The following is a 113,538-nucleotide window of genomic DNA, read 5'->3' as shown; positions in this document are numbered from 1 at the left end:
CGTGCGCAATCAGAACGACGAAACCGTGGTGCTGTTTCGCGGGCGTGCGCACCAGGTGCGAGGCGACGTGCTGGACGTGATGGCGTCGTGAACATCAAGTGGGGCGTGCCTGCGTCGTCTGGCACGGACCCGAAAACATGAAAAAGCGCTCGGGGCCCATACCGCAGACGCTTTCTTACACAAACGAGACGGAGGAGACGAACATGGCTGCATTGATGGAACCCGCATCGCTGCTCGAACCGATCGAGACCGCGAGCCGCAACGAACTGCAGGCGCTACAGCTGGAACGGCTGAAATGGTCCCTGCAGCACGCCTACGACAACGTGCCGCGCTACAAGGCCAAGTTCGATGCGGCCGGCGTGCACCCGAGCGATCTGGAAACGCTGGCCGATCTGGCGAAGTTTCCGTTCACCACCAAGCAGGATCTGCGCGACGCCTATCCGTTCGATATGTTCGCCGTGCCGCGCGAGCGGGTGTCGCGTATCCATGCCTCCAGCGGGACCACCGGCAAACCGACGGTGGTGGGCTATACCGCCAACGATATCGAGACCTGGGCCAACCTGGTCGCCCGCTCTATCCGCGCCGCTGGCGGCAAGCCGGGCGATATCGTGCATGTGGCCTATGGCTACGGTCTGTTCACCGGCGGTCTCGGCGCCCACTACGGCGCCGAAAAACTCGGTTGTACCGTGATCCCGATGTCGGGTGGGCAGACCGAAAAGCAGGTCCAGCTGATCCGCGATTTCAAGCCGCGCATCATCATGGTCACGCCCTCGTACATGCTCAATATCATCGAAGAGTTCGAGCGCCAGGGGCTGGATCCACGCGACTCCTCGCTGGAGATCGGCATTTTCGGCGCCGAGCCCTGGACCAATGCCATGCGCGAAGAAATCGAGCGCCGCGCGGGTATCGACGCGGTGGATATCTATGGTCTATCGGAAGTGATGGGCCCGGGCGTGGCCAACGAATGCGTCGAAACCAAGGACGGGCCGGTGATCTGGGAGGATCATTTCTACCCCGAAATCATCGACCCGGATACCGGCGAGGTCATGCCCGATGGCGAGCCCGGCGAGCTGGTATTCACGTCGCTGACCAAGGAAGCCCTGCCGATCGTGCGCTATCGCACCCGCGATCTCACCCGGCTGCTGGCACCCACCGCGCGTTCCATGCGCCGTATCGACAAGATCACCGGTCGCTCCGACGACATGCTCATCATCCGTGGCGTGAACGTGTTTCCAACCCAGATCGAAGAGATCATCTGCAAGCAAAAAGGCCTGGCGCCGCACTATCTCATCGAGCTCACCCGCGAGGGCAATCTCGATCATGTCGCACTCACCGTCGAGCGTGGCCACGATTTCGACGACCATGCCACCGAGGATGAAACGCTGAGCAATCTGCAGCAGCACATCAAGTCCTATATCGGCATCAGCACCAAGATCACGCTGTCGGCCGTGGGTACGCTGGAGCGTTCGCTGGGCAAGGCCAAGCATGTAATCGACCGCCGTCTGGGGCATCACGGTCATTCATAGCGGAACTGGCGGGCGTTGTGCGGCGCCCGCCCTGTGCATAAAAAAAGCCCCGCCGGAGCGGGGCTTTTTCGTGGGGCCGTTGTTTAGAACGTGGCCCAATCGGCGTCGTCTTCGACCAGTGCAGGCTCGGCCTTGCGCGGCTCGCGCTTGGGCGCCGGGCTGGCTGGCTTGGCGGCGGCGGTCTTGCTCGCCGGCGCGGCCGGCGTATGGGCCACATGCGACTGTACCGCCGGCGCACCCATCGCTGCGGTCGCGGCGATACGGAAGAACGCCATCTGCGTTTTCAGCGTATTGGCCTGCTCTTCGAGCGAACGGCTGGCGGCCGCCGATTCCTCGACCAGCGAAGCATTCTGCTGGGTCATGCTGTCCATCTGCGACACGGCCAGGTTGACCTGATCGATACCGCTGGACTGTTCCTGGCTGGCGGCCGCGATTTCGGAGATCAGATCCGAGACCTTGTTCACGCTGTCCACGATCTCGTCGAGCGTACGACCCGACAGGCTGACCTGGGACGAGCCTTCCTTGACCTTGTTGGCGCTGTCCTCGACCAGTTCCTTGATGTCCTTGGCCGCGGTCGCGCTGCGGCTGGCCAGGTTGCGGACTTCCGCGGCCACCACGGCAAAGCCGCGGCCCTGTTCGCCGGCGCGGGCTGCCTCGACCGAGGCGTTGAGCGCAAGCAGGTTGGTCTGGAACGCGATGTCGTCGATCAGGCCGACAATCGAGGAAATCTTGCGGCTCGATTCCTCGATTTCCTGCATGGAGGCGACCGCCTGACTGACCACCTGGCCGCCATTTTCGGCCTGGCTGCGTACGCCGCGGGCCAGCTGATCGGCCTGCGCTGCGTTGTCGGCATTCTGTTTGACCGTGGAGGTCATCTGTTCCATGGAGGCAGCCGTTTCCTCGAGGTTGGCCGCCTGCTCCTGGGTCCGCGAGCTGAGTTCGTCGTTACCGGTCGCGATCTGGCCCGCACCGACGCTGACCGAATCCGAGCTGTCACGCACACGGGATACGATATCGGACAACCGATCCTGCATCGTGGACAACGCGACCAGCATGGCGCCGAATTCGTCGCGACGGTTGGTATGAATCGGCGTATCCAGATGACCGTCGGCGATGGCATGGACCACGCTCAGGGCCTGGTTCAGCGGCGAGGTGATCATGCGCGTCAGGATCACGACCAGGGCAATCGCCAGCACCAGTACGCCGATCACGGCTGCCACGATGACTTGGCGGCCGAAATCGCTCGATGCCTGCGATGTAGCAAAGGCGCCATCGGCCTGGGCGACCTGTTGCTCTTCGATATCGCCCAGCGTGTCGCGCAGCGAATCGAACAGGGGTAGTGCCTGTTCGCGATACGTTGCGCGGGCTTGCTCGAATGCGTTGTTGTCTATTTCGCGGGTTAGCGTCTGAATTACCGACGGCAGTTTTGCAATTGTCGCGTCGGACTGGCTGGCCACGGCCCGCTCGGCATCCGTGCTGACCAGCGCGGGGTAGTAGGCGTTCCAGGCCTGCGTGATCTTTTCCATGCGATCTCGCGCCTCAGTTACGTAGGTATCTGCGGCGCGCGGATCGGCGTTGTCGATCACCGTGAGCATGTTCGCCTGCATACCGTTAAGCCTGATATGCGCCTGCGTGATATACGACAGCGCGCCCAGGTTTTCGTTGTAGATCGAACGGGTGAAGTCGTTGCTGTTACCCAAGGCGTTGTAACTCAAAACACCCAGCGCAATGACAAGCAACAGAATGAGCGCGAAGCCGGCGCTCAATTTCGCTTTGACGCTTTTCAGTAGAGAAGACATAGGTTTTTCCTTCGAAAGAGCCCGGCTCAAGTCGTCCTCAGGCATTGAGGGGGTGGCTGTGCCGCGACGACAAGGTTTATCGGCAAAATTGACGTTATTTCTGGCGATCGACGGCGGCGCCGATTGCGCGTACGGGTATATCGTCCGCACAGGCGCAGAGCTTGAACAAGGGCAAGCAAATAAGCGTCAGACGCAACACGGGAGGAGGCGAGGCATGTCGCCGTGCGCAACGAAATCAGGTATCTGCGCCTCGATGGGAAGCTACGGCGCAGCCGTTTCGAGGCGCTGCGCGCGACTCGGTCTGGGGTAGCGTTGGGCGTGGATTACGCTGTGCGAATCCAACCTGCGGTCTTGGCGAAACCGGTTGCCCGGTCCGGCCTTAGACGCAAGCCGACAGAGGCTTAATTGGCCTGGTGGCGCCCGCGCCAGATACTAGGGGCTACACCAAAGCGATCCTTGAAGGCATGGCTGAAGCGGGCACTGTCGCCAAAGCCGTGGGCGAGCGCGATATCGGTAATCGACTGGCTGGACGTCGTATCCTGCGCCAGCGCGTCACGCGCGTGTTGTAGTCGGGTTTCGCTGATCAGGCGGGCAGGGGTCGTGCCCTGACGGGCGAGCAGGCCGTAGAGCGTGCGCCGCGACACGCACAATACGCTGGCCAGCCGATCGGGTGTGAGGTCGCTGCTGGCCAGATGGGTGGAGATATAGTGGCGGGCGCGCTGGATGCGCTGGGCGTCGAGATCGGCTTCATCCGGCTCGGCGGCCCGCGCGAAGGTGGCGGCGAGCATCGCGCCCACGCCCTGCATGACATCGCTAATGCCCGGGTCATCGGCCTGGGGGCGCGAACGGGCGAGTCCGGTAATCGCGCCGAGCGCCGCCTGCATGGTCGGGATATCGTTGAGTTCGGTCGCACTGACCCGTTCCGCATAGCGCGGCAGGCGGCTGTCGACATCGTAGGGGATCAGCAGCACGGCCAGGCGGGCGCCGTCGCCGACGCGGATCCGGTAGGGGCGGGTGGTATCACACAGCGAAGCCCGACCCGGCACCAGACACACCGAGCGGCGATCCTGGCTGAGTTCCACGCTGCCGGCGAGTTGCCACATCACTTTCAGGTAACCGGCGTTGGCCTGGCGGGCCAGTTGCGGCGTCCGGGCCACGTCCGAGGCGGCACTGCCGATATGGGTCAACGTGCACTCACCCAGTGCACAGCTGCTGGCCTGCGCCTGGAACGGGGATGTCGTACGGCTGGTCATCTGCAGTGGCGGAAAATGCAGGTTGACATAGTCCTGCCAGCCGCCGAGATCGGAAAAACGGCTCGCCTGCGGTCGGTATTGCGGATACGACATGTGATTCGACGGTCTCCAGCCCGTAGCGCCCGATTGTGTCGGGTCGAATAGTTGCAATGCGCATGCCAGTTCGTCGGGCGCGCCTGCAACGCTTTTATTCGTGTTTACCCCGTTGTTCGCGCACTGTCAAAGCGCGCACCGCGCAAGTGCGCTCGCTGCACACAGCGACAAGCCGATATGCACGCTGGCGCATGCGGGGTGGGCCGCCGGGGCGCAGGCTCGAACGCACCGATAACCGATCACCGCGGGTCATCGATCACGTTTGTCGCGAGCGTGGGCCCGTGCGTGTCTAACTGTTCGAGGAGCACGCGTGAATCAGGCATTCCAACACTTCATCGCCGGCCAGGCGGTCGACGCCTCCGATGGCGCGACCATGACCCTGCCCGACCCGGCGAGCGGGCAAACGCTGGCCACCTCGGCGGCAGGTACCGCCGACGACGCCACGCGGGCGATCGATGCAGCGCATGCGCAACTCAAGGGCGGCGAATGGTCGCAGATGAGCGGCGCGGCGCGCGGCTTGTGTCTGCATCGTCTGGCGGATCTGGTCGAACGCGATGCCGAGCAGCTCGCCGATATGGACGCGAATGCGATTGGCCGCCCGCTCGCCGAGCCGCGCATGCTCGATCTGCCCAATGCGATTGCCACCCTGCGGCATGCCGCGGGCTGGGCCGACAAGCTCGAAGGCCGCACCATTCCCACCGCCGGCTATATGGGCCAGCCCACCTTGTCCTACACCGAGCTGGTTCCGGTGGGCGTGGTCGCGGCCATCGTGCCCTGGAATACGCCGTTGATGATCACCTGCTGGAAACTCGGTGCGCTACTCGCCGCCGGTTGTACGACCGTGATCAAACCGGCCGAACAGACGCCGATGTCGGCGCTGCATCTGGCTCGGCTATGCCAGGAAGCCGGCATTCCCGACGGTGTGGTCAATGTGGTGACCGGCGACGGCGCAACGCTCGGGCCGGTGCTGTGTGAACATCCGAAGGTTGCCAAGATCACCTTCACGGGGAGCCCGGAAACGGGCGCGGCGATCCAGCGTCTGGCCGCGCCCCTGTTCAAGCATGTCGCGCTCGAGCTCGGCGGCAAGAGCCCGCAGATTGTATTCGACGATGCGGATCTCGAGGCGGCCGTGGGCGGCTGCGGCATGGGCCTGTTGTTCAACCAGGGCCAGGTCTGTGCCGCCGGTACCCGTATTCTCGTACATCAGGATATCGCCGAGACTTTCAGTGCCAGGCTCGCCGAACTCGCGCGCGGTATTCAAGTGGGCGATCCGGCCGATGCCGATACGCAGATGGGCGCGGTCGCCAGCCAGGGCCAGTACGACAAGATCAACGACTATATCCGCCGGGGCAGCGACGAAGGCGCGACGCTGCTGGCCGGCGGACCGTCCGAGCATGAAAGCGGCGGCTGGTATGTGCGTCCGACGGTATTCGCCAACGCCCGCAACGATATGAGCATCGCCCGCGACGAAATCTTCGGCCCGGTCGGCACGGTAATCCCCTTCGCCGACGAAGCCGAAGCCATCGCCATCGCTAATGACACCCGCTATGGCCTGGCGGCGACGGTATGGACGGCGAATGTCGCCCGTGCGCACCGCGTGGCCCGCCGGATCGAGGCCGGCGCGATCGGTATCAACGCCTGGGCGCCGATCGACCCGCAACTACCCTGGGGCGGTTTCAAGCAAAGCGGCATCGGCCGCGAATGCGGCCTGTCCGGGGTTCTGGCCTATACCGAAGAGCGGGTAACCACGGTCGTACTCTGACCGCAAGACGTGCCGGTTGCCTGGCTCGGCCAGCAGCCGGCACGCATCGAACCCTGGCGCCGATGCTGCGTGCCGGCTAAAAAAATCAAAAACAAGCCGTCGCCGCCAATGGCCGACGTGCGATAAGACGAGGAGAGGGCGATGAAGAATCGGATAGGCGCGGCGGCGCGCCTGTGTGGCGCGTTGTGCGTGTTTGTCGGGGCCGGCGTGGCCGTTGCGGCGCCGGCGGTGGATACGGCCCGGCTGAATAATGCAGCCGATGAGCCCGGCAACTGGATGACGCACGGCGGTACCTACCAGGAGCAGCGCTTCAGCCGACTCGACCAGATCGATCAGGACAACGTGGCCGATCTGGGGCTGGCGTGGTCGGTCCGGCTGGATATCGATCGCGGCGTGGAAGCCACGCCGATCGTCGTTGACGGCGTCATGTACACCACCAGCGCGTTCAGCATCGTTTATGCCTTCGACGCCAAAACCGGCGAGCTGTTGTGGAAATACGACCCCGAGGTCGCGAAAACAGCGGCGCGCGACGGCTGCTGCGGGCCGGTCAACCGTGGTGTGGCGGTCTACGAGGGCAAGGTGTTCGTCGGCGCCTTCGATGGCCGGTTGATCGCGCTCGATGCCGATAGCGGTGACGAAGTCTGGAGCGTGAACACGCTCATCGACACCGACCGCAGCCAGACCATCACCGGTGCGCCGCGCGTGGTCAAAGGCCGGGTGATCATCGGCAACGGCGGCGCAGAAATGGGCGTGCGTGGCTATATCACTGCCTACGACGCCGACACCGGCAAACAGGCCTGGCGCTTTTTCACCGTGCCGGGTGATCCGTCCAAGCCGGCCGAAAGCAAGGCCATGGCAATGGCGCGCAAGACCTGGTTTGGTGACAAGTACTGGAAACAGGGCGGCGGCGGGACCGTGTGGGACTCGATGGCCTACGACCCGAAACTGGATCTGCTCTATATCGGGGTCGGCAACGCCAGCCTCTGGAACCGCCAGGCGCGCAGCGAAGGGAAGGGCGATAACCTGTTCGTGGCTTCCATCGTCGCGATTCGCCCCGAGACCGGCGAATACGTCTGGCACTATCAGCAGACGCCGGGCGACCAGTGGGATTTCACCTCGACGCAGACGATCACGCTCGCCGATCTTGAAATCGACGGCAAGACACGCCCGGTGCTCATGCAGGCACCCAAGAACGGTTTCTATTACGTGATCGACCGGACCAACGGCGAACTCATTTCGGCCGAGAAATACGTGCCGGTGAATTGGGCCAAGCGTATCGACCTGAAGACCGGCCGCCCCGTGGTCGACATGGAAAAGGCCGACTGGACGAAGGGGCCGAAGTTGATGATGCCCGGCCCGCTGGGCGGGCATAACTGGATGCCCATGTCGTACAACCCGCAAACCGGGCTGGCCTATATCCCGGCCCAGATTGCGCCGGCGTTGCTCGAACCCGACAACGAGGCGACCTGGCAGGGCCGCGGCACCCTGCAGCTGGGTACACAGCCGGTGGCCTTGCCCGAAGATGCCAAGGCCCGCGCCGAGATCGTGAATATGATCGCGGCAAGCTGCTGGCCTGGGACCCGGTCGCCCAGCGCGAGGTCTGGAGCCAGGATTATCCGACGATCTGGAACGGCGGCACCCTCTCGACCGCCGGCGGGCTGGTATTTCAGGGCACCGCCAATGGCGAAGTACGGGCCTACGCCGCCGATGACGGCGAGCTACTCTGGCGATCGCCCGCGAATACCGGCGTGATGGCCGGTCCGGTGACCTACAGGGTCGATGGCGAGCAGTACGTGACCTTCATGGCCGGTTGGGGCGGTGTTTTGCCGACCGCCTTCGGCGGGCTGGCGGCGAACACACAGGTTGAGCCGCGGGCGCGGGTGCTGACCTACAAGCTCGGCGGCAAGGCGCGCCTGCCCGACGAGCCCAAGCGCGTGCAGGCCATCGAGGCCGATATACCGGCCAACGAGGCCGATGCGGATACGATTGCCCAGGGGCGGGACCTGTTCAATGTCCATTGCGGCGTGTGTCATGGCTTTAGCGCCTATAGCGGCGGGGTCGTGCCCAATCTGCGCAATATGTCGGCCGCCACGCACGACGATTTTCTGCGCATCGTCGCCGGTGGCACCCGTATCAAGCAGGGCATGCCATCGTTCGCCGATCGCTTGTCGCAACAGCAAATCGAAACGATCCATGCGTATCTGATCAAGCGCCAGCACGATCTGGCCGCCGAGGCGGAAGACGACGCCGCGCCACGATAAGCCGTGCACCCGGGTCATCGGTCGCTGGTGTGCCGATGGCCCGGTACTTTGCCGTGCGTGCCCGATCCGGCCGGGTGGGGGCGCCAAACGCGTTTGTGCATAGTTTCGGCGAACAAACCTTGATGCACGTCACGACAAGCCGAATTGCACCAACCGACATGCGCCCGGGGCGTCAGCGGCGCAGTCTTGAGATACCGCTGGTATAGGCGAGGGGGCAGTCGGGCGCACCAGCGCAGCTGCACTGAATTTGCGGTCGACGCGGCCGTGGGCCGGCCGTGCCGCTCGTATCGAACAGCTCAAGCGAGGAACGACTATGAACAAACGACTGTTGCGTGCCGGCGGTGTTGCCGCGCTCGCCGCGCTGGTCTGGAGTGCCGGCGCCATGGCGCAGTTGCCGCCCGATGAAATCGGTACCGTCACGCTCGACAAGCCGGGCCCGCATCGTGCCTACATCATCGATACCCAGTTCGATAATGCCACCACCGGCAAGGTGGTCGTGGTCGATCCGGAACAAAAGAAAATGCTGGGCATGATCCCGACCGGCTATCTCGCGCCGTCAGTGCTCTCGCATGACGATACCCGCCTGTATTCGGCCGATACCTTCTGGTCGCGCGGGGTGCGCGGTGAACGTACCGACGTGCTTACCACCTGGGATACACAAACGCTGGAGCCGGTCTGGGAAGTCGAGATTCCCAAAAAGCGCGCCAATATCCTCATGGAACGCAACATGCTGACCATGAGCAACGACGATCGCTTCGTCTATATCTACAACTTCACACCGTCGACCTCGGTCACGGTGGTCGATACCGAAAACCAGAGTGTAGCCAGCGAAATCGATATCGCCGGCTGTGTGCTCAACTACCCGATCGGAAAGCGCGCCTTCGGCTCGGTGTGTGGCGACGGCAGCTTCCAGCGCGTCAAGCTCGACGACAGCGGCCACGAAGTTTCGCGCGTGCGCACGCCGTTCTTCGACCCGAACGAAACCGCGATGAACGAACGTGCTGCCCGCAACGGCGATATGTACTACTTCACCACGCTCGACGGCGTGATCCAGCCGATCGACGTCTCCGGCGACAAGCCGGTGGCGGGCGAGCGCTGGTCGTTGTTCACCGATGCCCAGCGTGAAGCGGGCTGGGGCGTGGGTGGCTGGCAGCTGATGACGATCTCGCCGGCGCGCAACGAACTCTATGTACTGGTGCACAAGGACCATGGCGATCGCAATTGGGAAGACCCCAGCGACACCATCTGGGCCTTCGATCTGGACAGCCATGAAAAGGTCGGCGAGCTCAAGACCGAAAACTATGTCTGGAGCCTGAATGCGACCTCCGACGACAAGCCGCTGTTGCTGGGCGTGAATATCGAGGGCGGGCTCGATGTATTCGACCTGTCCAAGATGGAATACATGCACACGGTAGAGGGCATCAGCGCGATACCGGCGCTGGTGCTCAGCAGCCACTAAGGAGGCCGTGATGATTCATCCGATCGTTGCCGTGGCCTGTTCGTTGGTGCTGGCGGTCATCCTGCTGACCGGCGCCAGCCACAAGTTGCGTGCGCCGCATCGCTTTGCGCGCCAGATCGAGGACTATGCATTGCTCTCCGGTCATGCCGTGTCGCTGGCGGCCCGGGCGCTGCCGGTGCTTGAAGTGTTGATTGCGGTCGCGCTGCTGGTGCCGGGCCTGCGTGCCTGGGGCGCCGCCAGCGCAGCTCTGCTGCTGGCGTTGTATACGGCCGCGATCGCGATCAACCTCTGGCGCGGACGTCGCGAGATCGATTGCGGCTGCAGCGGGCCGGGTCTGGAGCGTCCGTTGTCGGGTGCCTTGCTGGTACGCAATGCGGTGTTGATCGCAATGGCCGTACTCGCCGCCATGCCCAGCACCACCGCCGTGCTGCATGGCTTCGGCCTGTTTCTGATCGGCGCCAGTGTGGCCGCCGTTCTCATCCTTTATACCGCGACCGAAGGGCTGCTGACCAACCAGCCGCGCCTGAAGTCGCTCTCCGGGAGATAGTCATGGATGTCGCTGTGTTGTCCCAGATTCTGCTGTGGGTTGTGGTCGTGGCGCTTGCGTTCGTGGTGATGGCGCTGGTGCGCCAGGTGGGCGTGCTGCACTCGCGTATAGCACCGGCCGGCGCGCTCATGCTCGACAAGGGCGTGGCCGTGAACAGCCCCGCGCCGCAGGTCACTGCCACCGATCGCCACGAGCGCCCGGTGAATGTCGGCTACAAGGCCGACAAGGGCCAGCTGCTGTTTTTCATGTCGCCGACCTGTCCGATCTGCAAATCGCTGTTGCCGACGCTGCGTTCGCTGGCACGCAGCTATCGGCGCGATCTGGACGTGGTGTATGTCAGCGACGGCGATGCCGCTTCGCAACAGGCGCTGATCGCCGAGCACGGCCTGGAGGACGCCATCTATGTGGTCGGCCCGGAGATCGGCATGACCTACCAGATCGGCAAGCTGCCCTATGCAGTGCTCATCGATGCCGACGGCGTGCTTCGCGCCAAGGGCCTGGTCAACAACCGAGAACATCTGGAAAGCCTGTTCGAAGCCCAGTCCATGGGCGTGGGCTCACTCCAGGAATACATGCAGGGCCACAAGCGGGCCGCGCACTAACCACCGGGGGACACCATGAAATTTCTAGATCGTTTCTTCGAACGCTCGACCCGTCAGGTCGCGTATTCGACTTCGCGCCGCAACGCCCTGGTGCGTTTCGGCTCCTGGGTGGTGGTCGGCAGCGCGCTGCCGTTGATCCTGCCGGTGGATCGCAGCGCCGGTAACGCGCATGCGGCCGAACCGGGCACGCCCGGTGATCCCGGCGATCCGCAAAGCTGTGACTACTGGCGCTATTGCTCGATCGATGGCTTTCTGTGTACCTGTTGCGGCGGCACCATCAATGCCTGCCCGCCCGGCACGGATGTATCGGAAGTCACCTGGGTAGGCACCTGCCACAACCCCGCCGACGGGCGCGATTACATCATCGCCTACAACGATTGCTGCGGTAAGCAGGCCTGCGGCCAGTGTGCCTGTAACCGCAACGACAGCGAGCAGCCGCTCTATCGCCCCTTCAACAACAACGACATCAACTGGTGTCTGGGCGCCGAGCATCTGACCTATAACTGCACGATTGCGACCATTCGGGATGTGGCCAGCTAGCACGATGGGCATGCGTGTGCGCTTCTTGGCGCCGCTGTGCGCTGTCGCACTGTTGCTCGTCGGTGAAATGGCCGCGGCACAGAGTCTGCCGGGGCCGGACAATCGGCCGGCCCCCGGCAACGAGGTGCCGGCGCTCACGCCGCGCGAAGCCGGCTATCGCCCGCAGGTGAACTATCAGCTCGAATGCTCGGGCTGTCACCACGTCGACGGCGAGGGCTCACGCGCCAACGATGTGCCGCGGATGAAGGATTTCGTTGGTCATTTTCTCGACGTGGAGGGCGGGCGCGCGTTTCTGGTGCAGGTGCCCGGCGTGTCGCTGTCGAGTTTCACCGACGCCCAGCTGGCGGACTTGCTCAACTGGATGCTCACCAGCGATATCGCCGGTGACAGCACGCCCGTCGACTTCGTGCCGTATACCGCCTCGGAGGTCGCCACTTTGCGGGCCGAGCCGCTCGAGCGTATCGATGTCAGGCGCAACGTGTTGCTCGAGCGCATGCGCGCCAAGCGCATTGCCATTCGCGACGGGCTGGGGGATCGGCCGTAGTCGAGCAAGTCGATCATGCAGCTCGCCAACGGCCGTCGTTGCCCGCACGTCCATCAATATCGGAATCGTCATAAACCGGGCGCACTGCGCCCACAAGCCAAGGGGGATTCATGAACACAACCAACAGCCGGCGCGCGGTGGCTATTGCACTGGCCGCCACCGCGGCTCTGGCATCGAGTCAGGCCGGCGCCCATACGCTCTACGATAACGGCGACACCGTGATCGACTTCGATTTCGAAGCCGCGGTCGGTGTATTCAACAGCTCGAAGTCCTATGCGCAGGTGCTGCGTACCGAAGACGACAGCCCGACCTGGCAGGAAGGCTATGCCAAATACGGCTTGAGCGCAGCCACCGGCCTCGACGGCGCGGGCAGCGTCTACGGCGCGTTCAACCTGTTGAGTTCCGCCACCCGTGGCGATGGCGATGCCGGTGGTTTTTCGACCGGCAAGGAAGAAGACACCCAGGTCGAGGACGCCTATATCGGCTGGGTGTCGGGCGATCTCGTGCCCTGGCTGGGCGAAGACGGTATCGACCTGTCGTTCGGGCGCCAGAGTTTCACCATCGGCGACGGTTTTCTCATCAACGGCGATTCGCTGAACTTCGGCGAAGGCTTCCAGCCGCTCGCCGATGCCGGTATCGCCCCGAACGGGCTCAGTCGCGGCGGCGCGTACTGGCTTGCGGCCCGCAAGGCCTTCGACAAGACCGCCATTCTGCGCCTGGGCGGCGACAGCGGGTTTCATCTGGACGGTTTCTGGCTGCATTCCGACAACAAGGCCCAGGCCGAAATGGAACTGGCGGGTGCCAATCTCGAATACCGGGACGCCACCTACGGCACCGTCGGCGTGACTTATCTCAAAGGTCTGGACGTCGACGAGGAATCGGCCGAATTCCTGGGCTATCAACATCGTGACGGCCAGAAAACACTGGCGTTTCGCGCCAACGGCAGTCTGGGCGTGGAAAACCTGTTCGTCTCGACCGAGTATGTCGATCAGGACAATGGCGACGACTATGCCGGCGGTGGCGACGATCACGCCTGGTACGGCGAAGCCGGCTGGACGTTTGCCGACATGCCCTGGTCGCCCAAACTGACCTACCGTTTTTCCAGCTTTTCGGGCGGCTTCGATCCGCTATTCTTCGGGTTCAACCGGGGTTATGGCACCTGGTTCCAGGGGGAAGTGGCGGCCAACTATGCCGGGCCGTTCAACAGCGATACCGACGTCCACCATGTGGGGCTGGCCCTGGCGCCCTCGGAAACGGTCGAACTGGGCGCGCTGTTCTTCCAGTTCGACAATGCCGGCGACGGTTTTCTCGACGGCAACGAAGTCGATCTCTATGCGCAGTGGATCGTCAACGAGCATCTCGTGATCAGCCCGTTGGTTGGCTTCTACACGCCGGACAAGTCGGCGGCCGAAGGCGGCACACAGATTGGCGATGACGACACCAACGTCTATTCGCAGGTGATCGCGATCGTGAATTTCTAAGGGCTACGGCCCCGGCGCATGCCGGGGCCGCCAGCGCACCGGCTTCAGTCGGTGCGATTGCCCATCGAGCCGGGCGGCGGCGGTACGTCGTCCGGAACGAAAAAGTCGGGCCAGAGTTCCTTGCTCGGATCGACCGCGTATTGCTCGAAGTCGTTGACGCCGTTTTCGTGCAGCAGCACATCGTCCATGCAGAAGCGGCCGGTGAAGTCGCGGCTGTTCTTGGTCAGGATGATATGCGCGGCGTCGGCCATGATCTCGGGGGTGCGGCAATGCGACTGCATTTCCTTGCCCCCGATCAGATCAATCGCTGCGGTGGCAATACCCGTACGCGGCCACAGCGCATTGAAGGCGATGCCGTCTTCGGCGAATTCCTCAGCCATGCCCAGCACGCACAGGCTCATGCCGTATTTCGCGATCGAATAGGCCACATGCGGGCCGAACCATTTCGGCTTCATGTCGAGCGGCGGCGAGAGCATGAGCACATGCGGATTCTCGGCCTTCTTGAGATGCGGAATGCACTTCTGGCTGACCAGATAGCTGCCGCGGGCGTTGATCTGGTTCATCAGATCGTAGCGCTTCATCGGCGTTTCCAGCGTGCCGGTCAACGAAATGGCGCTGGCATTATTCACGCAGATATCGATACCGCCGAAACGCTCGGCAGTCTGCTCGACCGCCGCCTCGACCTGATCCTCTTCGCGGATATCGCAGACGATCGGCAATGCCTTGCCGCCCGCCGCCTCGATTTGTTCGGCCGCGGTGTAGATCGTGCCCGGCAACTTCGGGTGCGGCGTATCGGTCTTGGCCGCGATGGCCACATTGGCCCCGTCGCGAGCGGCGCGTAGCGCGATGGCCAGCCCGATGCCGCGCGAGGCACCGGAAATGAAAAGCGTCTTGTTACTCAGATCAGCCATTTCGATCGTTCCTTCTACCGTGCGTTGTCGCTTTTGGGGAGTGCGAACCGCATCACGCGGTCGATCATCCAGGGCGTGAGCGAACCGGGGGACAGCCGCGACAGACGGGTCAGCATGCGATAAGACAAGCCGGGTACCACCTGCGAATGCTTGCCAAGGCCCTTGAGCGCGGCCTTGACCACATCTTCGGCGCTCATGATGGTCGCGCGCATGGGCGCGGGCCAGTTGGTCGGATCGACGTTGGCGTGATCGAAGAATTCGCTCTGGGTCAGGCCCGGACACAGCGAAACGACATCGACGCCGTCGCGGGCGAGTTCTTCGTGCAGCCCTTCGCCGAGGAAGCGGTTCCAGGCCTTGGTGGCGCTGTAATTGGAGAACATCGGCGTCGGCATGATGCCGGCCACCGAGGCGAGCATGACAATACCGCCGCGTCGGTCGTCGCGCATGCGCTGGCCGAAATGATGCGCCAGTATCAGCGGCGCGCGGCAGTTGAGCGCGAGCATCTGCAGTTCGTCTTCGAGCGCATGATCGAGAAATTCGCCGGTCATGCCAGAGCCGGCGTTGTTGATCAGCAGTCCCACATGGCGCGTACCCAGGGCGTCGGTAATCGTGGTGAGAAAATCATCGGCACACAGGTCGGCGCCGATGGCCAGGGTCCGCACGCCGTATTCCGATTCGAGTTCGGCGCCCAGGGCTTCCAGTCGCTCGCGACGGCGTGCGACGAGCGCGACATTTACGCCCTTGGCCGCGATCTGGCGCGCGAACTCGGCGCCGATACCGGCGGACGCGCCGGTAATCAGGGCCCAGGGGCCGTATTTATCGACAAAGGCCATGAAACAACTCCTGGCTTGCGGGGAATAACGACGAAGCGACCTACAGACTGTTCCAGTTCAATACCAATAGCCCGGCGTTGAGATAGACCGCATAACTGACCCAGGCCAGATAGGGCACCAGTAAAAGTCCGGCGAGTCGGTCGATGCGCCAGAAGGCGGCGAGTGTTGCGGCCAGCACCAGCCATAGCGCGACGATGACGATTAGTGCCCAGACCAGCGCGTGGGCGCCGAAGGCCACCGGCATCCAGAGTGCATTGAGCAGCAGCTGGAGCGCGAACAGCGCCAGCGCGCGACCGACGCCTGCCGCGCGCCAGACGCGCCATGCGGCCACGGCCATGCCGATATACAACAGCGTCCAGGCGATCGGAAACGCGATATCCGGCGGTGTGCCGGCCGGCTGGTTGAGCTGTTCGTACCAAAGCCCCGGCGGGAATACCGCGCCGGTCAGCGATACCAGGGCGACCGCGATACCGCATACCAGCGCCGCGCGCGTGGCATTGAACGAATCACGCATGGAAAACGCCCCGACCCGTGGGCACCCACCAGGTAAAGCCGAAGATCAGCGTGGCCATGATGGTGGTGCCCCAGCCGACCTTGCGCCCCTGGACGGCGATGAAGGCCAGCGGGAATTCGAGGATATGGATCATGAGCACGATCGCCCACAGCTGGGTGACCGGATGGGCAAAGCCGTACACGACATAGCAGTACAGGCCGAAGCCATGCAGTACCAGCAACACCAGATTGAGCAGCAGCCAGAAGCGGCGATTGTCGGCGATACGATCCATTGTCTAGACGCTGGTGGCGGCGCTGTCGGCGAGCATGGTCAGCAACAGCTTCGGCATGGTTTCGGATGTGCCCAGATAGGGGGCGATCTCGATATGCACGTCCGGATGCTGTGCCTGGGTTGTGGCGACTTCCTCCGGGATATCCTCGGCGACATGCCGGCCGGCCGACAGAAAATAGGGCAGCACGGTGATATGCGCCGCGCCGTCGGCGATCAGGCGTTCCAGACCGTCCGGGATGGAGGGGTCGGCGAGTTCCAGAAAGGCGCATTCGATCGCAGCGAAACGCTCGCCGGATTCGGCGCGCACGCGCTCGGTGAGGGCGCGCACTTCGTCGTTCGAAGCCTGACGGCGACTGCCGTGGGCCACGACAAGCAGGGATTTTTTCATAGCCGCAATCCTACCAGAGCATGATGCGATACAGGCGGCCGGACAGGTATCAATGCGGTTGGTAGACTATGTTGATCTACATCAACGCAGGTATCTAGCCATGCAGATGCCCTCCAACGAACCCGTCACCTTCCAGCGCGACTGCGAAGCGGTGCTCATTCCGGCCGGCGATACGGTCGAGATTCCGGTCGGCACCCACGGCAACATCACCCAGGCGCTGGGCGGCTCCTTCACGGTCTATATCGCCGGCAACCTGATTCGCATCGCCGGTGAGAACGCTGATGCCATCGGCCAGGAACCGCCCGAGCCGCTGCGCCTGCCCGAAGGCGCGGGCAACGACGATGTCGAAGCCATGGTATGGGACCAGATGCGTACCGTGTTCGACCCGGAGATTCCGATCAATCTGGTCGATCTCGGCCTGGTCTATCAGTGCGATTTCGATCATAGCGACCCGCAGGCCCGTATCGTGGATATCGACATGACCCTGACCGCGCCGGGCTGCGGCATGGGCGATATCCTCGTCGACGACGTGCGTAACAAGGTCAAGATGGTGCCCACCATCGCCCAGGTGCGTGTCGAGCTCGTATTCGACCCGCCGTGGACGATGGAAATGATGAGCGACGCCGCCAAGCTCCAGGTGGGCATGCTCTAGACCACCTCGCCTTGCCCGCGGGCAAGCGCGAACGTAGCCTTTGCTGCATCTTGCATCGACCAAGGAGCAGCCCCAGTGGCGGATACGATCGAAAGCGGCATGGGCGCCGAGCGCCGGCTACTGGGACTGAGCTGGTCGCATTTTCTCAACGACGGCGCGGCGACCTTTCTGCCCGGCATCCTGCCGGCGTTGCTGATTCAGATGCAGCTGTCGGTCAGCCTGGCCGGCACCATCATGGCCGCGCTGCTGGTCGGTCAGGGCTTGCAGCCGCTGGTCGGCCTGCTCGGCGATCGCTTCGGCGGGCGCACGTTCGTCGTGCTGGGCCTGCTGGGTTCGTCTGCCGGTGGGGCGATGATCGGTTTCGTGGATACGATGCCCTGGCTGATCGCCGTGCTGGTGCTCATCGGCATTTCCAATGCCCTGTTTCATCCCCAGGCGTTGGCCGGCGTACGCTTGCTGTCGCATCAGCGCCAGGGCAGTGCGATGTCGTTTTTTCTGGTCGGCGGCGAAATCGGGCGTGGCGTTTGGCCAGCACTGGCCAGCCTCGTGGTGGTACATATCGGGATGTCGTATCTGTGGCTGCTGTCGATCCCGGCCCTGTTCACCCTGCCGCTGTTATGGCGCTGGGCGCCGAGCCTGCCCGCGCGTCAGGCCGATACCACGCCGATCGCCTGGCGCCGGCATGCGGGGCCCTTGGGCCGGCTGGTGTTGTTCTGCGCTTTGCGCGCGCTGATCATTTTCAGTGTGATTACGTTCGTGCCGGTGTTGTGGTCCCAGGCCGGCGGCGGGCTCACCGCCGGCGCGAGTTTCATCACCGTGCTCATGGTCGTCGGCGTGATCGGCAATCTCGGTGGCGGGCGTCTGGCCGATTCGCAGCCCACGCGCCCGATACTCATCGGCTCGATGCTGGTGTCGAGCGTGCTGCTCGTCGCCTTTGTGGTGCTGCACGGGCTGTGGCTATGGCTGGTGCTGGCGGCGTTGGGGATCGCGCTGTTCTCGACCCTGCCGTTGACCATGCTCATTGCCCAGGACGTGTTACCGGAGAACCGCTCGTTCGGTTCCGGTCTGGCACTGGGGCTTGCCAACGCGATGGGCGCGTTGGCGATCATCGCTTTGGGGCCGGTGGCCGAGCATTTCGGTGCGGCCGCGCCGCTATCGCTGGCTGCAGCCGCTGGCCTGATCGCGGCGGTGCTGGCGTTCTGGCTGCCGGCGCATCGCGCGCCGACGCTAGGGAATACGCCCTAGAAATGCACCAGACCGAGCACGCCGATAAGAATCAGATAGCCGGCGACGATGTAGTTGAGCAGGCGCGGCACCACGAGAATGGCAATGCCGGCGGCCAGCGAGATGATCGGTACGAGGCTGGCATCGGAAATGGTGATGGTCATCGAACAGCGGCGGTGAGGAATTTGACGTGAGAATGCGGCAAGGCGCAGCCGAGCGCAATCAGCTGCTGCCCCCGGTGCGCCCGATCAGTCGGTCGAGCTCGCGCCGTTGCAACGCCAGCGCTTCACGGGTCGCGGTTTCCAGATCGCGGGTGTTGCGCATGGCCGAAAATCCTTCGGCCAGCAGGCCATAGGTCTGGCCCATGCCCAGCGCCTTGGCTGGCGAGCTGGCCAGCTTGAACGCCCAATAGGCGGCGCGGTTGTCGGCAAAGCCGCCGAGCAGATCCACGAGCTCGCCGACCCAGCCGATCTGCTGTTCGCGTACGTCGAATCGGCCAACCTCGCGAAAGGCGGCGACATAGCCCTTGCGGGTGATGGGCTGATCGGGCGTGCGCGTTTCCAGCTGCTCGGCCATGTCGGCATCCAGGGTATCGGCGGTATGCTGCAGACGCACCGCGATCACCAGCGGTCGATGGTCGTCGATGATGCGACCGATACGGTTCGCGATCTTGCCAGGGTCGGCGGTCAGCTCCGACCAATCCGCTTCAAGATAGAAGCTGCGGGTAAGAAAATGCAGCAGATCTTCGCCGTCGTAGCGCTCGGCCAGGGGGCGATGCAGGGCCGCGGTGTTGCGGGCCTGCCATTCGCGTAGCGCGGCCAGGCGGGCGTCGAACGCCGGCTCACTACGCTCGGCAAGCGCGGCGCGGGCCTGGCGTAGTTCGATGAGTGCCTGTTCGAGATTCGAGCTCATGGCGTAACCGGGGCCGGTCGGGATATACGTGCGAAGGCGTCGGCTGCAAGACTGCCCAGATAGAGCGTATCGCCGTGTTCTTCGACGCTGGTGATTGGGGCGAAGGCATTGGCTGCATCGTCGCGCAAATCGGTGACCACCGTACCATCGGCTTTGATCCCCAGCAGGCTGGCCACGTGCTTGGGCGCCGGCTGGAGCGCCTCGGGCAGATGGAAGACGATTTTTCGCAGCCAGGGCTTGTCGGCGGCGAAATCCAGCAGCTGGTTGCGCGGGGCGAACAGCGCGACCCATAGCGTATCGCTGTCGGCGCCGTGCGAGATCCCGTCGGGAAAGCCCGGCAGCCGGTCGATGAAAATATCGCTCTGACCCGCCTTGTCGCCGGTCAGCCAGTAGCGCAATACACGATAGCTGCCGGTTTCGGTGACCAGTACATGGGATTGATCGCCGCTGACAGCTACACCGTTAGCGAACTGTAGTCCGCCGAGTAACACGGTGACGCTGGCGGTGTCCGGGTCGTATTCCAGCAGCCGGCCGTGGCCGCCGTGTTCGAGAATATCGGTGCGATAGGCCGCCTGGTCGTACTTGCTCGACGCGTCGGTAAAATAGATGCGTCCGTTGGCGGCGACATCCACATCGTCGGTGAATTTGAATGGCACACCGTCGGCGCCGCTGGCCAGGATCTTGATATCGCCGTCGCTGTTGATCGCCAGCAGGCCCTTGTCGGCATCGGCCACGATCAGCGTCTGGCCCGGGCGGCTCGTGTCTGCGGCGGGGATACCGTTCTGGGCTGCGTTATCAGGCGGCGCCACCGGGCCATCCGAGAACGCCAGGCCGAGCGGGCGGCCATTGGTCGTGGCGAATACCTCGCCGTTGCGCCCGTTGCTGTCGAAACGCCGGATCGTACCGTCCTCGTAGCCGGCATACAGCCGCCCCTGATCGTCGATCGCGACATCTTCGGGGCCCACGGCCACACCCTGGGCCAGACGTTCGGCCTGGGCCAGCGGCGCGCTTTGCACCGGCGCGTTGCCGGTCACCGCAGGCGCCGGATTCCACGGCTGGGGCGTGAAATCGCTGGGCCAGAACAGCGCATAGGCGATGAACGCCAGCAGCGCGATCAGCAACAGGGTGAACAGTTTTTTCATGTCGTTCCTTGGCCCGCTAAACGCAGTCGGGCGGTGAATCCGCCTACAATGATCGCAAATATCAGTGCCGCTCGTTTACCTGTCCTCAGCAAACGACACGCGCGGGGCGACGTCTGGCACGCGCAAAAGACGCCAGCGCGGCCGTGGCGGCATAAATCTTAAAGGTTGCCTAATGAACGACACCGTTTCGCCCGCCCTGCTTGCCAAGCGCCGTGCCAGCCTCAGCCGGATCGACCGACTCGCGTGGTGGCTCGACGATGCCTTCGAAATTCCGGTTATCCGTAAACGCGTGGGCATCGACGGCATTGCCGGCCTCGTGCCCTTTGCTGGCGATCTGGTCGGTGCGGGGCTGTCGAGCCTGCTGGTGATCGAAGCCTTGCGTCTGGGTGCGCCCAAAAGCGTATGGATGCGTATGGGGGCCAACGCGGGCGTGGATTTCCTCGTCGGCCTGGTGCCGGTGGTCGGCGATATTTTCGATATTGCCTGGAAGGCCAATCGTCGTAACGAGCGTGTGTTACGACGCTGGCTGGAAAAAACCACCCAAACCGAAAAAAAAACCGCTCGCTGGGGCGGCGCGTTAGGCGTTAGTCTGGGGCTGGCCGTTGCATTCATCGTTACCGTCGTGCTCTGGCGCGCGCTATTCGGGTAAGCTCATGAGTCATAAAATCGATGTGGGCGATCGTGCCCCCGCTATCCAGCGCCGTGCCCACGACGGGCGCGAGATCGACACCGAGGCGTCGCTCGGAGAGCGGCCGCTCGTGGTCTATTTCTATCCGCGCGACGGTACGCCCGTGTGTACCCGCCAGGCCTGTGGCTTTCGCGATCAACTCGAGGCCTTCAACGCCATGGATGCCGAGGTCATCGGTATCAGCGCCGACGACGATGCCAGCCATCGGGACTTCGCAGAGAAACACGCGCTCGATTTTGCGTTGATTGCCGACGAGGACGGTTCGCTGTCCAAGGCCTTTGATGTGGGCCGTGCGCTGGGCGTGCTGGGCAACCGGGTGACCTTCGTGATTGATCGCGAGGGCATCGTGCGTCTGCGCTATCAGGCCCAGATGGCCGCGAACCGGCATGTCGACAAAGCGCTGATCACGCTGCGCGAGATCGGCTAGGCCCGACGAGCTACTGGCCGCGCAGCACCGCCCACAACAGCGCTGCCCAGCCCACGATCAGCAGCACGCCGCCGATGGGCGTGATCGCGCCCAGCCAGCGAAGGCCCGAAAAGGCGAGCAGATACAGGCTGCCGGAAAAAACGAGCGTGCCCAGAACAAAGCAGATCGTGGCTACGCTCGTGCCTGCGGAGCCCACGCCCTGGCGAGCGAGCAGGCCGACGCCGAGCAGCGCGAGCGCGTGATAGAACTGATATTGCACGGCGGTATGCCAGATCGCCTGCATGTCGGCCGTCAGCCGGTCGGCCAGGGCATGGGCGCCGAAGGCGCCGAGCAGCACCCCGAGCAGCCCGTACAGACTGGCCGCGGCGAGTGCGAATTGGGTCATGAGCGAGCGGCCTCGAGGTCGATGAAGAGTTGGTTTTCGGCATAGCGTACGGCACGCCCGCCCAGATGCACGCGATCGTCGGCCAGTCGGCAAATGACGGTGCCGCCGCGGCGCGAGATCTGGCGTCCGGCGAGTTCGGTCTTGTGTAGACGCGCGCCCCAGTAGGGGGCGAGCGTACAGTGCGCCGAGCCGGTGACCGGGTCTTCGTCGATACCGTGCGCGGGTGCGAAATAGCGGGAGACGAAATCGTGTATGCCGTCGTCGGCGGGGGCGGTGGCGATCACGCCGCGATTGTCTTCGCGATTGCAGGCCGCCAGTGCGCGCATATCGGGCGCGAGCGCGGCTACGGTCGCGGCCTGGTCGAATATGGCCAGGTGGTTGGCGCCGACATGCCAGGCCACGCTGGTTGCGCCCAGCGCGGCTTCGACCGCTGCGGGCGCGCGCTCGAGCGGCTGTGCCGGTCGGCTGGGAAAATCCAGCCAGAGCATGCCGTCGGTTTCGCGCACGCCGAGTTCGCCTGCATGGCGGGTGGCAAAACGCAGTGGCGCGCGAAAGCCCGTGCGACAGTGCAACAGCACATAGGCGCTGGCCAGCGTGGCGTGACCGCACAACTCGACCTCGCAGGTCGGCGTGAACCAGCGCAACTGGTGCGTCGTGTCGCCGGGTACGACGAACGCGGTTTCAGCCAGGTTGTGCTCGGCCGCGATCGCGAGCAGCGTCGTATCATCGAGCCAGTCGTCGAGCAGGACCACCGCGGCCGGGTTACCGCGAAATACGCGGTCGGTAAAGGCATCGATATGCCAGGCGCTGAGTTGCAGTATCGCGTCTGTCATGGAAATGTCATCTGCTGTTGCTATCCGTTAAGCCCATTTTTCAAGCCGGCGCCTCGCGCCGCGAGTCGATTTCGCATGAGTGCAAACGCCAAAGACGTCGCAGAGCGCGAGCTCGATGCCCCCGATCTGTTCATCAATCGCGAGTTGTCGCTGCTCGAATTCAATGATCGGGTGCTCGAACAGGCCCGCGATACGCGCGTGCCGCTGCTCGAGCGGCTGAAATTCCTGTGTATTTCCTCGACCAATCTGGACGAGTTCTTCGAGGTGCGCGTGGCCGGGCTCAAGCAGAAGGCCGAACTGGTCAACTCGCCCACCGAGGCCGACAACCGCACGCCCACTGAAGCACTGCGTGCGATCAGCATGCGCGCACACGAGTTGGTGGCCAAACAATACAGCACGCTCAACAACGAATTGATTCCGGCGTTGCAGGACGAGGGTATCCGCTTTCTGCGCCGTTCGGAATGGAACGCCGAGCAGCGCGCGTGGCTGGCCCAGTTCTTCGAGGAGGAATTGCTGCCGGTGATCAGCCCGCTGGGGCTGGACCCGGCGCATCCGTTTCCGCGCATTCTCAACAAGTCGCTGAATTTCATCGTATCGCTCGACGGCACCGATGCCTTCGGACGCAAGATCGATTATGCCGTGGTGCAGGCGCCGCGCGCGCTGCCGCGGGTGATCCAGCTGCCCCAGGAAACCGGCAGCGGTCCGCACGATTTCGTGTTCCTGTCGTCGATCATCCATCAGCATGTCGGCGACCTGTTCCCGAGCATGGGCACGCGCGGCTGCTACCAATTCCGCGTGACGCGCAATTCCGATCTGTTCGTCGACGAAGAAGAGGTCGACGATCTGCTGCGCGCGGTCGAGGGCGAGTTGCCGTCACGCCGCTATGGCGATTGCGTGCGCCTGGAAGTCGCGCATAACTGCCCCGACTCGTTGAGCAAATACCTGCTCGATCGCTTTTTGCTGTCGCGCGAGGATCTGTTCCAGGTGGACGGGCCGGTCAACGTCAACCGCCTGATGTCGCTACTGGATACGGTCGATCGTCCGGACTTGAAATATCCGGCGTTTTCGCCGCGCCTGCCCAGCGAACTCGGGCCCAGTGGCGATCTGTTCGCCGAGATTCGTGCCTCGGACGTGCTCCTGCATCATCCCTTCGATTCGTTCCTGCCGGTGATCGATTTCGTGCGCCGGGCCGCGTCGGATTCGCGCGTACTCGCGATCAAGCAGACGCTGTATCGCACCGGGCCCGATTCGGCGGTGGTCGATGCGCTGGTCGAGGCCGCGCGGGCCGGCAAGGAAGTCACCGTGGTCGTGGAGCTGCGTGCGCGTTTCGACGAAGCTGACAACATCGAGCTGGCCAACCGGCTGCAGGCCGCCGGCGCGCATGTGGTCTATGGCGTGGTCGGTTACAAGACCCACGCCAAGATGACACTGATCGTGCGCCGCGAAACCGACGGTTTGCACAACTACGTGCATCTGGGCACCGGCAACTACCATCCCAAGACCGCACGGCTGTATACCGACTACGGTCTGTTCTCCTGCGACGACGATCTCGGCAACGATGTGCACGAGATGTTTCTGCAGCTCACCAGCCTGGGCAAGGTCTCGGGACTGGCACGGCTGCTGGATGCGCCGTTTCGCCTGCATGCAGCGATTATCGAAAAGATCGGCCGCGAGGCCGAGCATGCGAAGGCCGGCAAGCCGGGCCACATCATTGCCAAGATGAATTCTCTGGTCGAGCCGCAGGTGATTCGTGCGCTCTATGCCGCCTCCCAGGCCGGGGTGAAGATCGAGCTGATCGTGCGCGGTATCTGCTGTCTGCGCCCGGGTGTGGCCGGGGTGTCTGAGAATATTCATGTGCGTTCGATCGTCGGCCGGTTTCTTGAGCACACACGAGTCTTCTATTTCGCCAACGACGACGACCCCGAGCTGTATCTGGCCAGCGCCGACTGGATGGATCGGAATTTCTTCCGCCGCGTCGAAACCTGCTTTCCCGTGACCAGCCCGGCGTTATATGATCGGGTGCAGCGCGAACTGGCGCTCTACCTCGCCGACAACAGTCAGGCATGGCTGCTGGGCGAAGACGGGCGCTATACGCGTGCCGAGCCGGTCGGCGACGAACCGCCGCTGGCCGCTCAGAAGCGGCTGATGGAGGGGCCGGGCTGATCGCGGCGCATGCCACCGAATGTGAACCTGTGGTTGCGGTTGCGGTCTGATCGCGCGTAATTCTCGATTCGAGTCGGCGTTGGCGCCGGCTTCAACTCCGCAAGCAGGGGAAAGCATAGATGAAACAATGGATCACGGCGTTCGTGGCAGCGATCGCGCTGCTGTCGGTCACCACGACTGCGCTGGCGGCCAGCGAACAGGCCCAGGAACTCGACGATGCGACCACCGTCGTACGCCAGTTCGTGGATATCCCTGAAAATGCCATCCCGCCGGCCCTGCTGGGCCAGGCCTATGGCATCGCCGTCATTCCCAGCGTGTTCAAGGCCGGCTTCATCGTCGGCGGGCGCCACGGCAAGGGCGTATTGTCGGTACGTACCGCCGACGGCAGCTGGTCGAACCCGAGCTTCATCTCGCTGACCGGCGGCTCGATCGGCTGGCAGATCGGCGCGTCGTCGTCGGACATCATCCTGGTGTTCAAGACCCAGCGCAGCATCGACAAGATCGCCAATGGCCAGATCAACCTCGGCGCCGATGCCGCGGTGGCGGCGGGCCCGGTCGGGCGTAGCGCGGGCGCGTCGACCAATCTCGGCTTCGATGCCGAGGTCTACTCCTACTCGCGTTCGCGCGGGTTGTTCGCCGGCGTGTCGCTCGAAGGCGGCAAGATCAGCATCGATCGCGAAGCGAACTGGCTGTTCTACGACAAGGCCGGTATCGATGCCTACACCATCCTGCGTAGCAGCGACGAATCCAGTCTGCCGCAGCCCGGGCAGAAATTCGTGTATACGCTGGATCGCTACATGCCGCCGTCCAGCGAGTTCGATCGCGAGGCCGCGACCCGCGGCACGAGCATGGATTCGCGCAACAACAACGGCAATTCGGGCGGCAACGGCGCGCAACAGGACGATTACAGCCGCGGCCAGACCGTGCCCTACGAAAGCGGCAACGGCGTGGAAGTGCGCCAGGGCAATTACGACGCCCGGGACAACAGCGGCAATAGCGGCTACAACCAGAACAACAGCGCCAACGACGACAACTACAACCAGGGTGGTGGTAGCGGCGACTACGGTAGCGGCAACAGCAACTATTGAGCGTTCTGCTTAGACGACCCTTTCGCTATGTGCTGATCGCTGTCGGCGTGCTCTTGCTCGCGCCGGCAGCGATGATTCTGCTCATGCGCTGGGTCAACCCGCCGGTGACGGCGTACATGCTGCGCGTGCATCTTCAAAGCGAGGCCAGCGACCAGGGTCCGACGATCTTCTACCGCTGGACCGATTTGGACGATATGGCCGCCTGCATGCCGCTGGCCGCGGTGGCCTCCGAAGACCAGACCTTCCCCAGCCATCACGGCTTCGTGTGGTCGGCGATTGGCGATGCGCTGGTCGACAACGCCGAAGGCGGCACCATTCGCGGCGCGAGCACGATCAGCCAGCAAACCGCCAAGAATCTGTTTCTGTGGCCGGCGAAAAGCTATATCCGCAAGGCCATCGAGGCCTATCTCACGGTCTGGCTCGAAGTGCTCTGGCCCAAGCGACGTATTCTCGAGGTCTATCTCAATATCGCCCAGTTCGACGACCGCGTATTCGGTGTGGGCGCAGCCGCCCAGCGGTTGTTCGGGATCAGTGCCAGCCAGCTCAGCACCGCCCAGTGCGCGCGCCTGGCCGCGGTATTGCCCAATCCGGAAAAATACAGCGCGGCCTCGCCGGGGCCTTATGTGCGGGGTCAGGCGGCCTGGATCATGCGCCAGATGCGTCAGCTCGGCGATGGTTATCTGGATGAAACGCTAGGCCGGTAAAGTAGACCGCTATGAACTCGTTCACGTATTGCCGGTGCCTCTCATGCTGATTCGTAGCGAATTCGAACCGGCATTCTGGCTGCGCAACGCGCACGCACAGACCGTGTTCGCCTCCAAGATGCGCTCGGCGCCGCCGATCGAAGTCGAGCGCGAACGCCTGGAACTCGACGACGGCGATTTCCTGGATTTGTCGTGGCTGCCCGAGCGCGGCCTCGATGCCGATGCGCCGGTGGTGATCGTGCTGCACGGGCTCAACGGTTCGCTTGAATCCAAGTATGCCCGCGGCCTGCTGCGCCAGGCGGATGCCCACGGCGCGCGGGGCGTGCTCATGCATTTTCGCGGCGCTGCCGAGCCCAACCGGCTGGCCCGCAGCTATCACTCGGGAGAAACCGGCGACTTCGAAACCGTGGTTGCTCATGTGCGCCGGCGTTTTGCGCGCGCACCGCTGGCCGCGGTGGGGTATTCGCTGGGCGGCAACGTGCTGCTCAAGTATCTGGGCGAACAGGGGCGTGCGGCGCCGCTGGCCTGTGCTACGGCGGTATCCGTGCCCTACGATCTCAAGCGCTGTGCCGAGGCCATTCAGCAGGGGCTGTCGCGTATCTATCAGGCGCATCTGATCAATGGCCTGCGCGAGGCCTACGAGACCAAGTTCAAGCTCATCGAAGCCCCGCAGCCCTATCCGGATTTTCGCAAGCTGCGCGACTTTCCCGCCTTCGATAATGCCATCACCGCGCCGCTCAACGGCTTTCGTGATGCCGACGATTACTACGAACGCTCCAGCAGCGGCCCGTTTCTCAAGCATATCCGTGTGCCCACGCTGGTGATCCATGCCGAGGACGACCCGTTCATGGCACCGGACATCATTCCCGGACCCGAGGCGCTTTCCCAGGCGGTACGCCTGGAAGTCTCGCGTCATGGTGGCCATGTGGGCTTTGTGAGTGCCGGGCGTTACGGCGAGCCGGTCTACTGGCTGGAACAGCGCATTCCGGCCTGGTTGCGTGAACGTTTGCCCGGCTTCGTTGGCCCGGCATCGGTCAGCGAGGCCGAGGAAGCCGGCTAAGCGGCATGCCGGTCTCGCTGAGCGTGATCGTGCCGGCGATCGACGAAGCGACGGCGATTACCTCGTTACTGGCCGATCTGGCCGCCCAGCGCGATGTCGTTTTGCAGGTGATCGTCGCCGATGGCGGCTCGAGCGATGACACGGTCGCCGTGGCTCGTGCGGCCGGGGCCGAGGTGATTGCCAGTGCGCCCGGGCGCGGCATCCAGATGAATACGGCCGCAGCCCGCGCGCGCTACGACTGGCTGTGTTTTATGCATGCGGATAGCCGGCTGACCCACCCTGGCCAGCTCGCTGCGGCGATCGCCTGTTTGGATCAAATCGGTGATCACCGCGTGGCCGGACATTTCGCGCTGCGTTTCGTGCGCGAAACCGCGGGGCATGCGTTTTTCTATCGCTATCTGGAAGCCAAGAGTGCGACATCACGGCGCTACAGCATCAATGGCGATCAGGGTCTGATCATGCGCGCGCGTTTTTTTCACGAACTCGGCGGTTTCGATACGCGTCTGCCATTTCTCGAAGATCAACGCATGGCGGCGGCCATCGCCGCGCGTGGGCGCTGGCAGCTTTGCCCGTATCGGCTTGCAACCTCGGCGCGGCGTTTCGAACAGGAAGGCGAGCGTGCGCGTTACCTGCTCATGGCGTTGATCATGGCCATGTATAGCGCCGACGTGCCCTGTTTTTTCGAGCGCGCGCCTGCCGTGTACAAACGTCAGAGCCAGACCGCGCGGCTCGTCGTGACGCCGTATATCGATCTGCTGGCCGCGCTATGGCGCGAATACGGCACGTGCGCGGCGCTCCAGGTGAGTTGGCGGATGGCGGGCGTGGCGGTATCGCAGAGTTGGCAGCCGTTTCTGGCCCTCGATGTCGCGCTGCAACCGGTGCTCGGCACACGCCGTTATGCCAGTGCCTTGCACGATCGGCTGCCGACCGGCGTGCTGCACAATCGCGCCGCGCAGGGTGTTTTGATGGTCGTGGGTTTGTGCTGGGTTTTCGGGCCGTTACGACTGTGGTGTAGGCTGCGAAACAAATAATCGCCTGCCTGTCATGAATACGACCCAACCCGCTGCTTCGTCCGCCGATTCGCATGCCTACCGACGCGCGCTGGAAGGCACGCTCGGTATTCCGTTTACGCGCGGCAATCGCATCGAGCGTCTGGTCAACGGGGTTCGGATCTTTCCAGCCATGATCGAGGCGGTCGAGTCGGCCGCCGAGACGATCGATTTTCTGACCTTCATCTACTGGCAGGGCGAGGTCGCCGAGCGTTTTGGCCATGCCTTGGCCGAACGTGCCCGCGCGGGTGTTCGCGTACGCATCCTGCTAGATAGCTTCGGCGCCCACAGCATGCCCAAGGATGTGCTGGCCGAACTCGAAAACGCCGGCGCCCGGATCGCCTGGTTTCGTCCGGCCGTGCGCTGGCGCTTCTGGCAGGCCGATAATCGCACCCATCGCAAAATTCTGGTGGTGGACAACCGCATCGGTTTTACCGGCGGGGTCGGTATCGCCGCCGAATGGGATGGCGACGCGCGCGAGCCGAATGAATGGCGTGAAACGCATTTTCGTCTGACCGGGCCGGTGGTCGACGGCTTACGCGGTGCCTTTCTATCGAACTGGGTCGAGGCGGGTGAGCGTGGTTTCGACGACAGCTGGGCGATGTCCGATCCCGACATCGCCGAGCACGAAAACGGCGCGCTCATCCAGGTACTGCGCACTTCGGCCGCGGTGAACTACAGCGATATCGCGACCCTGTTTCGGCTGGTGATTTCGATCGCCCAGCGTCGGCTACGCATTACCACGGGCTATTTCGTGCCCGATACCGCCACCATCGACATGCTCTGTAATGCCGCCCGACGCGGGGTGAAAATCGAAGTGCTCATGCCGGGGCCGTATACCGATTCGCGGGTGGCGCGGGCCGCCGGCGATGATGCCTATCAACCGCTGCTCGAGGCCGGCGTCCATCTCTACCGTTACCAGCCGACGATGCTGCACGCCAAGATCGTGCTGGTCGACGACGTGGTGGCCATCAGTGGGTCGGCGAATTTCAATCACCGCTCCATGGGCAAGGACGACGAAATCGCCATCGCCATGATCGACCCCGACACCTTCGCCGCGCTCGACAGCGATTTCGATGACGATCGCGCACGTTGTCATCAGGTTACCCTCGGGAACTGGCAAAAACGCGGCGTCTTTCAACGCATCAAGGAATACCTCAGCCGGCTGCTCAAGCCACAGGCCTGAGTACGGCGATCGTTGTCACGCGCGGCGTAGCCGATCCAGGCGTAGGCGCTCGCGTGTATCGAACAGTCGCCGTGCACCCAGTGTCACCGCCAGCAGGGTGCCAAAGCCGGTGCCGGTGGCGATCAGGAACATGATCAGAATCTGATATTTGACCGCTTCCCAGGGCGGGCTGCCGGCCAGGATCTGGCCGGTCATCATGCCGGGCAGGCTGATGATGCCGGCTGCCGCCATGGCGTTGAGCATGGGAATGAGCCCGGCGCGCATGGCATCGCGCCGCATGTCGGCGATTGCTTCGGCCGCGCTGGCGCCCAGCGCGAGTCGCGTCTCGACCACGTTCGCGCCGCGCCAGACTTCCTGGGTGAGCCGGTCCAGCGCCAGCGCGATACCGGTCATCGTATTGCCCAGTAACATGCCCAGCAGCGGAATCGCGTACTGCGGCGTATACCAGGGCTCGACCCGAATCACGATCACCAGCGTCGCCACGGCCGTGACGAACGACGACAGGAACATGGCCGCCGTGCCGGCGAGAAAGCCATAGCCGCCGACGAAGCGTCGTTTCTGGCGGGTGGCTGCTTCGCGCCCGGCCAGCAGCAGCATGACAAAGGCCATGGCTGCGACCCAGTGCAGCTGCTGTTGGGCAAAGACCGCCTCCAGAATCAGGCCGACGAGCGCGAGCTGGGCGGCCGTGCGCACGGCCGCCACCAGCAGGGTTCGGGTGATGCCCAGCTGCATCGCCGTGGTCGTCGCCGCCAGCGCCAAAACCGCGATCGCGGCCAGGCCCAGATCGAATAACGACAGCGAAATCAGTTGCACGGCGTCGATACGGGTTGGCCGCGGGCATCGAGCACCAGTCGCGACGAGGCCACGCGGGCAAGCTGGGCCTCATCGTGGCTGACCCAGATACAACAGGCATCGTGGGTGTTGCGATAGTCGCCGATCAAGCGCTCGACGCGTTCGATGTTCACGCCATCGAGATTGGCGGTCGGTTCGTCGAGCAGCAGCACGGCCGGGATGTGGGCGAGGGTACGAACAAGTGCCATGCGCTGGCGCTGGCCGGAGGATAGATGCCCGATGGGCGTATCGAGCAGGTCGGGTTCCAGATCGAGTGCGGCGAGCAGGGATACGCAATCGCGATCGAAATGCGCACGCGGCGTATCCGCCCACCAGGCCGATTCCGCGGCCAGAAAGGCCACCTGGCGACGCCATTCGGGGGCGGGCATATCGGTGGCGCGTACGCCATCCAGCCGGCACTCGCCCGCGTGCGCGTCGAGATCGGCCATCGCGCGCAGCAGCCGGGTCTTGCCGGCCCCCGAGGGCGCGCTCAGGCCTACACAGCCGCCGCCGTTCACGGCGATATCGACCGGGCCGATACCGCCCACGGTCAGGGCGTCGACCACAAAGCGCGGCTTGCTCACGCGCGCTCTGATCCGGTTGGGCGCGTACGCTGTCTAGATCGCGTCGCGGTCGGTTTCGCCGGTGCGGATACGCACCACCTGGTCAAGGTTGTGCACGAAGATCTTGCCATCGCCGATCTGGCCGGTCTTGGCCGCTTCGATGATTGCGTCCACCACCGCTTCCACGCGGTCGTCGGCGACCGCGACTTCGAGTTTGACCTTGGGCAGGAAATCGACCGCGTATTCGGCGCCGCGATAGAGTTCGGTGTGGCCTTTCTGGCGACCGAAACCCTTGACCTCGGTCATGGTGGTGCCGTGTACGCCCACCTCGGCGAGTGCTTCACGGACATCGTCGAGACGAAAGGGTTTGATGACGGCGGTAACCATTTTCATGGTTGGAAACTCCTCATTTTTGATGCCAGCGAGTCTAACAGCTGCCGCGGATCGTTACAGATCGTAACCGCGCTCTTCGTGCTCGAGAATATCCAGGCCGACCTGTTCGTCCTCGACACCCACGCGCAATCCCATGGTCGCTTCCAGCACCTTGAGAATGGCCCAGGTGAGTACGCCGGTATAGATGAATACGGCCGCCACGCCCAGAGCCTGGATACCGACCTGGCTGGCAATGCCGTCGATACCCTCGGCAAAACCCTGGCCCGAAAACGGGCCGAGATCGGTCGAGGCGAATATGCCGGCCAGCAGCGTACCGATGATGCCGCCCACGCCGTGGACCGGAAATACGTCCAGCGAATCGTCGATACGCAGGCTGCGCTCGACCCAGAGCGTCGCCGCGAAACAGACCACCCCGGCGAGTATGCCGATCACGATCGCGCCGCCCGGGCCGACATAGCCCGAGGCCGGGGTGATCGTGCCCAGGCCGGCCACCATGCCGGTGACGATACCCAGCACGCTCGGCTTGCCAAAGCGGATCCATTCCGCCGCCATCCAGGTCAGACAGCCGGCCGCCGCCGACAGATGCGTGACCAGCATGGCCATGCCCGCCTGGCCGTTGGCGGCCAGCGCGCTGCCGCCATTGAAGCCGAACCAGCCGACCCACAGCATGCCGGCGCCGGAAACCGTCATGGTCAGGTTGTGCGGGGCCATCGCGGTTTTCTGAAAGCCGTGGCGCGGGCCCACGACAATGGCCGCGACCAGCGCGGCGACACCCGCGGTGACGTGCACGACCGTGCCGCCGGCGAAATCGAGCAGACCGAGCTGGCCCAGCCAGCCGCCGCCCCAGACCCAGTGCGTGACGGGCACATAGACCAGCAACAGCCAGGCCGCGGTGAATACCAGCAGGGTGGCAAAGCGAAAACGCTCGGCAAAGCCACCGATGATCAGCGCCGGCGTGATCACCGCGAACGTCATCTGGAACAGCGCGAACACGGGCTCGGGAATCGTGCCGGCCACGCTGGTCACGCTCACACCCGCGAAAAAGAGCTTGTCGAGCCCGCCGATGAAGGCATTGCCCTCGGAAAAGGCCAGGCTATAGCCGCAGACGACCCAGATCAGTGATGCCAGGGCACAGATGGCAAAACACTGCATGAGTACCGACAGCACATTGCGTACCCGCACCAGCCCGCCATAGAACAACGCCAGCCCCGGCAGCGTCATGAACAGCACCAGCGCGGTCGTGGTCATCACCCAGGCGGTATCGGCACCATCGATTACCGGGGCGGCCGCGGCCGGCAGGCTGGAAAGGAGTAATACGGCAAACGCCAGGACAGCGCGTGTTTTGGTCGGCAGCATGAGGTTTCGCGGCGGTTTGAGACAAACGCCGGGAAGTATAGCGAAGCGATATACCCGTTCGTCTATCGGGCCAGGACTGCTTCGCGGCCGATCGCCGGTAACGGCTGTTTTTTTATCGATGGGCGTCGCCTGTTCGGGCGGTACGCTATTTATTGCAGACAAAAAAAGAGGCCCCGTTGCCGGGGCCTCGTCGATGCGCAATCGCTCGCGAGCGCTTGCGATTTAGGACATCGAGCGACGGCTGCCGCCGGAGGTGAACTCCGGATAGGCTTCCATGCCGCATTCGCCCAGATCCACGCCCTCGACTTCCTCTTCTTCGGAGACGCGGATACCGACCGTGAACTTCAGAATCGCCCAGACGATCAGGCTGGTGGCGAACACCCAGACGAAGATGGTGAGCGCGCCGATTGCCTGACCGGAGAAGCTCACTTCAGGGTTGGTGATCGGCACGACCATCAGGCCGAGCAGGCCGCAGACACCATGCACGGAGATCGCACCCACCGGATCGTCGATCTTGATCTTGTCGAAGAACACGATCGAGAACACCACCAGAATACCGCCAGCGGCACCGAAGAGCGTGGCCACGAGCGGGCTCGGCGTGGAGGGCTCGGCGGTAATCACCACCAGGCCGGCCAGTGCGCCGTTGAGCGCCATGGTCAGGTCACCCTTGCCGAACATGGCACGGGCCAGCAGCAGGGCGGCGACCAGACCGCCGGCAGCGGCCGTGTTGGTGTTGAGGAACACCATGGCCACCGAGTTGGCATTGGCAATATCGCCGAGCTTGAGCACGGAGCCGCCGTTGAAACCGAACCAGCCCATCCAGAGGATCAGCGTACCCAGCGCGGCCAGCGGCAGGTTGGCACCCGGAATGGCGCCAATGGTGCCGTCCGCGCGGAACTTGCCTTTACGCGGGCCGAGCAGCAGTACGCCAGCCAGGGCTGCCGAGGCGCCGGCCATATGCACGATGCCCGAGCCGGCGAAGTCGGAGAAGCCGAGGTCGCCGAGGGTGTACATGCCGAACACGGAATCGCCGTTCCAGGTCCAGGAGCCTTCCATCGGATAGATGAAACCGGTCATGACCACGGCGAAGGTGAGGAACGCCCACAGCTTCATGCGTTCGGCGACCGCGCCGGATACGACCGACATGGCGGTGGCCACGAACACGACCTGGAAGAAGAAGTCCGAGGCGCCGGCATAGACCGAATCGCCATCGAAGCCGTTCTCGGCCGAGGCCGCGAGGGCTTTCTGTACCAGGTCGTCGCCGCCGGCGATACCGTTCAAGAACAGGCTGCCGTCGTACATGATCATGTAGCCGCAGATCATGTACATGATGCAGGAGATCGAATAGAGCGCGATGTTCTTGGTCAGGATTTCGGTCGTGTTCTTGGCACGAACCAGGCCGCCCTCCAGCATGGAGAAGCCGGCGGCCATCCACATGACCAGTGCCCCGCAAATCAAGAAGTAAAAGGTATCGATTGCGTACTGCAATTCGAAGATATTATTTTCCATGGCGTGGGATTTCCCTCGAAATTTAAGGCGTTACGCGGGCGCGGCTTAAAGCGCGTCCTTGCCCGTCTCGCCGGTGCGGATACGGATGGCCTGTTCCAGCTCGGTGACGAAGATTTTGCCGTCGCCGATCTTGCCGGTATGGGCCGCCTTGGAGATCGCTTCCACGGCTGCTTCGAGTTCGGATTCTTCGATCGCGACTTCGATCTTCACCTTGGGTAGAAAATCGACCACGTATTCGGCACCGCGGTAGAGTTCCGTGTGGCCTTTCTGACGTCCGAAACCCTTGACCTCGGTTACGGTGATGCCTTGCACACCGACCTCGGAAAGCGCTTCGCGGACCTCATCGAGCTTGAACGGCTTGATTACGGCTGCGATTAATTTCATATGACCTGCTCCTGTCATGCGGTATCGCACGCTCCGTTGCCTCGCATTCAAGCAGTCGGGACGTGCAAGCGAGAGATTGCGATCCGGTCTAAGCACTCACCGTGCCAAGGCATGAAAAACAGCAGGTTATGCGCGAATCGAGGCGGGCGGGATAGGTCGGGAATCGGGCGCTCTGCGCGTTGCACCAATAAAGTGCAACGCGCTTTTGCGTAGCGCGTGGCTTCGCGTCATGCTGTGGTTTTAATCCTCGAGGTTGACCCGTAGCTATGCGCTCTATCGAAGATATCGCCACCCGTCTGGCCCAGGCGTTGCCGCCCCAGGTCGCGCCGCTGCGCGACGAGTTGCATGCCAATTTCCGTACCATCCTGCAGGGCCAGCTCGCCCGGCTGGATCTGGTGCCGCGCGAGGAGTTCGAAGCGGCCCGCGAGATGCTTGCGCATACGCGCCGCAAGCTCGATGCGCTGGAAGCCCAGGTGGCGGCCCTCGAAGCCGAACGCGACACGGCCGGCTCGCAATAACCGGATTGGCGTGACGCTGGCAACGGTACATAGCCGCGCACAGACCGGCCTCGAGGCACCGCCGGTCACGGTAGAGGTGGATCTGGCCGGTGGCCTGCCGGCGCTGGCGATCGTCGGTCTGCCGGAAACCGAGGTCAAGGAAAGCAAGGACCGCGTACGCGCGGCCATCGTCAACAGCGGCTATGAGTTTCCGACCCGGCGTATCACGGTCAATCTCGCGCCGGCGGATCTGCCCAAGGAAGGCGGACGTTTCGATCTGGCGATCGCCCTGGGGATTCTGGCGGCCTCCGGCCAGATCCCGGGCGAATCCGTGGCCGGTTACGAATTTCTGGGCGAGTTGTCTTTGTCCGGCACGCTGCGCGGCGTTCGCGGCGCATTGCCCGCCGCGCTGGCAGCGGGCAATGCCGAGCGTACCCTGGTCACTCCCGAAGACAATGGTCCCGAGGCCGCGCTCGCCGCGCCCGAGGGCGTATTTGCCGCCGCGCATCTGGCCGATGTGGCGGCGAGTCTGGCTGGCGACGAGGCGTTGTGGCATCGACCCCAGCCCGCGACCGGGCATCAAGCATCCGCGCATGAAGACATTGCCGACGTACGGGGCCAGCAACAGGCCAAGCGTGCGCTCGAAATCGCCGCGGCGGGCGGGCATTCGCTATTGCTGATCGGCCCGCCGGGCGCGGGCAAAACCATGCTCGCCTGTCGATTGCCCGGTCTGTTACCGCCGATGACGCACGCGCAGGCCATGCAAAGCGCCGCGGTGGCCTCGATCTCACCCGGCGGGTTTTCGCCCGACAACTGGGGGCGGCGTCCGTTTCGCGCGCCGCACCATACCGCCTCGGGCGTGGCGCTGGTGGGCGGCGGCTCGGCGCCGCGTCCGGGCGAAATCACCCTGGCGCATAACGGCGTACTGTTTCTTGATGAGCTGCCCGAATTCGATCGCCGCGTGTTGGAAGTACTGCGCGAGCCGCTCGAATCCGGGCATATCGTCATATCGCGGGCGGCGCGGCAGGCTGAATTTCCGGCCGCGTTTCAATTGATTGCGGCGATGAACCCCTGTCCCTGCGGCTATCTGGGGGAAGCCTCGGGCCGTTGTCATTGCACCCCGGAACGTATCGAGCGCTACCGGGACCGGATTTCCGGGCCGCTACTCGATCGTATCGACATGCATCTGAATGTGGCGCCGGTGGCCCGCGACGTGCTCATGGGTGGTGCAGACACGCCGCCGCAGGAAAACAGCGCAACGGTACGCCAACGCGTGATCGCGGCGCGGGAACGCGCGGTGGCCCGTGGACAGGGCGCCAATGCCAGCCTGGCGCCCGCGGCGATCGATACCCATTGCCTGCTCGAAAACAGTGCGCGCGCCATTTTGGAGCAGGCGATTGCGCGGTTGGGTCTGTCGGCACGGGCGTATCATCGTATTCTTCGCGTCGCGCGTACGATCGCCGATCTGGCCGACGCCGATACCATTCAGTCTGCGCACGTGGCCGAGGCGATCGGCTTTCGTCAGCTCGATCGAAAACCCTCGGCATGAACCGGCTCGTCTATCGAAGATGAGCGAAGGCTAGCTGGGCCGGCCGGCGTTCAACACGCACTCCGAAGCCTTTGAAAACAGCTGATAAGCTCGGCCATTTCAACCTGGGCGGTTGGGGCGCGCCGCTGCTGCAGGCGTTGCTGACACGCGTATTCGACAAGCTGACTTGTCAAAAAAGGGCGTGGCCGGGTTTGTGGTCGGGCTTATCAATGCTTGTTTACGCAATCTGATTCGGCCGGCGGCGCCTGACGGTAACGCGCATGCGCGCGTAGGCGCCGTTTGTGGCGCATGTCTTTATTTTGTCATCTTGCCGAGTATTAACCCGTTGCTTTGGCACGTCTCGTGCATCGAGTGATTTCATCCCGCTCAAGGCCCAGGCCGCGGCTGGGGTTTCTCGCTACGAGATATATTGCAAAGGGAGCAAAAACCGAGATGAAAAAACAACTTCTAATCGGCTGCGCGGCAGCGGTCGTTACCGTGTCCAGCGCCAGCGCGATTGCCGCCGAAGCCAGTGCCAACGTCGCTTACACCACCGACTACCGCTATCGCGGCGTGTCCCAGACCGATCGCGATTTCGCCATTCAGGGCGGTTTCGATTACGCGCTGGACAGCGGCCTGTACATGGGCACCTGGGCGTCGAACGTCGACAACTTCAACCCCAGCCCGGTGACCGGCGATAACGGTGCCCAGGCCGAAATCGATTTCTATGCCGGCTACGGGCTGGCGCTGAGTGACCACTGGGCGCTCGATTTCAACGTGCTCTATTACTACTACCCGGGCGCGAGCACGGCCGGCGACAACAACGAAATCGACTTCTGGGAATACACGCCCGGTATCGCCTATAGCGACGACAACATGACGGCGGCGCTGTCGGTGTCCTATAGCGACGATTTCTACAACGAATCGGGCGATGCCTTCTACTACAACACCAGCTTCGAATTCCCGCTGGAAGAGTGGCTGACCCTGGGCGTGCATGCCGGCTATCAGACCGTCGACGACAACGAGCTGTACTTCGAGGACTATGCGGATTGGTCGATCTCGCTGGCTACCACGCAGTTCGGCCTTGACTGGTCGGTGGCTTATGTCGATACCGATCTGGACGATACCGCCTGCGGCGGCGCCAATATCTGCGGCGCGACCGCGGTGGGCACGATCAGCAAATCGTTCTAAACGATCGCTGTATCCACGGCACGAAGCCGGCCCTCGGGCCGGCTTTTTTTGTGGTCTGTCGGTGGGGTCGATCGCGACCGATCGCCACGATCGACCTGCTAGACTCTCGCGGCCATGGCGATGCCGAAACTCAATCCACAGCAAGACGCGGCGGTCCGTTATCTCGACGGGCCGTTGCTGGTGCTGGCCGGCGCCGGCTCGGGCAAGACCGGTGTGATCACGCGCAAGATCGCGCACCTGATCTCGCGCGGTTATGCGGGCGACCGTATCGCGGCGGTGACCTTCACCAACAAGGCCGCGCGCGAGATGAAGCAGCGCGCCTCGAAGCTCATCGACAACGACGCCGCGCGTGGGCTGACCGTAAGTACCTTTCACAGCCTCGGCCTGCAGATGATTCGTACCGAGCATGCCGCGCTCGGCTACAAGCCGCGGTTTTCCATCTTCGACGCCGAAGACGCCGACAAGCTGCTGGCCGATCTCATCGGCAAGGACGCCGAGCTGCGCAAGACCGCGCGCTTTACCATCAGCGCCTGGAAATCTGCGCTGATGGACCCGGACGCCGCGGCGGCGAGCGCGGCCGGCTCGGAACAGGCAATCGCACGGGCCTATGCGGAGTATCAGCGCCGCCTCAAGGCCTATAACGCGGTGGATTTCGACGACCTGCTCAGCCTGCCGGTGCAGCTGCTGCGCGAAGACGCCGCCGCGCGCGAACGCTGGCAGAACCGGTTTCGTTACCTGCTCGTCGACGAATATCAGGACACCAACGCCGCCCAGTACGAACTGATGCGCCTGCTCGCCGGGGTGCGGGCGGCGTTTACCGTGGTCGGCGACGACGACCAGTCGATCTATGCCTGGCGCGGCGCGCGGCCGGGCAATATCGCCGATCTGTCGCGCGACTTCCCGCATCTCAAGGTCATCAAGCTCGAACAGAACTATCGCTCGGTGGGCAATGTGCTGTCGGCGGCGAATACGCTGATTTCGTCCAACGCCCGTGTCTACGAAAAGAATCTGTGGAGCGCCATGGGCCCGGGCGATCGTATTCGCGTGCTGGCCTGTGCCGACGAGGCGGGCGAGGCCGATCGCGTGGCCAGCGAAATCTCCTCGCATCGGCTGCGTACCGGCAACGCCTTCGGCGACTATGCCGTGCTCTATCGCGGCAATTTCCAGTCGCGCGCGTTCGAAAAAGCCATGCGTGAACGCCAGATTCCCTATCGCGTCTCGGGCGGGCGTTCGTTTTTCGAGCGCAGCGAGATTCGCGACCTGGCCGCCTATCTCAAACTGCTGGTCAACCCGGATGACGACGCGGCGTTTCTACGCGTGGTCAATCTGCCGCGGCGCGAAATCGGCCCCGCCACGCTGGAAGCGCTGGCCCGCTATGCCGGTAGCCGACACCTGAGTCTGTTCGATGCCGCACGCGGCGTGGGGCTGGCTGGCGGCGTGGGTGATCGCGCCGGCCGGCGGCTGGCCGAATTCGTCGACTGGGCGAAAGGTCTGGCCCGTGACGGTGAATCCACGCCGGCCAAGGAACTGGTGGTCCAGTTGATTGCCGATATCGACTATCGTGAATGGCTACGCGATACCGCGGCCAATACCCGGGCGGCGCGCAAGCGCCTGGAGAACGTCGACGAGTTTCTTGCCTGGCTTGGCCATATGGAAGAAAACAGCGACGGCACGCCGCGCGGGTTGGATGAAGTCGTACGTCGGCTGAGTCTCATGGACTTTGCCAATCAAAGCGAAAAAGACATCGAAAACCAGGTGCACCTGCTCACGCTGCATGCCGCCAAGGGCCTGGAGTTCGATCATGTCTTTCTCGTGGGCATGGAAGAAGGGCTGCTGCCGCACCATGCCTGTATGGACGAAGACAAGATCGAGGAAGAACGACGCCTGCTCTATGTTGGTATCACCCGTGCGCGCAAGACATTGTCGTTGAGTTATGCACGCCAGCGCCGGCGCGGCGGCGAGAATACCGACAGCACCCCCAGCCGGTTTCTGGAAGAACTGCCCAAGGACGAAATCGACTGGCCCCAGGCGAAAAAACGCGACCCCAAGGCCGAAGCCGAGCACGGGCGCAGCCAGCTCGCCGCGCTCAAGGCGATGCTGAGCGAAAGCGCGGACTGAACAACGCGCCCGGCCAGGCACAAAGCTCGAAGTGCCGCGCCTGGGCGCTTCGAGATATCTGTCTTTTGCCTTATTCGCGTTTCTTCGCGTTCATTTGCGGACAAGATGCGCGCCTGCCGCCGCCGGCTGAGGCCTACGTAATCGGACGGGCTTTTGTGAGCGTTCAAAGACCCAGTTCGGTGAGCCCCGGGTGATCGTCCGGTCGACGCCCCTGCGGCCATGAGAACAGGCGTTGATCCGGTTGGATCGGACAATCGTTGATACTGGCAAGCCGGGTATGCATCAGCCCCGCGGCGTCGAACTGCCAGTTTTCGTTGCCGTAGGCGCGATACCACTGGCCCGTGTCGTCGCGATATTCATAGGCAAAGCGCACCGCGATGCGCGCTGCGCCATAGGCCCAGAGTTCCTTGATCAGACGATATTCCAGTTCGCGATTCCATTTGCGCTGGAGAAAGGCATGAATCGCCTCGCGCCCGGCCAGAAACTCCACACGGTTACGCCAGCGACTGTCCGGTGTATAGGCCTGCACGACGCGATCCGGGTCGCGGCTGTTCCAGGCGTCTTCGGCGGCCCGTACTTTCTGGCGTGCGGACGTTTCATCGAAAGGCGGCAGGGGTGGCTTGGTGGTCATGCATGCGCTCCAATGGATGTGGACAGAGTTGTCTACTTCGGTGAGTCTGGCCCATGTAGACCGACCTGTCTACAATACGCCCATGCATGAGATATCGATCGACCCCGAAGCGCCGGCGCGCGAACGCATTCTGCAGGCCGCCCAGCGGCTGTTTTATCGCGACGGTATTCGGGCCACGGGCACGAATGCGCTTATCGACGAAGCGGGCGTCACCAAGGTCACCTTCTATCGTCACTTCGCCAGCAAGGACGCGCTGGTCGAGGCCTTTCTGGATGCCCGGCATGCGTACTGGCTGGATTGGTTCGAACAGGCGCTCGACCGCCACGGCGCGACCCCGGCAGCGATCGCGCCCGCGCTCGCCGAATGGCTCGCCGATCCGGATTTTCGCGGCTGTGCCTTTCTCAACAGCGTCGGCGAATATGGTCGGGCGCTGGCGAGCGTGAAGCGCGTGGCGCGCATGCACAAACAGCAGATGATCGCGGCCGTGACGAACTGTCTGGATAAAAAGGATGCGGCCACCCAGCCAAAAGCGCGCCAGATCGCGCTGGCGATCGATGGCGCGATCATGCGTGTGCAAAGCGGGGAACCGGCGTCAGGCGTCGTGGCCGATCTCGACGCGCTGGTTCAATGCGTGGCCGGTACGTTCCCCGCGCTCAGTCAGGCATAAAAAAGCCGCCCCTGGGGCGGCTTTTACGAGCGCAGAATGCGGCGATTGTCTAGGTCGCGCCGGCTTCGCTGAGGATGTGATCCACGGCCTTGTGCATTTCCTCTTCGGACAGGTCCGGGTTGCCGCCCTTGGCCGGCATGCCCTTGTAGCCGTTGATCGCGCGCGAATAGAGTGTGTCCTTGCCCTGTTCGTCGAGGCGTTTCGTCCATTCCGCCGTATCGGAAACCTTGGGTGCGCCCGCAACGCCCGAAGCATGACAGGCCGCGCAAACGTTGGCATAGACTTCTTCGCCCGACATCGGCTCGCCGCTGTCTTCGCCGGAAGAGGCGGCCATGGAGGTGGCGTTCGGGTCGGTATTGACCGCATAGACCGGTTCGGTCCGGCTTTTCACGCGCTCAAGCTGTTCAGGGCGCATTTCGCCGCTGTCGCTCGCGCTGGTGATTAGTCGAGCGCCGACAATGGCCACGATCGTAATCAAAAACAGCGCCCCGAGTACGATCGTGAAAGCGCGAAAGAATGTCTGGTCGGAATTAGCGGTCATGGCAAACTTTGTTTTGCGTGAACGAACGGAGCGCGAAATTGCGCGCAGTATAACGGATTTTTCGCGTTACACGGATACGTGCCTGATCGCAGGATAGACGCAGCGCCAGCGTGTGCGTATCCTTTGCGGCGCCGATGCGCCCGTAGCTCAGTTGGATAGAGTGTCGGCCTCCGAAGCCGAAGGTCGCAGGTTCGAATCCTGCCGGGCGCACCATATAAAAATGCCGGCCGCAGCGCCGGTATTTTTATATGGTTCATCGATAAGTTCGAACCTGCGACAGACAAACAATACTGGTTCGACGGGCTCGCATAGCGAGCCCGAACCGTCGCGGTACGCGACGGGCCCGAAGGGTGAGGCGCGCAAGCGCCGAATAATCCTGCCGGGCGCACCATATAAAAATGCCGGCCGCAGCGCCGGTATTTTTATATGGTTCATCGATAAGTTCGAACCTGCGACAGACAAACAATACGTGTTCGACGCGCTCGTGCAGCGATTCCGAACCGTCGCGCAAGCGACGCGGCCTGAAGCGCCGCATCATCCTTCCAAGCGCAGGCCACAAAATGCCGCCCGTGAGGCCGGTATTTTCAGCGCAGCCATCCTGCGATGCCTCGAGAGGATTGAGAGGTTTGAGACTGACGCGCGACCTGTCGCGTTTGTAATCATCCAGGGCTCAACGCGGGACCGCGCGCCGGATCGCCGGGCTCATTGCATGAGAACGGCGAAGCGCACGGATTTTCCTCTATCGATACACGAGGGGATCGATGATCTGGAATGATCTACATATTCCGCCGTCGATAAGCGACCGTATCCACGAGTTATGGGACGAGCTGGCCGCGATCCCGGCCTCGCAGCCGGAAGAGCGGTTGCAGCATCTGTTCGATACGGTGGGTGCGCTGATCGGATCACGGCACGGGTTCTGGCTGTCGTCGTCGCGGATGCATGAGCCGTCGGCGGATGATCCGCTACTGGGTTGGCGTGCCCGCTCGATACATTTCTACGGCGAGCTGGCGTCGGATCAGACGGCCTACCGGCAATCGGTCAAGTGCTTCGATGCGGGGCGGATTGACGAGAGCACGCGTAATCACGTCCACCAGGCGGGACGCTTTCGAGCGTCGCTGCTTGCGGATCATGTGTCGGCGGCCTTCTTTAACGGTCGCCACTACGACAAGCACTATCGAGCACGGGGAATAGTGGATCGGCTGTTCGTGGTCTTGCCCGTCAGTGAAGACGTCGAGAGCTTTTTCATATTCGACCGGCTCGACGGTGAGCCGGATTTCGATCATGAGGCCTTGGCCGTCGCAAGCTATGCACTGAGAAGCCTGTCCTGGTTCACGCGTCAATTGCATCTGAGCTACGGCCAGCTCGTCGCGAAAACCCCGCTCACGCCGACCGAACGTCGCGTGTTGCGCCGATTGCTATCCGGCCGGGCCGAAAAGGCGATTGCCCACGATATCGATCAAAGCCCGCATACGACACATAACTACTTCACCAATATCTTTCGCAAGTTCAATGTGCGTAGTCGTGCCGAACTCATGGCGTTGTGGCTGGGACACGGCTAGGGAAGCTCTGCATAACCTGTCACGGTCGCGCCGGTGTGCTTTGCGCGTGGCTGGCAGGCAGCGGTGGGCGTAGCGTGCGGGTTGCACGGTGCGTTATGCCTCGACGCCGACCAGGCGCGCGCAAAGCCGGCGGCCCCTGCGGGGTTCGGCCTCACAGACGCCGCGGCCGCGTTGCCAGGCTTGACCTGCCCCTCGTTGATTTCCTGGGGCAGGCGCTGCGCTTGGACGCCTTGCCGCACCGTCTGTGAGGACTCGAACGCGATCCGCGAGAGGTTATGCAGAGCTTCCCCAGCGGCTGTTTGTATCGCGACATCGACATGTCGGCCAGTCGGGTAGGCGGTATCCGCACGTATAAGCCCGTCATCGATTCCGCAGTGCGGCGCATGTGTCTGAAATCTGGTAGAAGGGCCACCGGAATACATCGCGAGGGCGTCCGCCCTCGGATGTTTTGCGCACAGGTCGTGGAACCGAACGATATGCGATACCGGACACAAACATGGCTGTTGGCGTTGGTGCTGATCAGTACGCAGGCCCTGGCCGGCCCGGGCCGCGGCGAGCCGGCGCAACAAGATAAGGCGAACGTGCGCGCTGCCGACCCGGGCACACCGTCAGACGCTGCGGCGGCTGACGAGCAGACCGAGCGCGAACGTTACTACCAAACGCTGTACGCCCATCTGCGCCAATCTCCCCTGCGCTATCCGCCGACGGCCGCTGAAGAGCGGGTGGAAGGTACGGCGCGAGTGCGCCTGGAGGTCGCTGGCGATGGCCATATCGCGGCCGGGCTGGCGCAAAGCAGTGGCGATTCGCGTCTGGATGCCGCTGCGTTGGCGGCGATGCAGTTGGCCAGCCCCGCGCCCGCCTGGAGCGACGATCCCACTGACTCGTTGACCGTAGTCGTGCCGCTTATGTTTCGGTTGAACGCGCCCACCCCGCAAGCAGCCGAGACCGCGCCCGGCGGGCACTGAGCACACCTTGGACGCCTGCATCATCGATACGCGGACTGTTTATCAGCCCGGCCCAGAAATAGATGGCCTTTGGGGCAATAGCGCGAGCATGTGGCGACATGCTCGCTGCGGCCAGTGGCTTACAAGTGATTGATAAATAAACGACATACAGGCGCCAGCGTTTATATTTTCATGGCATTGAAAACAGCGGGCCGAGGTTGGCTGTCTGGGGCCGGATTAATCGTCGAACGGCGGCTCATGCTGCCAATCGAAGAAATCGGGCATATCGGTGGATACACGGTTGGGGAAACGGGCAGGGCGTTTTTCCAGAAACGACGACACGCCTTCCTTGGCATCCTCGGAGCGCCCACGCGCGCGAATCGCCTGGCTGTCGATACGGTGTGCATCCATCGGATGGCCTTGCGCGTGCATGCGCCAAAGCAGTTGCCGGGTCATGGCAATGGATACCGGCGCGCTTTCGTCGGTGAGCTCGTGGGCCAGTGCCACCGCGGCGTCGTAGAGCGCCTCGGGCGCGTGCAGCGAGCGCACCAGCCCGCGCTCGTGGGCCTCGCTGGCCGGAAAGACCCGGCCGGAATAGCACCACTCCAGCGCCGTGGACATACCCACGGTGCGGGTGAGAAACCATGAGGATGCGGCCTCCAGGGTGATGCCGCGCCGCGCGAACACGAAGCCGAACTTGGCATTGTCGGCCGCGATACGGATATCCATGGGCAGCTGCATGGTCGCGCCGATGCCCACGGCCGCGCCGTTGATCGCGCCGATGACCGGCTTGAGGCTGCGATAGATCCGCAGGGTCACCTGACCGCCGCCGTCGCGCCGGTGGTCTTCGCCCTGGCGTTTGTCGTAGTCGAAGGTGTCGCCGCCCTTGGCCAGGTCGGCGCCGGCACAAAAGGCACGGCCGCGCCCGGTGACGATGACGGCACGTACGTCGTCGTTGGCGTCGGTGTGATCGAAGGCCGCGATCATCTCGTCCTTCATCTGCGGGGTGAAGGCATTCATGCGATCGGGGCGGTCCAGCCACAGCGTGGCGATACCGTCGTCTATTTCCAGCGAGATGGTCGAGAATTGCGGCGTGGTCATGTCGTTTTCCTTATTGCTTGGCCGTTGCGAGTCTAGCGAAGATGGCCACCGGCGAGCAGGGCCTTTATCCCGCTGCCGGGAAACGTGGCGTAATACGCTTGCTGCGATCGCAGCCATACCGCCGTGCGCGGATGAACTGGCCGAGCGCTTGGTCCCGACCCGCGCCGAATTCAAAAGCCAGGTCGCGCGCAAGTGGCCCTGCATGGGCGGCGTGGGTGATACAGCCGCATGACCGACGCACGCACACGATTGAGCCGGCATCGCGGCGCCGCGACGGGCGCGCCATGAAATGCCGCCCCGGTGCGGGGCATAATCGCGATCGCGCCGTGGACCGGCTGTTCGTCGTTCGACGACGGTCCGTGGGCGTATCGATACCCGTTGCAAGGACATGACCGTGAAGATGCCCGCCTGGCAGACCGAGCCCGAACACTACGATTTGCGCCATACCGTGGCGCTGCAGTATGCGCACCTGGATACCATCCGCCATGCCAACAACGTGGCCGTGCACGGACTGCATGTCGAAGCGCGGATCCGCTACCAGCTGGGCGTGCTCGGCCAGGCGCATCTGTTTTCCGATCGCGTGCTGTTGCGCCCGCGCCGCACGATCACCCATTTCCTGCGGGAAACGCACTATCCCCACGATGTGACCTGCAGCGCGCGCCTGATCGCGGTTACGGATCAGACCTATCGGCTGGTCACCGCGCTGTTTCAGCGGGGCGAATGCGTGGGCGTACAGGACTGCCTGATGGGCGCCTGGCATGACGATCGCTGGGTGGACCTGCCTGAGGATGTGCACGCGGCCCTCGCGCACAATCTCGCGGCCGAGGATGTACCCGTCAGCGACTGGCCGCCGAACCCGCCCGCGCAGGTGCCAATGACCGGCTACCCGGCCCACAGCGAGATATCCGGGCGCTATGCCGATCTCGACCCGGACGCGGTCATCGGCGAACTCGCGCTGTCGCGTTATATCGAACAGTCGCGCGCCGGTACGCTACGTCCGATTCGCAACGACCCCGCCCTGGGCATGCTGGTTGCCAGTGTCGATCTGAGCTATCACCGCTGGCACCATGGGCGTTCGGATGTACAGGTGGTTTGTGGTGTCGACCGGATCGGCAACAGTTCTTTTGCCCTGGCCGGCGCCGCTGTGGTCGGGCCCGCGCGGCTGGTCACCGCTCGTACCACCATGGTGCTCGTCGATGGTCACACCCGAAAGCCAACGCCGATCGACGACGCCTTGCGTGCGTCGATGAAGCCGTTGTTCATCAGCGACGGTGGATCGACCAGCTCGCCGATGTAGACAACGCCGGCGATCGGGCCGGCCTTTACTGGCATGCGATCCATTTCAAGGTCGACGCCCGCAGCTACGGGGCTTTGATGTCAGATCGCCGCCGCGTCATCTGCAAGTAATACCGGCAAGCGATACTGTGTCGAGCGCGACGCGGCGCGCGCCGTCGCTTATGTTCTGTTAGTATGCGCGCGCTCGACCGGCCTGCCTGACACCCGATGGTGTAACACGGCGGCCCGAAACCGAACCGAGCGCAGCCGCGCCCGTCGCGTTCGCGACCGCCATGCCGTGATTTATACGGTTTCTGGCCCGGCGCTTGCTCCGTGAACCGAATAACCCAGCGTCCGTGACAACAGGCGCTATTGCTACGTGTGCCGTGCGCCCCGGGGCCGCGGCACGACGTATCGTCCAGCAGGCACGACAACCGATGATCCAATCGATACGACAGACCTGGTTTTCCAATATCCGCGCCGATGTGCTCGCCGGTACCGTGGTCGCACTGGCGTTGATTCCGGAAGCGATCGCGTTTTCCATCATTGCCGGCGTGGATCCGAAAGTCGGGCTCTATGCCTCCTTCTGTATCTGTGTGGTCATTGCCTTTGCGGGTGGGCGCCCGGGCATGATTTCGGCCGCCACGGGCGCGATGGCGCTGCTGATGACTACGCTGGTCGCCGAGCACGGCCTGCAATATCTGCTCGCCGCCACGCTGCTGACCGGCGTGTTGCAGATTGTGGCCGGCGTTTTGCGGCTGGGTGAGTTGATGCGGTTCGTGTCACGATCGGTGGTCACCGGCTTCGTCAATGCGCTGGCCATTCTCATCTTCATGGCGCAGCTGCCGGAACTCACCGGCGTGACCTGGCATGTCTATGCCATGACCGCGGCCGGGCTGGGCATCATCTATCTGTTTCCCTATGTGCCGGTGATCGGGCGCATGCTGCCGTCGCCGCTGATCTGCATTCTGGTGCTCACCGGGGTCTATATGACCAGCGGCATGAGCATCAACACCGTGGGCGATATGGGCGAACTGCCGGATACGCTGCCGGTGTTTCTGTGGCCCGACGTACCGCTGACCATGGACACGTTCTGGATCATCCTGCCGTATTCGATCATGCTCACCGTGGTTGGTTTGATGGAGTCGATGATGACGGCCACGATCGTCGACGATCTCACCGATACCAACAGCGACAAGAACCGCGAATGCCGCGGCCAGGGCATCGCCAACGTCGGCGCCGGCCTGCTGGGCGGCATGGCCGGCTGCGGCATGATTGGCCAGTCGGTCATCAACATCAAATCCGGCGGGCGCACGCGTTTGTCGACCCTGTGTGCCGGTGTGGTGCTGCTGATCATGGTGGTCTTTCTGTCCGACTGGGTGTCGCGTATTCCCATGGCCGCACTGGTGGCGGTGATGATCATGGTGTCCATCGGCACCTTCAGCTGGGAGTCGCTGCGCGATATGCGCAAGCACCCGCTGAGTACGAATATCGTGATGGTGACGGTCGTTGCCGTGGTGGTGGCCACGCATAACCTGGCCATCGGCGTGTTCGTCGGCGTGCTGTTGTCGTCGCTGTTCTTTGCCAACAAGGTGGGGCGGCTGCTCTATATCGGCAGTCGCGAAACCGACGATGGGCGCGGTCGTGAATATGAAGTGGTGGGCCAGGTGTTTTTCACCTCGGCCGAGAAATTCGTGGCCGGCTTCGACTTCAAGGAAGCGCTCGATCATGTACGTATCGATCTGCGGCGTGCGCATTTCTGGGATATCACCGCAGTGGGCGCGCTCGACAAGGTGGTGCTCAAATTCCGCCGTGAAGGCGCCGAAGTGGATGTGGTGGGGCTCAACGAAGCCAGCGCCACGCTGGTCGATCGCATCGCCGTGCACGACAAGCCCGACGCTGAGAAACTGCTCGGCGGTCATTAGAAACGACAAGTAATCGAGGAGATTTCATGAGCGAGCGCCACGTCACCGCCTGTATCGATGGCTCGGCTTATTCGCAGGCCGTCTGCGATGCCGCAGCCTGGGCGAGCCTGCGCCTGGAGATCGGGCTGACCTTCGTGCACGTCATCGACAAGACCGGCCGCGCGGCCGAGTCCGATGTAAGTGGTCAGATCGGCCTGGGTTCGCGCGAGCATCTGCTGTCCGAGCTGGCGCAACTCGACGAGCAACGCGCCCGTCTGGAGCGCGAGCAGGGCCGGATCATGCTCGAGGCCGCCTGCGAACGGGCCGCGGCCGACGGCGTGGCCGATGCCGCTTCGCGTCAGCGCCACGGCGCGCTAGCCGAAACCCTGGTGGAACTGGAAGGCGCCACGCGCCTGCTGGTGCTGGGCAAGCGCGGCGAAACCGCGGATACGGCGCACGAACATCTGGGCTCGAATCTCGAACGGGTGATTCGTGCACTGCATTGCCCGATGCTGATCACGCCGCCCGAGTTCAAAACCCCCGAGCGGATCGTCGTCGCCTTCGACGGCAGCCGCACGTCTAAGGCGATGATCGAGCGTATCGCGGCCAGCCCGCTGTTCGCGGGCGTGGTCTGTCATCTGGTCTATGTAGGCGATGCCAGCGACGAATGCCGCAAGAAGCTCGACGATGCCAAGGCCGCTCTCGACGGTATCTGTTCCGAGGTCGTCATTGCGATTCTCGACGGCGAGGTCGAGGCCAGCCTGCGTGCCTACGAACAGGCCAACGCTATCGACATGCTGGTCATGGGCGCCTATGGCCACTCGCGTATCCGTCATCTGCTGGTCGGCAGTACCACCACGGAGATGATCCGGCGCGCGACGCTGCCGGTGCTGATTCTGCGCTAGTGGGCGTTATTCGCAGACAAGAAAAAGGGGCGATGTATCGCCCCTTTTTTCGTTTGGCCCGCGGGCCGGTCGCGCTTTCAAGCGTGCTTGATCACGGCGTCATGACCACCTTGATACAGCCGTCTTCCTTGGCATTGAAGTTGGCATAGGCCTCGGGCGCGTCGTTCAGCCCGTAGCGATGGGTGATGATGAACGACGGGTCGATCAGGCCCTGTTCCACGGTATTGAGCAGGCCCTTGAGATAACCCTGCATATGAGTCTGGCCGCCCTTGACCGATAGCGACTTGTTCATCAGCGCGTTGATCGCGAAACCGTCCACCTTGTCGGTATAGACGCCCGGCAGCGACAGCCGCCCGCCCTTGCGCACCGACATGATCATTTCATTGATCGCATGCGGATGATTGTCTTCGGTGGAATCCGCGTTGCGCCGGATCGCTTCGGGATCGCCCTGGCCGTGGGCTTCGGCGCCGACACAGTCGATACCGCAGTCCGGGCCGCGCCCGCCGGTCATGTCGAGCAGCTTGCTGTAGACGTCTTCTTCTTCGAAGTTGATGACTTCAGCGCCGGCTTTGTCGTGGGCCAGCTTCAGGCGCTCCGGTACGCGATCGATGGCGATCACGCGGCCCGCGCCCATCATCCAGGCACTGCGAATGGCGAACTGGCCGACCGGCCCGCAGCCCCAGATCGCGACCGTGTCGCCGGCTTCCATATCGCACTGATCGACGGCCTGATAGCCGGTCGGGTAGATATCCGACAGAAACAGCAGCTGATCGTCGCGCAGGTCGGATTCGACCTTGATCGGCCCGACGTCGGCATAGGGCACGCGCACGTACTCTGCCTGACCGCCGGGGATGCCGCCGAGCACATGCGAATAGCCGAACAGCGCGGCCGGCGAATGGCCCATCAGCTCGGCGGCCTGATCGGCATTCGGATTGGAGTTGTCGCACAGCGAATACAGATGCTTGTTGCAGAAAAAGCAGCCGCCGCAGGAAATGGTGAAGGGTACGACCACGCGGTCGCCCTTTTTGAGATTATTCACGGCCGAGCCGGTTTCCACGACCTCGCCCATGAATTCGTGGCCGAGCACGTCGCCCGCCTGCATGCCGGCCATCAGGCCGTTGTACAGATGCAGATCGGAGCCGCAGATCGCGGTCGCGGTGATCTTGATGATGGCGTCGCGATCCTGCTGAATCTTCGGATCGTCGACGTTGTCCACGCGTACGTCATGGGTACCGTGCCAGGTGAGTGCTTTCATGAGGCGTTCACTGTTTTGGGAACTGTCAGCCCTCATGCTGCACGCCGGGTTACGCCGGTGGAATGCGAATTATCACTGAACGGCCGGTGGGTAAAAGACTTTTGTGCTTGGCGTGGGGACAGGCGTAATCGATCGCGCCGACCCGCAGGCACGGGCCGACGCGGTCTGCGGGCTAGGGCGTGTCGTCATGAGATATGACGTCGCATTGCCCGCATCGGGCGTGTCAGGCAAGGCGCGGGCCGCCGAGCGTGGCCCGCCACGGTCAAGGTCCGCAACGCCGCATGGCGCGTCCGACGCGGGCAACCCGGAGGGTCGGCGGCCAAGCCCCGGCAATTCGGCGTTATCGCTCGCTTACGTGGCATGGCCACGCGACGCTCGCGATGCCTTGTCTTGCCGGCGCTTGGCTGCCGATGCGCCGCCTTATCTTATGACGACACGCCCTAGAGCACGCCTTTTTGCTTGGCGGTATGGGTCGCGATGACGTCCATGAGCGTGGGCGACAGGCAGTCGTAGGGTTCCAGGCCCATGTCGTGCAGATGCCGGCGGATTTCGCCCATCTTGTTCGGGTCGGTGCCGCCTTCGATGATCGACGATACGAACGCCGCGAACTGGGGCGGTTCCCAGCCCTCGTCGTCGGAAAGTTCGGTATGGATGAAATCCAGGCCGTAGAACGGGTGCTTGCTGTCGTCGATATGCCCGACCATATGCGTGCCGCAGTCGCGACAGGCATGGCGCTTGATGGCGGCGTTTTCGTTGACGACCGAGAGTTTTTTCTCGTTGGCGGTGACCTTGACGCTATCGCTGGGTACGACCGCGATCTGGGCAAAGGTCGCGCCTTCGGGTTTCCAGCACATCGTGCAGCCACAGACATGGTTGTGCGCGCACTGTGACGAAACGCTGACTTCTACCGGGTCGCTGCTGCATTTGCAGTGCAGCGTGCCGCCGGAAAAATTTTCTGCGGCGGGCTTCATGCCCTGGTCGACGCTGGGATGTATCGTGATGCTCATGGTGACTCCTCGTCTCGCAATGAAACGGTTTATGGGCCATTGGCCGCTGGTTCGCCGGTGTTCGCACCGGCGTGCGATTTACACTACGCCGCCCATTACCTGCTTCAAATGCGACGTAAGCCGGGTATTGCCGACCGGTGGGGGTATTGCACCGGTGGTCACCGGGAGCGGCCATGGCGGCGGCTGAGCTGTATACGCTCGTCAGCGTCTGGCTTTTGGCCGGACTGCTGTTCGAGGCGATGGTGTGTATGCGCCAATGGCGCCATCTCGCGCGCGAGGGTGGCCAGCCCCGCGCGGCCCGCCACGGCCAGCGGCGGGCGCTGTTCGATTGGCTGGCCGGTTTCGAACGGGTGGTTCGTATCGCTTTCTGGCTCGGCGCGGGTGCGCTGGCTGTGTTGTATGCGGGCCTGGCAGGCCACGCCGGTTTCGGCGTACTCGTGTTTGCGGGCCTGTTTGCGGCAATCGATCAGCTGCTGTGCGAAATACGCCAGTGGGCGCGCTGGTGGTTTGTCGAGCGGGCGGCCGGCATGTCGCGAAAACGTGCCGTATCGCTTGTAGGCGACAGTGCCCGACGCGTGGGCGTGCAGGTCGCGATGGCGGTCCTGGCGGCGGCCTGGCTGTTGTGGCCGTTTTCGATCTGGCCATTTGCGCTGGCCTGGCCGATCAGCGGCGTGCTCGCGATTGCGGGCATGGCGTTGTGGTTCTGGGCCCGGCCCAATCTCATCGCGCCATTGTTCGAACGTTTCACGCCGCTGCCGGCCGGCGAACTGCGCCAGCGTCTGGATGCGATGATGCAGCACTGCGGCGTGTCGCTGGATACCGTGCTGGTGGTGGATACGTCGCGTCGTTCGCGCGTGGCCAATGCCTATTTCACCGGGCTGGGCGCACACAAGCGAGTGGTGCTTTCGGATACGCTTATCGACTATCTCTCGGCCGCCGAACTGGCGGCGGTGATGGCCCACGAGCTCGGGCATTATCGCTGCGGTCATCTGCAGCGTTTCTATGCCAGCCAGGCCGGGCTGCTGTTGGCCGGTTATCTGGCGATCGGGTGGGTCGCCGCCGCCGCCGATCTGGCCGTTGCGCCGGCCGTGCTGGTGTTTGGCGCCTACCTGCTGTTGCCGGCGCTTGGCTGGCCGCTCAAGCTGTGGCAGTCCGCGCGCCGGCGCCGCTACGAATTTGAGGCCGATGCCTATGCCGCCGAACATGCCGATGCCGCGGCATTGATGACGGCGCTGGAGAAGCTGCTGGCCAATAATCTCACCGCGCCGACCATGGATCGCTGGTATGCGGCGGTGTTCGCGACCCATCCGCCGGGCAGCGCACGGCTCGACCGGCTGCGTGCGATCCATGACTAGGGCCGTCATGCCTGCGGCGGCATGGGCGTTGGCGATGTGCCTGCTGGCGTGTTCAACGCTCGTTTTCGCCGCAGCCGACGATCCGCGTGATCCGCTCGATTCGTCGCGCTGGCGTTACATGCGCGCTGCGCATTTTCGCGATGCGCCGGTGGTTTTCGATGAACGCGTGCAGGTGTGGGTGCCGGGCGCGGCCGATAACAGCGGTACCACGCCGGTACAGATACGCGCGCCGGGCCTCGACGATGTGGTCCAGATTCGCGTGATTGCCGATGCCAATGCCGAAAGCCGGGTGCTGGATTATTTTCCGGTGGGCGCGCAGGCAGCGATCGGTTTCAGTTTGGTAGTGGAACAGGCCACGCCGCTACGCGCGGCCATGCGCACCGGCGACGGTGTATGGCATATCGGCGGACGCTGGGTGGATGCCGAAGGCGGCGGTTGTGCGCCGGCCAGCGTGATACCGACGGTTGATCTGACGGCTGGAACGCAGCCGGTTATCGCTGCGCATCGCTGGGCCCGGCATGAAAACAGCCAGCGTTTGAAGTTTCGTATCCGCCTGCCCGCAAGTGGCACGCCAGCGCGCAGCACCGAACAGATGACGGTGCGCGACGACGCCAGCGATGTGCGCGCACGCATCGTGGCGGGCCCATCGCTCGACACGGCCAGCGTGTTCACACTGGATATCGATAGCCGCGCGCCGTTGCAGATCGAAGCCCGTGATACGACCGGCCAGCGTTATCGGTCCCGTGTCGGGCAGCCCCTGGATGAGGCGAGCCGATGAGGCGCGTCTCGGTACTGGGCCTGTGCTGTGTGCTGTTACTGGCGACGATTCCGGCGCTGGCCGGCGACTACTACGCACTCACGCCGCAACGAATTGCCCCCGATACCTATGTGTTCGAGGGCGCGCTCGAAGCCTTCGATTTCGACAACCACGGCGCGGCGGTCAATACCGGCTTCATCGTGACCGCGGATGGCGTGGTGGTCATCGATACCGGCCCGTCGCGGCTCTATGGTCAGGCCATGCGTGCGGCGATCGCCCAGGTGACCGATCAACCGGTCGTGCGGGTGTATATCACCCATGCCCATGCCGACCATTTTCTGGGCAACAACGCATTCGCAGACGTTCCGATCGCCGCACTCGAGGCCACCGCTGCCACCATCGATACGGCCGGCGAGCAGATGGCGCGTCATCTCTACGATCGGATTGGCGCGGCCATGCGTGGCACGTCGGCGGTGGTGCCCGACGAAATCGTCGATCTCGGCAGCGACGGCCAGGCACGTGTGGATTACGGCGATCACGGTCTGCGGCTCATCGCGACGGCCGGGCATAGCCCGGGCGATCTGATGATTCTGGATGAGCGTACCGGCGTGCTGTTTGCCGGCGATGTCGTGTTCAATGAACGTGCGCCGGCCACCCCGCACGGCGATATTGCCGGCTGGTTACATTCGCTCGATGAAGCAGCGGCCAGCGGGTTTCGTATCGTGGTACCCGGCCACGGACCCGTCGCCTACGATGACGCGCCCCTGGGTCAGACAGGTGACTATCTGCGCTGGCTCATGCATCGCTTCGAACAGGCGGCCGAGCGCGGAGACAGTGCCGCCGAGTTGATGTTCGAGCCCTTGCCGGCGCGCTGGGCCGCGCTGGCGGTCCAGCCGGCCGAGTATCGGCGGTCGGTGGGCTATCTCTATCCGGCCCTGGAGCGCGCGACGCTGTCCAGCCGTCCCGATTAGTCACCGCCCGGGCGCGTGGGTGAGTTCCAGGCTGATATGCCCGCCGGTGATCGTATGCGCTTGGCTGGTCAGGCGCTCGTCGCGCTCCAGGCGGGCGAGGCCCACGCCGGGGCAATACCATTCGCGTTGTTCGATGGGTACCTCGGTGGGCGCGAAACCCGCGCCTGCGCCGAGCTTGAAATACGCCCGGCCTACGGCCAGTACGCAGTGTTCGAAGCGTCCGGCTGGCACATCCACCGGCGCGTCGACGTCGGTGATTCGATAATCCAGGGTGATGGTGTTGCCCGGCGCGTGTTCGCTGATGAACGTCTGGGCACGATCGAGCAGATAGGTATGGGCCGGTTCGCGCCACTGCGCGCCGAGGGTGGCCGGTAGCGGCAGGATCTTGACTGCCGGCTGATCCATGATCGGCGTATGGCTGGCCACCGACTTGATCGCGACGCGGTAATAACCGTCGTCGCGCTCGGCTAGATAATAACGACGGCCCTCGTCGTTGCGGCGAATGGCGACCGCTGCTTCGCCCGCAAAGCCGCGCCGGGCCACGTTTTCCATGATGCGTGTCTGGCGCTGTGGCTCGGCGCCATTGCGTTGGACGACCATGCGATATTGCCAGCGCAGGCCGGGCTCCAGCGGGTTGAGCGCGTCGGCGTCAGGGCACGCATCGCAGGCCGCCAGCAACACGATGACCCCGACCAGCGCCAGCCTGGCCACGCAGTCTGCGACAGCGGCCATGCTCATTTCTCCGGCAGGGTGGGTTCGGGCAGATCGCGCAGTTCGATGCGCTGGTGCTCGGGCGCGAAGGTGCCGGCCTCGCTGGTCATGGGCGCGCTGTCGTCGGTCGTCGCCGTGCCGATCTGGAGCTGGCCGTTGCGCATGGCATCGCGGGCGCGCTCCAGCCGGGTGTGCAGTTCGCGTGCATAGGGCAGGGCATAGGCGCGCGGAATGCCGATGGGCTCGTCGTCGATGAGGGGCGTGACCCATAAATAGATACGCCCGGGCGCGCCCTGGCTTTCATCAGGCTCGACGATCGACGAGGCATTGAGCAGAAAATGCCCCGGCAACGCCATGCGCGCCGGCCAGCCGCGTAAATCCTGCAATGAATGCCAGGTCACGAAATACAGCGCGCTCACCAGCACGATACAGCCGATCCGTACCCACAGCGGCCAGCCGCTACGGATATTGAGCGCGAGTACCAACACGCCGAGGGCGACATACGCCGCGCCGAGCAGCCAGAGCGTCTGTGTCATTGCGCTTCCTCGTGGTTTGAAATCATGGCCCGTGTCGCGCTCATTGCACGATCGATTTGGGCAGGGTGTTGACGTGGCTGACCGAGCCGTCGGCATCCACGGTAAAGCGCACCGCGGTGCGCTCCTGGCCGGGGTAGTCGAGGGTGATCTGATCCTTGAATACGATTTGCAGGCGCGGATTGACCCGGCTGACCACCACATCGGCCATGATCGGCTGGCCGGTCTGCGAGGCGTAATACTGTAGGTTGACGATATATTCGCCCGGCGCGCGCCCGCGAATGGTCACCACTTCCTGATTGAGTTCGTTGGTCACCCGCACGCCGTCGACGATCATTTCGTCGTTGACCAGACCGCGATCGTCGCGATCCAGATTCATGAGCCCGGCTTCCGGATGCAGATACCACACGGTGTCGCCGCCGGGGCCCTGCACCCACAGATCGACATCGTCCGGCCGGCCCGATTCCCAGGTTGCGGTGACGATATATTCGGCCTTGGCCGGAATCTCGCCGGTTTGCGTGGGCGGGTTCAGAAAGAACACCGCGATCAGGAACATGAAGGTAAAACCCAGCAGCGCATTGAACAGCAGGTCGGTGAACGGGTCGGTTTCGCTGTGACGACGTTTGCGCCGAAAGGCCATGATGTATTCAGCCCAGATGCCGGCTCTGGGCGAAGGTCACGATCCGCGCCTGCAGACGATCGGCTGCGCGATCGAGCAACAGATACTGCAGGCTCAAGACCATGCTCGTGCTCAGGCCTACCAGCGTGGTGTAGAGGGCCACGCGCATGCCCTGACTCATGCCCACCAGCAGTTGCTGAATCGCGGCCACATCGAACGATTGCGTGGCGTTGACGGTCGCCAGCATGACGATGAAGCCGATCACCGTGCCCAGCAGACCGAGCTTGATCAGCGCGCCACAGACGAACCAGCCCATCTCGTGGGCGCCGGCCAGCCGCTCGCCGAGCAGGTCCACCAGCGTGTCCGGCGGTCGGCCCTCGCGATGGCCATGAAAATGCAGCAGGGCGGCCAGATAGGCCGCAGCCGCGCTCGCTGGCTGCACCTGGCCATCCACGGTGAGCGTGCTGCGACCGGTCAGATCCAGGCGGGCGTTTTCGTCACCGGCGATCGCCTCGAAGCGGGCGGCTTCCAGCGACAGCCAGGCGCTGCGCACCCCGCAATAGCCCCAGGTCGCACAAAAGATCAGACCGATGATCAGGCTCACGCGGGTGCTGTCGCCGGCGATCAGCGCGGTGAGCACGTTGTACTGCTGTGCCACCCAGAGCACGAATACGAGCACGCCGGTGATGATCAGCCATTGCTGAAAGACATGCCCGGAGCCCGCGCCCGGATGGCTGCGGTGAAAGCGGGTCAGCGATATCGCCATGGGGGCTCCTTGTGCCGGCTGGAGGCGCCTGTCGATCGGCCCAATTCGGGCTAGCCGAAACTGTCGCGCACGATGTTTTGATACCACGAACGCGCATAGTCGGCTTCGGCCTCGCGCGTGTTCGCATCAGCCGCCAGCGCGGAAATGCCGCCTGCGTTGGCGAGCGCGGCCAGTCGATCGTCATCGACGCGATAGACCTCGGTTACGCTGATGCCATAGTCGGGCGCGACCAGGCTGTAGCAGGCATTGATCAGCTTGGTCTCGCTCACCGCCTGGCCGGCCAGTTCACGTGCGATCGCATGGGCACACAGCTTGGCCTGCATATTGGCCGCATAGGCGGATTTGGGCATGGGTTCGGCGCGTGTGGCATCGCCGATGACATGGATCCCGGCATGTCCGGGCACGGAAAAATCGTGAGCGGCGACCGGCACCCAGCCGCCGGCATCGGTCAACCCCGCGTCTTCGGCCAGGCGCCCGGCACGCTGTGGCGGAATGATATTGAGTACGTCGGCAGCGTATTCGTCGCCGCCGACCGTGCGCACACGCCGGCTGTGCGCATCCACTTCCACCACGCGTGCGCCGTCGCGGCGTCCGCCGCGCCATTGCAGGCGGTCGCCGTAGCGCGCGCCCCAGCCGGTACGAAACAGCGGTTCCTTGGAGAAATGGTCCTTGGCGTCGAGGATGAGTACCTGCGCACGTGGTTTGTGCTGGCTTAGAAAATACGCGATCAGGCTGGCCCGTTCGTAGGGCCCGGGCGGGCAACGATAGGGGTTGTCCGGCACGCTGATAATCACCCGGCCGTTGTCGGGCATGGCGCGTAGTTGATCGTGCAGGGTGCGCAGCTGGCTGGCGCCGCCGGGCCAGGCATGCGGAATACGCGCCACGTCGGCCGGGCTGTAGCCGGCGATCGCCTGCCAGTCGAAATCGATGCCGGGGGCGATCACCAGCCGGTCGCCGGCGATCACACGCCCGTCGGCCAGCTGGATACGACGCCGATCCGGTTCCACGCCGTCGATATCGGCATGCACGACATCGACACCGGCCGCACTCAGGCCGGCATGGGTCTGGGTGATCGCCGAAACCGGGCGCAGGCCGGCGACCACGGCATTGCAGAACGGCCCGGTCACGAACCGCGGTTGCCGATCGACCAGGGTCACCCGCAGATCGGGCGCGAGCCGGCGCAGTGCCAGCGCGCAGCTGGCGCCGGCAAAACCGCCGCCGGCGATGACCACCTGGGACGACGTGCGTGCCTGTACGCGGCTGCCCAGGCCGAGCGATGCCAGCGTGGCCGCACCCGCCAGTCCGCGCAGCAGCCGGCGCCGATCGTTACGGGGCATGGTGTTCGCCGTGGTCGGCGCGCTCGAAGGTGGCGAAATAATCGGCCAGGGCCGCAATCTCGGCATCGTCATAGCCGGGCGCGATACGATTCATGATCGTGGTGGGGCCGTCGGCCGTGCCCTCGTCATCGCCACGGCGATAGGCCTGCATGCGTTCGATGAAGCGCGATCGTGCCAGTCCCGCCAGCGACGGCACGGCCCCGACCGAGCGGCCGTGCGGGCCATGACACGCCGTGCAGGCGCCGGCGAGCATCGCCCCGTCGGGGGTCGCGGCGCTGGCGAGCGTAGCCAGGCTCAACAACATCGGCACGACGATCGGGCGATATCTCATCGCCTTGAAACTACGCCCACCGTCGCCGCCCGGCAAGCGCCACGCCGCGGCTCGCGCGTAGCCGTGTTCGACTATTCGCGGGCTTGCGCGCAACGACTGTTAGCGGGCAATTTAGATGGTCAAACAAGCATATAACCACGGCGCGCATGCGAACGTGCCGGGATCACTCATAACACGGCCGGCGCACACGACGTCGGCGTTTGGCGATGGCAGTGCCGGTTTGGCCCGGCCTGCCGGCAGGAGATGGCATGACAGCAAGCGCGCGTGTCGCAACAGGCCTGTGGCTAGCCGGGCTGATCGTGCTCGTGGCGTGGCTGGCCGGCTGTTCGGCCGATACGCCGGATAATGCCGACGACCCGTTGCGTATCGGCGTGCTCAAGTTCGGCACCGTGAGCTGGGAGCTGGACACCATCGCGCGCCATGGCCTGGCCGAAAAGCACGACGTGGCCATCGAGGTGGTGCCACTGGCTTCCGAGAATGCGCTGGCGGTGGCCTTGCAGGGTGGCCGTGTCGACATGATCGTTTCCGACTGGCTCTGGGCGGCCCGCCAGCGCGGCGCCGACCGCGACTATCAGTTCGTGCCCTATTCACGCGCGGTGGGCGCGGTCATGGTCAATCCCGCATCGGGCGTGAAAGATCTCGCCGATCTGAAAGGGCGCAAGCTCGGTATCGCGGGCGGGCCGGTAGACAAGACCTGGCTGCTGCTGCGTGCCTATGCCCAGAAAACGCGCGGGCTGGATCTGGAGCGCGCGGTCGAGCCCACCTTCGCCGCGCCCCCGATGATCAACCGTCTGATGCTCGATGGCGCGCTGCCGGCGGCGATCAACTTCTGGCATTACAACGCACGCCTGTCGGCGCTGGGCATGCGCGAGCTGGTCAGTGTTCGGCAAATGCTCGCCGGCCTGGGCATCGATACGGTGCCGCCATTGCTGGGCTGGGTCTTTGCCGAAGACTGGGCCGATCAGCATCGCGTCGAACTGCAGCATTTTTTCGCTGCCAGCCAGGATGCCAAGCGCCTGCTGGCTGAATCCGACGACGCCTGGGCGCCGCTCGAGGACATGATCAAGCCGGAAAGCGAGGCCGTGTTCGCGGCCATTCGTGACGGGTATCGCGCCGGCATCATCGAGCGCTACGGCGCGCCCGAGATCGCCGCGGCCGGCCAGCTGTTCGATGTGTTGGCCGCGGAAAGCGATGGCCAGCTCACCGGTGGCGTCAAACAGCTTTCACCCGATGTGTTCTGGGATGGATATCGGCTGCCATGACGGCACTGGTGCGTGCGGCATCGCTGCTCGGCCTGGCGCTGATCTGGCAGGTCGCGGCCCTGGTGGTACACAGCGATGTTCTGCCCGGCCCGTTGGCGGTGTTGGCGGCGCTGAACGCACATACGCTTTCCGGCGAGCTGCCCTATCATCTGGCAATCACCCTGGCGCGCGTGGCGGCGTCGTTTTTGCTGGCGATGGCCATCGGTACGGCGGCGGGCATTGTCATGGGCCGCTACCGCAAGCTCGATCTGGTGCTCGATGGCGCCCTGGTGCTGGGGCTCAATATTCCGGCCCTGGTGACCATCATCCTTTGCTATGTCTGGTTCGGCCTCAACGATGTGGCGGCCGTGCTCGCGGTCGCGCTCAACAAGATTCCGACCGTGATCGTCATGGTGCGCGAGGGCGCACGGGCAGTGGACCCGAAACTGCTCGCCGTGGCCCAGGCCTATCGCGTGCCGCGCTGGGTGACCTTGCGCCAGGTGTTTCTGCCGCAGCTCTATCCCTATCTCATGGGCGCGGCCCGCAGCGGCCTGGCGCTGATCTGGAAGATCGTGCTCGTGGTGGAACTGCTCGGGCGCAGCAATGGCGTGGGTTTTCAATTGCATGTGTATTACCAGTTCTTCGATATCAGCAGCATCCTGGCCTATACGCTGGCGTTCGCCGCGGTCGTGCTGCTGGTCGAAGCCCTGGTGATGCGCCCGCTGGAAAAACGGCTCACGCGGTGGCGCACATGAGCGGCCTGCAGATCGATATTCGCGAGAAGCGCTTCGCCGACACGGCCGTGCTGGGGGCGTGTCGTATCGAAGCCGCGCCGGGCGAATTCATCGCCCTGGTCGGGCCGTCCGGCGCCGGCAAGAGCACGTTATTGTCGCTGATCGCCGGGCTGGATAGCGACTACCGGGGCGATATCCGCTGGGATGGCGCACCGTTATGCGCGCGTGGCGAATCGCCCACGCATATGGGCATGATGTTTCAGGAGCCGCGGCTGATGCCGTGGCTGAGCGCGCTGGATAACGTAAAGCTTGCCGAGGCCGATCGGCTGGCCCACGAGCCGGGCTATCGCTCGCAGGCCGCGCGCTTGCTCGACGAAGTAGGGCTGGGAGCTGCCATGGATGCCTGGCCCAATCAGCTATCCGGCGGCATGCAGCGGCGTGTGGCGCTCGCGCGTGCATTCGTGGTCGAGCCGCGGTTGCTGCTCATGGACGAGCCGTTCGTATCGCTGGATATGCCTACCGGCAATCGCCTGCGGCGTGCGTTGCTGGCGCTGTGCGAACGCCAGCGCCCGCTGGTGCTGTTCGTGACCCACGATCTGCGCGAAGCGCTGGCACTGGCCGATCGCGTGCTGTTTTTCGGCGGCACGCCCGCCCGTGTGCTGCTCGACCATCCGGTCGCCGGGGCACGCGGCAAGGATCTGGAAAGCGCGGAAGTCGCCCAGGCCCAGCAGGCCCTGCTGGCCCGGTTCCCGCAGCTTTTGTCGGGCATACTCGATAGCCACGCTGCCGCCACCGACGCCGAGGATCAGCCATGAACGCACCCGCCCTCAAGGTCGATGCCGTAAGCAAATCCTACGGCACGCTCAAGGCGCTCGATGCAGTGTCGCTGGCGGTCGAGCCGGGTGAGTTCGTGGCCCTGCTGGGGCCGAACGGCGCCGGCAAGAGCACGCTGTTTCAACTGCTGACCGGGCTTTTCGTGCCCGATGCCGGGTCTATCGAGGTCGCCGGTCACGACATGCGCCGCGATGCGCGCGCCGCGCTGGCCAAGCTCGGTGTGGTCTTTCAGCAGCCCACGCTCGATCTTGATCTGAGTGTGGTGGCCAATCTGAAATTCCATGCCCGCCTGCACGGCATGGGCGCCAGGGCAAAGGCCCGTATCGACGAAGAACTGGCACGTATCGGCCAGGCCGAACGCGCCAACGATGCTGCCCGGGCGCTGTCCGGTGGTAACCGGCGCAAGATCGAACTCGCCCGGGCGCTGTTGCACGAGCCGGCGCTATTGCTCATGGACGAACCCACGGTGGGCCTGGACCCCGGCTCGCGCGAACTGCTGGTCGATTATGTGCACAAACTCTGTGCCGAACGTGGCATGGGCGTGCTCTGGGCGACCCATCTGGTCGATGAGGCCGAGCGCGCGCACCGCGTCATCGTGCTGCACAAGGGTCAGCGCATCGCCGTGGATACGCCGCGCGCGCTATGCGAGCAAACCGATACCACCACGCTGGGCCAGGCTTTTCTCGAGCTCACCGGCGAGGCGCCCAAGAAAAAAGAGGAGACCGTCTAATGCGTTTCGATCCATACAAGCAGGTCCGCCTGGCATTGGCCGCCGTGCTCGTCACCGCCAGCCCGATGCTGTGGGCAGCCGGCACGGGCAATGTCTATGTCTCCAGCGAAGACGACGATGTAGTGAGCGTTTTCGACGGCAAAAGCCTCGACAAGATCGACACCATCGCCGTGTCCGAGCGCCCGCGCTGGCTGGCGTTTTCGCCCGACCATAAAAAGCTGTACGTGGCCTGTGGCGACGATGATTCCATTGACGTGATCGACATCGCGGCAGGCAAGGTCACCGACCGGCTTACCGATATCGACGATCCGGAGATCTTTGCCATCGGCCCGGACGGCAAGCGGCTGTATATCTCCAACGAAGACGATGCCCAGTTCACCATCTACGACATCGGCGCCAAGAAGGCCGTCACCCAGATCGATGTCGGCCAGGAGCCGGAAGGCGTACTCGTCACCCCCGATGGCAAGACCGCCTATGTGACCTCGGAAGTGGCGAACATGGTGCATCGGGTGAATCTCGACAGCCACGAGATCGAGGCCAATATCGTGGTCGGCAACCGCCCGCGTCGTTTCGCCCTGTCGGCGGACGGCAACACGCTGTGGGTGACCAATGAACTGTCCGGCTCGGTATCGCTGATCGATACCCGCAGCAACCAGGTCAGCGACACCATCGAATTCAAGCCGCAGGGCTTTCGTCCGGAAGATGTCACGCCGGTGGGCATCCGGCTGTCCGACGACGGCGCACACGCCTTTGTCACGCTCGGGCGCGCCAATCATGTGGCCTTCGTGAATACGAAAACCCATGCCGTCGAGGATTACGTGCTGGTGGGCGATCGCGCCTGGGGCATCGCCCAGAGCCGCGACGGCAAACAGCTGTATGTGACCAATGGCCTGTCGGACGATATGTCGATCGTGGATATCGACAAGCGCAAGACCCTGCGCTCGATCAGTGCCGGGCGCGTACCGCATAGCGTGGTGGTCGATACGGTGGCCGAGTGATCATGTCGCGCGTCAGACAGCAGTCGAGATGCACGCCGTTGTGGCGTGTCGTGCTGCTATGCCTGCTTGCGGCAGGCGGGGTGATGGCGCTGCCCGGCCTGGCCGTGGCCCAGCAAAATCTCGAAGCGTTCGATATCGGCTATATCGGTTGGAACGACGATCCCCGCTATTCCGAAGCCCGTATCGAACGCGAATATCAGGGCGAGCCCTGGGGGCGGCCGATCGACGGCGCGCGGGTGGCCATCGACGAGGCACGTTTTCCCGGTATCGCCGCCGGGGTGAAGTTCGGCCTGAACGAACAGCTGGTGGCCAATACGCGTGCAGTGCTGGATACGGTGCGTGACATGCGCGATACGGGTACGCGCTTCATTCTGCTCGATCTGCCGGCCGGCACGGTTTCGCGGGTGGCCGAAGAGTTTGCCGACGACGAACTGACGTTTTTCAACGTCGCCGCCCACGACGACCGCCTGCGCGGGGTGCACTGCCAGGCCAACCTGCTGCATACGATTCCGTCGGATGCCATGCGTAACGATGCGCTCGCCCAGTATCTGGTCTCGCGCCAGTGGCGCGATGTGCTCGTGCTGGTCGGCCCGGAACGCGCGGACAAGGTACTGGCGAAATCCTTTCGCCGCTCGGCCAAGCGGTTCGGTCTGAATATCGTTGGCACGCGTGATTTCGTACTCGGCAACGACCCGCGCCAGCGCGACAAGAACAATCCCAAGCTGCTCACCTCTGGTATCGACTACGACGCGGTCTATATCGCCGACACCCAGGGCGAGTTCGCCCGGAATGCCAATTTCGCCATCCAGAAACCACGACCGGTGGTCGGCAGCGGTGGACTCGTGCCCCAGGCCTGGCACTGGGCCTGGACGCGCCACGGCGCGCGTCAGCTCAACCACCGGTTGGAGAAGGAGGCCGACCGGCATATGACCGCCTACGACTGGGCTGCCTGGGTGGCGGTGAAAGCCGTTGTCGAAGCCATCCAGCGCAGCGAAAGCACCGACTACGACACTCTGGCGGCCTATATACGCGGCGACGAGATCAATCTCGACGGCTTCAAGGGCTATCGCATGGGTTTTCGCGGCTGGGACGGCCAGCTGCGCCAGCCCATGTTGCTGGGCAGCGGCAACTGGGTGGTCGCACGCGCGCCGCTGGACGGCTTTCTGCACCCGGACAATTATCTGGACACGCTCGGCTTCGACCCGCGTGAAAGTGCCTGCAAGCTCGCAGGAAATTGATTTGAAAAAGAAACGTCCGCAAATGAACGCGAATAAACGCAAATGATGAAGGCAGAGGCAAGACAAACGCGTTGTTGCGCGGTGACGCCACGTCAACGCCAGCAATACGACGAGATGAGCGGCGGACTTGAGCCTGCGCATGCGGTACATGGCATCGGCCGCCGGTCACGTCCGATAGCGGCCCGTTATCGTCTTATTGGCGTTTATTCGCGTTCATTCGCGGTCGAATTGCTTTGTGCCGGCTTTAGCATGTTCCCGGTTGGATCGACAGGATTGTCATGCCGCGATTGAGCCATGTGCTGCAAGCATTGGCCGCGGTTTCCTCGCGCGAAACCGTCAAGTTTCTGCATCAGCGGGGGCGGCTGGCCTCGGCGGTCGTGCGCCCGAGCCTGTGGCTGCTGATCTTCGCGGCCGGTTTCAAGAACGTGTTCGGCATATCCGTATTGCCGCCCTACGACAGCTATATCGAATACCAGGTGTATGTCGTGCCGGGCCTGCTGGGCATGGTGCTGCTGTTCAATGGCATGCAGTCGTCGCTGGCCATGGTCTACGACCGCGAGATGGGGCTCATGCGGTTGCTTCTGACCGCGCCGTTGCCACGCTCGGTACTGCTGGCCTGCAAGCTGCTCGCGGGGACGTTTCTGTCCGTGCTGCAGGCGTATGCGTTTCTTGTCGTCTGTGCGCTGTTCGGCGTCGATCTGCCCTGGTGGCCGGGCCTGTTGACGGTGCTGCCGGCCTTGATCCTGACCGGCCTGATGCTCGGCGCGCTGGGGCTGTTGCTGTCGGTCTATATCAAGCAGCTGGAGAACTTCGCCGGCACCATGAACTTCGTGATCTTTCCGATGTTCTTTCTCTCGCCGGCCTTGTATCCGCTCTGGAAGCTGGAAGAATCCGGCGCCACTGTCATCTATCAACTATCGCGTATCAACCCGTTCACGCACGGCGTGGAACTGGTGCGCTTCGCGATGTACGGCCAGATCAACGGCGTCTCGCTGGCCGTGGTCGCCGGCACGCTGGTGGTGTTCTTCGCGCTCGCGGTCTGGGGCTACGACCCGCAGCGCGGGTTGGTCCGCCGCAAGGGGTGAGACGAATGGTACGCCCGGCGCGTTGTTAAACTGCGCACATGACTAGTCAGGCTCGCGCGGTTCCGACGATCAGTGCGCTTCGCTGTCCGCTCCAGCGCGGCTTCGAGCGTCACGACTACGGGCAGCTGCTACTGCCGTTCGAAGCGTCCATGACCATCGTGGTCGAAACCTGTGCCTATACCATCGCCCCCGGTGAGGCGCTATGGGTACCGGCATGGGCGCGTCATCGTGCGACACGGGTCGCCGGTCGCATGCTGGTCGTCAATATCAATTTCGGCGAGCTTGGGCCCGGGCATGGCGTGGCCGGCGATGTTCGTCACGTGCGCCTGGATGGACAGGCGCGAGCGTTCTGCGACTTTCTCCGCGCGGGCTTGATTAACGATGGCCTGTCGTCTGCCGCGGCTCAGCGTCATAGCCTCGGGTTGCTCGCGGCACTGGCGCCGGAGGTGTTTGCGGCCACCGGCGATAGCCTGGCTCAGGCCTATGCCCGGTTGACGGTGCCTTCGGAACGGATATCGATCGCCGATCTGGCCGCCCGCGCGCATCTGTCTCCGAGTCAGTTCCGGCGGCGTTTTTTCGAGCGCTTTGGTGCGCCGCCACGAACGATACGTTCGCATGCTCGGCGTAATTGGGCGATGCAGGCGCTGCAGTCGCCGGATATCGGGGTTGCCGAGATCGCAGCGCGGCTGGGCTACGACAATACCGCGTCGTTCACGAACTTCTTTCGTCGTGAAGTGGGTATGCCGCCGGCCGCCTGGCGCGCGCGATATGAAAACCACGCACGCGGTTTGCCCGATGATTCGCGTTAGCACGCGTGACATGCTTCGCGCCGAATTCCTATCGCGAGAACGGTTATGCGAATTGCAATCATTGGTGCGAACGGCACGATCGGCGGCTGCGTACGCGCGGCGTTGAGCGGTCATGCGGATATCATCAGCGGCGGGCGCAACGATGCCGATTACGCCGTGGATATCACGCAGCCGGACTCGATCACGGCGTTCTATGAGTCGGTCGGCCCGCTCGACGGGGTGATCTGTACGGCCGGCGGCGCCGAATTTCATACCATCGACGCGTTGACGCCGCAGCGTAATGCCACAGCCGTGGCAAGCAAACTGCTGGGGCAGGTCAACCTGGTGTTGATCGGTCAACACTATCTCAATACGGGCGCCAGCTTCACGCTGACAGCCGGCATCATGATGGATCAGCCGATCCGTCACGGCACGTCGGCGGCCATGGCCAACGGCGGCGTAACGGCATTCGTACGCTCGGCGGCCGCCGGTCTGACATCGGGCCAACGTCTCAACGCGGTCAGCCCCGGCCTGTTACACGAATCCGAAGCCAAATACGGCGAATTCTTTCCCGGTTTCACGACGGTGCCGGGTGAGCGTGTCGCGCTTGCCTACAAGAAAAGCGTACTCGGTGTGGATAACGGCGAGATCATGCGCGTCTACTGACCGAGCATCGATAGACCGAAAAAGCCAGGTCGAGCGCGCGTTCGCCCGATACGCACGTCAACGCATACCGGCACGCCAGCCGCCGCGCCGGAAAAAGCCAAGCGCGGTCGGCGCGGCCGCAGGCGCGTGATTAACCGCGTGCTGTGACGATACGCCAGACGCTCGTGCGACAGCGCGCAAACAGTGCCGTATGGCCATCGGGGTCGGCGAGGCTGGCCAGGTCGTGCGTTAGACGTTGCGCGAAGCGCCGGAGACGGTGTCGAGCTGCGAACGACAGCACGGCAATTGTGCCAAACAGCACGCCGCTTGCCGGCTCGGCGTGCAGCGTGGCGATACTCAGGCCTAGGCAGATCACGCCATTGAGCACGAGTGCGCTGTCGTATTCATGGATATTGACGAGCCGTTTGTTGGCCAGGGCTCGGGCGTCGTTGCTGTTCATCGATCGGGTTCTCAGGGGTAGGGCATACGAGCGACGCTCTATTATCGGTCCCGAAGAACGAAAATGGAGTGTTTTCGGGGAATAATCTTGATTTTTTATGGGTGCGCGGCCGGTACGCAACGCAGTCGGCTGTGCGCAAGCAAGCAGACTGTCCGCCAATGAACGCGAAGACACGCCACCAAGGCGAAAGACAGGTCGCGCGAAGGCCGGCTGGCTGATGTTCACGCCGCATGCGCCACGGTTTGCATAATCAAGCGTTTGCCTGCATTCGCGGATGGTTATGGCGCCCGTGATCAATCCGCTGGCGATACGCTGATCGAACGCCAGGCCGCATCGACGAAGACGCTGGCATGCGTGACCGGTTCGCCGCTCACGCGGCCGGCAAGCCAGGCCCGGCAGTAATTTTCGCTCGCGCCCACGAGAAGCGAGGCATAGGTCTCGCGCGGCAGCGAGCGGACCTCGCCGGACTCAACGCCGGCCTTGAGCAGGCCCATCAGGTGGCCGAAGCGTTGTTTGTTCTTTTCCTTGAGCGCGGCAGCGTTCGCGCCGGCGGCGACCTCGCTGCGCGCGGCGTACATGAACCGCGCTTCGCGCGGGTGATGGCCGACCCAATCCAGATAGCCGCGAATAAGCGCATCCACCACGTCATATGGCGTGGCGGCCTGTTCGAGCGCGGGCTGCGACCAGGCCATCTGTTCGTCGAGCAGCTGCAGAAACAGCGCAGCGATCAATCCGTCGCGATTGCCGAAGTGGTGGTAGAGCGAACCGATACTGCTGTTCGCGCGGCGGCGGATCTGTTCGATGGTCATGCCGCTCAGGCCGTTTTCGTCGAAACAGGCGATCGCGCTGGCGAGCAGTTTGTCGCGGCTCGATTGGGGCGCGTCTAAGCGGGACTGGGGGCTTGTCTTGGGCATATTAGAATAATATTCTAGAATTATATTCTAGTTGTCGTGGCATTCGTAATCACGGCGCAACCGCGAGGCACAGGTAATGGCCAGTCAGTCCAGGGTTCTGAAGTTATGGCAACGGTTGGAAAACCGGCCCGGTGGCCATTGGTTGTTCACGCGCCTGGTGTGTTGGCAGGCGCCCTATTTCGCGTCGATCAAGCCTCGAGTGCATGTACTTGAAGCTGGACGCTGCGAAGTCGGTATCCGCAAGCGCCGAGCGGTGACCAATCATATCGGGTCGGTACACGCGATCGCGATGTGCAATATGGCGGAACTCGCCGGCGGGCTGATGACCGATGCCACGGTCACGCCCGCCTATCGCTGGATTCCCAAGGGCATGACCGTCGAATATCGCGCGATCGCCAAGACCGATCTGGTCGCGCGAGCCTATCCGCCCGAGGCGTCGGCAGCCGAGGGCGATTACGTGGTGGGTGTCGATGTGCACGATCGCGACGACCAGGTCGTGCTGCATGCCGATATCACGATGTGGCTGTCGCAACCCAAATCCGGTCGCACTCGCAAGTGAGCCGTGTCGGCCGAATTCACGCAGGCCGGGGCAGTCCATAAATCGACCCGGAGGATGATCATGACCGAGCTGTTCGACTACGGTCGACGCATACTGGCGCAGCAGCCCTTCAGTGTGTTGCTTGGCGCAGAACTGACAAGGTTCGAGCCCGGCGAAGCGGAACTGATTCTGCACATCCGCGATGCCCTGAAGCAGCAGCACGGGTTTGTCCACGGCGGGGTGATTAGCTATATCGCCGATAACAGTCTTGCCTTCGTGGGCGGATCGGTATTGACCGATGTGGTGACGTCCGAATACAAGATCAATTACGTGCGGCCCGCCATCGGCGAACAGCTTGTCGCACGGGCAAGCGTCTTGGCGTCAGGCAAACGCCAGGCCGTATGTCAGGCCGAGGTGTATGTAGTCGACGATGGCCAGGAGCGGCTTGTTGCGGTCGCTCAGGGCACGCTAAGCAAGGTTGATTCGTAGTAACCCGATGTCGTGTATAGGTCGGCGGTACGGACAGATGCCGAGCGGGGCGCGTGTCGCGACACCCGATCCCACTGACCGGGTGTCGCATTTCGAGCCATCGCCTGTCATCGCCGGCCGCCGGTTCGCGGCCGTTTCTAGAACGACAACCGCGCGCCCAGGTTGAAGCGCCGGCCGTCGAGCAGGCGACCGTAGTTTTCCGGGGCGATCTGCTTGTCGAGCAGGTTGTAGATGCCGCCGTAGATATCCAGCTCGTCGGTGAGCCGATGGCGGATGCCGGCATCGACGAGCGTATAGCTCGGGTAACTGATGCTCAGCCCGCGGCGGCTGGCGACCTGTTCGGTATGGCTTTTATAGCGGGCCTGGGACCATAGCCGGGTGGCCACGGTAACGTCCCAATCCAGGCCGAGGGTAGCCCGGTGTTTGGGCTGGTCGCTCAACGGCAGGCCGGCATTGGTACCGGTTTCCTGTTCGCTTTTCGTATAGGTGTAGCTGGACGAGGCGCTCAGCGTCTGGGTGATCGGTGTTTCCAGGGTGAATTCCACGCCGTCGATCTTGGCCTTGTCGACATTGCTGTACTGATAAAGCGCGGTGTAATCCTCGCCGGCGAACGGGCAGGCCGCATCGCCCGCACGGGTATCGCAGACGATGGGTTTCTGGATCTTGTTTTCGAAGTCGGTATGAAACACCGTCAGGCTCGAGGCAAGCCCGCCCTGTTCGGATTGCCAGTACAGGCTGGCTTCGTAGGTCGTGCTCTTTTCCGGTTCCAGGTCGGAGTTGCCGACATCGCGACAGCCCGGGCAGCGCGGCCCGCCGCCGCCTTCGATCCAGCTGGAATCGCCTTCCTTGAGATCGGGGGTGCGATAGCCTTCGCTCACGCCGCCCTTGAGCGTGAGCTGCGGGGTGAGGCTGTACACACCGTAGAGGCGCGGCACCAGCTCGTCGCCATAGTTTTCGTCGTAGACATAGCGCAGACCCGTAGTCAGCGCGAAGGTGTCGGTGATAAACCATTCGTGTTCGATGAACGGCGCGATTTCATAGCGTTCGAGGTCGGAAGCGCCCAGGCCGCGGTCGGGGTTTTCGCTGCGCTGCTTGCGGTATTGCGTGCCGACGGTGAGCAGTTGCCGGTCCAGCGGCACGACGGTCTGGGTGTTGGCCGTGATGCGTTCGTAAGTGGACTGATAGCTCGAATCGTTCTGTTCGAGCTCGGTGTGCTGGATATAGCTGCGGGTGGTGATGCGGTCGGTCCACGCGATGCTGTGGCGCAGGGTCTGGCGTTCGCGTTCGGTACGCAGCTCGCGATCAGCGCCGGTTAGCTCGGCGTTGGCATCGGTATCCTGGCGGCCGGTGCCGGCTTCCAGGCTCAGCCGCTGGCGCGCGTCAATGGCCCAATCCAGCCCGGCATCGAGATTGCGGCGAAGATAGCCGGCATAGCCGTTTTCGATCGCATCTTCCTCGCGCTGCAGGATATTGCCGTTAAGGCGTAGCGAGAGCGTGTCGTCGATCAACGGCCCGCTGACGCTGAAATCGCCCTGTTGGCGATTGCCGGATTTCGAGTCTTCCTGGACGAGGGTGTCGGCGGTGATGGTACCGTTCCATTCGTCTGCGACCGGTTTGGTGATCACATTGACCACACCGCCAAGCGCGTCCGAGCCGTAGATCGTGGACATCGGCCCGCGAATGACTTCGATACGCTCGATCGCCGATACCGGCGGCAGCCAGCTGTACTCCGCGCCCGACCCATAGCCGTTGTAATACGCCTGGCGCGAGCCCTGGGGCACGCCGTCGACCAGTAGCAGGGTGTATTTCGGGTCCAGCCCGCGCAGCGAGATTTCGCCGGTGCCGCCCTTGCCGGTGGGGCCTTCGTCGAGATATAGGCCGGGCACGTCCTGGAGCGCCTGCTGGATATCGCGATACGACTTGTCCTCCAGCGCCTGGCCATCGACGACCGAAATACTGGCCGGCGCGTTCTGCGGATCGACCGCGTAGCCCGAGGCCGAAGCGGAGGTGACCGTGATCTCGTCGAGTTCGTCGTCGGCGTCGAGCAGCAGCACCGCGTCATCCGGACTTGCCGTTTTGGATTGGGCATGGGCGTTGTGCCCCGTGAGTACGCTATAGCTCAACACCACTAGCATGGCCGTGCTGCCCAGCCAGCCGGCACGCCGACGCGGCCGACCAATTCCCCCTGAATGGATCATCGTTTCCCTTTTTCATTGATGTAGCCAGATGTTGCGTGTCAACCGGCACTTGCCGGGTAGGCCCAGTCATTGCTGCGTACCACGCCATCCCCCGGCGCGCCGATCGTCGACAACGCTTATCGTGTTAACGTAATACAAATGATAATGATTCGCAATTGGGTTTTAACATTATCAAACCGGGTCGTATCGGATTGAGTACGCTCGGGTATGGGGTCGCGGGCTGCGCATAACGGCCAGCAGGCCGGCTGTAAGCCTGCTTATTGACCCGGTATGGCAATAAATGGGCAGGCGCTTGAGCCCGCGTCGGCGCAGGCACGCGCATCGTAGCTAGCCACCGCTAAGCCATTGAAAAAGAAAAGCGGGGCACGGGTCGGTGCGTTATAAAAAACAGGCAGCCCGCCGGCACCTCGGATAACGTCGGTGCCGACAGACCGCCTGCCGGAGGAGATCGGTCGAGTTCGGGTCGATTGGCGCTCAGAGTTCGATGCGCACGCCGCCCCAGATGCCCCGCGGTGCGCCGGGGCCGATGAAACGCGTGGCGTCGTCGTAGCGATCGCCTTCGAGTACTTCGTCGGCTTCGCCGTAGAGGCCGAATGTCTCGTAGTCGGAATCCAGCACGTTGTTCACCCGCACGAATGTGGTGATTCGGTCGGTGAGCTGGAACGCGGCATTGGCGTTGACGATGGCATAGCCGTCGATCTTTTCGCTGTCGGTGTTGGACTCGTCGCCGCGATAGATCTGATCGCCATTGCCGACCACATCCATGCCCACGCGCAGGCGGCTGGTGGGTGCCCAGTCGATACCGACGTTGAACAGATGTTCCGGAATGAGCGGAATACGATCGCCGGGTTCGACCTGCTGGGTCGGGTCTTCGCCGGGGGCGGCGTTTTCGTCGGCCATCGGGTGGTTGGGCGAATTGGTGGTGAACGAATCGCGGAACTCGGCGTTGAGATAGGTGTAGTTCGCCGATAGCCGCCAGCGTTCGGCAAAGGCCCAGTCCAGGCCCAGTTCGATGCCCTGGCGCCGGGTTTCGCCGACGTTGTCGAAATAGCCTTCGAAACGGCTTTCGGCGGCAATGAACAGGATGTCGTCCTGATTGTCGGACCGAAATACCGAGGCATGCCACTGCAGATCGTTACCGCCACCGCGCAGGCCCAGTTCATAGCTGGTGGTCACCACCTGCTCGAGCGGCGGGTCGTCGACGAAGCCGTTGGGCAGACGACAGGGCGCGTCCGGGTTGGCACAGGTGAGTTCCACCGGGGTGGGCGCACGCGAGGACTGCGATACGCTTGCGAAGCTCGTGAGTGCGTCGTTGATCTGCCAGGTCAGCCCGCCGGCCAGATTCAGACGCTTGAATTCGTGATCGCCGGACAGGCTGGTGTCGTCGTCATCGTCGGCGCCTTCCACCTCGGGGGAGGTGTCGTGCAGGGAGATAGCGGTGCGGTTGTAACGCCCGGCAAGCGTGCCTTCGAGTGCGTCGGTAATCGGCACGCGTTGCAGAAAGAACAGGCTGGCGGTGCTGTTGTGGGCCGACACGCCGGTCAGCGATTCGCCGGAGAGAATGCCGCTGCCCACCGTGCCGCGGTCCTCGGTGAGGCTGGCCAGTTCGGTCTGCTGGTAGAAATCACTGCTCGCATAGTCGAGGCTGGTGCCCACGATCAGCTCGCCGCCGAGCACGCCGTTCTGGCGGCCCTGCAGGTTCAGCCCGAAGCCGTTTTCCTTGGTGCGCGAGCTGTTTTCGGTGCCGCCGATCACCGCATCGCTGGCCAGCACGGGGTTGCCGTCGGCATCGAAGACCACTTCCTCGTCGCCGCCGTCTTCGGCTTCTTCGCACAACAGCCCGCCGTTGGCCGCGTCTTCGCAGTCTTCGAATTCGGAGCCGTCGCCGTTGAAGGTGTCGATTTCGTTGCGCCGATAATAGGCGCCCCAGGCGAGGGTGAAATCGTCGCTGTAGTCGCGTGTGCCGCGCAGGTTGAACATCACCATTTCGGGCTTGGTTTCGTCCGGATAGGTGAATACGGCATCGCGGCCCTCGGCCTCGGCGAGTTCGGCCGGGATGGCGCCGTTGCCGCGCAGGCTGTTGTCGGCCGCAGTGATCGAGAAATCCAGCGTGCCGTGGTCGGTGAGCGTGGAAAACTGGGTAAACAGCTGGGCCACGTCGGAATCGGAAAAATCGCGCCAGCCGTTTTCGGACATGCCCTGGGCAGCGAAATACCAGGCATCGGTGCCGTTGTTGCCACCGGCCTGTACATGGCCGCCGAAGCGGCCAAAGTCGCCGCCGAAGACTTCGGCCTCGGCGCCTTCGTAGGTGAAGCCGGTCTTCGTTTTTACCGACAGCGCGCCGCCAAGGGTGTTCTGGCCGAACAACGGATTGGCGCCCGGGATGAGATCGATGGAATCGATGGCCACCTGCGGAATCAGATCCCAGTTGACGGTATCGCCAAAGGGCTCGTTGATACGTACGCCGTCCTGATAGATCGACAGCCCCTGCGGCAGGCCGAGCAGCGGCGAGGCGGTATAGCCGCGATAGTTCAAATCCGGCTGAAACGGGTTGTTGGTGGCGTCGTTGACGTGGACGCTGCCCAGCTCCTGTTGCAGGTACTGGTTGAGATTGAGCGTCTCGGCGCGCTCGATTTCCTGGCTGTCCGCATGTTGCACGTTGGCCGGATAGCGCTCGGCATCGACCTCGCTGCCGGCGAACGGTGTGGCGCCGATGACGTCGATGCCGCGCAGTTCGAGTGTCTGCGCGGGTGTGGCTTGCCCGGCCAGCAGACACGCCGTGCCCAGCGTCAGGCCCAGCCCTTGTCGATAATCCATGACTCCCCCGTTTGTTCTTTTTTTCTTGTTCGAGTCTTGCCCGGCGGTGTCCGGCGCTCAATGGGAAATCTTCCCAATTTTGGTCGGGCACGGGATGGCTCCGACTTATTGATGATGCCGACGACTCAGCCGGCCGCGTTCAGGTGGGCGTCCTGTCCGCGAATGAACGCGAAGATACGCAAATAAGGCAGAAGACGGATCGCTTGAAGGGCGCTTGTTCGGCGTGTGAGGTGTATTCGCGTAGGCGCCGGCCACGAGTCAAGGCCAGGCAAGTATCCAGTCCGCAAATGAACGCGAAGAAACGCGAATGAAGGCAGGCACGCCCCGAGGCATGTGCACCGCTTCAGGCCGTACGCTGAAATCTATGGATGGTTACAGCGCAAGTACGCCCGCATTCGTGAACTGCCGCCCGAGCAAACCGTCGTCGATTCGCGTTCATTGGCGTGCATTCGCGGAACGTTTTCTTTCTTGAAGGCGACGTCCTGTTTACGCGTCGGCGCGGCGCCGCGAGCCGGACCGAGACAAGCATCTTGTCCGCAAATGAGCGCAGGCAGGCCCTGGGGCAAGTGCACCGCATCAGGCCGCACGCTGAAATTTATAGATGGCTACCGCGCAACGAAGCCCGCAGTCGTGAACGGCCGCCCACGCGAACCGTCGTCCATTGGCGTTTATTGGCGTTCATTCGCGGACAATCTTCCTTGTTCGAGGACAGAAGCCACAGACGGCGTATCAGCTGCGCGAATGCGGGATTTCGGCATGGATATGGGTGCCGTGGCCGCGGCGGCTGTCGATATGCAGATGACCGCCGAGCAGATCGATACGTTCGGCCATGCCGGACAGCCCCAGCCCGGGGCGATAGCCGTTGACATCGAACCCGTGGCCATCGTCGCGTATGTCCACGTGCACGGTATGGCCGCTGAGCGCGAGGTCGATATCGATTCGGGTAGGCGCGCCGTGGCGCAGGGCATTGGTGAGCGCCTCCTGGATCAGACGAAAGATGTGGATGGCAATCGGCGTGGCGATGCCGGCCAGCTGTTCGTCGCCGTTGTAGGAGAGTGCGACGCCGGGATGGCTGCGCTGGCGGTTGGCGATGTGGTCTTCGAGGGCTGCATCCAGGCCCAGTTCGTCGAGCCCCGGCGGGCGCAGGCGACGCATCATCAGCCGCGTCTGGTCGTAGATGCGCCCGGCGACCTGGGAGATGACCTCGGCGGCTTCGGCCACGCCCGCGGGCAGTTTGTCGCCGCGGGCGAGAATGCCGGCCGCATCTGCGCGAATCGCGGTCAGGCTCTGGCCGAGTTCGTCGTGCAGTTCGCGTGCGATTCGGTGGCGTTCGTCTTCCTGAATACGCAGCGAGTGTTCGCGCAGGCGCCGGTTTTCCTTCTGCGCGGCATCGAGGGTGGCGGCCATGTGATTGAACTGGGCGGCGATGCCGTCGAACTCGGGCAGGGCAAAGCGCGGCAACCGGATCGCATAGTCGCCATGTTCGATACGTGCGAGCGCGGCATCGATACGCCGTACCGGTACCAGTGCGCGTCCGAACAGGCGATAGACCACGGCGATCGTGGCCAGATAGAACACGATGAGCAGCGCCAGCAGGCCGCGTGTGTCCTGCCAAGCCTCGGTAATTTCGTCGTCCGGGTCGGCCAGGATGCGCACGGCATAGTCGGGCGCGACCGCGAGCCGCCGCTCGGGCAATGTGGCAGGGCGCGTCAACGCCGCAAACCAGCGCGGCGCGCTGGCGTTTGCTACCGGCTCGCAGGGTGGTGCCGAACGGTTGTCGCGTGCGACCAGCGACAGGCACAAATGGCGCAGATGGCCGATGCCGGCCAGCCGGCGTGCCGCGGCCAGGGCTTCGCCGTCACTGCGAATACTGTTTTCGACCAGATCGGCCGCAAGGGTCACGCTGGCCTGCATTTCTTCGGCAATGGCATCGCGGGCGTTGTGTATCGCAAGCCAGGCAGCCGCACCGAGTACCAGGGCCAGTAGCAGCGTGACCGCGATCATCAGCCGCTGACGTAGGCGCAGACGTGTACGCGCCGCGCGGGCCTCGCCTGCGCTTTGGTGGGCGCTAGAGTGCGACGACACCAGTGCGTATCGCCAGTCGGGTCAGGTCGGCCGTGCCGCCGACGCCGAGTTTCGCGCGCAGGCGCGAAGCATGGTTGGCCACGGTCTTGGGGCTGACGAACAGTTCTTCGGCAATGTCGTTCACGCTCGCGCCCGAGGCCAGCAGCCGGAAGATTTCGAACTCGCGCGACGACAGGCAGGCCAGCGGATTGGCCGGATCTTGCGCGGACGGCTCGGCGTCCACGAGGTTCGCGTCGAGGTATTGATGCCCCAGTGCGACCTCGCGTACGCCCTCGATCAGTACATCTGCGACCGCGCGTTTGCCGATATAGCCGGTCGCCCCCGCGGCCAGTGCGCGGCGTACGAAGATGGCTTCTTCGTGCACCGAAAACACCAGCACGCGTGTGCCGGGGTGGCGGCTGCAGATCCGCCGCGTGGTTTCGATCCCGCTCATGCCGGGCAGCGACAGATCCATGACGATCACGTCGAATTTACCCTCGCGACACAGGGCATAGGCGCGTTCGCCGCTGTCGGCCTCGCCGGCCACTTCGATATCGCCGGCCAGCTTGAGCAGACGCGCATAGCCGGCGCGTACGACGGCATGATCGTCGACGAGCAGAACCCGGATTGGCTGCTTGGGCATGGCAAACTCCTGACGCATTCGAGTACGCATTGGGCTCTACGATAGCGTAATCGAATACCGCTCCGGGTGCGCCAACCCGGCGGCGGCAAAAGAAAACTCTTGATTATGTGCAACGTTCGGCCTGCGGCGTAGACACAAGCTCTTCGGCCTTCGAGCGGTCGGGCTTTTGCTGGCCGCCAACCTGCTTGCTCGAGACAAGCACGCTGCGTTTCATAGATAACCTGGAAGCCATTTATCCGCAGATTGCGCAGATTACGCAGATTTTCTTATTTCGCCATAGTGGGCGATCGCGGTGCTGGCTACTGCCTACCTGGCTCGGGTGACAGTGGCCAGGGGAAAAGGTCCGCAGATCGACGCATATCACGCAGATCGAAGACGGTCAATCACGGTCGTTGGCTGTCAGGTGGCGCGCTTTTTCATCTGTGTAATCTGCGGTTCGTCTTAAGAACGAAGCCATCTCACGGTCGATGACGGAACTGCACACACAGCGTGCTTCGTCAGCGGGCTGGCTTTGGCGCCCCTTTAGCGCCGAGCGTTTTGTCTTCTGCCTTATTCGCGTGTATTCGCGTTAATTTGCGGCCAACCTGCTTGGTGCGCGCGGACAACTGGGTTTCATACATACATCAACCTGAAAAGAAAAGCCGGCTGCAGGGGGCGCAGCCGGCTTCGGGTGCACAGCCGCCGAGGGGGCGCGGCGGCCGTGTGCCTGGTTACAACGACACCGTCACGGTCTTGGTTTCGGTGTAGTTGTTGAGCACCTGGGCGCCCATTTCGCGGCCCCAGCCGGACTGCTTGTAACCGCCGAACGGCAACGCCGCGTCGAAGATGTTGTAGCAGTTGACCCAGACGGTGCCGGCCCGCAGTCGGGATGCCAGCTTGTGCGCGCGGCCGATATCCTGACTCCAGATACCCGAGGCCAGGCCGAACACGGTGTCGTTGGCCCGATTGACCAGGTCGCGGTCGAAATCGGAGAACTTCGTCGCCGTGACCACCGGCCCGAAGATCTCTTCCTGGACGACTTTCATATCGTCGGATACATCGGTAAGCACGGTCGGCTTGACGAAATAGCCATCGCCGTCGCCGCGTTCGCCGCCCGCCGCGGCTTTCGCGCCCTGGCTCTTGCCGGATTCCAGATAGCCGGTTACCCGGTCGAACTGGGTACGCGATACCAGCGGGCCCATCTGCGTTTCGGGGTCGAGGCCCGGGCCGAGCTTGATGTTGCGGGCGAATTCGGCCACGCCTTCGACCACCTGGTCGTAGACCTTTTCATGCACGAACAGCCGCGAACCGGCGGCACAGCACTGGCCGTGGTTGAAGAAGATCGCATTGGCCGCACCCGGAATGGCTTTTTCCAGATCGGCGTCGTCGAGCACGATGTTCGGCGACTTGCCGCCCAGCTCCAGCGATACCTTCTTGAGGTTGCCCTTGGCGGCATCGACGATCAGCCGGCCCACTTCGGTGGAGCCGGTAAAGGCGATCTTGTCGACCATGGGATGGGCGGCGATCGGCGCGCCGGCTTCTTCGCCGAAGCCGGTGATGATGTTGACCACGCCGTCCGGCACACCGGCTTCCTGCATGATCTCGGCGAGCTTGAGCCCCGACAGCGGGGTTTCCTCGGCGAGCTTCATGACGATGGTATTGCCGGTAGCCAGCGCCGGGGCTAGTTTCCAGGCAGCCATGAGCAGCGGGAAGTTCCAGGGGATGATCTGGCCGCACACGCCCACCGGTTCGCGCCGGGTATAGGCATGCCATTCGGCACCGGGCGCATAGGGCACGGTGGGGGTAATCATTTCGCCGTTGAGCTTGGTCGCCCAGCCGGCCATGTAGCGAAACATCTCCGCAGCCAGCGGCACGTCGGCAGCACGGGCTATGGAAATCGGCTTGCCGTTGTCCAGCGATTCGAGCTGGGCCAGCTCTTCCTGATAATCCATGATCAGATCGCCGATCTTCCAGACGATGCGTTGGCGTTCGGCGGGTGCCATGCGCGTCCACGGGCCGTCGTCGAAGGCACGACGCGCGGCCTTCACGGCCTTGTCGACATCCACCTTGGTGGCCGATTGCGCCTGGGCGATGACCTGATCGTTGGACGGGTTGTAGACATCGAAGGTCTCGCCCGACTCGCAGGCCACCCACTGGCCGTCGATGAGCATCTTGCGTGGACTGTCGATGAATTCCCGGACGCTGGGTTCAAGCGAGACTTCGGATGCGGCGACTGCACACATTGGTTTCTCCTCCATTGATTTAATCGCGCCGGCGGCATGCGCGGCGCATTTGTTTTGATTGCGTTCGTCGCGGTAGACGACGACACCACTGCCCCAACCGCAAGATTCAGGCCATACACGGCCTATCGCCGAATCAACGACTTGCGCGCGGCATTGGCCACACCGCGCCGCCGCGACTGTCACGTTTTCGGTACAGCGGTGTTGCAGGATGTGTCGGGCCCGTGACAGCGGCTTGTCTGCGCCAGGCGAACCTGCTAGAACCGAGTCAGACCCGCAGCCAAAAGCGGGCGATATGAATTCGACGGCGTGTGCAGGACACGGTGTCTGCGAGGAGTAGCGATGGTCGATCTGGCGACGCATCCGTCGGCGGCGATAGCGCATGGCGATTCGGCCGATCTCGTCACGGGATCTTGGAACCGCTGTATTCGCGACTACCGGCTCGACCCGGCCCGTATCGAACTCGATGTGGTCTCGCGCAGCCAGTTGAGCGCCCACCGCGATCAGCTCGGCGAGGTGGTCTCGATCGCCAGCCACGAAATGGGCAACCTCGCCGCCCAGATCGCCGGTTCCGGCTATGCGCTCATGCTCACCGATGCCCAGGGCGTGATTCTGTACAACCATATGGAATCGGCCCTACGCTCGGATTTTCGCGCGGCCGGGCTGTGGGACGGCGCCAACTGGAGCGAGTGGCGCCAGGGCACCAATGGCATCGGCACCTGCATCGTCGAACAACGACCGGTAGTCATCCACTGCGCCGACCATTTCGCGGTCCGCCACTCGGGGCTGAGCTGTTCGGCCGCGCCGATTCGTGATGCGGGCGGCGAGCTGCTGGCCGTGCTCGATGCCTCGTCGGTGCAATGCGAAGGCACGCGCGCCGGTCAGATGCATACGGTCGCGCTGGTGAGCATGTCGGCGCGGCTGATCGAGAAGACGCTGTTCGTGAATGCCCATCGCGCATCGCGGATACTGCGTTTTCATGGCCGGCCTGAATTCGTGGGCCTGATCCACGACGGGCTCATCGCCCTGGACGAGCAGGGCTGTATCGTCGCCGCCGACGACAACGCCGCGCTGCAACTGGGGATGGACACACGCGCTGGACTCGTCGGTCAGGCGATCGAACAACTCTTCGATATCGACTCACACGCGCTGGATGGCGCGGCATCCGGCCAGACGGTCTGGCCGCTGCACGATCGCTCACGCGGACGCCGCTACTATGCCCGCGTGGTCGCTCCGGCACGCACGCCGGCCTTGGGCGCGCCACGCAGTCTGCATATCCCCGCACGCGCTCGAAGCCGCCGACCAACACTGGCGGAATTCGCCGGTGGCGATCGCCGCATGGCAGAAAACGTGCGCTGTGCCGAACGCGTGGTCGACCGGCGGATCGCGATCATGCTGCGCGGCGAAACCGGGACCGGCAAGGAGGTATTCGCGCGTGCCCTCCACGAGGCCAGCGCGCGTGCCGCCCAGCCATTCGTGGCCGTCAATTGTGCCGCGATCCCGGAAAGCCTGATCGAAGCCGAGCTGTTCGGCTATAAACCGGGCGCGTTTACCGGCGCCAGCCGCGAAGGCATGCGCGGCAAGATTTTGCAGTCCTCGGGCGGCACGCTGTTTCTCGATGAAATCGGCGATATGCCGCTGGCCCTGCAAACCCGTTTGCTGCGCGTGCTCGAAGAACGCGAGGTGGTGCCGCTGGGCGGCGATACGCCCATCGCGCTCGATCTGAACGTGATTTCGGCCACCCATGCCGACCTGGGCGCGAAGGTGGCCGCCGGTGATTTTCGCGCCGATCTCTACTACCGGCTCGACGGGATCACGCTCACGTTGCCGGCGGTACGTGAACGCGCCGATCGCGCGGCCCTGCTGCGCTCGGTCATCGCCAGCGAACACGACGGCACGACAGCGATCCGGATCGCCGAAGACGCCATGGCGGCGCTGCTCGGCTACGACTGGCCCGGCAATATCCGCCAGATGCGCAATGTCATGCGCACCGCGCTCGCGCTGTGCGAGCAGGATTTCGTGCGCCGGGGCGATCTGCCCGCGGAAATCCTCGAGGCAGGCGAGCGCGCGGCTGCGGCTGACAACGCGGACGAAGCCGTTGCCGGCCGGCCGGACAACCCGCTCGCCAGCGCCGAGCGCGAGGCGTTGCTGGCTGCGCTGGAAGACAACGGCTGGAATGTGTCGCGAACCGCGGCCCAGCTCGCCACCAGCCGCAACACGCTCTATCGCAAGATGAAAAAACACGCGATTGCGCCATCGGCCAGGCGCTGAAGCTGGCGATCGCTGCGTTATTGGGGGCGTATAGCACGCCGGTTGCAGCTGGCACGACTCCTGCCTGATTCGCCCGGTCGAAACTGTCCCAGGATGACGTCATGTATGTACGCGTACTCGGATCGGCCGCCGGTGGCGGCTTTCCGCAGTGGAACACGAATGTCGGGCTCAACCGCCAGCTCCACGAGGGCACGACCCGTGCCCAGGCTCGCACCCAGTCGTCGATCGCGGTCAGCGCGGACTACGAGCACTGGCTGCTGGTCAATGCTTCGCCCGACGTGCGCCAGCAGATACTCGATTTTCCGGCATTACGCCCAGCGCCGGAAACGCGCGGCACCGGCATCGGCGCGGTGCTGCTTATGGACAGCCAGATCGATCACGCGACCGGGCTGATCATCCTGCGCGAGGGCGACACGCTGCCCGTCTGGTCAACGCGCCCCGTCTACGAAGACCTGACCACCGGCCTGCCGCTGTTCAACGTGCTTTCACATTACTGCGGCGTGGACTGGCACGAGATCGATACCGCCGCCGAAAGCTTTGCGATCGATGGCGTGCCCGGGCTGTCGTTTCGTGCAGTCGAACTGTCCTCGGCTGCGCCGCCGTATTCGCCGCATCGGGGCGACCCGCACCCGGGCGACAACATCGGCTTGCTGGTCACCGACGACGCCAGCGGCGGCACGCTGTTCTATGCCCCCGGCCTCGGCGCGCCGGACGATCACATCGCCGCGATCGCCCGCGAATCCGACTGCCTGCTCGTCGACGGTACTTTCTTCACCGAAACCGAGATGATCGACCAGGGCGTGGGCAAAAAGCCCGCCGCCGCCATGGGCCATCTGCCGCAGTCCGGCGAGAACGGCATGCTGGCCTGGCTGGCGAATTTCCCCGACAAGCGTCGGGTGCTCATTCATATCAACAACACCAATCCGATTCTCGATCCGGATTCGCCCGAGCGCGCCACGGTCGAAGACGCGGGCGTGGAAGTGGCTTATGACGGCATGGAGCTGGAACTGTGAGTGTTGCGATTGACGAGCGCGAAGCCTGGCCGCGCGACGAGTTCGAAGCCCGCCTGCGGGCACTCGGTGCGCGCTATCACATTCATCATCCTTATCACCGGATGATGCACGAAGGCCGCTGCACACCGGCGCAGATCCGCGGCTGGGTGCTCAACCGCTACTACTATCAGGTGTGCATCCCCATCAAGGATGCCAACGTGCTTGCCAACTGCCCGGACCCGGCTGCACGCCAGCTCTGGGTCCAGCGCATCATCGACCACGACGGCGCGCCGGGCGAAACCGGCGGCATCGAAGCCTGGCTGATGCTGGCGGAAGCCACTGGCCTGGATCGTCAGCGCGTACAGAATCTGACCGACCTGTTGCCCGGCGTACGTTTCGCGGTCGATGCCTATGTGAACTTCGCCCGGCGGGCCACCTGGCAGGAAGCGGCCTGCTCCTCGCTCACCGAACTGTTCGCCCCGGAAATCCATCAGCAGCGCCTGACCGGCTGGCCCGATCACTACCCCTGGATCGACGATGCCGGGCTGAGCTATTTCCGCAAACGCCTGTCCGAAGCCCGGCGCGACGTGGAACACGGCCTGCGGGTCACGCTGGACCATTTCGTCACCCGCGGCCAGCAGGAACACGCATTGAACATTCTGCAGTTCAAGCTGGACGTGCTCTGGAGCATGCTCGACGCCATGTGGATGGCCTATGTCGAAGACATGCCGCCGTATCACAGCTGCCCGGAGCCGAGCCGATGAGCACGCCGGAAACGATCAGCGCCAACGCCGTGCCCCGTATCGCACGCGGCCACCGCCTGCAGTTCGAGCCGGCCCAGGACTGCCACGTGCTGCTCTACCCGGAAGGCATGATCACTCTCAACGACAGCGCCGCCGAAATATTGCAACGCTGCGACGGCCAGCGCTCAGTGCAAGCGATCTGCAATGATCTATCGGCCGCATTCGACGGGGCCGATGTGACGGCCGATGTGCACACGTTCCTGAAGCTGGCGGCGTCGCACGGCTGGATCGTGTTCGATCAGACGTAGCGCCCGAAGATCAGTGGTGGCGGAGTTCTGTCGCTATAACGTCCGCACGGCGGCTGGCTGAACCTCGCTTTCCGACCTGCGCAGCACAGGGGTGTTGGCGCACGTCGTGAGTGTGGCTTTTATTGCTATGCAAAGACTCTTTTGCTGAACAGGATATCCACGCGATAAACATGCGCGGGGTATGCAAGGATCTCGTTCATTCGTTCATTGTCGCGGAAAATATCGCCGCCACCGCCGGCCACGTGCGCGTCGCGCCCGGTAATGTCCGGAAACGCTTCGAAGATGCCAAATGTCGTCGGCGAATAACGCACGCCGTACCACGGCCCCGTACCGGGTTCATCCAGCACGCAACCGTAGATGTCCTCCAGCATTTGAAGCACCTCGTCTTCTTTGCCCGGTTTGGCCTCGATATGGATATAGAACGCTTTCGGGCCCTCCGCGCCGTTTTCGCCGGTAACGACCACGCCGCGATGTGGTCGATCAGCCGAGCCGGCGTCGGGATAGGGTTTGGGGCCGGGTGAGGTCGAGAGGTCTTCCTCACGCGTTGATGGGGGTGTGGCTTTCGACATGGCTCGTCAACCTTTGCTGTTCGCAGCATTTGTTTGAGGTTTTCCAGATTACGAGCTTCCAGCGTTGGCACAATTGCTAAAAGCGACACTGCCTTTTACTTTGTGCAAGTGCGCGGACTCCCTCCAATTCAGTCGCTTGATGCATTCATCAGCGTCGTGCGTCTGGGCAGTCTTGCGGCTGCCAGCGAAGAATTGCATCTATCGGTTCCTGCGCTGAGCCGGCGTATCGCTCGGCTGGAAGCCGATTTGGGTATCAGTCTGTTCGAGCGTCGTCCCCGAGGGCTGGTGCTCACGCCCGCTGGCGAGTCCTACCACGCCAAGATAGTGCCTGCGCTTAAGCTATTGCACGTGGCGCATGCGGGCATTTCGAAAGAACGCCGACACATTGTCAGACTGACCACGATTCCAGCCTTCGCGAACCGTTGGCTGTTGCCCCGACTGCATCGCTTTTCAGCGATGCATCCCGAGATTGAAGTGGACATCATCGCTTCAACGTCGCTCGAACGGCTGGATGATCAGGACCTGGATTTAGCAATCCGCCTGGCCCGGGACGATGCGATGCCCGAACCGCCGCTTCTCCCTATTCATGTTTCGCCCGTGTGGGGCCCGGCCCGGATTCAGGGGCCTTCAGTGCCTTCGGACGTGTTGAAGCATGTGCTGCTCGATCCCGACCATCGACCGGAGTTCTGGCGGGAGTGGCTTGCCGCGTATCGGCTGGACCCGCACGTCGTTCAGATGCGTCCGGTCGATCCCCTTGTGTTGTACGAGTTAACGGCCAGTGGGGCGGGCGTTGGCATCGGTCTTGATCCGCTGGTGAGCGATCTAGTCGATCAAGGACGCTTGGCAACCATGAGCGCTTACCGCGTGCGTTCGAGCCGCAGCTTTCATTTGGTGCAAAAACCTGACTCTGGGTTAGCCCCGCGTCGTTTAGCCGCCTGGCTGCAGGAAGAGGCGGTGTCGCGATCAAGGCCCTCGCAATCTAACTGAAAGAAGAATCTCATTGCACCTGGCCACACCCAGGGTCCGGAATTTATAACAGCTGACAGGGTTTGTGGATTGTGGATCGGCCGCTGCCCTGCTGTTCACGCTATCTGGTAGCTGGCAACGCTTAATTCGGGCCGTTTTGCCGGTGCAGCCGCTTGGAATTCTTGGGATTGCGAAACACGATCGGCTGGGCCGCGGGGGCTTGGACCGGCTGTTCGTTCGCGCGCTCGACCGCATCGGTTACGAGATGGTGCTGGGGCGATTTCGCACACACTGGATCGGTGGCGTACATATCGCCGGTGAGCATATAGGCTTGGCAGCGACAGCCGCCGTAGTCCCTGGTTTTTTCCGAACAGCTGCGACAGGGCTCCTTCATCCAGTCGTAGCCGCGGAAATGATTGAAGGCGGGGGATTCGCCCCAAATCCAGTCGATGTCGTGGTCGACCACGTTCGGGAATTCCAGGCCGGGTAGCTGGCGCGCGGCATGGCAGGGCAGGGCGGCGCCGTCGGGGGCAACAGTGAGAAAGATATCGCCCCAGCCGCTCATGCAGGCCTTGGGGCGGTCTTCGTAGTAGTCGGGCACGACAAAATAGAGTTTCATTGCGCCGCCGCGTTCGCGATACGCCGTGGTCACGCGCTCGGCATGGGCGAGTTGTTCGCGGGTGGGCATGAGCGCATCGCGGTTGTGCCAGGCCCAGCCGTAGTATTGGGTGTTGGCCAGTTCCACGTAGTCGGCGTCGAGCGCTTCGGCCATGGCGATGATTTCTTCGATATCGTCGATGTTCTTTCGGTGCAGCACGATATTGAGCACCATCGGATAGCCGTGACGCTTGATCGCCTGGGCCATGTCCTTCTTCTTCTCGAAGCTGTCGCTGCCGCCGAGAAAGTTGTTCAGCTCGGCATTGCTGGCCTGGAAGCTGATCTGGATATGATCCAGCCCGGCCTCGGCGAGGCGTTGCACGCGTGCATCGTCCATGCCGATGCCAGAGGTGATCAGGTTGCTGTAGTAGCCGAGATGGCGGGCTTCGGCCACGATTTCTTCCAGATCCTGTCGCACCAGCGGCTCGCCACCAGATAGCCCGAGCTGGGCCGCGCCCATGCCACGCGCCTGGCGCAGCACGCGCTTCCAGTCTTCAGTGAAATCTCGCGCCCGATCTGTGCCATCTCCGTCGGATTGCTGCAGTAGGGGCATTGCAGCGGGCAGGCATAGGTCAGCTCCGCCAGCAGCCATAGCGGGCGGGCCGGCGTTTCGCCGTCGTGACGGGTGGGTAGCGTGGGGTGGATCGCGCTCATGATTGATTCGATGCGCACGAGAAAGGGGGCCGCGAAGCCCCCTTTGTCGTACGTGACAACCGGTTTAGCGGTTGTTGACGTACATCGTGATTTCGAAGCCCAGACGCAGGTCGTGGGCCTTCGGGGTCGTCCACTGTTTCATCGCGATCTCCTTGGTGTTGTCGTAAGTGGCCTATGGATCAATGCATCGACCGTGCCAGCGCCAGTACGGTGGTTCGCGCGCCAAGCGGTTGTGCGCCAAGTGCTTTTTCAACGCCTGGCACCGAAACGGCGGCTGCGGCCCGTGGTTGGCCAGGATGGCGAATAGTGGCCGACTTGGCTGGCCAATATTGGCCGCTCGGCACGGACTCGTTTGAAACTTCAACAAGCCCTAGACTCGCGGGATGATTGTTCGACCTGCCGATTCGCTCAAGCGCCTGATCCGGCGCTATCAGCTCGCGTTGCTGCTGGTGCTGATGGCCGCGGCCGGCCTCGGCGCGCTCTGGGCAACCTTCTGGCAGGCGGGGTATCAGCGTTCGCTGCGCTTCAACGAATTGTTGATCGAAGCCCAGGCGGTACGCGGCGATCTGTATCGCCAGATCAAGGCCGTCGATACGCTGCGCGAAGATGGCCCGCGCGATGACTACTGGCAACGGCTGTATCGTATCGACGAGCACTTCTATCGAATGCGTCGCGTGGCCGATACCGCGGACGAACAAGCCAGCATTGCACGCATGGAAGCCGCCTACGGCCTGATCCTCGCGGCCATGAACCGGGTGGTGACCACGCCGGATAGCGATGCCGACGAAACCGCGTTCGATACCTGGCAGACCGGCGATTTCGAAAACGCCTACAGCCAGCTCACACAGCAGGTCGCCGCGCGCCGCGACGCGCTGGCCGAGCGCATGGGACTATGGACCCGGCTGGCGCCGTGGCTGGCGTGGCTGCCGTTGGTGTTCGGCATCGCGCTCGCGCTGTGGCTCAACCGGCGTTTCGTGCGTGAGTTTTTGCGCCCGCTCGAACGGCTGGTGGCCGGCACCCGCGAAATCGCCCAGGGCCGATTGCACTATCGCCTGCGTCCGCAAGGCGTGGCCGAGGTCCGCCATCTGGCGGATACGCTCAACACGATGGCCGCGGAACTCGAACACAAGCGTCAGGCGCTGGTCGAGCGTGAGCGTGAAGCCGCGCTCGGCGCGCTCGTGCCGGTGATCGCCCACAACATCCGCAATCCGCTGGCGGGTATTCGTGCCAATGCCCAGATGCTGGATCGCCAGGCCAGCGTCGCCGATATCGAGGACACCGGCGCCGACATCATGGATGCGGCCGACCGATTGGAGCGCTGGCTCGATGCGCTGCTCACCTATCTGCATCCGCTCGATCTCAAGCGTAAACAAACGTCGTTGGATGCCATTGTCGATGGCGCAATCGCGGCACTCGGCGGGCGGCTGGCCGCGGCCGATATCCAACTGGTCCGCGCGCGTGCGTCGGTTGCGGTCGATGCCGACGCGCCCCTGCTCGAACAGGCGCTACACGGGCTGCTTGCCAACGCGCTCGAAGCCTCGCCGGCTGGCTCGCGTATTACCGTGGCCAGCGCCATTAGCGACGACGGCCAGGCGCGCCTGGATATCATCGACGACGGCCCGGGCATGACGGTGGTGCCGGACCCGCATTCGAGCGCGCCGTTACGAACTACTAAGCGGCGCGGTACCGGTCTGGGAATTCCCTTCGCCTACAAGATCATCCAGGCGCACGGCGGCACGCTCGACTATCAGCCGGGGGACGCGGGCGGCACCTGTGTGCGTATCCATCTGCCCGCGAGCGACACGCCATGAGTCGTGCCCATATTCTGTTGCTGGAAGACGAGGGCGCGCTCGCCCGCGCGCTGGACCGGCGCCTGCGCCGCGACGGCTATACGGTGGCGATCTGCGAAAACATCGCCAATGCCAAGCTGGCCGCGCGTCGTCGCCCGCCCGATCTGGCCGTGCTCGATCTGCGCCTGCCGGACGGCTACGGGCTGGATTTTCTCGACTGGCTACGCGGCGAGTTGCCAGATATCCCCGCGGTCGTCATGACCGCCTATGGCGAGCTCGACGATGCCATCGCGGCCATGCGCCTGGGCGCGGTGGATTTTCTCAGGAAACCGCTCGATCTCGAGGCCTTGCATCGGGTCGTGGGCGATGCGCTGGCGCGGCAGACGCCCGCGCCAGAGAAGGCGGGCCCCGACGGGCATACGCCGGACGACAGGTTGATCGGCGACAGCCCGGCGATGCAGGCGCTGTACGCACAGCTCGATCGAATTGCCGTCCTCGGCGCGGGCGAGGCACCGCCGAACGTACTGCTTACCGGCGAAACCGGCACCGGCAAGGATCGCGTCGCACGGTTGCTGCATGCGCGCTCGCCGCGTGCGAACGAGCCATTCCTGCAGGTCGACTGTGCCGCGCTGCCGCGCGATCTGGTCGAGGCGGAACTGTTCGGGCATGAAAAAGGCGCCTTCACCAACGCCCATCGCGCCCGGCGTGGGCTGCTCGCCGCGGCCGGTGCGGGCACCGCCTTTCTCAACGAGATCGGTGAGCTGCCCCTGGCGCTCCAGGCCAAGCTGCTTACCGCGCTGGAGTCGCGTACCGCGCGCGAGATTGGCGGCGATCGCGAGCACGATATCGAGGCCTGGTTCGTGGCCGCGACCAATCGTGACCTGGCCGGGATGATGGCAGCCGGGGATTTTCGCGAAGATCTGTACTACCGGCTCAATGTGCTCACGCTGCATCTGCCGCCGCTACGCGAGCGCGGCGCGGATGTGATCGCGCTGGCCGAGTATTTCGTCGCGCGTACCGCCGAACGCTATGCCAAGCCCGTACCCACGCTTGCCGAAACGGCCCGGGCTGCGCTGCGCGCGCATACCTGGCCGGGCAATGTCCGCGAGCTGCGGCATGTGATCGAACGCGCGGTGCTCGTGCACGCCGAAGACGTGATCGAAGCCGTGCATCTACAGCTGACCGAGGCGCAGCCTACGGGGCGCGAGCCGACGGCGGCTGCTCATGCCGGTACGCCGGTGTCCACGCTGGCCGACTCCGAGCGCGCGCTGATCGTCCGAACCTTGACCGACACGCGACACAATATTTCCGAAGCCGCGCGCCGACTGGGCCTGAGCCGCGGCGCGCTGCGCTACCGGCTGGATAAATACGGCCTCAGCGGCGACTGAAAACACCGCAATCGCTAGCCATCGGTGTCATCGAGCTGTTGCTCGAGCCATTGCTGGAGTCTTTGGCGGGCGTTGCGTTTGGTCATGCGCTTGGTGGCGATGGCCACCGGGCGCATGAGCTGGTTGTCGTCGCCGCGGACCAGGAACTTGCGCTGCGCGCCGATCACGCCGCCTTCGGGGCCGTAACTGGCGATCACCGTCACCTTGAAGTTGTGCACCGACAGGCTGCGCAAGGGCTGGTTTTCGTCGGCGCGCAGGTCCTTGTGACGTTTCGCGGTCTGGCGCAGCAAGGAACGAAAGGTGCCCAGGTTCATCTGCTCGCCGACCTGGAGCGGGCCCTGGCGGGTCACCTCGCGCGGGTGATTTTCGCTATCGCGCGGTTGGGCTTCGTCGAAGTCGGTAATGGCCTCGGTGTATTCGTTGTCATGAGCACGAATGGTCATCGTGATGCTGTGAATATAGACCGGCTCCTGACTCATGTTGCTGATCAGGCACACGGAGTCGACCTGCTGGCCCCAGCCCTGGTTGATGAGAATCCGGGCCTTGCGCTGGCGCCGAAAGCCGGAATACAGCAGGTGCGCATAGAAAAGCCAGACGGCCAGCGTGCCGAGGCTGGCGAAAAAAGACAGCGCCTGGGCGTTGTCGTTGATCCATTGCCACATGATGAAATTGTTTGCCTTGCTCTGTGGGCCGGCGGCCCGTGTCGTGTATGGGTTATGAATGTCCGGTGGTTTGCGTACGCCGGTCGGCTTCGGTCATGGCCCGCAGGTAGCGCTCCAATGCGCGCGCATCACGCCTTGAGGCCCGTAATCGGGTGCCATGCGTATCGGCGCGTATGGACGGGCCCGTGGCATCGACGGAAAACCGATGCTCGGCGCCGACGATCTGTTCATACGGCCCGGCCGTGACGATCGCGGTCACCGTGAACGCGTCGATCGCGTGGGCGAGGTCGAGATCCTCCTCAGCCTCGATCATGCCGGCCTTGCGGGCCGCTTCGGCCAGCAACCATTCGAACGGGCCGAGATCGAGCTGCTGGCTGGGGGCGATCGGCCCCTGGCCGATGGCTTCGGCGCCAGCGCCGCTCGGCTGGGCCTGCCACTGTTTTTCCACGCTGCCGGTATGACATTCGCCCTCGGCATCATGCAGATCGATGAACACTGCGCGCAGATAGACGGATTCCTTGCCCATGTTGCTGAGCAGGCAGATCGAATCTGGCCCGTGCCCCTTGGCCTGTTTGATGAACAGCTGCGGTTTTTGCTGACGGCGCTGGTTGGCGGACATGATCTGCCCGTAAACCGTCCACACGATCAGTGTGACCGCTGTGACGATCACGGTCAGCGCGGGCGCGTGCGCGGAAATGAATGACCACATGAGACGACGGTCGGCGTAAAACGGTCGCGCAATATAGGCAGCCCTCGGGCCGCGGTATATCGTGACAATCCGCTGGGGGAATGTACGGGTAGCGCGACGCCGAAAGCGGCTGCTATAGCCGCGTTTCGCCGATGACCGGTCTGCATCTCACGTGCGCGCACCGGGGCCGCTGCACCCCTTGTCGAACGCCGGTAGCGTATATGTCGGCGTGGCCAGACAGGCCATTCGGGTGAGTGTCGCCACCGAGCCGATATGCAGCTTGCCCATGATATTCGCCCGATGGCTTTCGGCCGTGCGCTTGCTGATACCGAGCATCAGCGCGACCTGGCGTGTCGATAGCCCGGCGACCAGGCCACTGGCGATTTCGGCTTCGCGCGGCGTGAGCCGTGCCAACTGCTGGGCATAGACGCGGGTGTCGCTTTGTTGCGCGTGCTGTCTCTGGGTCCAGCGCAGGCAGCGGTCGATCTCGTCGAACAGGCGCTCCGGCGGTGCCGGCTTTGCCAGAACGCCGGACGCGCCCAGCTGCATGGCCTCGACCGCGAGCCGAATCGTGGCATTGCCGGCCATGAAGATCGTGCGCACGGCCAGCCCGGCCGCGCTGATCTGGCGTTGCAGTTGCAGCCCGTCCATGCCGGGCAGGCGCATATCCACGATCGCGCAGCCGCTTTCATGTTCGTGGCGCGGCTGGCGTTCGAGGAATCGCTCCGCGCTTTTGAAACAGCGCACACGATAGCCGGCATCGCCGATCAGACGTTTCAGGGATTCGCGTACCGCATCGTCGTCGTCCACGACGTAAATAAGTTCAGTCACTGTTTGCTCCTGGGTCATGTTGCGTATTGGCAATCGGTATTGACGGGGGCCCAGTTTCTTTTCAGTGGCGCAGGCGTGCCCGTGCCTGCATGGGGCCATGCCCCGGTTGTTGAATCGAATCGTTCCAGATGCCCGCGCCGACTGTTCGGACGTACAATCAGCGTGAATGATGGTCATATTTACGTGCAGGCGCGCGGTTTTCAAGCGTTCATTGATCACGCGCAATCACGGACACGCGGCGGGTAGGCGCGATCGGTTATAGTTGCATTACGCAGGTATGCATGATGTTGATTGATGAAAGTCGTTGAATTCGAAGCATTCGGTCCGGCCCGCAATCTCGTGGTGGGCGAGCGTCCCATGCCTGTCTGTAGCCCCGACGAGGTGCTGATCAAAACCGCCGCCGTGAGCGTGAACCCGGTGGATGTGAAAACCCGCCAGGGCGAAGCGCTGGCCTCGCAGCTGGAACATGCCCTGCCGCTGATTCTGGGTTGGGACGTGGCCGGCGAAGTTGTCGCAGTCGGCGATGACGTCAAGCACCTGAACGAAGGCGATGCCGTGTTCGGCATGATCCGCTTTCCGCTGCCACCCAACGGTTATGCCCAGTACGTGACCGCGCCCGCCGACGAACTGGCCGTCATTCCCGCGGGCGTGTCATACGAGGCGGCCGCGGCGAGCACGCTGGCCGCACTCACTGCCTGGCAGGCGTTCACCCATTTCGGCCAGCTCAAGGCCGGCGATCGTGTACTGATTCATGCCGCCAGCGGCGGGGTGGGGCATTTCGCGGTGCAAATGGCCAAGCATCTGGGCGCCTATGTCATCGCCACCTCGTCGGCGAAGAACAAGGCGTTCGTCGAATCGCTCGGTGCCGACGAACATATCGACTACAAAACGCAGCGTTTCGAGGATGAAATCGGCGACATCGATTTCTGTCTGGAAACCCAGGGCGGGCCGCAATTCCAGCGCTCGGTCAGCGTCATGCGCGACGGCGGCACGATCATCAATCTGCCGTCCGGCCTGGTCGAAAGCGACCGCGAGGCCGCCGAGGCCAAGGGGCTGGTCGTGAACTACTTCATGCACGTCTTTCCCAGCGGCGAGAACATGCGCGAAATCGCCGCGATGCTGGCCGACGGCGCGCTGGTGCCGAATATCGCGGCGCGTTATGCGCTCGAAGACACGGCCGCCGCCTACGAACATATCGAAAGCGGGCGCACCGTGGGCAAGGTCGTGATTACGCTCTAACGCACAACGGCCGAGCCGTACCGAACGCATCGCTCCGACCGGGCGCAGTCCGGCGCGTGTAGGCTGCTGCGTTCAAGGCCGGTTCGCGGGGTTGGGATGATCGAATTACGCCAGCTGCGCCAGTTCGTGGCGGTGGCCGAAGAGCTGCATTTTCATCGTGCGGCACGGCGGCTGAACATGTCGCAGCCGCCGTTGAGCGCGGCCATCAAGCGTATCGAAGACGAGGTCGGTGAAGCGCTGCTCGTGCGCGGCCAGCGCGAAAACCACCTGACGGCGGCCGGCGCGGCGTTTCTCGAACAGGCGCGCCAGACTCTCGCCGCAGCCGAGCGCTGTGTACCCGCGGCCCGCGCCGCCGCGGCCGGCCAGACCGGGCGGCTGCGTATCGGCTATGTCGGCAGCGCAATGTACGGGCGTCTGCCGGCTACGGTACGGGCATTCCGGCGTGCCTGGCCGCAGGTGCGTGTCGACCTGATCGAGGAAACCACCGCCGGCCAGATTCGAGCCCTGCATGAGCAGGCTCTCGACCTGGCCGTGGTGCTGCCGCCGCTGGCCGACGACAGCCAACTGATACTGCAATCCTTCGATCGCGACCGGCTGGCGATCGCGGTGCCGGCGGATCATCCCCTGGCGAGCAAAACCGACCTCGCCGTCGCCGATCTGGCCGGCGAGGCCTTCGTCTTCTGGCCGGGGCATGAAGGCCGTGGGTTTTTCCGGCGCGCGCTGGATCTGTGTCACGGCGCCGGCTTCGAGCCGGATATCGTGCAACGCGCGCGCCAGATTTGCGGCGTGATTGCGCTGGTCGCTGCCGAAGCGGGGGTAGCGATCGTGCCGGCCAGCATGGCCTCGGTACGCAGCAACGAAGTGCATTACCGCATTCTCGACGCCGACCCGGCGGCCGCGTTCGAGCTGGCCGCGGCGCGCCGTGCCGACTGCGACTCGCCGTTGGTGAGCAACTTCCTGCACATCGAGGCCTGAGGCTGATACGCGACAGGTATCGGCTGCCTGGGTGAAAGGTATTAGTCGGCGGCTGGGGCGGTGCTTAGTCTGGCGTGCACATTCTCATGCACGACAGCCCCATGCTCGATTTCAACCAACGGATTGTTCTGATCACCGGCGCCGCGCGCGGTATCGGTCTGGCCTATGCCCGGGCGCTGGGCGCCCGCGGCGCGCATGTCATCGTGCACGACGCCGGCACCGATGGCGACGGCGTCGGCCGCGATCCCGATGTGGCCGTGGCCGCCGCCGCCATGTTGCAGGACGCGGGCTATTCGGCCGAGCCGGCCAGTGATGTCATCGAAACCCGTGAGGGCTGCCGGGAGCTGGTCGCGCGTATTCTCGCCCGGCACGGGCGCCTGGACAGCGTGATCCACAATGCCGGCTGGGTCGGCTATCAGGCCATCGACACGCTCACGCCGGATTTTCTGGCCCGGGCCACCGCCATTCATCTGAACGCCCCGGCTTGGCTTGCCCAGGCCGCCTGGCCGGCAATGGTCGCGCAGGGCCATGGCCGTATCCTGCTGACCACCTCGGATCGCGCCCTCTATCCGCAGTATGCCCAGGCGGGCCTGGCGGCCTATGCCGCCACCAAGATGGCGGCGGTCGGCCTGATGAATGCGCTGGCGCTGGAAGGCGCGCCCCACGACATTCGTGTGAATGCGATTTCGCCGGTGGCCAAGACCCGTATGTGGGGCGTGACCGAACAGCCCACGGAACTCACGCCGGACAGCGTCGCCCCCGGCGCGGTGTTTCTGGTCAGCGATGGCTGCAACGATAGCGGCTGGATACTGCGCGCCAGCAACGGCCAGTTTCATGCCGTACGCGCAAGCGAGGCCGCGGACGTGGACTATCCGCGCGATATTCGGGGCGTGGTTGCCGACAGTGCAGAAACCGTTGCATCGCATTGGGCCGAGATCGCGCCTGTGTGCGCCGAATATCGACAGCCGCAAGGCGCCACGCGCTGAGGGTGCACGCCTCGGCGCTTGAAGGGTTCAGTCGGCAGGGAAATCCGCGGGCAGGCGCACCAGCGTTGCGCCCCAGGACAGCCCCACGCCGAAGCCGACCAGTAGCAACAGTGCGCCGGGTTTGATCTGGCCTTTGTCCGCCGCGCGCTTGATAGCGATGGGAATACTGCAGGACACGGTATTGCCGATGTCTTCCATGCACACCACGAAGCGTTCGGCCGGCAGGTCGAGCTTTTTGCGGATGCCTTCGAGCACGGTCGCGCTGGCCTGATGCGGCACGACGGCGTCGATGTCGTCGAGGCTTACGCCGGCCTTGTCACAGAGCGCATCGATGGCCTTGGGGACTTCGCGCAGGGTGAATTCGATCACCGCGCGCCCGTTCATGTAGATGTTGTGATCGCTACGCGTATTGCCGTGGCGGTCGGTGTATTCCTCGACCGGGCGGTCGACGGCGCGGTTGCGCAGACCGCTGTTTGGCACGATCAGATCCTGGGCGCCGGAGCCGTCGGTGCCGTAGACGAACGGGCCGATCGCCTCGGCGCCGTCGCCATGGACGTCGCTGGCGCTCATGAGCGTGGCCGCGGCGGCATCGCCGAACAGCGCGCGTACGCTCTTGTCGCCCGGGTTGACGAACTTGCTGTAGGTGTCGGCGGTGATCAGCAGCAGCTTTTTGGACTGGCCGGTTTCGATCAGCGCCTTGGCCACGCCCAGGGCATAGATATAGCCGGAACAGCCGAGATTGATATCCAGCGCGCCGATATGCGTGGGCAGACCGAGGCGCTGCTGCACCAGACAGGCGGTCGTGGGCGCGAGATAGTCGGGCGTCTGGGTGCAAAAGATCAGGTAGTCGATATCGCTGACATCGGTGCCCGTACGTGCAAGCAGATCGCGCGCGGCGGTGACGCCGAAATCCGAGGCGCATTCATCATCGGAGGCCACATGGCGCGCGCGGATGCCGGTTTTTTCGGCGATCTTTTCCAGCGGCCAGTTGGGAAAGCGCGCTGCGATTTCTTCGATCGATTCGGTACGCGCCGGCAGCATGTATTCGATAGCGTCGATCACGGCGGCCATCAGCGACGACCTCCACGGCGGATGAGGGCTCGACAGGGCAACGTATCTCTCCCGATGACAGCAGCAATCACGAGTCTATGCATAACACAGGCGCCGAGGCGCAAAACGCTCAATATCGGCGCCCGTACGGTGCGCGTCAATGCACGTACGCAAGCGTATGCTGCGCTTTGTCGTGTTTAAGGCTGTGAACCTGCGGGCCGCGCGCTTGCAGTCATTTCGTCGACGCGCCGCCGTACACGCGGTTGTTGCGGTCCGCTGCGCACGCTCGGGCGTCAGTCAACGCGATAGCTTTCGATGAAGCGGCGGTCGAGCCAGTGCTTGATCCACACGCTGCTCCGGCCCAGCCACCAGCGCTGGCCGCGCGTGGCCAGCCCGGTGCCGTCGCCGAGATCCAGAATCGATAGCCACTTCGACTGCGGCTGGTAATCGGTGAGCGCGCCGTCGTCCAGGCTGGCCTGCAGATTGGCCAGCAGCACCGGCGCCTGGCGCACGCCGAACACGCCCAGGCGCGCCAGCGCATGGCCGCGGATATGCGCACAATCGCCCACCGCGAATACCCGCGGATCGTCGATGCTGCGCAATGTGGCGTCGACGACCAAGCCGTCGTCGAAGGCGAGATCGAGCTGTTCGAGCCAGCCGGGTGCCACCAGGCCGGTGGCGATGACGGCATGCGTCGCGGCAATACGCGCGCCATCGTCGCAGATCAGTTCGCCGGCACGGCGTTCGGTGATCTGCCGGTGGTACTGAATGTCGATGCCGAGGTCGGTCAGTTTTTCGGCCAACCGTTTGCGTGCGCCGGATGGCAGCGACGGCGCCAGCGTCTCGCCGCTCTGGAGCAGGCGGATGGCGGGGCGCGCCCCGGCCGGCGCATGGCGTCGGGCCAGGGCGGCGATATTGGCGGCGATTTCACAGCCGGTGTTGCCGGCGCCGATCACAGCAATGGGCGGCGCGTCGCCGGCCGCGAATGCCTGGCTTAGCGTGGTGCGAAGAGACGCAAGATTGGCAATCGGCTTGACCGGCCAGCAGTTCGCCTCGGCCGTACAGCCGGTGATCGTGTCGCTGGCCACGCCGCTGCCGACGTTGAACGATAGCCAGTCGTAGTCGAGTGTTTGTCCATCGGCGAGATAAACGCGCCGTTGGGCGCGATTCACACGCGCGACCCGTCCGGCCACGAACACGCCGCCGTTGGCTTCGACGAGCGCGCGGGCATCGATCTGATCGTCTTCGGGATCGAACCGACCGCCGAGCATGCCGGTCGCACGGCCCGAGTACCAGAACTTACCCGGGTCGACGAGGGTGACCTCGGCGCCGGCGTCGATGAGTTGTTGGGCATGGGCTACGACATGCAGATGGGCATGGCCGGCGCCCACGAGCACGACCCGGGCAGGCCGGCTCACGCGTGGGTTTCGTTATCCGGGTGCTCGACCGGGTAGCCGGCGGCCTGCCAGTCGCCATAACCGGCATCGAGCGCTTTCACATCGCTATAGCCGCTGGCGGCCAGTGCGGCGGCACCGCGTGCGGCCCGAATGCCGGCCGCACAGTAGGTCACCACCGGGGTGTCGCGGGCGACACTGATTTGCGGCTGCGCTTCCAGCCCGTCGATCGGGTGATGCACCGCGCCGGCGATATGCCCCTGTGCCCATTCGCCGGGTTCGCGCACATCGATGAACCGTGCGCCGGCCTGGTGGGCTTCGAACGCGCCCTCGAGGTCGATCACCTCGACCGGCGTCTGATCGCTGCGTGTGCGATCGGCGTTTCGCGGCGCGGATGAACGGTCGCCGCGACCGAGCCAACGCCGAAGGGTGTCGAGAATCGTCATGTTTATCCGTCTGCCTTGGAATGGATTACGGAATCTGAACCTCTATTCATACACGGCCCGCGTTTGCCTGCCCAACGGCCTCCATACATGCTGCGATGGCACTACGTCATCGTCATTCTATGACCGCGCCGGGCAACGCTGTAGTGGCGCCTGTGGCGTCAAACCGCGCAGCGGCCGGGTTTTTGACTGCACGGGCTGGCCTCGACGCGCGCCTATTGGCCATCAGCAAAAGGCTGTCGCGACCGCCGGTTAGCCGCGCGCCAAGCACACCGGTACGACCACGCAAACTTGTGCAACGCATGCCTAGTGTACGACGCCGACACAACCCGCGCGGTTTCATCTTTTTGATAAGCATTCGTATTTAGCTTATTCTCGGCAACCTGCCGAATCACCGCGCGGCGTATGTCGTCGGCAACGCTGCGGAGAAGGTCATGTTCGAACTCAATGCCGCACGCTTCGAGGTCAATGGACGCTGTCTTCTCGAAGCCACCGACCTGCGTTTTACGCAGGGGCTGGTCTATGGCCTGATCGGGCACAACGGCTCCGGCAAATCCACGCTGCTCAAACTGCTGGCGCGCCAGCAGAACGCCAGCCGCGGCCAGGTATCCCTGAACGGGCGTGCACTCGGCGAATGGGGCGATCGTGAATTCGCGCGCGAGGTGGCTTATCTGCCGCAACAGTTGCCGGCCGCCACCAGCCTGACCGTGCGCGAGCTGGTGTCGTTCGGGCGCTACCCCTGGCAGGGCCTGCTCGGACGCATGACCCGCGAAGACAAGCGCGCCGTGGCCCGGGCCATGGAACTCACCCACATCGAAGCCATGGCCGATCGCATGGTGGATACGCTCTCTGGCGGCGAGCGCCAGCGCGTATGGCTGGCCATGCTGCTCGCCCAGGGCAGCCGTTTTCTGCTGCTCGACGAACCGCTCTCGGCGCTGGATATTGCCCACCAGGTGGATACGCTCGCGCTCATCCGCGAACTTGCCACCACGCTCGGCATCGGCGTGATCATCGTGCTGCACGACGTGAATATGGTGTCGCGCTACTGTGATCAGCTGGTGGCCCTGCGCGGCGGCAAACTGCTTGCCCAGGGCGCCCCGCGCGAACTCATGTCCGATCAGACGCTCGAGGCCATTTACGGTGTGCGCATGCGCGTGATGGAACACCCGGCCGACAACCACCCCATCGCCGTCGTCCAGTGACCCGGCGGGCCGCTGCCGCTGGCGCTGTGTTATCACGGCGCGCGATCCGTATTGGCTGGCTGCTCGGGCTGGCCTTGTTTTTTTGTGCCATGCCCGGTGGCGCCCAGGCCAAAGACACCCCGCGCGTGGCCGTCATCGACTGGGGCCAGGCCCAGACCCTCATCGCCCTCGGCGCGCCGCCGGTGGCCATGTCGCAGATCCCTGCCTACAACGAATGGGTGGCCGCACCCGACGTGCCCGACGGCGTGCGCGACCTGGGCCTGCGGGTGCAGCCGAACATGGAGCTGTTGTCGCAGCTGGATATCGACGTGGTCACCATCACCTCCATGTACTCCGGCCTGCGTGAACGCCTTGCCCCCATCGCGCCGGTGGAAATGATCGATGTCTACGACGGCAACGGTGCGGTATGGGACAAGACCGTCGAGTCCACTCGCCGCCTGGGCGCGTTGGTCGGTCGCGAAGCCGCCGCCGAGGCGCTTATCGACGACACGCAGGCGCGTATCGCAGCCTGTGCGGCCCAAGTGCCCAACGACATCAAGCCGCTGCTCGTGGTGCAGTTCATGGATGCTCGGCATGTGCGCGTGTATACCGAAGACAGCCTGGTCGGCAGCGTGCTCAAGCGCATGGATATCGCCAATGCCTGGCAGGCCGGCGGTAACTACTGGGGCTTTGCCACCGTGCCGCTCGAACGACTGGCCTCGATCGAAAACGCCCGCATGGTGGTGGTGAAACCGCTGCCGGTCGGCGTGGCCGAAGAAATCGAAAGCAGCGTGCTCTGGCATCACCTGCCCGCCGTGAACAACGCCCCGGTGCTCTACGTGCCGCCGGTATGGGGCTTCGGCGGGCTGCCGTCGGCCAGCCGCTTTGCGCGCGTGCTGGTCGCGGCGCTTGGTCACGACTGCAGCACTGGCAAGGCCGCCTCGTGATCACGCCGTGGGTCACACCGGCGCGTCTGTGCGGTGGCTTCGCGCTGCTGCTGGCCGTGCTAGCGGCGTTCGTGCTGCACGAAAATTCTGCGGCAGGCATCGCCGCACTCTGGGCCGACAGCAACGATATCGCAGGCGTGCTCGCCCGCTACAACTGGTTGCCGCGCGTGACCGCCGCACTGGTCGGCGGCGCCGGGCTGGCGCTGGCCGGCGTGCTGTTCCAACAAACCCTGCGTAACCCGCTGGCCGCACCCACCACGCTGGGCGTGGTCGGCGGCGTCCATCTGGCGTTGCTGGTGGGCACCCTGTTCGCGCCCGCGCTGATGGTCCATGCACGTGGGCTGGTCGGCTTTGCCGGCGGCGCCGGGGCCATGGCGCTGGTCTTTGCGCTCGCCTGGCGGCGCAACCTCGCGCCCACGGTGGTGGTGCTCGCCGGACTGGTGGTCAATCTCTATTTCGGCGCGCTCGCGGTCGTCTTGTTGCTGTTCAATGAAGAATCGCTGCGCGGCATGATGATCTGGGGCGCGGGCTCGCTCGCCCAGAACAACTGGGACGGCGTGCTCTATCTGCTGCCGCGTTTGGCACTGGCTGGCGTGGCCGCAGTGGCGTTGTCACGCGCGCTGGCGCTGCTGGATCTCGACGATACCAACGCAAAGAATCTGGGTATTTCGCTGGCTTGGCTGCGGGCGGCGAGCCTCGGTTTGGGCGTGTTCGCCAGCTCCGTGGTGATCGTAGAGCTGGGCATCGTCGGCTTCATCGGCCTGGCCGCGCCGTCCATCGTGCGCCTGGCCGGCGCGCGTCGGCTGGCCAGCCGGCTGATCTGGGCACCGATATTCGGCGGCCTGCTGCTGGCGGTCACCGATCAGGTGCTGGAACTGGTCACGCTGAATTCGTCGATGCTCATCCCCACAGGCGCAACCACGGCCGCACTCGGCGCGCCGTTGCTGCTATGGCTCATCCCGCGCCTGAATCTGGCCCGCGAACCCGGTTCGCCGCCGACGCCGGCCCCGCGCAGCCAGACGCCGGGCCGCCTGGTGGCCATGCTCACCATTGGGCTGGTCGCGGCTGTCATCGTGGCGCTTTTAGTCGGGCAGGGCGCCGACGGCTGGGACTGGCCCTTCATCCGTCCTTGGGACGAAACCGGCCTGTGGCGCGTGCCCCGCGTACTGGCCGCCGGCGCGGCCGGGGCCATGCTGGCCGTGGCCGGTACGGTCATCCAGCGTGTATCCGGCAACGCCATGGCCAGCCCCGAAGTGCTCGGCATCAGTGCCGGCACCGGCCTGGGCGTGCTGGCGGTGGTGCTGCTTATGCCCGGCGCCGGCGTGCCCGTGCTGCTGCTGGCCGGCATGCTCGGCGCGCTGGCATCACTGGGCGTCCTCGTCGGGCTCAACGCCCGCAGCGACTACGAACCCGAACGCGTTCTGCTCACCGGCATTAGCGTTCTGTTTCTGTTCGATGCCGTCGCCAAGATCGTGCTCGCCGGCGGCGACCCACGCACCCAACAGCTGCTCGCCTGGATGTCCGGCACCACCTACTACGTCGAACTGCCGCTTGCGTTGACGGTGGCCGTGCTCGGCGTGCTCTTGTTTGCGGTAATCCGGCCCCTGCAGGTCTGGCTCGACCTGTTGCCGCTGGGCATGCCCACGGCCCGGTCGTTGGGTGTGAACGTCGGCATCAGCCGCCTGCTGCTGTTGGTGCTGGTCGCACTACTCACCGCCGGCGCCACGCTGGTCGTCGGCCCGCTGAGCTTCGTCGGTCTGCTCGCGCCGAATCTGGTCCGCATCATGGGCCTCGCACGCGCTCGCCACCAGCTCGCCGGTGCCGCCGTACTCGGCGCCCTTGTCATGGTCATGGCCGACTGGATCGGCCGCATGCTGCTGTTCCCCAGCGAAATCCCCGCCGGCATTGTTGCCACGCTTATCGGCGGGAGTTACTTCATGTGGCGATTGCGGCGGCTTTAGTGTGTTCTCGGGCGGAGGCGAGATTGTCTGCCGAATGAATGCCGCTTCGAACGCGGGTATTAGGCGAATCGAGTGTCGTGCAGGTTGCCGTCTTGAGTCGCTTCTGGAATCCAGTCGGCTAACGACCCAAAACGGACGAATGCAAGCCCGCTTGAACCAGCTTAATAACGTCCCCGTTAGAAAGAACCGATACGATTGGTCAGAGCTTGGCGGATGGTGTCTTGTATGAGTGCAGTGAGTGCAACAAACCCAGTTTCTACCGGCGGCGGAGGGGTCTTTTTTGAGCAGCATGTGAACGCAATGTTTCTTGCGTTGTTGCTTGTTCGGGCTCCCTTGCCGATCTTAAAAGACTGCCAACCCGAAGAAGTGTGTCCACAAGCAGAGCATCTTGGTTGGAAAACAGACGATGTCTTAATAATTGGCGCAAGGCCTAACGGCGTACGCCGCAGACTTGCAACTCAAGTCAAACGTCAATTCACAATTAGCAATAGCAATGAGGCTTGCCGAAAAGCTTTTCAGGACTTTTGGTCTGATTTTAAAAGTGTAAATTTTGATTCAAAGGAAGATCGATTAGCGCTAATCACGCTGCGCGGAACGAATGCCCTTCTCGACGGATTTAATAGCCTTCTAGACTGTGCACGCGCTGCCGCTAACGCTGCTGATTTTATGCGGAGATTGGATGTCGAAGGTTTTCTATCCCGACCCGTACGAGGCTACGCAATCACAGTTCGCCAGCTCCTCGATGATTCTCCTACGCCTCCGACAGACGAAGAGTTCTGGAAGTTTCTATCTGTACTGCATGTCTTAAGTTTCGATCTGAACACAGCTACTGCGCAAAATGAAGCTTGGCTAAAGGCGCTATTAGCCGCTACTGCAAACAGCGCATCTCCCTTGGCGATGGCGGAGGCGAGCTGGCGTGAGTTGTTGGAGCTGGCCGCTGCTGGAATGCCAACCGCCACGTGCTATTCCTACTTCGATCTGCCAGAAAGCCTACGCGGTAGACATGGGACAATTGATACCCGCTCGAACGCAATACTACGTGCATTATCGAATCATAGCTCGGTAACGCTTAACGGGATTAGCACGACAATCGGGGGGACTGCGGAGATTGGCCGCGGCGCTGTAGTGACTCAAGTGCTTGAGGCCCTGAACGATGCGCAAATCGTTATTATTTCCGCGCCAGCAGGGATGGGCACGTCGGCCGTTGCCAAACGCTGCGTAGAACTGCTTAGCGAAGGTATTTACAGCTTGGCATTTAGAGCGGAAGAGTTTGCTGCCAGTCATATCGATCAGACGTTGCAGCAGGCGCAGGTTCAGGCGAACGGATCGGAACTCTTGGGGATTCTCGCTGGCCAAGCCCAGAAATTGGTGCTGGTAGAGAGCGTTGAACGACTCTTGGAAGCGTCCGTTAGAGATGGTTTCTCTGATCTCCTCAACCTTTCGGTAAAAGATTTAAGTCTCAAGCTCATATTGACTTGTCGAGACTACTCTTTAGCAACAGTTAGTTCGGCACTCCTCGATAAAGCAAGCCTTGCTTACAAGGTGGTCGAGGTGCCGGTGCTTTCCGATGAGGAGCTTGAACAAGTCGCGGTCTCAGTTCCTCATCTCCGGAACGCGTTTCAACATGACAGCTTGAAGCGTCTCTTACGCTCTCCTTATCTATTGGACAAAGCCTTTCAAATGGATTGGTCTGATACTGAGAACCTTCCCACCAATGAATGGCAATTCCGAAAGCGGTGTTGGCTGGAAGTTATCCGTCGCAATACCTTAATCGGCAGCGGCATGCCACAACGACGGGAGCGAACATTTGAAGAATTAGCGTTACGGAGAGCCCAGCAACTTCGTCCGTTCGTAGTCTGTGAAGATCTAGACGCGGGCGCTATCGAGTCGCTACGGCAAGACGGATTGATAGTTGACTCACCTGAGACCAGTTCTCTGTCAGCTCCGAGCCACGACGTGCTTGAGGACTGGGCGATTATTCAGTGGCTTAATAGACGTTGGATCCAGCATGAGCAGGACTCTCGGTTATTAGCCGAAGATATCGGTGGGTTCCCTGCCATCCGGCGCGCATACCGCAAGTGGCTTTCTGAACTACTTGTCCGTAGGACTACTACAGCCACCGACTTCGTATTATCCGTTTTCCAAGACGAAACAATTTCAGCCTATTTCCGTGACGACACAATGGTGTGTGCGCTGCAATCGTCTTCAGCCCGTTATTTACTCGAACGTCGCCGTGGAGTTCTCTGCGCCGCCGGTGGTGAACTACTCGTCCGGGTGATTCACCTGTTGCGTGTCGCATGTAAGAAACCACCTTTGTGGCTTAGCGATGCCATTCAGCTTCCATCTCAAATGCTGGTTGCCTCAGGTGAGGCTTGGCCTGCGGTGTTGGAACTTGTTTTGAGTAGCGTTGACGATGTTTTACCTGAACACATATTCACCGTTCTAAGCCTCGTAGAAGACTTCGCAAATTCAATTCACTGGAGTGATCCGGAGCCAGATGGTTTCGAGGAAGCTGCAGCAATTGGCTTCAGGCTTATACAGCACTTAGATGATTACCGCATGGAAGACGTGCGCAAGCGAATAATCAAGTCGCTTGCAAAAGTTCCAAGAGGTGATGAGCGCGCGTTCAGGGCGTTGATAGAACGCTCCAAAACACGGGGGGAGCACGATCCTCTAGCGAACGTCGTTTCGGAAGTTCTCCTTGGCGGCGTGGACGGCTGGACTGTCTGTCGTTACCTGCCGCAAGAGATCATCGGGCTCGCGAACTCGCAGTTCCTCCTCTACGAGGAAGACATCGATCCTAATGACTGGCGGTACGGAAGTTCTATTGGCACCGATCATTTCTTCGGCATACAAGAGCATACGCCCGTTGACTCGTTTCCCGCGAGTGCAATTCGAGGAGTATTTTTACCTCTTTTGCGACACCACCCTCGTCAAGGAGTCGATTTCATTATCGACATGTTGAATCACGCGGGGTATTACTACGGTGAACAAAAGTGGCGCCGTGATCGCTTGGAACCAGCACATCTCGTTGAACTTTTCTTGCCAGGCCAGAAGTCAATAAAACAGTGGGCTAATACCCGCCTCTGGGGGCTTTATAGGGGGCAACAAGTTGGGCCTTACATTCTTCAGACCGCCCTCATGGCTCTAGAGAAATGGCTTCTACAAATCTGCGGTATAGAAAACGTGGATGTTGAGGAATGGTTGCTCAAGATTCTCGCTCAATCTAACAATGTGATGGCTACGGCGGTCGTTGCGAGCGTTTGCAATGCACATCCAGAAAAAACCGGCAGCGCTGCGCTCGCGCTATTATCGTCACCCGAACTGATATCGATGGATCGCGCGCGAATTGTCCAAGAACGAACCCACCCCGCGCTCTCGGGAATGTTCCCAAGCTTGGGAGCCAATCAGATATACGATGACGAGCGAAAGGACTCGAACGCGCTACCACATAGAGGTCATGATTTAGAGGCTTTAGCTCTGCAGCTGCAGCTTGGAGAACGTCGGGATGAGATGTTCGTCCTGATCGATGAACACCGGGCGGCATTGCCACCGGTTGAAGAACAATCGGAAGAGCACCGTCTATGGCGCTTAGCCCTTCATCGAATGGATCTACGAGGGCTGCGCGCAGTGGAAGCCTCCTCGCCGGAACCTTCAACCGATACACGTGAAAGCACCTCGCAAGCCGATGAGTTTCAGCGGCGGATTTTTCTTGAACCTGCCGAGATAGAGCCAGACGTTCAGGAGTTCATCGATCACAATGCTTCGATCACGGCACGGCAACAGCAAGCCCTTTTGCTGCTCAACTGGGGTCGCACTGCTTGGGATCATCGGGAATCCGATCATCTCGATGTCGACGATTGGAAGTCTTTTCTAGCGCAGGCCCAAACTTTTGTTCTAGATTCAGAACTAGAACCAGAAGATTTCACCCGTGGCGGCCCAACTATAATTGCGGCCGTCTGCGCGCGTGATCACTGGAACGAGATGGGCCCTGTCGATCGAGCTTGGTGTCTCGATATACTGATCTCGAAGGTTGAGCAAGATTGCGACACCGACAACCATATGGTCCGGGTCCAGCGCGGAGCGCCCGAGCCTGATCGGCACGCGGCCTATGTCCTACCGGGTGTTTATGCGGGCGAGATGTCGCGACCGCAGGCTGATCGGATTAGCGAAGCAATAGCCAGAGCTTTGACCCACGCGGTTGGCGAGGTCGTCCTGTATGCGGCGGAAGGCATTGGGGCCGCCTCAAACGGTCTGGAGGCTTACTCCGAATCATGCGCCGCGGCAATTGCTATGGAAGGGCGAATGATTGCTGATTGGCTGGCCGAAGAGCGAGAAAAGCCATTTGAAGAACAACGAAGTGGTACCGAAATCATTCGCGAGGTCGTGCCCACCGTCCGGGCAGCGATTATTGCTCAGAATCTCGACCCCCGAACAGAGTTAGAAGGTCTTACGCTTGATAGTTGGCCAGGCATTCGAGCGACGACAACCATACTACGAATTTTTGCGTACGCGCCCGATTCGGCTCTGGCGATCGAGTTTCACCGGCGAACCGCTGCCGCTATTACAGAACAATGGGATCGCGAACTCGAAAACCGACGCCGTCGCGGGAACAGGGATTACCATTTCGAGCACGATTTTTACCAAAAGCTAGCTTGCTTCGCTCTAAAGCTTCCAAACGATCAAGCGCTTCTTGCATGCATGCCCTTCGTTGAAGCCGTTGCAAACCATCCTCACGAGATGGCGACATTCGTTCGGACCCTTGTCGCTGAAGCCGATAAAAATAGCGAACATGATCCTTTCTGGGATATATGGCAGGCCTTCGCCGAAGCGATCACTACGGCACCATGGGTTGACCTGCTCGACTCAAGTTACAGCTCTTATAAAGAAATAGTTGGGTCGGTCTTCCTTCGAAGTTTTTGGAAAGCCGACATTCGCCATTGGCGGAGGTTGAAAAATCAGGGGCACCGCGTTGACGATCTAGCTAAACAGTTCCCGGGATCGGCAGCAGTCTTCGATGCTTATTGTCAGTTCCTACACGATATAGGTGAGCGGTCACTCCCAAACGGATTCGTAATACTAGCGGATTCGCTTTTGTCGGATACGCTTGCGACTATACTTTCGGATGGAAACACAGCCTATTTGTTGGAAACGTTGCTTAGAAGAAACGTTTATTCGGAACCATATAGGCTTAAGTCCGACCCCAAGGTCCGGAGGTCTGTGTTGGTATTGCTAGATCGGCTCGTAGACGCAGGATCGTCGGCGGCGTACCGAATGCGGGATGATTTTGTGACTCCATTAAGTGTAGCCGTCAATGCATAGGTTCACCATGGCTGCTTCTGGCCGAGAGCAGACTCGAACTAGCGCGCGCCGATTCGTAATACCAGAATTTATCCGTCACCCCTGAGCAATCCGCCCCACCGCATCCCGACTAGCCGCATCCCGTGCCGCTCCAGTGAGCTCAGTCAGCTGGCCGCCACGCATTTCCAGCAGGCGGTCGGCGTGTTCGAAGTAGTGGTCGTCGTGGCTGATGGCGAACACGGTATGGCCGCGGGCGGCGAAGGCGGGGAGTAGTTCGCGGTAGAACACGCGGCGGAAGGTGGGGTCCTGGTCAGCGGCCCATTCGTCGAGCAGCAGGATGTCGCGGGATTCGGCCAGGGCCAGCATGAGCGCTACGCGTTTGCGTTGGCCCTGGGAAAGCTGGGTGTCGAGGATGCGTTCGCCTTCGAGGGCGAGCTTGTCGGTGAGGCCCAGGCGTTCGCGCCAGTCCTGGATGAAGGTGCTGTCGACGGGGGCGCCGTCGCTGTCGAGCAGTTGTTCGAACAGGTGGAAGTCGGTGAATACAGCGGCGAACAGATGTTGTAGCGATGCCCGCCTAGTGACGTCGATGACTTCGCCGTCGACGAGGATTTCCCCCGACTTGGGGGCATAGAGCCCGGTGAGCAGGCGGGCAAGGGTGGTCTTGCCGCTGCCGTTGCCGCCGATCAGGAACACCAGCTCGCCGCGGCGCAGGGTGAGATCGATGGGGCCGACGGAAAAGCCGCTGGGCGTATCGGCCTCGGTCTCGTCGCCGTCGTAGGCGAAGCAGACCTGGCGTAGTTCGATGGTCTGCCAGTTGGTGCTGATGGGCGCGGGTTGGTCGAAACCGTGGGCGTGTTCGGCCAGGGCCAGGGTGCGTAGTTTGTCGAAGGCGACCTGGGCGGCGATCAGCGTTGGCAGGGCGCCGATCGCGCCGATCAGCGGCGTGCGTACGAACAGCAGGGTGAGCGCATAGGTGGCAGCCACGGCCGGCGTGGCCCAACCGAGGCCGTTGGCGAGGAAGAACACCAGCCCGATCGCGCCCAGCATCATGATGTTGGTGCAGTTGTTGGCCGACAGGTGGAAGGTATCGGCACGGATGATGTGGCGCTGGTAGCGGCGGGCGTTGTCGGTATAGCTTTCGTCGAACAGGCGACGCGCGCGGGCGCGGTTCAGGCGTAGTTCCTTGCGGCCGTGGATGACATTTTCGTAGTCGCGATAGAGCGCGTCCTCGGCCTCGCGCACCAGCGCGATATGGTGATAGACGCGCCGTACCAGCCAGGCGCCAAAGCCCATGGTGGCGGCGATCCATACGGCAGTAATCAGCAGGATGGGCAGCGACAGCCAGGCCAGGTAGGCGATGCTGGCCACGGTAAGAATGCTGCCCTGAACCAGCTCCGGTAGGCGCACGAAGGCGATGGTGACGTTGCGCACGTCCGACGAAAGGGCGGCGAGCAGGCGGGCGCTGCCCAGGCGTTCGATCCGCTCGATATCGGTATCCAGAATCTGTTTGACCAGCCGCGAGCGCAGGTCGAACACGAAGCGATGGCCGAGCGTGGTCAGCCCGAGCTGGGAGGCCAGAGAAATCGCCAGCAGCAGGACGATGAGGCCGAAGAACTGGGGCAGGGACGCCAGCGCGCTGCTACCGGTTTCGATGAGCCGGGCATTGATGAAGGCTATTACGCCGATGCCCAGCCCCGCGCTGGCCATGCTGCCGACGAGCACGGCGATGAAGGCGGCGCGATAGTCGCGCCAGATCAGACGAAGCAGTTCCATGAGCGGTTATCCGGTCGCGCGCTTGGGCGTGCGCAGGTGCATGGCGCGCGGACAGTTTGAACACAGGCCCAGGCTGGGCTCGAGATCGCGCATGCAGCACAGGCGGCGGCAGTGGTCGGCGGGTTCGTCGTTGCCGTCGAGCGTATCGGGCGGGCAGGGCTTGTAGACGCGGTAAAACGGGTTGAAGCCGCCATCGGGACGCCGGCGCTGGTTGGTGAGCGCGCGGATGCGCGCAAGCCGTGCGGCCGGCAGGCGGCCCTGTCGCTCCAGTTCGCCCAGCGCCCAGTGGAAATACACCCCGGCATTGCTCCAGAACACGCGCGGCGCGAGCCCGCAATGCCGCGATAGCGCTGAGACGACAGGCGCAAAGGCCGCGTCGATGAGCGCGGAGAAATCGTGCCCCGGTGGGTCTGTGGCCATCACGGCATCGCCGGGCAACAGGAACTGCGCGGTGGTGGCATCGTCGTCGCAGACCACAGCGAGCGTAGTCAGGTCGAAAGCGAGCGCGCGGTCGGTGGCCGCCTGTACCACGAGCGTAGCGATGCCCAGCCGGGCAAAGAAATATTTCGACCACTGCGAGGCGCGCGCGCGGGCCTCGGTGCATTCGGTGTGTTCGCCAAAACGCACGAGCAGCGGCACCAGCCGCGCGGGATCAGCCAGCGCAGCGCCGTCGAACGCGGCCGTCGGCGCCGCATCGCGGCTGTCCTGGAAGACATCCGCAAATACGGCGAGATCGTCGTAGAAATGGTCAGCGAACATCGCAGCCGCAGCCGGTGACAAACGTTCTGGCACGCCAAGGCGCGTCAGACGATAGGAATGATTATCAGTACGTTAACGCGCCCGCACCGGGGCTGGCCAGTCGTCGCGCCCGGGCCGGAAGAATTAATCTGACATTGCGCCTTGTCAGAAAGGGCGGAAATTGCTATTTTCAGATCATGCCCACGACCGGGCGCCCATTTTCGCTGCCGCGGAGTTCTCATGGCTGTTACCGAACTCGTCTCTCGTTTCAATCCGCTGACCACGCATCCGAAGATCGATACGGATATGCATATCGCGATCGTCGGCGCGGGGTTTTCCGGCCTGGGTATGGCCATCCGGCTCAAGGAAGCCGGCGTCGATAACTTCACCATTCTGGAACGTGGCAGCGAAGTCGGCGGCACCTGGCGCGACAACCACTATCCCGGCGCGGCCTGCGACGTGCATTCGCATCTGTACTCGTTTTCCTTCGAGCAGAGCGCGACCTGGTCGCGCAGCTTCGGCCAGCAGCCGGAAATCTTCGACTACATCAAGCGCTGCACCGAGAAGTACAAGCTGCGCGATCACGTGCGCTTCAACACCACCATCGTGGGTGCGGATTTCGACGAGGACAGCGGCCTCTGGCACGTGCATACCGCCGACGGTGAAACGCTGACCGCCAATGTGGTGGTATCGGCGGTCGGCGCGCTGGCCGACCCCGCTTGGCCGCGTATCGACGGCCTGGACAGCTTCACCGGCAAGCTCATGCATACCGCCCAGTGGGACGACGATTACGACCTCGCCGGCAAGCGTGTGGCCGTGATTGGCTCTGGCGCGAGCGCCATTCAGGTGGTGCCCGAAGTCGCCAAGCAGGCCAAGCAGCTCACCGTGTTCCAGCGCACGCCGAGCTGGATCATGCCCAAGCCCGACCGGCCGATTTCCGCCGAAGAGCAGGCCGAGTACAAGGAATCGCCGCTCAAGCTCTACAGCCGTCGCGCCAAGATCTACTGGATCAACGAGCTGTTCGCACCGTTCGTGATCTCCGATTTCGGCCCGCTCAAGCGCGTGGCCGAGAACATGGCCAAGGGCCATATCAAGAAACAGGTCAAGGATCCGGCCCTGCGGCGCAAAGTGACGCCGGACTACAAGATCGGCTGCAAGCGAATTCTCATTTCCAACGACTGGTATCCCGCCCTGCAGCGCGACAATGTCGAGCTCATCGCCGACGGGCCGGCGAAGATCACCGAAAACGCCATCGTCACCCACGACGGGCGCACGATCGAAGTGGATGCCATCGTCTGTGCCACCGGCTTTAAGGTGCCCAGCAAGGCCGCGCCGTTTGCGATGACCGGTCGCGGCGGCGTCGACCTGAATGCCGCCTGGGACGACGGCGCCGAAGCCTATAAGGGCGTGACCGTCTCCGGTTTTCCCAATCTGTTCTTCCTCATGGGCCCGAACACCGGCCCGAGCCACACCTCGGTGCTGGCGTTCACCGAACAGCAGATGGACTACACCCTGCAGGCCATCGCCCATATGGCGAAGAAGAAGCTGCGCTTCATCGACGTTAAAAAGTCCGTGCAGGACAAGTTCAACCGCGGCATCCAGTGGCGGATGAAATACACCTCGTGGACGTCCGGTTGCAATAGCTGGTATCTGACCGATTCGGGCAAGAACACCACGCTCTATCCCGGCTTCAACTGGGAGTACAAGCTGCGCCTGATGCGTTACAAGCCGAGTGAATACGAAGAAGTGAAGCAAAGCGCCTCGAAGACGGCGCGTTCGCGCAAGAAAGCGGCCTGACGTCAGGCTTTCGCTGATCGAACCGGCCCCGAGCGTTGATACTAACGCTCGGGGTTTTTTTATGGGCTTCGGTCCGCTGCAGGCGTAGATTGGATTAGCGCAGCGTAATCCAACGATGAACGCAGCTCGCAGGGCCGGCCCGACTGTGCCCTTCGATTGCGCCACGGGGCGGTTTTGTTGGCTTACGGCCTTCGGCCTAAGCCAACCTACGCGGCTTCAGGACGTGCGGCCCGAATCGTTCACTGCCTGAATCAACGGCGCGGGTGAATTTTTGGTTGGGGGTTTCGCGCTGCTGCGCGAGTGACTTTCATTTGCTTGTCCAAATGAAAGTAACCAAAGCAAAGGACACCCTGTCTTGCGCCGATGCTGCGCATCGGTTCCCTCCCATCACGAATCGCGAGCGGGACGGCCGGAAACTCGCTGCGCTCAAACATCCGGCCGTCTTATTCCGCTCACGATTCGTGCTGCTCGGCGCTACGCCCAAGGGGCCCGAATACAGACAAGCTCGCGATCGCTCGCTCAAGGTCACATCTTTTGTAGGTCGGATTAGCCGAAGGCGTAATCCGACAAGAACGCAAACACGTGCCCTGATTTCGGTTGATAGCCGCATCAACTCAGCTCTATGGGCTAGCCGCCTGTATTCCGACCCCGTGTGGAGCGAACGAGAAGCACAGGGCCGAAGGGCTTCCGGCGCACTGCGCCGGTGCGGCAAGGTGTTTGAGGATCGCCAAAGCGATCCGAGCCATATTGATTGACTAGGGCCG

Annotated in this window: 104 protein-coding genes, 1 tRNA gene and 2 pseudogenes (1 of these 107 cut by a window edge); 60 read left to right on the top strand and 47 right to left on the bottom strand. The window is 63.3% G+C overall.

Features of this window, described 5'->3' with window-relative positions:
• Both paaI and paaK read left to right on the top strand, forming a co-directional pair.
• Positions 1-91, top strand: the final stretch of a protein-coding gene (gene paaI / locus S4A8_RS05905) for a hydroxyphenylacetyl-CoA thioesterase PaaI (RefSeq protein ID WP_353219430.1). Its footprint begins 386 nt before the window's first position; the window shows 91 of its 477 coding nt (coding positions 387-477); its start codon lies beyond the left edge, outside the window; its stop codon occupies positions 89-91.
• Positions 92-203: 112 nt separating this feature from the next.
• Positions 204-1,526 carry a phenylacetate--CoA ligase PaaK gene (paaK, locus tag S4A8_RS05900; protein ID WP_353219429.1) on the top strand — a complete coding sequence of 441 codons (1,323 nt, stop codon included), beginning with the start codon at positions 204-206 and terminating at the stop codon, positions 1,524-1,526.
• An 83-nt stretch (positions 1,527-1,609) separates the two neighbouring features.
• On the opposite strand, the gene S4A8_RS05895 is transcribed toward paaK, so the two are convergent.
• Complete coding sequence (locus S4A8_RS05895; protein WP_353219428.1) at positions 1,610-3,325, bottom strand: methyl-accepting chemotaxis protein; 1,716 nt, start codon at positions 3,323-3,325, stop codon at positions 1,610-1,612.
• Between the two features lie 401 nt (positions 3,326-3,726).
• Positions 3,727-4,671, bottom strand: coding sequence for a helix-turn-helix domain-containing protein (locus tag S4A8_RS05890; RefSeq protein WP_353219427.1), 945 nt, complete (start codon positions 4,669-4,671; stop codon positions 3,727-3,729).
• Positions 4,672-4,981: 310 nt separating this feature from the next.
• On the opposite strand from S4A8_RS05890, the gene S4A8_RS05885 reads away from it, so the two are divergent.
• From S4A8_RS05885 to S4A8_RS05840, 8 genes and pseudogenes are all read left to right on the top strand, one after another.
• A complete protein-coding gene (locus S4A8_RS05885; protein WP_353219426.1) occupies positions 4,982-6,433 on the top strand; it encodes an aldehyde dehydrogenase family protein in 1,452 nt (483 codons plus the stop codon).
• Between the two features lie 141 nt (positions 6,434-6,574).
• Positions 6,575-8,694: pseudogene (locus S4A8_RS19135) on the top strand (PQQ-dependent dehydrogenase, methanol/ethanol family).
• A 313-nt stretch (positions 8,695-9,007) separates the two neighbouring features.
• On the top strand, positions 9,008-10,153 hold the full coding sequence (locus tag S4A8_RS05865; protein ID WP_353219424.1) for an amine dehydrogenase large subunit: 1,146 nt from the start codon (positions 9,008-9,010) through the stop codon (positions 10,151-10,153).
• 10 nt (positions 10,154-10,163) lie between these two features.
• Positions 10,164-10,700, top strand: coding sequence for a MauE/DoxX family redox-associated membrane protein (locus tag S4A8_RS05860; RefSeq protein ID WP_502950706.1), 537 nt, complete (start codon positions 10,164-10,166; stop codon positions 10,698-10,700).
• A 2-nt stretch (positions 10,701-10,702) separates the two neighbouring features.
• Positions 10,703-11,302 (top strand): methylamine dehydrogenase accessory protein MauD, encoded by a 600-nt coding sequence (gene mauD, locus S4A8_RS05855; protein WP_353219422.1) that lies wholly within the window; start codon positions 10,703-10,705, stop codon positions 11,300-11,302.
• A gap of 15 nt (positions 11,303-11,317) precedes the next feature.
• Positions 11,318-11,842, top strand: a complete 525-nt coding sequence (locus S4A8_RS05850) for a methylamine dehydrogenase light chain (protein ID WP_353219421.1) — start codon at positions 11,318-11,320, stop codon at positions 11,840-11,842.
• A gap of 10 nt (positions 11,843-11,852) precedes the next feature.
• Complete coding sequence (locus tag S4A8_RS05845) at positions 11,853-12,386, top strand: cytochrome C (protein ID WP_353219420.1); 534 nt, start codon at positions 11,853-11,855, stop codon at positions 12,384-12,386.
• A 110-nt stretch (positions 12,387-12,496) separates the two neighbouring features.
• Positions 12,497-13,867: a hypothetical protein gene (locus S4A8_RS05840; protein ID WP_353219419.1), complete on the top strand. Its 1,371-nt coding sequence runs from the start codon at positions 12,497-12,499 to the stop codon at positions 13,865-13,867.
• Between the two features lie 44 nt (positions 13,868-13,911).
• Here the strand turns inward: S4A8_RS05840 and S4A8_RS05835 are convergent, their stop codons facing one another.
• The 5 genes from S4A8_RS05835 to S4A8_RS05815 are packed head-to-tail and all read right to left on the bottom strand — an operon-like array spanning position 13,912 to position 16,783.
• Complete coding sequence (locus S4A8_RS05835; protein ID WP_353179097.1) at positions 13,912-14,778, bottom strand: SDR family oxidoreductase; 867 nt, start codon at positions 14,776-14,778, stop codon at positions 13,912-13,914.
• Positions 14,779-14,792: 14 nt separating this feature from the next.
• A complete protein-coding gene (locus S4A8_RS05830) occupies positions 14,793-15,611 on the bottom strand; it encodes an SDR family NAD(P)-dependent oxidoreductase (protein WP_353179096.1) in 819 nt (272 codons plus the stop codon).
• Between the two features lie 40 nt (positions 15,612-15,651).
• Positions 15,652-16,125 (bottom strand): TspO/MBR family protein, encoded by a 474-nt coding sequence (locus S4A8_RS05825; protein ID WP_353219418.1) that lies wholly within the window; start codon positions 16,123-16,125, stop codon positions 15,652-15,654.
• Positions 16,118-16,396: a hypothetical protein gene (locus tag S4A8_RS05820; protein WP_353219417.1), complete on the bottom strand. Its 279-nt coding sequence runs from the start codon at positions 16,394-16,396 to the stop codon at positions 16,118-16,120. The genes S4A8_RS05825 and S4A8_RS05820 overlap by 8 nt, the downstream gene beginning before the upstream one ends.
• A 3-nt stretch (positions 16,397-16,399) precedes the next feature.
• On the bottom strand, positions 16,400-16,783 hold the full coding sequence (locus tag S4A8_RS05815; protein ID WP_353179090.1) for a sirohydrochlorin chelatase: 384 nt from the start codon (positions 16,781-16,783) through the stop codon (positions 16,400-16,402).
• A gap of 100 nt (positions 16,784-16,883) precedes the next feature.
• Between S4A8_RS05815 and sufT the strand changes: the two genes are divergently transcribed.
• Positions 16,884-17,435, top strand: coding sequence for a putative Fe-S cluster assembly protein SufT (sufT, locus tag S4A8_RS05810; protein WP_353179089.1), 552 nt, complete (start codon positions 16,884-16,886; stop codon positions 17,433-17,435).
• Between the two features lie 75 nt (positions 17,436-17,510).
• The gene (locus S4A8_RS05805) at positions 17,511-18,680 is read left to right on the top strand and encodes an MFS transporter (RefSeq protein WP_353219416.1); all 1,170 of its coding nucleotides are present in this window, start codon (positions 17,511-17,513) and stop codon (positions 18,678-18,680) included.
• Here S4A8_RS05805 and S4A8_RS05800 read toward each other — a convergent pair.
• Genes S4A8_RS05800 through S4A8_RS05790 form a run of 3 tightly spaced genes read right to left on the bottom strand, consistent with a single transcriptional unit; the run spans position 18,677 to position 20,713 of the window.
• Positions 18,677-18,823 (bottom strand): DUF3096 domain-containing protein, encoded by a 147-nt coding sequence (locus tag S4A8_RS05800; RefSeq protein ID WP_353219415.1) that lies wholly within the window; start codon positions 18,821-18,823, stop codon positions 18,677-18,679. The two genes, S4A8_RS05805 and S4A8_RS05800, sit on opposite strands and share 4 nt — an antisense overlap.
• A 58-nt stretch (positions 18,824-18,881) precedes the next feature.
• Positions 18,882-19,571 (bottom strand): FFLEELY motif protein, encoded by a 690-nt coding sequence (locus S4A8_RS05795; RefSeq protein ID WP_353219414.1) that lies wholly within the window; start codon positions 19,569-19,571, stop codon positions 18,882-18,884.
• Positions 19,568-20,713 (bottom strand): SMP-30/gluconolactonase/LRE family protein, encoded by a 1,146-nt coding sequence (locus S4A8_RS05790; RefSeq protein WP_353179083.1) that lies wholly within the window; start codon positions 20,711-20,713, stop codon positions 19,568-19,570. The genes S4A8_RS05795 and S4A8_RS05790 overlap by 4 nt, the downstream gene beginning before the upstream one ends.
• Positions 20,714-20,885: 172 nt before the next feature.
• Between S4A8_RS05790 and S4A8_RS05785 the strand changes: the two genes are divergently transcribed.
• Together S4A8_RS05785 and S4A8_RS05780 are read left to right on the top strand one after the other, a co-directional pair.
• The gene (locus tag S4A8_RS05785) at positions 20,886-21,362 is read left to right on the top strand and encodes a DUF4112 domain-containing protein (RefSeq protein ID WP_353219413.1); all 477 of its coding nucleotides are present in this window, start codon (positions 20,886-20,888) and stop codon (positions 21,360-21,362) included.
• A 4-nt stretch (positions 21,363-21,366) separates the two neighbouring features.
• Complete coding sequence (locus tag S4A8_RS05780) at positions 21,367-21,828, top strand: peroxiredoxin (protein WP_353179079.1); 462 nt, start codon at positions 21,367-21,369, stop codon at positions 21,826-21,828.
• Positions 21,829-21,838: 10 nt separating this feature from the next.
• On the opposite strand, the gene S4A8_RS05775 is transcribed toward S4A8_RS05780, so the two are convergent.
• Positions 21,839-22,213, bottom strand: a complete 375-nt coding sequence (locus S4A8_RS05775; RefSeq protein WP_353219412.1) for a DUF423 domain-containing protein — start codon at positions 22,211-22,213, stop codon at positions 21,839-21,841.
• Positions 22,210-23,046 carry a PhzF family phenazine biosynthesis protein gene (locus S4A8_RS05770; protein WP_353219411.1) on the bottom strand — a complete coding sequence of 279 codons (837 nt, stop codon included), beginning with the start codon at positions 23,044-23,046 and terminating at the stop codon, positions 22,210-22,212. The genes S4A8_RS05775 and S4A8_RS05770 overlap by 4 nt, the downstream gene beginning before the upstream one ends.
• Positions 23,047-23,121: 75 nt before the next feature.
• Between S4A8_RS05770 and ppk1 the strand changes: the two genes are divergently transcribed.
• From ppk1 to S4A8_RS05740, 6 genes are all read left to right on the top strand, one after another.
• Entirely contained in the window at positions 23,122-25,209 is a 2,088-nt protein-coding gene (ppk1, locus tag S4A8_RS05765; RefSeq protein WP_353219410.1) for a polyphosphate kinase 1, read from the top strand.
• Between the two features lie 119 nt (positions 25,210-25,328).
• Positions 25,329-26,297: a lipid-binding SYLF domain-containing protein gene (locus S4A8_RS05760; protein ID WP_353219409.1), complete on the top strand. Its 969-nt coding sequence runs from the start codon at positions 25,329-25,331 to the stop codon at positions 26,295-26,297.
• 29 nt (positions 26,298-26,326) lie between these two features.
• Positions 26,327-27,001, top strand: a complete 675-nt coding sequence (gene mtgA / locus S4A8_RS05755) for a monofunctional biosynthetic peptidoglycan transglycosylase (protein ID WP_353219408.1) — start codon at positions 26,327-26,329, stop codon at positions 26,999-27,001.
• 43 nt (positions 27,002-27,044) lie between these two features.
• Complete coding sequence (locus S4A8_RS05750) at positions 27,045-28,061, top strand: hydrolase (protein ID WP_353179069.1); 1,017 nt, start codon at positions 27,045-27,047, stop codon at positions 28,059-28,061.
• A gap of 5 nt (positions 28,062-28,066) precedes the next feature.
• The gene (locus tag S4A8_RS05745) at positions 28,067-29,092 is read left to right on the top strand and encodes a TIGR04283 family arsenosugar biosynthesis glycosyltransferase (protein WP_353219407.1); all 1,026 of its coding nucleotides are present in this window, start codon (positions 28,067-28,069) and stop codon (positions 29,090-29,092) included.
• 13 nt (positions 29,093-29,105) lie between these two features.
• Positions 29,106-30,296, top strand: coding sequence for a phospholipase D-like domain-containing protein (locus tag S4A8_RS05740; RefSeq protein ID WP_353219406.1), 1,191 nt, complete (start codon positions 29,106-29,108; stop codon positions 30,294-30,296).
• Between the two features lie 15 nt (positions 30,297-30,311).
• On the opposite strand, the gene S4A8_RS05735 is transcribed toward S4A8_RS05740, so the two are convergent.
• The 6 genes from S4A8_RS05735 to glnK all read right to left on the bottom strand — a co-directional run bounded on the left by S4A8_RS05735 (position 30,312) and on the right by glnK (position 35,332).
• On the bottom strand, positions 30,312-31,109 hold the full coding sequence (locus S4A8_RS05735; RefSeq protein WP_353219405.1) for an ABC transporter permease: 798 nt from the start codon (positions 31,107-31,109) through the stop codon (positions 30,312-30,314).
• Positions 31,100-31,711, bottom strand: coding sequence for an ABC transporter ATP-binding protein (locus tag S4A8_RS05730; RefSeq protein WP_353219404.1), 612 nt, complete (start codon positions 31,709-31,711; stop codon positions 31,100-31,102). The genes S4A8_RS05735 and S4A8_RS05730 overlap by 10 nt, the downstream gene beginning before the upstream one ends.
• Before the next feature lie 33 nt (positions 31,712-31,744).
• Positions 31,745-32,083, bottom strand: coding sequence for a P-II family nitrogen regulator (locus tag S4A8_RS05725; protein WP_353179060.1), 339 nt, complete (start codon positions 32,081-32,083; stop codon positions 31,745-31,747).
• Between the two features lie 54 nt (positions 32,084-32,137).
• A complete protein-coding gene (locus S4A8_RS05720; RefSeq protein ID WP_353219403.1) occupies positions 32,138-33,439 on the bottom strand; it encodes an ammonium transporter in 1,302 nt (433 codons plus the stop codon).
• Between the two features lie 222 nt (positions 33,440-33,661).
• Entirely contained in the window at positions 33,662-34,948 is a 1,287-nt protein-coding gene (locus S4A8_RS05715) for an ammonium transporter AmtB (RefSeq protein ID WP_353219402.1), read from the bottom strand.
• Positions 34,949-34,993: 45 nt separating this feature from the next.
• Positions 34,994-35,332 (bottom strand): P-II family nitrogen regulator, encoded by a 339-nt coding sequence (gene glnK / locus S4A8_RS05710; protein WP_353179055.1) that lies wholly within the window; start codon positions 35,330-35,332, stop codon positions 34,994-34,996.
• Positions 35,333-35,598: 266 nt separating this feature from the next.
• Between glnK and S4A8_RS05705 the strand changes: the two genes are divergently transcribed.
• The 4 genes from S4A8_RS05705 (at position 35,599) to S4A8_RS05690 (ending at position 40,666) form a co-directional block, all read left to right on the top strand.
• Positions 35,599-35,850: an accessory factor UbiK family protein gene (locus tag S4A8_RS05705; protein ID WP_353179054.1), complete on the top strand. Its 252-nt coding sequence runs from the start codon at positions 35,599-35,601 to the stop codon at positions 35,848-35,850.
• A gap of 10 nt (positions 35,851-35,860) precedes the next feature.
• Complete coding sequence (locus S4A8_RS05700; RefSeq protein ID WP_353219401.1) at positions 35,861-37,378, top strand: YifB family Mg chelatase-like AAA ATPase; 1,518 nt, start codon at positions 35,861-35,863, stop codon at positions 37,376-37,378.
• 432 nt (positions 37,379-37,810) lie between these two features.
• Positions 37,811-38,548 (top strand): TorF family putative porin, encoded by a 738-nt coding sequence (locus tag S4A8_RS05695; RefSeq protein WP_353179049.1) that lies wholly within the window; start codon positions 37,811-37,813, stop codon positions 38,546-38,548.
• 114 nt (positions 38,549-38,662) lie between these two features.
• The gene (locus S4A8_RS05690; RefSeq protein WP_353219400.1) at positions 38,663-40,666 is read left to right on the top strand and encodes a UvrD-helicase domain-containing protein; all 2,004 of its coding nucleotides are present in this window, start codon (positions 38,663-38,665) and stop codon (positions 40,664-40,666) included.
• 163 nt (positions 40,667-40,829) lie between these two features.
• Here the strand turns inward: S4A8_RS05690 and S4A8_RS05685 are convergent, their stop codons facing one another.
• Entirely contained in the window at positions 40,830-41,297 is a 468-nt protein-coding gene (locus S4A8_RS05685; protein ID WP_353219399.1) for a nuclear transport factor 2 family protein, read from the bottom strand.
• Here S4A8_RS05685 and S4A8_RS05680 point away from each other — a divergent pair.
• On the top strand, positions 41,296-41,964 hold the full coding sequence (locus S4A8_RS05680) for a TetR/AcrR family transcriptional regulator (RefSeq protein ID WP_353219398.1): 669 nt from the start codon (positions 41,296-41,298) through the stop codon (positions 41,962-41,964). The genes S4A8_RS05685 and S4A8_RS05680 overlap by 2 nt on opposite strands.
• A 49-nt stretch (positions 41,965-42,013) precedes the next feature.
• Here S4A8_RS05680 and S4A8_RS05675 read toward each other — a convergent pair whose 3' ends face one another.
• Positions 42,014-42,505, bottom strand: coding sequence for a c-type cytochrome (locus S4A8_RS05675; RefSeq protein WP_353179041.1), 492 nt, complete (start codon positions 42,503-42,505; stop codon positions 42,014-42,016).
• A gap of 136 nt (positions 42,506-42,641) precedes the next feature.
• Here S4A8_RS05675 and S4A8_RS05670 point away from each other — a divergent pair.
• The 3 genes from S4A8_RS05670 to S4A8_RS05660 all read left to right on the top strand — a co-directional run bounded on the left by S4A8_RS05670 (position 42,642) and on the right by S4A8_RS05660 (position 45,029).
• Positions 42,642-42,718, top strand: a tRNA-Arg gene (locus tag S4A8_RS05670).
• Positions 42,719-43,266: 548 nt separating this feature from the next.
• The gene (locus S4A8_RS05665) at positions 43,267-44,064 is read left to right on the top strand and encodes a helix-turn-helix transcriptional regulator (protein WP_353219397.1); all 798 of its coding nucleotides are present in this window, start codon (positions 43,267-43,269) and stop codon (positions 44,062-44,064) included.
• Positions 44,065-44,540: 476 nt separating this feature from the next.
• Positions 44,541-45,029 (top strand): energy transducer TonB family protein, encoded by a 489-nt coding sequence (locus tag S4A8_RS05660; protein ID WP_353179038.1) that lies wholly within the window; start codon positions 44,541-44,543, stop codon positions 45,027-45,029.
• A 216-nt stretch (positions 45,030-45,245) separates the two neighbouring features.
• Here S4A8_RS05660 and S4A8_RS05655 read toward each other — a convergent pair whose 3' ends face one another.
• On the bottom strand, positions 45,246-46,109 hold the full coding sequence (locus S4A8_RS05655; RefSeq protein ID WP_353219396.1) for a crotonase/enoyl-CoA hydratase family protein: 864 nt from the start codon (positions 46,107-46,109) through the stop codon (positions 45,246-45,248).
• Between the two features lie 394 nt (positions 46,110-46,503).
• Between S4A8_RS05655 and S4A8_RS05650 the strand changes: the two genes are divergently transcribed.
• From S4A8_RS05650 to S4A8_RS05640, 3 genes are all read left to right on the top strand, one after another.
• Complete coding sequence (locus S4A8_RS05650; protein WP_353219395.1) at positions 46,504-47,406, top strand: acyl-CoA thioesterase; 903 nt, start codon at positions 46,504-46,506, stop codon at positions 47,404-47,406.
• 415 nt (positions 47,407-47,821) lie between these two features.
• Positions 47,822-49,309, top strand: coding sequence for a SulP family inorganic anion transporter (locus tag S4A8_RS05645; RefSeq protein WP_353179034.1), 1,488 nt, complete (start codon positions 47,822-47,824; stop codon positions 49,307-49,309).
• 26 nt (positions 49,310-49,335) lie between these two features.
• Positions 49,336-50,193: a universal stress protein gene (locus S4A8_RS05640; RefSeq protein ID WP_353219394.1), complete on the top strand. Its 858-nt coding sequence runs from the start codon at positions 49,336-49,338 to the stop codon at positions 50,191-50,193.
• A gap of 91 nt (positions 50,194-50,284) precedes the next feature.
• Here S4A8_RS05640 and S4A8_RS05635 read toward each other — a convergent pair whose 3' ends face one another.
• Both S4A8_RS05635 and gfa read right to left on the bottom strand, forming a co-directional pair.
• The gene (locus S4A8_RS05635; RefSeq protein ID WP_293623406.1) at positions 50,285-51,448 is read right to left on the bottom strand and encodes a zinc-dependent alcohol dehydrogenase; all 1,164 of its coding nucleotides are present in this window, start codon (positions 51,446-51,448) and stop codon (positions 50,285-50,287) included.
• A gap of 440 nt (positions 51,449-51,888) precedes the next feature.
• Positions 51,889-52,455 (bottom strand): S-(hydroxymethyl)glutathione synthase, encoded by a 567-nt coding sequence (gene gfa, locus S4A8_RS05630; RefSeq protein ID WP_353219393.1) that lies wholly within the window; start codon positions 52,453-52,455, stop codon positions 51,889-51,891.
• A 173-nt stretch (positions 52,456-52,628) separates the two neighbouring features.
• Here gfa and S4A8_RS05625 point away from each other — a divergent pair, with 173 nt between their 5' ends.
• Genes S4A8_RS05625 through S4A8_RS05615 form a run of 3 tightly spaced genes read left to right on the top strand, consistent with a single transcriptional unit; the run spans position 52,629 to position 55,538 of the window.
• Positions 52,629-53,810, top strand: coding sequence for a M48 family metalloprotease (locus S4A8_RS05625; RefSeq protein WP_353219392.1), 1,182 nt, complete (start codon positions 52,629-52,631; stop codon positions 53,808-53,810).
• Between the two features lie 7 nt (positions 53,811-53,817).
• Positions 53,818-54,588, top strand: coding sequence for a thiosulfate oxidation carrier protein SoxY (locus tag S4A8_RS05620; RefSeq protein WP_353219391.1), 771 nt, complete (start codon positions 53,818-53,820; stop codon positions 54,586-54,588).
• Positions 54,585-55,538 carry a quinoprotein relay system zinc metallohydrolase 1 gene (locus S4A8_RS05615; protein ID WP_353219390.1) on the top strand — a complete coding sequence of 318 codons (954 nt, stop codon included), beginning with the start codon at positions 54,585-54,587 and terminating at the stop codon, positions 55,536-55,538. Before S4A8_RS05620 ends, S4A8_RS05615 begins: the two co-directional genes overlap by 4 nt.
• On the opposite strand, the gene S4A8_RS05610 is transcribed toward S4A8_RS05615, so the two are convergent.
• From S4A8_RS05610 to S4A8_RS05585, 6 genes are read right to left on the bottom strand one after another with little or no spacing between them, the layout of a single operon-like run.
• On the bottom strand, positions 55,539-56,270 hold the full coding sequence (locus tag S4A8_RS05610; protein ID WP_353219389.1) for a hypothetical protein: 732 nt from the start codon (positions 56,268-56,270) through the stop codon (positions 55,539-55,541). It abuts the gene before it with no gap.
• A gap of 2 nt (positions 56,271-56,272) precedes the next feature.
• Positions 56,273-56,785: a hypothetical protein gene (locus tag S4A8_RS05605; RefSeq protein WP_353219388.1), complete on the bottom strand. Its 513-nt coding sequence runs from the start codon at positions 56,783-56,785 to the stop codon at positions 56,273-56,275.
• 40 nt (positions 56,786-56,825) lie between these two features.
• Positions 56,826-57,422: a hypothetical protein gene (locus S4A8_RS05600; RefSeq protein WP_353219387.1), complete on the bottom strand. Its 597-nt coding sequence runs from the start codon at positions 57,420-57,422 to the stop codon at positions 56,826-56,828.
• 7 nt (positions 57,423-57,429) lie between these two features.
• Entirely contained in the window at positions 57,430-58,167 is a 738-nt protein-coding gene (locus S4A8_RS05595) for a MotA/TolQ/ExbB proton channel family protein (RefSeq protein WP_353219386.1), read from the bottom strand.
• A gap of 50 nt (positions 58,168-58,217) precedes the next feature.
• Positions 58,218-59,504, bottom strand: coding sequence for an FCSD flavin-binding domain-containing protein (locus S4A8_RS05590; RefSeq protein WP_353219385.1), 1,287 nt, complete (start codon positions 59,502-59,504; stop codon positions 58,218-58,220).
• Entirely contained in the window at positions 59,494-59,835 is a 342-nt protein-coding gene (locus tag S4A8_RS05585; protein WP_353219384.1) for a c-type cytochrome, read from the bottom strand. The genes S4A8_RS05590 and S4A8_RS05585 overlap by 11 nt, the downstream gene beginning before the upstream one ends.
• Positions 59,836-60,083: 248 nt before the next feature.
• Between S4A8_RS05585 and S4A8_RS05580 the strand changes: the two genes are divergently transcribed.
• From S4A8_RS05580 to S4A8_RS05540, 9 genes are all read left to right on the top strand, one after another.
• Positions 60,084-61,097, top strand: coding sequence for an ABC transporter substrate-binding protein (locus S4A8_RS05580; protein ID WP_353219383.1), 1,014 nt, complete (start codon positions 60,084-60,086; stop codon positions 61,095-61,097).
• Positions 61,094-61,831: an ABC transporter permease gene (locus tag S4A8_RS05575; protein WP_353219382.1), complete on the top strand. Its 738-nt coding sequence runs from the start codon at positions 61,094-61,096 to the stop codon at positions 61,829-61,831. The genes S4A8_RS05580 and S4A8_RS05575 overlap by 4 nt, the downstream gene beginning before the upstream one ends.
• Positions 61,828-62,625 carry an ABC transporter ATP-binding protein gene (locus S4A8_RS05570; protein ID WP_353219381.1) on the top strand — a complete coding sequence of 266 codons (798 nt, stop codon included), beginning with the start codon at positions 61,828-61,830 and terminating at the stop codon, positions 62,623-62,625. Before S4A8_RS05575 ends, S4A8_RS05570 begins: the two co-directional genes overlap by 4 nt.
• Positions 62,622-63,374 carry a lanthanide ABC transporter ATP-binding protein PedB/LutE gene (locus tag S4A8_RS05565; protein ID WP_353219380.1) on the top strand — a complete coding sequence of 251 codons (753 nt, stop codon included), beginning with the start codon at positions 62,622-62,624 and terminating at the stop codon, positions 63,372-63,374. Before S4A8_RS05570 ends, S4A8_RS05565 begins: the two co-directional genes overlap by 4 nt.
• Entirely contained in the window at positions 63,374-64,372 is a 999-nt protein-coding gene (locus S4A8_RS05560; RefSeq protein ID WP_353219379.1) for a PQQ-dependent catabolism-associated beta-propeller protein, read from the top strand. Before S4A8_RS05565 ends, S4A8_RS05560 begins: the two co-directional genes overlap by 1 nt.
• A 2-nt stretch (positions 64,373-64,374) precedes the next feature.
• Positions 64,375-65,610 carry a lanthanide ABC transporter ABC transporter substrate-binding protein PedA1 gene (locus S4A8_RS05555; protein ID WP_353219378.1) on the top strand — a complete coding sequence of 412 codons (1,236 nt, stop codon included), beginning with the start codon at positions 64,375-64,377 and terminating at the stop codon, positions 65,608-65,610.
• Between the two features lie 278 nt (positions 65,611-65,888).
• Positions 65,889-66,695: a lanthanide ABC transporter permease protein PedC gene (locus S4A8_RS05550; RefSeq protein ID WP_353219377.1), complete on the top strand. Its 807-nt coding sequence runs from the start codon at positions 65,889-65,891 to the stop codon at positions 66,693-66,695.
• Positions 66,696-66,733: 38 nt separating this feature from the next.
• Entirely contained in the window at positions 66,734-67,504 is a 771-nt protein-coding gene (locus tag S4A8_RS05545; protein ID WP_353219376.1) for a helix-turn-helix domain-containing protein, read from the top strand.
• Positions 67,505-67,549: 45 nt separating this feature from the next.
• Positions 67,550-68,149, top strand: coding sequence for a short chain dehydrogenase (locus tag S4A8_RS05540; RefSeq protein WP_353219375.1), 600 nt, complete (start codon positions 67,550-67,552; stop codon positions 68,147-68,149).
• A 130-nt stretch (positions 68,150-68,279) separates the two neighbouring features.
• Here the strand turns inward: S4A8_RS05540 and S4A8_RS05535 are convergent, their stop codons facing one another.
• Both S4A8_RS05535 and S4A8_RS05530 read right to left on the bottom strand, forming a co-directional pair.
• Positions 68,280-68,588 carry a hypothetical protein gene (locus S4A8_RS05535; RefSeq protein WP_353178994.1) on the bottom strand — a complete coding sequence of 103 codons (309 nt, stop codon included), beginning with the start codon at positions 68,586-68,588 and terminating at the stop codon, positions 68,280-68,282.
• 293 nt (positions 68,589-68,881) lie between these two features.
• Positions 68,882-69,502 (bottom strand): TetR/AcrR family transcriptional regulator, encoded by a 621-nt coding sequence (locus tag S4A8_RS05530; RefSeq protein ID WP_353219374.1) that lies wholly within the window; start codon positions 69,500-69,502, stop codon positions 68,882-68,884.
• A 76-nt stretch (positions 69,503-69,578) separates the two neighbouring features.
• Between S4A8_RS05530 and S4A8_RS05525 the strand changes: the two genes are divergently transcribed.
• Positions 69,579-70,061 (top strand): hotdog fold domain-containing protein, encoded by a 483-nt coding sequence (locus S4A8_RS05525; protein WP_353219373.1) that lies wholly within the window; start codon positions 69,579-69,581, stop codon positions 70,059-70,061.
• A 60-nt stretch (positions 70,062-70,121) separates the two neighbouring features.
• Positions 70,122-70,529, top strand: coding sequence for a PaaI family thioesterase (locus S4A8_RS05520; RefSeq protein WP_353219372.1), 408 nt, complete (start codon positions 70,122-70,124; stop codon positions 70,527-70,529).
• 137 nt (positions 70,530-70,666) lie between these two features.
• Here S4A8_RS05520 and S4A8_RS05515 read toward each other — a convergent pair whose 3' ends face one another.
• The 5 genes from S4A8_RS05515 to S4A8_RS05495 all read right to left on the bottom strand — a co-directional run bounded on the left by S4A8_RS05515 (position 70,667) and on the right by S4A8_RS05495 (position 80,473).
• Positions 70,667-72,727, bottom strand: coding sequence for a TonB-dependent receptor domain-containing protein (locus tag S4A8_RS05515; protein ID WP_353219371.1), 2,061 nt, complete (start codon positions 72,725-72,727; stop codon positions 70,667-70,669).
• 474 nt (positions 72,728-73,201) lie between these two features.
• Positions 73,202-75,544, bottom strand: a complete 2,343-nt coding sequence (locus S4A8_RS05510; RefSeq protein ID WP_353219370.1) for a TonB-dependent receptor — start codon at positions 75,542-75,544, stop codon at positions 73,202-73,204.
• A gap of 729 nt (positions 75,545-76,273) precedes the next feature.
• Positions 76,274-77,629, bottom strand: coding sequence for a histidine kinase (locus tag S4A8_RS05505; protein ID WP_353219369.1), 1,356 nt, complete (start codon positions 77,627-77,629; stop codon positions 76,274-76,276).
• Positions 77,613-78,251: a response regulator gene (locus tag S4A8_RS05500; RefSeq protein ID WP_353178982.1), complete on the bottom strand. Its 639-nt coding sequence runs from the start codon at positions 78,249-78,251 to the stop codon at positions 77,613-77,615. The genes S4A8_RS05505 and S4A8_RS05500 overlap by 17 nt, the downstream gene beginning before the upstream one ends.
• A gap of 710 nt (positions 78,252-78,961) precedes the next feature.
• Positions 78,962-80,473: an aldehyde dehydrogenase family protein gene (locus tag S4A8_RS05495; protein ID WP_353178980.1), complete on the bottom strand. Its 1,512-nt coding sequence runs from the start codon at positions 80,471-80,473 to the stop codon at positions 78,962-78,964.
• A 339-nt stretch (positions 80,474-80,812) separates the two neighbouring features.
• On the opposite strand from S4A8_RS05495, the gene S4A8_RS05490 reads away from it, so the two are divergent.
• The 4 genes from S4A8_RS05490 (at position 80,813) to pqqD (ending at position 84,784) form a co-directional block, all read left to right on the top strand.
• Positions 80,813-82,741, top strand: a complete 1,929-nt coding sequence (locus S4A8_RS05490) for a sigma-54-dependent Fis family transcriptional regulator (RefSeq protein WP_353219368.1) — start codon at positions 80,813-80,815, stop codon at positions 82,739-82,741.
• Between the two features lie 101 nt (positions 82,742-82,842).
• On the top strand, positions 82,843-83,754 hold the full coding sequence (pqqB, locus tag S4A8_RS05485) for a pyrroloquinoline quinone biosynthesis protein PqqB (protein WP_353219367.1): 912 nt from the start codon (positions 82,843-82,845) through the stop codon (positions 83,752-83,754).
• Positions 83,751-84,497, top strand: a complete 747-nt coding sequence (pqqC, locus tag S4A8_RS05480) for a pyrroloquinoline-quinone synthase PqqC (RefSeq protein ID WP_353219366.1) — start codon at positions 83,751-83,753, stop codon at positions 84,495-84,497. Before pqqB ends, pqqC begins: the two co-directional genes overlap by 4 nt.
• Positions 84,494-84,784, top strand: coding sequence for a pyrroloquinoline quinone biosynthesis peptide chaperone PqqD (gene pqqD / locus S4A8_RS05475; RefSeq protein WP_353219365.1), 291 nt, complete (start codon positions 84,494-84,496; stop codon positions 84,782-84,784). Before pqqC ends, pqqD begins: the two co-directional genes overlap by 4 nt.
• A gap of 125 nt (positions 84,785-84,909) precedes the next feature.
• Here pqqD and S4A8_RS05470 read toward each other — a convergent pair whose 3' ends face one another.
• Positions 84,910-85,353 (bottom strand): putative quinol monooxygenase, encoded by a 444-nt coding sequence (locus S4A8_RS05470; protein ID WP_353219364.1) that lies wholly within the window; start codon positions 85,351-85,353, stop codon positions 84,910-84,912.
• A gap of 102 nt (positions 85,354-85,455) precedes the next feature.
• Here S4A8_RS05470 and S4A8_RS05465 point away from each other — a divergent pair, with 102 nt between their 5' ends.
• The gene (locus S4A8_RS05465; RefSeq protein WP_353219363.1) at positions 85,456-86,340 is read left to right on the top strand and encodes a LysR family transcriptional regulator; all 885 of its coding nucleotides are present in this window, start codon (positions 85,456-85,458) and stop codon (positions 86,338-86,340) included.
• A gap of 121 nt (positions 86,341-86,461) precedes the next feature.
• Here S4A8_RS05465 and pqqE read toward each other — a convergent pair.
• Both pqqE and pqqA read right to left on the bottom strand, forming a co-directional pair.
• A pseudogene (pqqE, locus tag S4A8_RS05460) lies at positions 86,462-87,630 on the bottom strand (pyrroloquinoline quinone biosynthesis protein PqqE).
• Between the two features lie 64 nt (positions 87,631-87,694).
• Complete coding sequence (gene pqqA / locus S4A8_RS05455) at positions 87,695-87,772, bottom strand: pyrroloquinoline quinone precursor peptide PqqA (protein WP_209059483.1); 78 nt, start codon at positions 87,770-87,772, stop codon at positions 87,695-87,697.
• Positions 87,773-88,013: 241 nt separating this feature from the next.
• On the opposite strand from pqqA, the gene S4A8_RS05450 reads away from it, so the two are divergent.
• Positions 88,014-89,441, top strand: coding sequence for a sensor histidine kinase (locus S4A8_RS05450; protein WP_353219362.1), 1,428 nt, complete (start codon positions 88,014-88,016; stop codon positions 89,439-89,441).
• Positions 89,438-90,808: a sigma-54-dependent transcriptional regulator gene (locus S4A8_RS05445; RefSeq protein WP_353219361.1), complete on the top strand. Its 1,371-nt coding sequence runs from the start codon at positions 89,438-89,440 to the stop codon at positions 90,806-90,808. Before S4A8_RS05450 ends, S4A8_RS05445 begins: the two co-directional genes overlap by 4 nt.
• A gap of 14 nt (positions 90,809-90,822) precedes the next feature.
• Here the strand turns inward: S4A8_RS05445 and S4A8_RS05440 are convergent, their stop codons facing one another.
• The 3 genes from S4A8_RS05440 to S4A8_RS05430 form a co-directional block, all read right to left on the bottom strand.
• The gene (locus tag S4A8_RS05440) at positions 90,823-91,470 is read right to left on the bottom strand and encodes a hypothetical protein (protein WP_353219360.1); all 648 of its coding nucleotides are present in this window, start codon (positions 91,468-91,470) and stop codon (positions 90,823-90,825) included.
• 52 nt (positions 91,471-91,522) lie between these two features.
• Positions 91,523-92,179, bottom strand: a complete 657-nt coding sequence (locus S4A8_RS05435) for a hypothetical protein (RefSeq protein WP_353219359.1) — start codon at positions 92,177-92,179, stop codon at positions 91,523-91,525.
• Positions 92,180-92,326: 147 nt separating this feature from the next.
• Positions 92,327-92,989, bottom strand: coding sequence for a response regulator transcription factor (locus S4A8_RS05430; RefSeq protein WP_353219358.1), 663 nt, complete (start codon positions 92,987-92,989; stop codon positions 92,327-92,329).
• A 294-nt stretch (positions 92,990-93,283) separates the two neighbouring features.
• Between S4A8_RS05430 and S4A8_RS05425 the strand changes: the two genes are divergently transcribed.
• From S4A8_RS05425 to S4A8_RS05415, 3 genes are all read left to right on the top strand, one after another.
• Positions 93,284-94,228 (top strand): NADP-dependent oxidoreductase, encoded by a 945-nt coding sequence (locus tag S4A8_RS05425; RefSeq protein ID WP_353219357.1) that lies wholly within the window; start codon positions 93,284-93,286, stop codon positions 94,226-94,228.
• 96 nt (positions 94,229-94,324) lie between these two features.
• Positions 94,325-95,203 carry a LysR substrate-binding domain-containing protein gene (locus tag S4A8_RS05420; protein ID WP_353219356.1) on the top strand — a complete coding sequence of 293 codons (879 nt, stop codon included), beginning with the start codon at positions 94,325-94,327 and terminating at the stop codon, positions 95,201-95,203.
• A gap of 101 nt (positions 95,204-95,304) precedes the next feature.
• Complete coding sequence (locus tag S4A8_RS05415) at positions 95,305-96,189, top strand: SDR family NAD(P)-dependent oxidoreductase (RefSeq protein ID WP_353219355.1); 885 nt, start codon at positions 95,305-95,307, stop codon at positions 96,187-96,189.
• A 27-nt stretch (positions 96,190-96,216) separates the two neighbouring features.
• Here the strand turns inward: S4A8_RS05415 and S4A8_RS05410 are convergent, their stop codons facing one another.
• The 3 genes from S4A8_RS05410 to S4A8_RS05400 form a co-directional block, all read right to left on the bottom strand.
• Positions 96,217-97,260, bottom strand: coding sequence for a 3-oxoacyl-ACP synthase III family protein (locus S4A8_RS05410; protein ID WP_353219354.1), 1,044 nt, complete (start codon positions 97,258-97,260; stop codon positions 96,217-96,219).
• Between the two features lie 272 nt (positions 97,261-97,532).
• Positions 97,533-98,657: an NAD(P)/FAD-dependent oxidoreductase gene (locus tag S4A8_RS05405; protein WP_353219353.1), complete on the bottom strand. Its 1,125-nt coding sequence runs from the start codon at positions 98,655-98,657 to the stop codon at positions 97,533-97,535.
• Entirely contained in the window at positions 98,654-99,079 is a 426-nt protein-coding gene (locus tag S4A8_RS05400) for a rhodanese-like domain-containing protein (RefSeq protein WP_353219352.1), read from the bottom strand. The genes S4A8_RS05405 and S4A8_RS05400 overlap by 4 nt, the downstream gene beginning before the upstream one ends.
• Before the next feature lie 431 nt (positions 99,080-99,510).
• Here S4A8_RS05400 and S4A8_RS05395 point away from each other — a divergent pair, with 431 nt between their 5' ends.
• The 4 genes from S4A8_RS05395 (at position 99,511) to S4A8_RS05380 (ending at position 108,487) form a co-directional block, all read left to right on the top strand.
• Positions 99,511-100,278, top strand: a complete 768-nt coding sequence (locus S4A8_RS05395; protein ID WP_353219351.1) for an ABC transporter ATP-binding protein — start codon at positions 99,511-99,513, stop codon at positions 100,276-100,278.
• Between the two features lie 26 nt (positions 100,279-100,304).
• Complete coding sequence (locus S4A8_RS05390) at positions 100,305-101,204, top strand: iron-siderophore ABC transporter substrate-binding protein (RefSeq protein ID WP_353219350.1); 900 nt, start codon at positions 100,305-100,307, stop codon at positions 101,202-101,204.
• Entirely contained in the window at positions 101,201-103,165 is a 1,965-nt protein-coding gene (fhuB, locus tag S4A8_RS05385; RefSeq protein WP_353219349.1) for a Fe(3+)-hydroxamate ABC transporter permease FhuB, read from the top strand. The genes S4A8_RS05390 and fhuB overlap by 4 nt, the downstream gene beginning before the upstream one ends.
• Before the next feature lie 225 nt (positions 103,166-103,390).
• Positions 103,391-108,487 carry a hypothetical protein gene (locus tag S4A8_RS05380; protein WP_353219348.1) on the top strand — a complete coding sequence of 1,699 codons (5,097 nt, stop codon included), beginning with the start codon at positions 103,391-103,393 and terminating at the stop codon, positions 108,485-108,487.
• Between the two features lie 75 nt (positions 108,488-108,562).
• On the opposite strand, the gene S4A8_RS05375 is transcribed toward S4A8_RS05380, so the two are convergent.
• Together S4A8_RS05375 and fhuF are read right to left on the bottom strand one after the other, a co-directional pair.
• The gene (locus S4A8_RS05375) at positions 108,563-110,239 is read right to left on the bottom strand and encodes a multidrug ABC transporter permease/ATP-binding protein (protein WP_353219347.1); all 1,677 of its coding nucleotides are present in this window, start codon (positions 110,237-110,239) and stop codon (positions 108,563-108,565) included.
• Positions 110,240-110,245: 6 nt separating this feature from the next.
• Positions 110,246-110,998 (bottom strand): siderophore-iron reductase FhuF, encoded by a 753-nt coding sequence (fhuF, locus tag S4A8_RS05370; RefSeq protein ID WP_353219346.1) that lies wholly within the window; start codon positions 110,996-110,998, stop codon positions 110,246-110,248.
• 219 nt (positions 110,999-111,217) lie between these two features.
• On the opposite strand from fhuF, the gene S4A8_RS05365 reads away from it, so the two are divergent.
• Positions 111,218-112,774, top strand: a complete 1,557-nt coding sequence (locus S4A8_RS05365; protein WP_353219345.1) for a flavin-containing monooxygenase — start codon at positions 111,218-111,220, stop codon at positions 112,772-112,774.
• The last annotated feature ends 764 nt before the right edge of the window (positions 112,775-113,538 follow it).

Source organism: Salinisphaera sp. S4-8 (assembly GCF_040361235.1).
GTDB lineage: Bacteria > Pseudomonadota > Gammaproteobacteria > Nevskiales > Salinisphaeraceae > Salinisphaera.
The sequence above is the reverse complement of the archived record's forward strand: the minus strand, read 5'-3'. Positions and strand labels throughout refer to the sequence as shown.

Bases quoted from the DNA above. Each gene is read 5' to 3' on its own strand.
- paaK (WP_353219429.1), top strand. From the start codon at position 204: ATGGCTGCATTGATGGAACCCGCATCGCTGCTCGAACCGATCGAGACC.
- S4A8_RS05895 (WP_353219428.1), bottom strand. From the start codon at position 3,325: ATGTCTTCTCTACTGAAAAGCGTCAAAGCGAAATTGAGCGCCGGCTTC.
- S4A8_RS05890 (WP_353219427.1), bottom strand. From the start codon at position 4,671: ATGTCGTATCCGCAATACCGACCGCAGGCGAGCCGTTTTTCCGATCTC.
- S4A8_RS05865 (WP_353219424.1), top strand. From the start codon at position 9,008: ATGAACAAACGACTGTTGCGTGCCGGCGGTGTTGCCGCGCTCGCCGCG.
- S4A8_RS05860 (WP_502950706.1), top strand. From the start codon at position 10,164: ATGATTCATCCGATCGTTGCCGTGGCCTGTTCGTTGGTGCTGGCGGTC.
- mauD (WP_353219422.1), top strand. From the start codon at position 10,703: ATGGATGTCGCTGTGTTGTCCCAGATTCTGCTGTGGGTTGTGGTCGTG.
- S4A8_RS05850 (WP_353219421.1), top strand. From the start codon at position 11,318: ATGAAATTTCTAGATCGTTTCTTCGAACGCTCGACCCGTCAGGTCGCG.
- S4A8_RS05845 (WP_353219420.1), top strand. From the start codon at position 11,853: ATGCGTGTGCGCTTCTTGGCGCCGCTGTGCGCTGTCGCACTGTTGCTC.
- S4A8_RS05840 (WP_353219419.1), top strand. From the start codon at position 12,497: ATGAACACAACCAACAGCCGGCGCGCGGTGGCTATTGCACTGGCCGCC.
- S4A8_RS05835 (WP_353179097.1), bottom strand. From the start codon at position 14,778: ATGGCTGATCTGAGTAACAAGACGCTTTTCATTTCCGGTGCCTCGCGC.
- S4A8_RS05830 (WP_353179096.1), bottom strand. From the start codon at position 15,611: ATGGCCTTTGTCGATAAATACGGCCCCTGGGCCCTGATTACCGGCGCG.
- S4A8_RS05825 (WP_353219418.1), bottom strand. From the start codon at position 16,125: ATGCGTGATTCGTTCAATGCCACGCGCGCGGCGCTGGTATGCGGTATC.
- S4A8_RS05820 (WP_353219417.1), bottom strand. From the start codon at position 16,396: ATGGATCGTATCGCCGACAATCGCCGCTTCTGGCTGCTGCTCAATCTG.
- S4A8_RS05815 (WP_353179090.1), bottom strand. From the start codon at position 16,783: ATGAAAAAATCCCTGCTTGTCGTGGCCCACGGCAGTCGCCGTCAGGCT.
- sufT (WP_353179089.1), top strand. From the start codon at position 16,884: ATGCAGATGCCCTCCAACGAACCCGTCACCTTCCAGCGCGACTGCGAA.
- S4A8_RS05800 (WP_353219415.1), bottom strand. From the start codon at position 18,823: ATGACCATCACCATTTCCGATGCCAGCCTCGTACCGATCATCTCGCTG.
- S4A8_RS05795 (WP_353219414.1), bottom strand. From the start codon at position 19,571: ATGAGCTCGAATCTCGAACAGGCACTCATCGAACTACGCCAGGCCCGC.
- S4A8_RS05790 (WP_353179083.1), bottom strand. From the start codon at position 20,713: ATGAAAAAACTGTTCACCCTGTTGCTGATCGCGCTGCTGGCGTTCATC.
- S4A8_RS05785 (WP_353219413.1), top strand. From the start codon at position 20,886: ATGAACGACACCGTTTCGCCCGCCCTGCTTGCCAAGCGCCGTGCCAGC.
- S4A8_RS05780 (WP_353179079.1), top strand. From the start codon at position 21,367: ATGAGTCATAAAATCGATGTGGGCGATCGTGCCCCCGCTATCCAGCGC.
- S4A8_RS05775 (WP_353219412.1), bottom strand. From the start codon at position 22,213: ATGACCCAATTCGCACTCGCCGCGGCCAGTCTGTACGGGCTGCTCGGG.
- S4A8_RS05770 (WP_353219411.1), bottom strand. From the start codon at position 23,046: ATGACAGACGCGATACTGCAACTCAGCGCCTGGCATATCGATGCCTTT.
- ppk1 (WP_353219410.1), top strand. From the start codon at position 23,122: ATGAGTGCAAACGCCAAAGACGTCGCAGAGCGCGAGCTCGATGCCCCC.
- S4A8_RS05760 (WP_353219409.1), top strand. From the start codon at position 25,329: ATGAAACAATGGATCACGGCGTTCGTGGCAGCGATCGCGCTGCTGTCG.
- S4A8_RS05750 (WP_353179069.1), top strand. From the start codon at position 27,045: ATGCTGATTCGTAGCGAATTCGAACCGGCATTCTGGCTGCGCAACGCG.
- S4A8_RS05745 (WP_353219407.1), top strand. From the start codon at position 28,067: ATGCCGGTCTCGCTGAGCGTGATCGTGCCGGCGATCGACGAAGCGACG.
- S4A8_RS05740 (WP_353219406.1), top strand. From the start codon at position 29,106: ATGAATACGACCCAACCCGCTGCTTCGTCCGCCGATTCGCATGCCTAC.
- S4A8_RS05725 (WP_353179060.1), bottom strand. From the start codon at position 32,083: ATGAAAATGGTTACCGCCGTCATCAAACCCTTTCGTCTCGACGATGTC.
- S4A8_RS05720 (WP_353219403.1), bottom strand. From the start codon at position 33,439: ATGCTGCCGACCAAAACACGCGCTGTCCTGGCGTTTGCCGTATTACTC.
- S4A8_RS05715 (WP_353219402.1), bottom strand. From the start codon at position 34,948: ATGGAAAATAATATCTTCGAATTGCAGTACGCAATCGATACCTTTTAC.
- glnK (WP_353179055.1), bottom strand. From the start codon at position 35,332: ATGAAATTAATCGCAGCCGTAATCAAGCCGTTCAAGCTCGATGAGGTC.
- S4A8_RS05705 (WP_353179054.1), top strand. From the start codon at position 35,599: ATGCGCTCTATCGAAGATATCGCCACCCGTCTGGCCCAGGCGTTGCCG.
- S4A8_RS05695 (WP_353179049.1), top strand. From the start codon at position 37,811: ATGAAAAAACAACTTCTAATCGGCTGCGCGGCAGCGGTCGTTACCGTG.
- S4A8_RS05690 (WP_353219400.1), top strand. From the start codon at position 38,663: ATGGCGATGCCGAAACTCAATCCACAGCAAGACGCGGCGGTCCGTTAT.
- S4A8_RS05680 (WP_353219398.1), top strand. From the start codon at position 41,296: ATGCATGCGCTCCAATGGATGTGGACAGAGTTGTCTACTTCGGTGAGT.
- S4A8_RS05685 (WP_353219399.1), bottom strand. From the start codon at position 41,297: ATGACCACCAAGCCACCCCTGCCGCCTTTCGATGAAACGTCCGCACGC.
- S4A8_RS05675 (WP_353179041.1), bottom strand. From the start codon at position 42,505: ATGACCGCTAATTCCGACCAGACATTCTTTCGCGCTTTCACGATCGTA.
- S4A8_RS05665 (WP_353219397.1), top strand. From the start codon at position 43,267: ATGATCTGGAATGATCTACATATTCCGCCGTCGATAAGCGACCGTATC.
- S4A8_RS05660 (WP_353179038.1), top strand. From the start codon at position 44,541: ATGCGATACCGGACACAAACATGGCTGTTGGCGTTGGTGCTGATCAGT.
- S4A8_RS05655 (WP_353219396.1), bottom strand. From the start codon at position 46,109: ATGACCACGCCGCAATTCTCGACCATCTCGCTGGAAATAGACGACGGT.
- S4A8_RS05645 (WP_353179034.1), top strand. From the start codon at position 47,822: ATGATCCAATCGATACGACAGACCTGGTTTTCCAATATCCGCGCCGAT.
- S4A8_RS05640 (WP_353219394.1), top strand. From the start codon at position 49,336: ATGAGCGAGCGCCACGTCACCGCCTGTATCGATGGCTCGGCTTATTCG.
- S4A8_RS05635 (WP_293623406.1), bottom strand. From the start codon at position 51,448: ATGAAAGCACTCACCTGGCACGGTACCCATGACGTACGCGTGGACAAC.
- gfa (WP_353219393.1), bottom strand. From the start codon at position 52,455: ATGAGCATCACGATACATCCCAGCGTCGACCAGGGCATGAAGCCCGCC.
- S4A8_RS05625 (WP_353219392.1), top strand. From the start codon at position 52,629: ATGGCGGCGGCTGAGCTGTATACGCTCGTCAGCGTCTGGCTTTTGGCC.
- S4A8_RS05620 (WP_353219391.1), top strand. From the start codon at position 53,818: ATGCCTGCGGCGGCATGGGCGTTGGCGATGTGCCTGCTGGCGTGTTCA.
- S4A8_RS05615 (WP_353219390.1), top strand. From the start codon at position 54,585: ATGAGGCGCGTCTCGGTACTGGGCCTGTGCTGTGTGCTGTTACTGGCG.
- S4A8_RS05610 (WP_353219389.1), bottom strand. From the start codon at position 56,270: ATGGCCGCTGTCGCAGACTGCGTGGCCAGGCTGGCGCTGGTCGGGGTC.
- S4A8_RS05605 (WP_353219388.1), bottom strand. From the start codon at position 56,785: ATGACACAGACGCTCTGGCTGCTCGGCGCGGCGTATGTCGCCCTCGGC.
- S4A8_RS05600 (WP_353219387.1), bottom strand. From the start codon at position 57,422: ATGGCCTTTCGGCGCAAACGTCGTCACAGCGAAACCGACCCGTTCACC.
- S4A8_RS05595 (WP_353219386.1), bottom strand. From the start codon at position 58,167: ATGGCGATATCGCTGACCCGCTTTCACCGCAGCCATCCGGGCGCGGGC.
- S4A8_RS05590 (WP_353219385.1), bottom strand. From the start codon at position 59,504: ATGCCCCGTAACGATCGGCGCCGGCTGCTGCGCGGACTGGCGGGTGCG.
- S4A8_RS05585 (WP_353219384.1), bottom strand. From the start codon at position 59,835: ATGAGATATCGCCCGATCGTCGTGCCGATGTTGTTGAGCCTGGCTACG.
- S4A8_RS05580 (WP_353219383.1), top strand. From the start codon at position 60,084: ATGACAGCAAGCGCGCGTGTCGCAACAGGCCTGTGGCTAGCCGGGCTG.
- S4A8_RS05575 (WP_353219382.1), top strand. From the start codon at position 61,094: ATGACGGCACTGGTGCGTGCGGCATCGCTGCTCGGCCTGGCGCTGATC.
- S4A8_RS05570 (WP_353219381.1), top strand. From the start codon at position 61,828: ATGAGCGGCCTGCAGATCGATATTCGCGAGAAGCGCTTCGCCGACACG.
- S4A8_RS05565 (WP_353219380.1), top strand. From the start codon at position 62,622: ATGAACGCACCCGCCCTCAAGGTCGATGCCGTAAGCAAATCCTACGGC.
- S4A8_RS05560 (WP_353219379.1), top strand. From the start codon at position 63,374: ATGCGTTTCGATCCATACAAGCAGGTCCGCCTGGCATTGGCCGCCGTG.
- S4A8_RS05555 (WP_353219378.1), top strand. From the start codon at position 64,375: ATGTCGCGCGTCAGACAGCAGTCGAGATGCACGCCGTTGTGGCGTGTC.
- S4A8_RS05550 (WP_353219377.1), top strand. From the start codon at position 65,889: ATGCCGCGATTGAGCCATGTGCTGCAAGCATTGGCCGCGGTTTCCTCG.
- S4A8_RS05545 (WP_353219376.1), top strand. From the start codon at position 66,734: ATGACTAGTCAGGCTCGCGCGGTTCCGACGATCAGTGCGCTTCGCTGT.
- S4A8_RS05540 (WP_353219375.1), top strand. From the start codon at position 67,550: ATGCGAATTGCAATCATTGGTGCGAACGGCACGATCGGCGGCTGCGTA.
- S4A8_RS05535 (WP_353178994.1), bottom strand. From the start codon at position 68,588: ATGAACAGCAACGACGCCCGAGCCCTGGCCAACAAACGGCTCGTCAAT.
- S4A8_RS05530 (WP_353219374.1), bottom strand. From the start codon at position 69,502: ATGCCCAAGACAAGCCCCCAGTCCCGCTTAGACGCGCCCCAATCGAGC.
- S4A8_RS05525 (WP_353219373.1), top strand. From the start codon at position 69,579: ATGGCCAGTCAGTCCAGGGTTCTGAAGTTATGGCAACGGTTGGAAAAC.
- S4A8_RS05520 (WP_353219372.1), top strand. From the start codon at position 70,122: ATGACCGAGCTGTTCGACTACGGTCGACGCATACTGGCGCAGCAGCCC.
- S4A8_RS05515 (WP_353219371.1), bottom strand. From the start codon at position 72,727: ATGATCCATTCAGGGGGAATTGGTCGGCCGCGTCGGCGTGCCGGCTGG.
- S4A8_RS05510 (WP_353219370.1), bottom strand. From the start codon at position 75,544: ATGGATTATCGACAAGGGCTGGGCCTGACGCTGGGCACGGCGTGTCTG.
- S4A8_RS05500 (WP_353178982.1), bottom strand. From the start codon at position 78,251: ATGCCCAAGCAGCCAATCCGGGTTCTGCTCGTCGACGATCATGCCGTC.
- S4A8_RS05495 (WP_353178980.1), bottom strand. From the start codon at position 80,473: ATGTGTGCAGTCGCCGCATCCGAAGTCTCGCTTGAACCCAGCGTCCGG.
- S4A8_RS05490 (WP_353219368.1), top strand. From the start codon at position 80,813: ATGGTCGATCTGGCGACGCATCCGTCGGCGGCGATAGCGCATGGCGAT.
- pqqB (WP_353219367.1), top strand. From the start codon at position 82,843: ATGTATGTACGCGTACTCGGATCGGCCGCCGGTGGCGGCTTTCCGCAG.
- pqqD (WP_353219365.1), top strand. From the start codon at position 84,494: ATGAGCACGCCGGAAACGATCAGCGCCAACGCCGTGCCCCGTATCGCA.
- S4A8_RS05470 (WP_353219364.1), bottom strand. From the start codon at position 85,353: ATGTCGAAAGCCACACCCCCATCAACGCGTGAGGAAGACCTCTCGACC.
- pqqA (WP_209059483.1), bottom strand. From the start codon at position 87,772: ATGAAACAGTGGACGACCCCGAAGGCCCACGACCTGCGTCTGGGCTTC.
- S4A8_RS05450 (WP_353219362.1), top strand. From the start codon at position 88,014: ATGATTGTTCGACCTGCCGATTCGCTCAAGCGCCTGATCCGGCGCTAT.
- S4A8_RS05445 (WP_353219361.1), top strand. From the start codon at position 89,438: ATGAGTCGTGCCCATATTCTGTTGCTGGAAGACGAGGGCGCGCTCGCC.
- S4A8_RS05440 (WP_353219360.1), bottom strand. From the start codon at position 91,470: ATGTGGCAATGGATCAACGACAACGCCCAGGCGCTGTCTTTTTTCGCC.
- S4A8_RS05435 (WP_353219359.1), bottom strand. From the start codon at position 92,179: ATGTGGTCATTCATTTCCGCGCACGCGCCCGCGCTGACCGTGATCGTC.
- S4A8_RS05425 (WP_353219357.1), top strand. From the start codon at position 93,284: ATGAAAGTCGTTGAATTCGAAGCATTCGGTCCGGCCCGCAATCTCGTG.
- S4A8_RS05420 (WP_353219356.1), top strand. From the start codon at position 94,325: ATGATCGAATTACGCCAGCTGCGCCAGTTCGTGGCGGTGGCCGAAGAG.
- S4A8_RS05415 (WP_353219355.1), top strand. From the start codon at position 95,305: ATGCTCGATTTCAACCAACGGATTGTTCTGATCACCGGCGCCGCGCGC.
- S4A8_RS05410 (WP_353219354.1), bottom strand. From the start codon at position 97,260: ATGGCCGCCGTGATCGACGCTATCGAATACATGCTGCCGGCGCGTACC.
- S4A8_RS05400 (WP_353219352.1), bottom strand. From the start codon at position 99,079: ATGACGATTCTCGACACCCTTCGGCGTTGGCTCGGTCGCGGCGACCGT.
- S4A8_RS05395 (WP_353219351.1), top strand. From the start codon at position 99,511: ATGTTCGAACTCAATGCCGCACGCTTCGAGGTCAATGGACGCTGTCTT.
- S4A8_RS05380 (WP_353219348.1), top strand. From the start codon at position 103,391: ATGAGTGCAGTGAGTGCAACAAACCCAGTTTCTACCGGCGGCGGAGGG.
- S4A8_RS05375 (WP_353219347.1), bottom strand. From the start codon at position 110,239: ATGGAACTGCTTCGTCTGATCTGGCGCGACTATCGCGCCGCCTTCATC.
- fhuF (WP_353219346.1), bottom strand. From the start codon at position 110,998: ATGTTCGCTGACCATTTCTACGACGATCTCGCCGTATTTGCGGATGTC.
- S4A8_RS05365 (WP_353219345.1), top strand. From the start codon at position 111,218: ATGGCTGTTACCGAACTCGTCTCTCGTTTCAATCCGCTGACCACGCAT.